Origin of the sequence: Bradyrhizobium sp. 172 (assembly GCF_023101065.1) — a bacterium.
Classification (GTDB): domain Bacteria; phylum Pseudomonadota; class Alphaproteobacteria; order Rhizobiales; family Xanthobacteraceae; genus Bradyrhizobium; species Bradyrhizobium canariense_D.
The window spans coordinates 2,837,359-2,949,033 of record NZ_CP064701.1; the positions used below are offsets into that span (position 1 = coordinate 2,837,359).

Genomic DNA, 111,675 nt, shown 5'->3' on the forward strand with positions numbered 1-111,675 from the left:
GCGAATTCCGGAACGAAGTTGAACACCGCCGAGGAGTAGGTGGTCACGCCCATGTCGAGATAGGGCAGCGCGAAGGTCTCCGCGGTCGGCAGGCCGCCGATATAGGTCAGGCGGTCGCCGAGCTTGGTGTAGACGCGGGTCATCAGCTCGATGTCGCCGATGCCGTCCTTGTAGCCGACAAGGTTCGGGCAGCGTTCGGCGAGGCGCGCGAGCGTATCGGGCTGGAGAATGGCGTTGTCGCGGTTGTAGACGATGACGCCGATCTTCACGGAGGCGCAGATCGCTTCCACGTGGGCAGCAAGCCCGTCCTGCTCGGCATGGGTGAGATAGGGCGGCAGCAGCAACAGGCCGTCGGCGCCGGCCTTCTCCGCGCCGATCGCGATCTCGCGCGCGGTGGCGGTGCCGTAGCCGGTGCCGGCGAGGACGGGCACGCGGCCCTTGGTCTCGTCCACGGCGATCTTGACGACCTGCGGAACCTCGGCCGCCGTCAGCGAGAAGAACTCGCCGGTGCCGCCTGCGGCGAACAGGCCTGCGACGTCATAGCCGCAGAGCCAGTCCATGTTGGCGCGGTAGGTCGTCTCGTCGAAGGAGTAGTCCGCCTTGAACGGCGTGACGGGGAAGGACAGGAGGCCGGATCCGATCTTCTGGGCCATTTCCTGCGGGGTCATCTTGCTCATGGGCGCTGCTCCCTGGTCTCGTGTTGTGGAGGACGCAAAGGCTGCGCGTCCATGCGCCGTGGTTTAGGAGACCGTTCGATGCGGGTCCAAGCCAAAGCCTATATCGACCGATGCGAAATCAGCATCAATCTTCCATCACCTCCGCCGAGGACAATTCGCTCGCGATCTTGACGAGCGCCGAGAGCAGCGGATTCTCGTCGTCGCGGCGCCAGACCATGAACAACTCGACCGGGACGCGGGTGCGCAGCTTCAGCGGCCGCAGGCGGACGTCCGCGATCTTCAGGCTCGCGGCCGCCGCCGGCACGATGGCGAGGCCGAGGCCGGCGCGCACCATGGCGAGGATGGAGTGGATCTGGCTGAGGTGCTGCACATAGCGCGGCAGAATGTCGGCGCGGGTGAACAGCGCCACCAGCACGTCATGAAAGTAGCGGCTCTCATAGGGCGAATACATCACGAAGGGCTGGTTGTCGAAATCCTTGATCGTGATGGTCTCGGCATTCGCCAGCGGATGCTTTTTCGGGATTGCGGCGAGCAGGGGCTCGGCGACGACGCGGCGGCTGGCGATTTCGGGGCGCGCGATCGGCGGCCTGAGCAGGCCGGCATCGATCTGGCCCGAGGTCAACGCCTCGAACTGGTCGCCCGACACCATCTCCTTCAGCGAGAAGTCCACCTCGGGCAGCTTGGCGCGGCAGGCGGCGACGAGTTCGGGGAGGAAGCCGTAGGCGGCGGCCGCGGTGAAGCCGATCTTCAGCGAGCCGGACTTGCCGAGCGCGATACGGCGGGCGACCTGCGAGGCGCTTTCCGCAAGCTTCAGGATGCGCCGCGCTTCCGGCAGGAAGCTGCGCCCGGCAGGCGTTAGGCGCACCGAGCGGCTGGTACGCTCCAGCAGCGGCGCATCGATGATGTGCTCGAGCACCTGGATCTGCCGGGACAGCGGCGGCTGGGTCATGTTCAGCCGTGCGGCGGCGCGGCCGAAATGCAATTCCTCCGCCACCGTGACGAAACAGCGGAGCTGGTTGAGGTCGAACATCGATACATGCCTTAGATGGATAAGGCGTTTCCCCGGCGCTTCTAGCATCGATTACTCCCAAAACAAAGACGGCGGCCGTGAAGCCGCCGTTAAGTTGCCTGGTCAAGCTCCCATGGGGAGCCCTCAGGAGGAAAGTTTGAGCACCACGCGCTCGATCTTGCCCACGACCACGAGATAGGCGAATGCGGCCACCAGCGCATTGGCGCCGACGAATAGCAGCGCCCCGTTGAACGAGCCGGTCGCGGCCAGGATGTAGCCGATCACGATCGGGGTGCTGATCGAGGAGAGGTTACCGAAGGTGTTGAACAGGCCGCCCGAGACGCCGCCGGCTTCCTTCGGCGAGGTGTCGGAGACGACAGCCCAGCCGAGCGCGCCGATGCCCTTGCCGAAGAAGGCGAGCGCCATGAAGCCGACCACCAGCGCCTGGCCGTCGACATAGTTGCAGGCGATGATCGACATCGACAGCAGCATGCCGCCGACGATCGGGATCTTGCGCGCCATCGTCAACGAGCCAGTCTTGCGCAGGATCGCGTCGGAGATGACGCCGCCGAGCACGCCGCCGATGAAGCCGCACAGCGCCGGCAGCGTCGCGACGAAGCCGGCTTGCAGGATCGACAGGCCGCGCTCCTTGACGAGGTAGACCGGGAACCAGGTCAGGAAGAAATAAGTCAGCGTGTTGATGCAGTACTGGCCGAGATAGACGCCGAGCATCATGCGGTTGGAAAGCAGCTGGCGGATATGGTCCCATCCGGAGCCGGCCTCAGGCGCGCGCTCTTCCTTGGGAGCGTCGAGGTCGACCAGCGCGCCACCTGCCCTGATGTAGTCGAATTCGGCCTCGTTGACGCCGGGGTGCTCTTTCGGTCCGTAGACGGTCTTGATCCAGACCATGCCCATGACGATTCCGAGCGCGCCCATCACGAAGAATACGTAGCGCCAGCCGTAGTCGTGCGCGATCCAGCCCATCAGCGGCGCGAAGATGACGGTTGCGAAATACTGCCCGGAATTGAAGAACGCAGACGCGGTGCCGCGCTCATTGCCCGGAAACCAGGCCGCAACGATACGGGCGTTGGCGGGGAAAGACGGCGCTTCGGCGATACCGACGAGGAAGCGTAGGCCGAACAGCACGGTGATCGCGGTGCCGGCGCTGAAGAAGCCGACCCAGCCCTGCATCGTCGTGAACAGCGACCAGACGATGATGCTGAAGGCATAGACAAGCCGGGAGCCGTAGCGGTCGAGCAGCCAACCGCCCGGCACCTGCGCGATCACATAGGACCATCCGAACGCCGAGAAGATGTAGCCCATCGCGACGGGATCGAGGTGCAACTCCTTGGAGAGCGCGGGCCCCGCGATCGACAACGTGGCGCGGTCGGCATAATTGACGGTCGTGACCAGGAACAACATGGTCACGATGAACAGCCTGACGCGAGACCTTCTCACATCCGCTGCGGACATCACTGCGCTCATGACGCGCCTCCTTAGAACTCGAAACGTTTCCCCACTGCGACTCCTAGAGGTGCGCGCGGCAAAGTGTCCAAGTTCAAGGCAGTATCGATCGATGCTGCTTTTGGATTGATGGAACGGCAGGTGGGAGGAACGACTGAGGTGATGGCGAACCCGATCGCACCACGCACGCCGTTGTCATTCCCCGCGAAGGCGGGGAATCCAGTACGCCGCGACGTCTCGATTCAATCACGTCTCACGGAGTACTGGATCGCCCGCCTGTGCGGGCGATGACAGTGTGCGGGTAGAGGCTGCGCGCGTCTACTGCCGCGCGCCCGGCAGCAGCGGCGCGAGCAGCCCGCGTGTCACGCCCGGCGGTGCCGCATCCAGCCCCAGCACGGCGCTTGCGGCCGGCAGTGCCGCGTCCGCCATCGCGGCGTGGCCTTCGGCGCTCGGATGCACGGCGCCGCCATAGACGGCGGAGAGCACGCCCCAGGTCGCGTCATGAATGTCGGTCGGCTGGCTCGCCGCCGGCAGGCCTTGCGGATAGGTCATCGCGGCGAAATAGCTGTCGTTGGCGTCGCGGATCCACCGCGCGCGCGGCAAATAGGCGCGGAATTCGGAGGCGCCGCGGCCGCACAGCATCGGCTGGCTCGCCGCGCTCACGATGTCAGGATTGAAGCTCTGGCCGTTCTCGGCAAAGCAGGTGCGGTCGAATTCGGGATCGTTGCCCGAATGCGCGCAGAAGCCGTGATCGGCGAACGCCGCCTGATGCGAATCCACGAAGGTCATGCGGTCGGCCTCGGGATCGCGGCACAGCGCGCCGCGGGTGCAGGTGGCGAGCCCCTTGAGTTGCGGCAGGAATTCAGTGTCGACGAAGGTCGAGACGCGGGCGAGGCGCTGCGGATCGGCGTTGAAGGACGGATGAATGTCGAAGCCGGCGCGGCCGCCGCGGCAGGGCACGCCGCCATCGGCGAGCGCCGGGTTGGCATAGGAGACGTAGACCACATGCGAGAGGTCGCCGCCGACCAGCGGCTTCAGCGCCTCGCGCAGCTTGACGAAATTCTGCGGCAGTTCGCGCGCCAGCGCATCGCGGGAATCATCGACGCTCGCCATCACGCCGGAGCGGCGGAATATCGCGCGCTCGGTTGCTGTCTCGACGATCACGTCGGCGACGAGGCCGGAGAAATAGACGTCGTTGGCGCCGACCGAGAGCAGCACGAGGTCGAGCGTGCGCTCTGGCTGGCGTTTCCTGGCGGCGGTCAGCGCCTCGCGCAGCTCGGCGACCTGCGCGTTCACGCTGATGTTGCAGACGCCCGTCTTGCCGGGCGGGCATTCGCGGGCGCGTTGCGAGCCGAGCAGCCCGTCGCTGATGCTGGCGCCGGTGCAGGCGAGCGGCAGAAAGGTCACCGCGACGTGGGTGTAGCGTACCGCGAGCGCCAGCGCGGTGCGGGCCTGGTAGCTGTAGAGCGATCGGTGGCAGGGCGAGTTGAACCAGAGCGCGCTGTAGCGCTGCCAGTTGGCAAGCGTATCCGGCGCTTCGCAGGCGCGGCCGCCCTTGAAGCCGGCGCGGCTCGGCCGGTAATACTGCGCGCCGGCGGTGCCGAGATAGGACCGGAAGCAAAAACCTTCGTCCGACAGCGCCAGCGGCCGGTCCGGATTGCCTTCGCCCGAGGCGATGCTGTCTCCGAGGCCAGCGACGAAGATGTCCCGGACCTGGATCTCGGTCTGGACCCGCTGGGTCGGATTGGAGCCGGAGGAGACATCGACGCTTGCGACCGTCTGCTTGCCGTAGCGGACCCTCAGATTGATCGGCTCGGCGCAGTCGAAGGTGGATTGTTGCGGCCCGTCGCCGTCGTCGAACGACCAGGCGCAGGTGGCGCCGACCGGCACCGCGCCGGCGAGGCGCACAGTGACGGGATGGTCGAGGGGGGTGAGATAGTTTTCCTTGGTGTTGTCGCGGGTGCAGGGCTGGTTGACCCGGCCTTGGAGGTCGATGCAGAGCCGGTTGACCATGTTGCGGGCCCAGCCGCGGCCCTCGCTCTGGAGCTCCAGCGATTGCTCGGCGGCGAGGATGCTGCGGTTACGCGCGTTCTCGACATGGAGCAGGAAGTCGCGCTCTTCGCGGAACAGCCGGAAGCGGTTGCGCACCTCCCAGCTGATCTGCATGGCGCCCGCGTCCTGCGTGGCCGCCCGCTCCGGCGGGAAGGCGGTGAGGAGCCCGGCGAGCAGCAGGGCACCGGCGAGGAAACGGCGATGGAATAAAGGGATCATGGCCCGCGTCTTCAACGGCAAAGTTGAGGCGGAAATAAGAGAGCTGCTCTCCGCCTGCAACATTGGTCTGACGGTTTTGCCGGCCGGCGTCTAGCGGACTATCGTGGGAGCATGATCTTTTCGGAAAACCACTTCGCACTTGTCCGGATCACGCTCAGCGTTTGCTGGCCTGCCGCAGCGAACGCTCGCGCTCCATCGCTGCCACCTGCTTGGGCAGGTTGGCCTGCGCGCAGGCCTCCGCCAGCCGTCGGCGCTCCTGCCAGGGCTCCACCACATTCATCCAGAGCTCGCGTGCGCCCATGATGGAGATGGCAAGACCGAACGGGATCACGAAATAGAGGATGCGGAAGACGAGGAGCGTGGCCAGAAGCTGCTCGCGGCCGAATTCGGGCAGCGCCACCAGCATGGCGGCGTCGAACACGCCGAGCGAGCCGGGAGCATGGCTGGCGAAGCCGAGCAATGTCGCCAAAATGAACACCACGGAGAGCGACAGGAAATCGATCTGCGGAGTGGCCGGCACCAGAAGGTACATCGCCAGCGCGCAGAATCCGAGATCGACGACGCCGATCAGGATCTGCACCAACGTCAGCGGCGCTGACGGCAGCACCACCTTCCAGCCTTTCTGGCCGAGCTCGCGGCGCTTCTCGCCCATGCACAGCCAGACCAGATAGGCGCCGATCGAGGCGAGGCCGCCGATCGCAATCAGCCGGTTGATCGACGACGGCAGCTGATCCATGTAGGAGGCGGCATCCGGATGGATGGCCATGCCGATCGAGAGCACGAAGATGTTACCGAGCCAGAAGGTCAGGCCCGACAGGAAGCAGATTTTTGCGACGTCGATCGCATTCAGCCCGTAATCCGAATAGATCCGGAAGCGGATCGCGCCGCCGGTGAAGACGGTGGCGCCGATATTGTGGCCGATCGAATAGGACGTGAAGCTGGAGAGCGCTGCTATGCGATAAGGCACGTGCCTCTTGCCGATCGTTCGCAGTGCAAAAAAGTCGTAGAAGGTCAGCGTACAGAACGCGAAGCATACGCAGATCGCCGCCAGCCCGATATTGCCGCGGGGGATTTCGGTCAACGCGGTCAAGATGACCCCGGTGTCGATGCCCTTGAGCGTCCGCACCAGCGTGGTGATCGCGAACGCGATGATGAAGACGCTCGCCGCAACGCCGAGTCGCCGCCAGCCGATCCATCTCTTGAAGCCGCGCTTCAGCGCGGTCAGCAGTCCGTGCATTCATCCTCCCGGCGGGGGGCAAGACCGACCAGGCCAGACATTGGCCGGTCGGATGCGATCAGTGCCCGATGTGGGCTTGGATCGCTAGGCATGATGTAGCTCACTTAAGGCAAAAACAGTGACTTGTGCAGCCCTTGACAAGGATAGGTTCTGCCTTGGACCAGCTACTTTGTCATACGCGGTTCACATCGGACGCGCGTTAAGCATATGAGTCGTGGCACCGGTCGCGTCCGTCCGTGACATAGTCTCAGACCCTGCATGGCCGGCATTGTTCCAGCGCAAGGGATGCGGGCTTTTTGGAACGACGATGCCGTGCGCTGGTTAGTGCCCCATCAGCAATCGAACATGGCGGAATAGCCGGCTTCCTACGAGCCGGTGCCTCCGTGTTCCCACAACCCGAGAGGATCGGACCGATGGGATTGTTCACAAAAGACATCAAGACCATGAACGACCTGTTCGTGCATCAGCTCCAGGACATCTATTACGCCGAGCAGCAGCTCACCAAGGCTCTGCCGAAAATGGCGGATAAGGCGACCGATCCGCAGCTGAAGCAGGGCTTTTTGACGCACCTCGAAGAAACCAGGGAGCACGTCAAGCGCCTCGAGGAAGTGTTCAAGATGCACGGTGCGCAGGTGAAGGCGGTCGATTGCCCCGCGATCGACGGCATCATCGAGGAAGCCGACGAGACCGCCGGCGAAGTCGCCGACAAGGCGGTGCTCGACGCCGCGCTGATCAACGCGGCACAGGCGGCGGAGCATTACGAGATCGTCCGCTACGGCAGCCTGATCGCCTGGGCCAAGCAACTCGGCCGCAACGACTGCGCCAGCGTGCTCGCCAAGACGTTGGAAGAAGAGAAGGCGACCGACAAGAAGCTGACCATGATCGCCGAGAGCAAGGTGAATCTGCGCGCGGCGAGCTGAGGGCCAGGCGTAGCTTATATAGAGCGTCGCGCGGTCATCCGCGCGACGCTCGAACATGACGCATCCGTCCCGCATCCATCATTCGATCCTTGTCGTAACATGACGAGGGGCTGGAAGCGTATTGTTCGCATGGGGCTGCAACCGAGATGCCAGCATGCGAGTAAGCACCGCAAGATACGAAGCCTTCGAAGCCGGCGTGCCGCATTCCGGCTCCCGGCTTGCGACGTCCCTCACCCTTGCCGCGATGAGCCTTGGTTATGGCGTGGTGCAACTTGACGTCACCATCGTCAACACCGCGCTCGACGCGATGGGCAGGACCCTCGGCGGCGGCGGCGGCGTCGCTGAGCTGCAATGGGTTGTCAGCGCCTACACCATTGCGTTTGCCGCCTTCATCCTGACGGCCGGCGCGCTCGGCGACCGCATCGGCGCCAAGCGCGTCTTCATGGCGGGCTTCGCAATCTTCACCGCCGCATCGCTCGCCTGTGCGTTGTCGCCCAATGCGACCGTGCTGATTGGGGCGCGGCTGGTCCAAGGCCTGGCGGCGGCGATCCTGGTGCCGAATTCTCTTGCCCTGCTCAATCATGCCTATCCGGACGACCGCGAGCGCGGCCGCGCCGTCGCGATCTGGGCGGCCGGTGCGAGCCTCGCGCTCACCGCGGGCCCCTTCGTCGGCGGCGCGCTGATCACGCTGGTCGGCTGGCGCGCGATCTTTCTCGTCAACCTTCCGATCGGCCTCATCGGCCTTTGGCTGAGTTGGCGCTATGCGACCGAGACCACGCGCGCGCCCTCACGCGAGATCGATCTACCCGGCCAGCTCGCGGCAATTGGTGCGCTGGGGGCGCTCGCCGGCGCGATCATCGAGGGGGGCGCGCTTGGCTGGCAGCATCCGGCTGTGCTCGCGGCGTTCGCTTCAGCCGCTCTCCTGGCGGTGCTGTTCGTCTGGCGCGAGAGCCGCGCGACGCAGCCGATGCTGCCCCTGTCCCTGTTCGATCACCGGCTGTTCAGCCTGACCGCGCTCGTCGGCCTGCTCGTGAACGTCGCGATTTACGGGCTGATCTTCGTGCTCAGTCTTTACTTCCAGAGGATCAACGGCCTGTCGGCGTGGTGGACCGGTCTCGCCTTCGTACCGATGATGGCGGTGGTGCTGCCGGTCAATCTGCTGGCGCCGCGTCTCGCCGAGCGCATCGGGTCGTGCCCGACCATCGTCGTCGGCGCCTGCGTCTCGGCGCTCGGCTGTCTCGGCCTGCTGTGGATCGAGGCCGGCACAAGCTATTGGGCGATCTTTGCGCAGATGATCGCGATCAGCAGCGGGCTTGGGCTGCTGGTGCCGCCGCTGACCTCGACCTTGCTGGGCAGCGTCGAGAAGGCACGCTCCGGCATCGCGGCGGGCGTCCTGAACGCGACGCGGCAGACAGGCAGCGTGCTCGGCGTTGCGCTGTTCGGTTCGCTGGTGGCCTCGGAAGGCGCGTTCATGACCGGCCTGCACGCATCGCTGGTGGTATCGGCCGCCGTCCTCGTGCTCGCTGCCGCCGTGATCGGGATCGGCGCGCCGTCGCGCGGATGAACTGTGCGGAGGAATTAGCCGCGGCGCAGTGCGAAATGCGCGCCGCAGAACGCCATCACAGCACCGAGGCCCAGCGCGGCAATCCCGGCCAGCACGCCTGAGACCGTCGGGACCGGGCTCGGCGCCGAGGCCACCTGGCCAGCCCCCGCAAGCAGCAGCACGCCGACCGCGATGAGGAATTGCCGCATCCGTTGCGGGATCTGGCCCGAGACGGCGCTCTGCATCAACGTCGCCGTGAAATAGCCGCCGGAGAAGCCGACGGAGGCGATCAGCCACCAGGCGATCGCCGCGCCCGCCGGTATGAACTCGTGCGAGTCCGAGTGCCAGAGGCCGCCGAGATCGAGCCCGTAGCGCGCGCCCAGCATGTGCACGGCGAGCGCGAGCAGCACGCCGGAGATCACGGCGGCGCCGAGAATCAGGCGGCGCGGAAAAAAAATCGTCTCAGCCATGTCTCGCTTGTAGGATGGGGCAGGGCGCTCACGCAAGCGGGTCGCAGACTGGATTGCCCGGATAGGATCGATTGTGAAGATGCGGGATTCGGGAGTTGAGCCAGCTGCGGGTGCGAGCTATGCCTACAAGGCGTCGCTGATCGGCTCGGCGCATCGCTTCGAACTGACCGAGGAGGGGCTGTCCTGGCACATCGCCGGCCGTTCGGGCCTGTGGCGTTATGACGAGATCAGTGCAATCCGGCTGTCGTTCCGCCCCGTCTCGATGCAGCAGCACCGCTTTCGCGCCGATGTCAGCCATGCCAGTGGCGGCCGTATCGCAATCCTCTCGACGAGCTGGCAGACCGCGGCCCTGATGGCGCCGCAGGACAATGGCTTTCGCAATTTCATCGTCGCGTTGCATGCGCGCATGGCGCAGGCCGGCAGCGACGCCGAGTTGACCGCGGGGCTTGGCCGCAGGACCTACGTGACAATGCTGGCTTTTCTTGCGGTGCTTGCAGTGGCGATGACGGGGCTCCTGATCCGGGCGCTTGCGATCGGCGAATTCGCCGGCGCGCTGTTCATCATCGGCTTTGCCGCGCTGTTCGTCTGGCAGATCGGCGGCTTCGTGCGGCGTAACCAGCCGCGGAGCTACAGCTTCGATCGCGTGCCGAGCGCCTTGCTGCCCTAGGTGCAATGGGCCGCAATCAAACGTGACTTCGCGCCGTTGCGGCGGTGTCGCATCGTGCTGCCATGTCAACCCTGGATCGCAGCACGCGGAGGCCTTCGGCGGATGAGATCTCCGAGATCAACCGCGCCCATCTGATCGATACGCCCCCGCAGCCGGCGGACCTCCTGTTCATGTTCGGCACGCGAGAGGACGTGGCGCTGCGGGCCGATACGGCGAGGCGAGTGTGGCGCCAAGGCTATTTTCGCTGGTCGATTGTCAGCGGCGGCGTGACGGCGGGCTCGGAGCAATCCGAGTGCATGATCATCAAGGCGGCGATGGTCGCGGCGGGCATTCCGGCTGAGCGAATCCTCGAGGAACATCGTGCCCAAAACACCGGCGAGAACGTGATCCTCTCGCTGCCGATCATTGACGCGGCGCTCGGGCTGCACAATGTCCGCAGCGTGGGGCAACACCTGGACCGCGCGGCGTTATCCGATGACGCTGCACCGGCACTGGCCGGAGGTCGAGAAAATGCTGCTCACGGTCGACAGCTTTGCGACGCCGCGCGCGCTCTGGCACACCGATCCCGAATTTTGCCGCCGCATGCTGCACGAATCGGACAAGATCGAGCCTTACAAGGCGAGGGGCTTCATCGCGGAATGGCCGGCGGCCTGAGCTTGGGGCAAGCGCGCGCTACTCCGTCGAGTCGAAATCCTCTTCCTTGGTGCCGAGCAACGACACGAGCGTGCGCAGGCCGGAATCGAGCTGCTCGAACGAAGGCGGAGCGAGGGCGAGCCGCACTGCGTTCGGTGCGTGGCCATGGGCGATCGCGAAGGTCGAGGACGGTGTCAGCGCGATGCCGCGCCGGGCTGCCGCGGCGACGAAGGTCTGCGAGCGCCAGTGCGCCGGCAGCGTGAGCCAGAGATGATAGGAGCGCGGATCCGCGGCGAGCTGGTAGCCGGCGAGCAGCCTTGCCGCGGTCTGCTGGCGGCGCGCGGCGTCGATGCGTTTCAACCGCGTCAGCTCGGCGACGGTGCCGTCTGCCATCAGCCGCTGTCCGGATGCCAGCGCATGACCGGACGCGATCCAGCCGCCGGTGCGGACCGCGCTCATCACGTTCTCGCGCAATCGCGGCGGCGCGACCAGGATGCCGAGCGCGAGGCCAGGGGCGACCTTCTTGGACAGGCTGTCGATCACGATGCAGCGGTCGGGGCCGAGCGCGGCCAGCGGCGTGTCATCGGCCAGGAAGCCGTAGACGGCGTCCTCGATGATGGTGAGATCGAGCTTCTCGGCGACGCGCATGATGTCGGCGCGCCGCGTCGCATTCATGGTGACGCCGAGCGGGTTCTGGATGATGGGCTGGAGATACAGCGCCGACAGATGCGCCTCGCGATGTGCCTTCTGGATGGCGTCGGGGCGCGCGCCAAATTCGTCGATCGGAATCGGGACCAGCGTCACGCCGAGCCGCGCGGCGATGCTCTTGACGTAAGGGTAGGTCAGGGCCTCGACGCCGCAGCGGCCGCCGGTGGGAACGAGGGCTGCGAGGGCGGCCGCGAGCGACTGCTTGCCGTTGGCGGTGAAGACGATCTGTTCGGCCTGCGGCGCAAAATCCTTGCGCGCGAGATAGGCGGCGGCTGCATTGCGCGCGCTCTTGGTGCCGGTGCTGGTGGAGACGCGCAGTGCGGATTCGAGCGCGTCGATGCGTTCGAGGCCCGCAAGGCTTTTGGCGATCATTGCCCATTGCTGCGGCAGCAGCGGGTAATTGACCTCGAAATCGATCCGCGCGTCGCGCGGCTCGCTCAGCGCCTCGACCTCGCGCCTGATGTCGCCGGAGATGAAGGTGCCACGGCCGACCTCGCCGACGACGAGGCCGCGGCGGAGCAACTCCGTATAAACCCGGCTCGCGGTCGAGACCGCGATGCCACGGTCATAGGCAAAATTGCGCTGCGGCGGCAGCCGGTCGCCGGGCCTTAACGTGCCGTTAGAGATATCCGAGGCAATGGCATCGGCAAGCTTCACGTACTCGAACTTGGACATTATTGCACCGAGAGCAATGTTTCACTTGCTCCGAGTAGTGTACTGGAGCATTTAAGTTCCATCAAGCTTTCACGATTGAGCCGAGGAGAGCGAGAGCAATCCGACGGCAAATGAGATGCATGCGCTCAGGCGCTTGCGCCAACGGCATCCGCTTCGCCGCGTGGACAACAGGCCGGAGAAGGACAATGACCACGATCTCGCAGACCGCCGGGCGGAGTTTACGCTCATCCTCGTCAAACGGATTTTTCCGCAAGCTGGCCAACGGCGCCTATGCGCTGTTCGACAGTCTGGAGCGCCGCTCCGCCGTCAAGACGCTGAACGACCTCGATGACCGCGCCTTGCGCGACATCGGCATCACCCGCAGCCAGATCGAGGACGCGGTCTACGGTCAGGCGAAAGCAGAGCTGACGCGGTATTTGTAGGACGCTTTCGCCTTTGTCCCGGACGCGCAGCAGCGTTCTGAGGCTGCTGCGCTGCGTCCGGGGCACGAGACTGGCGTTTCGGGCACGCCTGCTTCAACATCGTCACTGCGAGCGCAGCGAAGCAATCCAGAAATCCCACTGCGGAATGACTTTGGATTGTTCGCTGCGCTCGCAATGACGGGCGTTTGTGGATAGCACTGTCGCTCCTTTAGCTCGCGCTTTCATTGCAGACACACCTTCGCCCTCTCGCGGCTTGTTCGCCCGAGCTTTGCTTGGTCGCCTCACCCTCGAATGAAAGAGGGCGCAGGGAAGACCGGGCGCCGGCTGGCACCCGCGGTCCACTGTGCGAAGTTGCAGTAAAAAATCCGCACAGCGGCATACAGGTGAAGCCAAAACGTCCAGCCTTCCCTGCGCAGCGGTTTTACGGCTTATGCCGTGCTCTCCCCGGGGAGCGATGCACTATTGCCCCCGTCGCCTCATGGATGGCTGATACGCGAACCCGGTCGGGCCGCCACATCACCACAAGACTTGACGCACAGACCCCGGGCGTCAGGACGACACGGTTTTGCCGCACGCTGTCAGCACCGGTCGTGTGCGCGACGCCTTCGCTCACGGTTGCCCGCCCTGCGAAACCATTCGCGCCGGTGTGGCCCAGCGTCCGCCGCTGTCCGGCCCGCGTTCGTGACGATCGCGATACGCCCCTCTTCCTTGGGCCGGGTTGCGGCGACACATACGCCGTTTCCGAATTTCGGTAAAGTGGAATATTTTCAGCGGCGGGCGTTGACTGACAGCTTGGGTGTTTTGCCCGACGGGTAATGCAAGGGCTCGTAGCCCGGATGAGCGAAGCGATATCCGGGAATCGTGATGCGAGTCGTCGCGGGTATCGCTTCGCTCATCCGGGCTACGAGCTTGTATATGGCTCAGGCGAAGGCGGCCTGGTCCCAAACACCGCCGAGAGCTCGATCGTCTTCAGAGCGCTCGGGCTTGCGGTGAGGTCGTGTCGCTGCGCCGCGTTGGCGCCGATGCCGGACATCCCGACGCGGCAAATGTGCAGCGACGTTGCCCGCGAACTTGGCGATACGTGCGGCGGCCTGTTTAAGGACGAACAGCATCGTCGTGACGCGGCTAAGCGCGCCGAGCAGGATCAGCACCGAGAAGATGTCGATATAGGCGAGGAAGTCGCCGACCAGCATCAATTCCGGCGGGATTGGGATCCTGTGGTAGTAAGCCAGTACGAGGATCACGACGGGGATGAAGGCGATCACCTTCCGCACCGTCAGCCTGTCCAGCAGTGCGGCCAGTTGCACGACCAGCACCTCCCACAAAGCATCGCCGATCGCGAGCGGGATCTCGTACGTCCATCTCCGCCACCATTGCTTCACGACATTGCTCCGAGCTCAGTGCCTGACCACCAGCACGGAGCATTTTGCGTAGCGCACGACATGCCCGGCATTGGAGCCGAGGAAATAGGTGCGCATCGCCGGCCGGTGCGAGGTCATCACGATCAGCTCGGCCTTCATGTGAACGGCTTCCTCCAGGATCTCGTGATAGATGCCGCCCTGGCGCACCACGCTGGAGATGCGGGAAGGCTCGATGCCGGACTCGCGTGCGACGATGGCGAGGGCTTCTTCCGAGGTCTGGCGCTGCTGCTCGTCGAAATCGGCCGGCACGTATTCGGCCAGCATCACCGGCGTCATCGGCAGCACGTTGAGCAGGCGCACCACGCCGCTCCAGGTCTGCGACAGCGTTGCGGCGGTCGCGATCGCCGGCTTGGCGAGGTCTGTGTCGGCGAGGTCGATGGGCACGAGGATCGACTTGAACATCTGCGCCTCCAAATCTTCCAGTCAGGACGTCTTGCCGGCACGTCGCGCGATCAACCCGATCGAAACAGCCTTAGCTTCGAAGCAACCTTAACTTCGAAGTAGCCTTAGCTTCGAAGCAGCCTTGGACTGACGAACAGCACCAGCCTACCGCGGCGGTAAGCCACGTCACCCCAATCCTTGACGTCAAAATCGAAGATCGCAAGCCCCGACGTGGGCAGGTTGTCGGCGAGCGCCTTGGCGGCGGCCGGATCGCCGCCGCCCGTCAGCATCAGGGCGATCTCGTGCATGCCCGGATTGTGGCCGACCAGCAGCAATTGCCTCGGATCAGCCGGGATGGTTGCAGTGCGAATGGATTCCAGGATCTGGGCGGGATCGGCGGCGTAGAGTTCCGGCAGGACCTCGACCTGCGGCGCTGCGACGCGGTCCTTCATGGTCTCCCAGGCAATGTCCCAGGTCTGCCGAGCCCGGACGGCATGCGATACCAGTACGGCCTCGGGAAAGGGGGGATGGGCGGCCATCCAGTCGCCGATCTCGGCGGCATCCTTGTGGCCGCGGTCGTCGAGCCGGCGGTCCTGGTCACGGCCGCTCGGCGCGTCAGTCTCGGTCTTGGCGTGACGCAGCAGCATCAAACGGCGCATGGCACTCTCGAATCGTTACGCGTTCCAGAATAATCTACAGGTGCCGGTTGAGGGCAAGGTGACAAGGGCCTGCACAGTCCTCTAAAGCGCGATGAGATTAGGACAATCCCCATCGCGCTTTAAATTTTTGTTTTGAGCATGATCTTTTCGGAAAACCGCTGCACACTTTTCCGGATCATGCTCTAAGAAACGACATGAGCGAGACTTTCACAAGCGTGTCCCAGGAAGAAGCCGGCTTTCGTGAACGCGCGCGACTGTCGTTTGATCTCGACGCCGATATCTGCGTGATCGGGGCGGGGCTTGCAGGGCTCTCCATTGCGCTCGAGGCGGCCCGGCTGGGGGCCAGCGTCGCGGTGCTCGAGGGCCGCCACATCGGCTGGAACGCTTCCGGCAATCAACTCGGCACCGTGATGCCGGGCTTCGCGCTGCCGCTCGCCGAGCTGATCGAGCGCATCGGCTTCGAGGATGCGCGGGAATTGTGGACACTGTCGAAAGAGGGCGTCGAGTTCGTCCGGGCCAACGCCACGGAGGAGAACATGCCCGGGATCGGCCCGACCGACGGCGTGCTCGAGGTCTCCAACGTCGATGCCGGCGACCGGCTGATCAGCCGCTTGCAGATGCTGAACGAGGATTTCGACACCGAGGCCGAGGGCTGGCAGGTCGATCGCGTCCGCGCGGCACTCAAGACCGATCGCTACTTCCACGGCGTGTATTATCCGAAGGCGTTCCAGGTCGACGGGCGCAAATATGTGCACGGTCTCGCGGCGCTGGCGCGGCGCGCAGGCGCCCGCATCTTCGAGGACACGCCGGTCGTCAGCATCGATCATTCCGGCATCCGCAAGCGCATCGTCACGCCCTCGGCGCGGCTGCGCGCCAGCCATATCGTGCTCGCCGGCAACATCCATCTCGGCGCGCCGTTGCGGCGCCTGTCGGAAACGCTGCTGCCGGTCTGGCGCTATGCCGGCGTCACCGCGCCGCTCGGCGAGCGCGTGCACGAGATCATCGCCTTCAAGGGATCGGTGATGGATTCCGACGGCGTCGATCATTTCCGGATCGTCGATGGCGACCGGCTGATGTGGGAAAGTCCGGAGACCACCTGGGCCGCCCGGCCGCAGCGCTTTGCAGGCAGCGTCAGGCGGCGGATCCGGTCGATCTTTCCTCAATTCGGCAATGTCGAGATCAGCGACATGTTCGGCGGCGTCACCGGGCAGACCGTGCATGGCATGCCGCAGATCGGCCAGTTGCGCAAAGGCCTCTGGGTCGCAAGCGGCTTCGGCCGCCAAGGCATGAACACCTCGGCCATGGCCGGGCAGATGATCGCCCGCAGCATCCTGTGGGGCGACGAGCGCTGGAAGCTGTTCTCGCCGTTCGAGCTGGTCTGGGCGGGGGGAACGACGGGGCGGGTTGCCGGGCAACTGGTCGGAATCTGGGGCAGGGCGAGTTCCGCCGCCGCAGGCTCGCTTGCCCGCTATCGCGAGCGTGCCAGGGTCAAGGACCGGGAACGCGAGGCGCGGCTGGCCGAAGCCAACCGGGCCGCCGGGACCGGTCCGCGCCGTCCGCCGCCCGGGGTTCGGCCCCGGCCGGCCCCACCGCCGAAGCCTGTGGCGGAAGCCGTGGAACCAGTCCCGCAGGAGGACAGCGCCTCGCGATAAGGTGAGAAAAACTCCGCCCGGAAGTGTAACGTCGACGGTTAGAGTCCGTATCTCAGGGCGTAGACGCTCCCGCATGGAGAATGAGATGTTTGACCGCCGCATCCTGTTGACGACCGTCGCCGGCCTGTTCGGCCTTGCGGCCTTCCGCTGGCTCAGAGCATCGCCCGCGGAGGCTGGAGAGAAAGCCGCGCAAAAATTCGAGATCGAGAAGACCGACGCCGAATGGCGTGCCCAGCTCACGCCGCAGCAATATGAGATCCTACGCAAGGAGGGTACCGAGCGGCCGGGCTCCAGCCCGCTGCTCAAGGAGCACCGCAAGGGCGTCTTCGCCTGCGCCGGCTGCGACCTGCCGCTGTTCGCCTCCGACACCAAATTCGAGAGCGGCACGGGCTGGCCGAGCTTCTACCAGCCGATCGAGGGCAATGTCGGCAAGACCGAGGACCGGACCTACGGCATGCTCCGCACCGAGGTGCATTGCCGGCGCTGCGGCGGCCATCTCGGCCACGTCTTCGACGACGGTCCAAAGCCGACCGGATTGCGCTACTGCATCGACGGTTTCGGGCTGGTCTTCCATCCCGCGGCGGCGTCCGCAACCTAGCTTTTGTCCGGGCAATTGTTGCCGGTCCCGGCAATTGTGCCCCGGTCATCAGGCCGGGGCTTTTTCGTTAAGTCATTGATTTTATGAGAAAACCCGCATTGGCATAGCCCTTGCGACAGTCTCCTCTGACTGCGGCCATGGTCGACCGGCCGCCGAGATCGGATCTGGAGACAAAGTTATGGGTATCTTCGATGCAATGAACACCTCGGTGGGTGGCCTGCAGGCGCAGTCCTACGCGCTGCAGAACATTTCCGGCAACATCGCGAACTCATCCACCACCGCTTACAAGGGCATCGGCACCAGCTTCGTCGATCTCATTCCCGACTCATCGGTCCCAAGCAAGCAGGTCGCGGGCGGCGTGACCGCCAACGCCAAGGCCACCATCACCACGCAGGGCACAATCTCGGGCTCCAGCGTCGCCACCAACATGGCGATCACCGGTGACGGCTTCTTCTCGATCCAGAAGGCCACGGGCGTCGTCGACAATGCGCCAGTGTTCAGCGGCGTCACCTATTACACACGGCGCGGCGACTTCCAGCTCAATGCCAACGGCAATCTGGTCAACGGCGCCGGCTATTACCTGATGGGCGTCACGGTCGACCCGAAGACCGGCAACCCGCAAGGCAACGTTGCAACGGTCCTGAAATTCCAGAACAACTTCATCCCGGCGCAGGCGACGACCTCGATCCAATACGCGGCGAACTTGCCGACCCAGCCGAACACCGTGGCGAGCACGACGGCGGCAACCAAGACGCTGCTGGCCGCCGGCGGACTGAACCCGTCGGACTTCGCCGCCAACCCGCTGCCGGTCGGCACGCCGCCTCCGCCCTATGCAAACGCCACGACGTCCGGCGCTGCCGCGACCGGCAATGTTCGCTCGCCGTACTCGTCGACCACGGCGACCGGCACAACGGCGCTCCAAAACAACTCTGCGGCGGTCGCATCGACCACAACTTCGCTCGACAACGCCCTGGGTACGCATCTCGCCTCCACCACCCTGACCGCGCTGAGCGGCCAGGTGCTCAACATCAACGGCAACACGGTCACGTTCAACGGCGGCACCACCGTCACGACGGTCGGCAGCAACACCACGATCGGTCTCGGCGCGGGCACGACGGCCACGGTGGCCAGCATCCTGAGCGCGATCCAGACCGCCGGCGGCGCCGGCGTTACCGCATCGCTCAGCGCCAGCGGCAACATCGTGATCTCCAGCGGCACCAGCACCGACGTACCGGTTGGTAGCGGCCAGGCGGCCACGGCGCTCGGCATCAGCAGCGTGACGCGCGGCGGCAACGTGCTGTCCTCGCCCGCGATCTCGGGCGCCACGGTGCTGAGCGGCGCGGCGGCCGCCGGCGGCGCCGAGGTGATCACATCGGGCTTCTCCGCCGGCGACGTCATCACGGTCAATGGTCAGCCGCTGACCTTCGTGGCCGCCGGCGCGTCAGGCCCGAACCAAATCAACGTCACCGATAACATCACGATGCTGCTCGGCAAGATCGACGCTCTCTCCGGTGCAACGGGGTCGTCGGTCAGCAGTGGCGGCGTGATCACGCTGAACACCGGCACAGCTTCCAACCTTTCGGTGGCGAGCTCCAACAGCGCCGCCTTCGCCGCGCTCGGGTTCACCTCGACCATCACCAAGAATCGTGACGGTGGTGGCGTTGCCGGCACCGGCGGCGTGATCGGCAATGACATCGCCACCTTCACCAAGGAATCGATCAGCGGTGGCGCGGTGACCGCCTACAACGCAGCCGGCACGCCGGTGAACCTGCAATTGCGTTGGGCCAAGACCGACAGTGCCTCGCTTGGCGCGGGCCATGCCGATACCTGGAACATGTTTTACCAGACTGACCCGAATGCGACCGGCACGACGGTCGGTTGGGTCAATACCGGCCAGGCCTTCACCTTTGCCGCCGACGGCTCGCTGACCTCGCCGAGCGGCTCGGGTATCACCATCAACAATGTCAGCGTCAGCGGCCAGTCGCTGGGATCGGTCTCCTTCAACATCTCCTCGGGCGGGCTGACGCAATATGCCAGCACCAGCGGCGCGGTCACCATCAACACCATCACCCAGAACGGCTACGCCGCCGGTCAGCTTCGATCGGTCGCCGTCAACAACAACGGCCTCGTGGTTGGGACCTTCTCCAACGGTCAGAACCTCGACCTCGCACAGGTCTCGTTGTCGCACTTCAACGGCACCAACTACCTGAAGGCGCAGGACGGGGGGGCCTACGCCGCGACTGAACAGTCGGGCCCTGCCATCGACGGTGCTTCCGGTTCGATCAGCGGCTCGTCGCTGGAAGGCTCGAACACCGACATCGCCGACGAATTCACCAAGCTGATTGTGACCCAGCAGGCCTATTCGGCCAACACCAAGGTGATCACGACGGCGAATACGATGGTGCAGGATCTCTTGAACGTGTTGCGCTGATTGGGGCGTGACGTAACCAAAGGCGGCAAGCCAACATGGGTTTGAGTTCAGCCCTCGCCAGTGCGATGAGCGGTCTGCGTGCCAATCAGGCTGCACTCTCGATCGTTTCGTCGAACGTCGCCAACTCGCAGACGCCGGGTTACGTCGTCCAGACGCCGAACCAGATCGAGGTCACCACCGGCGACTTCGGCTCGACGGTGACGACGACCGGCGTCAGCCGCGAACTCGACACCTATGTGCAGAAACAGCTGCGCACCGAGACCGGCGGCAGCGGCTACGCCGACCAGATGGCCAACATCCTGAAGCAGCTTCAGAATGTCTATGGCACGCCCGGCAACAGCGGTACGCTCGAAACCGCGCTGAACAGTTTCACCACGGCGCTGCAGGCGCTGTCGACCAACGCGGGCTCGTCGTCGGCGCAAACGGTTGCGCTCGGCGCCGCGCAGACGCTAGCGCAGCAGCTCAACCTCACCACCAAGGGCATCCAGTCGCTGCGCTCCAACGTCGAGCAGGATCTCAGCACCTCGGCGCTAGCTGCCAACGCGGCGATGCAGCAGGTCGCCGACATCAACTCCAGACTCCAGGGCCTGTCGGAACACGACCCCTCGGCCGCGACGCTGATGGACCAGCGCGACCAGGCCATCAACAACCTGTCGAAATATGTCGACGTCCACGTCACCACCGACGGGTCCAATCAGGCCAACATCTATACCACCACCGGCATCCAGCTGGTCGGCGCAGGCCTCGCCTCGCAATTTACCTTTGCGTCCGCTGGCACGCTGTCGGCGACCTCGCTCTACAACATTGATCCGGCCAAATCCGGCGTCGGCGCGTTCAATATCAAGCTCCCGAACGGATCGTCGGTCGACGTCATCGCCAACAACGTGGTGTCTTCGGGGCAGATCGCGGCCGATCTGAAGCTGCGCGACCAGACGCTGGTGCAGGCGCAGAATCAGATCGACGAGTTCGCGGCGACGATGTCGAGCGCGTTGTCGGACAAGACCACGGCCGGCAGCACGGTCACCGGCCCGCCGGCCGGCTTCGATCTCGACCTTGCCGGGGCGGCGCCGGGCAACAGCGTCAACTTCACCTACACCGACACGACCACCAATACGAAACGACAGGTCACGCTGGTCAACGTGACCGATCCGGCGGCGCTGCCGCTCCAGAACGCCACCAACGCCAATCCGATGCAGATCGGCGTGAACTTCTCCGGCGGCATGGGCGCGATCGCCTCGGCGCTCAACACCGCGCTTTCCGCCTCGCATCTGTCGTTCGCCGCCGCCCCGTCGCCGGCGACGGCCACCACGTTGCGGGTGACCGACGACAACAGCGGCCTCGCCAAGGTCAATTCGGCCTCGATCACCAAGACGATCTCGTCGCTGACCTCGGGCAATCCACAACTGCCGCTGTTCACCGACGGCGGGCAGGCGCTCTACACCGGCGCGATCACGGCATCGGGTTCGCAGATGACCGGCCTTGCCGGACGCATCGCCGTGAACACTCAGCTTTCCTCGGACCCGACCAGGCTGTCGATCTACAACACCTCGCCGGTGACTCCCACCGGCGACACCACGCGCTCGGACTATCTCTATTCGCAGCTCACCTCGGCGGTGTTCTCCTATTCGCCGCAATCCGGTCTGGGCTCGGCGAGCCAGCCCTTCACCGGCAGCGTCTCGAACTACCTCCAGCAGTTCCTGAGCGTTCAGGGCAATGCCGCGACCCAGGCGACTCAGCTCCAGCAGGGCCAGAGCGTCGTGGTCTCGACGCTGCAGGCCAAGTTCAACTCGACTGCCAGCGTCAACCTGGACTCGGAGATGTCGAACCTGATCCAGCTCCAGAATGCCTATGCCGCCAACGCCCATGTCATGTCGGTGGTGCAGAGCATGATGAATACGCTGCTCCAGGCTCAAGTGTAACAAGTAACAGGGCTCTGAAACATGTCGATCAGCAGCATCAACTATTCCTCGTCGGTTCTCGGCTCGCAGATCCGCAACATCAACCAGCAGCTCACCGACCTGTCGACGCAGCTCTCGACCGGCAAGCTGTCGCAGAACTATTCCGGGATGGGCACCAACGAGGGCTTTGCGATCGCCGGGCGCGCGCAGCTCTCCAACATCGCCGCCTATACCGACACGATGACCAACGTCAACGTCAGCATCAATCTCGCCAATACCGCGTTGCAGTCGCTGACCACGATCCGCAACACGGTGCAGACGGGCTCGGCCAACACCGCGCAGGATCTCAACGTCAACGGCCAGACGGTTGCGCAGAACACTGCGGCTGCGCAATTCGGCTCGATGGTCGGCGTTCTCAACACGCAGTCTGGCAACCGCTATCTGTTCTCCGGAACCGCCTTCAACACGCCGTCGGTTGCGAATGCCGGCGACATCATCAACGGCACCACGACGCAGGCGGGCTTCAAGACCGTCATGGCGGAGCGTCAGGCCGCCGACCTCGGCGCCAACGGCATGGGCCGGCTGGTGCTGGCGACCCCACAGCCGACGCCGAGCTCGGTGAAGGTCTCCGAGGACGCGCCCGCATCGCCATTCGGCCTGAAGATCGCCGCGGTGTCCTCGACGCTGACCGGCGCGACGGTCACCGGCCCGAGCGGCTCGCCGGTGTCGTTCTCGGTCGACCTCAACGGCGTCAATCCGAAAAATGGCGACAAGCTCAGCGTGCAGTTCACGCTGCCCGATGGCTCGAGCGAGCAGATCGACCTGACGGCGTCCACCGCGACGCCGACACCTGTCGGCAGCTTTGCGATCGATCCCGGTAACCCCAATGTCGTTCCGGTCGTTCCTCCGGACCCGAACATCACGGCGACGAACCTCAACACCGCGCTGAACACCGCGATCAAGAAGCTCGCCGGCACCTCGCTGGTGGCGGCGTCCGCTGTCACCGCCGGGGACAATTTCTTCAATACGGCGGGATCCGCCACTGCCAATGTGGCGGCCACCGGCAATCTGCGCTCCTATACCTCCACGACCGGGACGGGCTCGGTCGCGTTGCAGGACAGCGCATTGGCGATTGCGTCTACGACCACGTCGCTCGATTCGTCGGCGACACCCCATCTCAACGGGACCATTCTCAACGCGCTCGCCAACGCTCCGACCGGTACCACCCTGACCATCACCGGCGCGAGCGGCGCCCACACGATCACCTTCGACCCTACCGTCACTACCGTCACCACGACGGCCAGCGGCAATACCACTATCGGATTGGCTTCGGGCAGCGCCGCGAAGGTGTCTGATATCTTGAATGCGATCGCGACGGCCGCCGGCATCCCCGCCGCCAACGTAACTCTGAGCGCCGGCGGCAATATCCAGATCGCGACCGGCACCGGCACGGATGTGGCGGTCACCGGCGGCGCGGCGGCCACGGCGCTCGGTCTCAGCAGCGTGACGCGCGGCAGCGTGGCGTCGACGCCTCAGATCACCGGTTCAACTGTGCTGAGCGGCATTGCGACTACGGGCGGCCCGGAAGTCCTCTCGGCGGCGTTCCAGGCGGGGTCGGCGGGTCCGCCTGCCGTTAATCCCGATACGATCACGGTGAACGGTCAGACGCTGACTTTTGTCGCCTCGGGCGCCAGCGGCCCAAACCAGATCAACATCACCGACAACATCACAACTCTGCTTGGCAAAATCGATCAGATCACCGGCACCACGAAGCCGTCGACGATCCATGGCGGCGTGATCACGATCAACACGGACGATCCCGGGAGCCTCAATATCACGAGCTCGAACAGCACGGCGTTCGCGGCGCTCGGCTTCACGACCTCCCCGGTCACGGCGGCAAAGGCTCCGCTGCGCGTCGGCTCGTCGCCCCTCGGCTCGGCGACGACGCTGGTGAACGGCTCGGCCACCACCGTGCAATGGTACCTGGGCAATGACGGCCCCGGCTCGCCGCGCTCCACCGCGATGGCCCGGGTCGACGATTCCGTCACGGTGCAGTATGGCGCGCAGGCGAACGAGGACGCGATCCGCAAGGAGCTGCAGGCGGTCGCCGTGTTCGGGACGTTCTCGACCTCACCGACCGGGCAGTATTCGGGCGGGCAGGTCGCCGCGCTGAGCCTGCGGGTGACGCAGGCCCTGACGAAGCAGCCAGGCGAGCAGCGAATCGAGGACATCCAGACCGACATCGCGATGGCCCAGAACACCATGAAGGACGCAGGCACGCGTCAGACCCAGGCCAAGGCGCAGCTCCAGACCATCATCGACCAGGCGGAATCAGCCTCGCCGGACCAGGTCGCGAGCGAGATCCTGTCGCTCCAGAATGCGCTCCAGGCGTCCTACCAGGTGACCTCGAACCTCGCGCAGCTCTCGCTCGTCAAGTTCCTGTAAGCAGGCGTTAAGGCGCCGTTAACCATGCCTCTTTACCTCTTGGTGAGGATTGCAGCGGGGCGGAGCTGACGATGTCGGAGAAGATGAAACTGGTGGTGGCCACGCCATGTTTCGGTGGGCAGGTGACGAGCATCTATGCGAGCTCGATCTTCGCGCTTCAGCGCGCCGTGCACGGCATGGCCAATCTCGAGCTCAAGGTGCTGCTGCGCGACGGCGATGCGCTGATCACGCGCGCGCGGGCCAATCTGGCCGCGATGTTCCTGGACGATCCCGAAGCGACGCACTTCCTCTTCATCGATGCCGACATCGGCTTCAAGCCGGAGCAGGTGTTCCGGCTGATCGAGTGCGGCGCGGACGTCGTCGCCGGCTGCTATCCAATCAAGCGGATCAACTGGGACAAGGCCGCGCGGGCGATCCAGTCCGGCCGCGCCGACGTGCCGGCCGCATCGCTCGACTACGTGCTCGAGATCGAGGACCCCGACCGCATCGTGGTGGTGGACGGCTTCACCCGCGTGCGCTACGCCGGCACCGGCTTCCTGATGATCCGGCGCTCCGTGCTGGAGGCGATGTGCCGCCATCCGGACTACGCCGCCCTGCAATTCTTCCGCGAGCATTCGCACGATACGCTGGCGGCGAGCCAGAACCGGTTTGCCCTGTTCGAATGCATGATCGATCCGGCGACCGGCACCTATCTGTCCGAGGACTTCGCCTTCTGCAAGCGCTGGACCGACATCGGCGGCGAGATCTGGGCCGACATCGAGAGCTCGCTCGATCACGTCGGACCGTCGGTGTTCCACGGCGACATCACCTCGCAATTCGCACCGGCGCCGGCGGCGGCGGCCGATGCGGCGTGAGCCTTTCGGGATGAGCGCCGGCGCATCCCGTTTGTCAGCCAGCGAGCGCGCGTCCGACGGCGGCTCGCGCTATCGCCTGCGCGATCTCTTCACACCACTGGATACGCTGCTTGCCTCCGGCGGAGATCCGCGGCTGGCGCTCGATCCGAACGACCGTGTCAACGCCTATGGCTGCGCGGCTTCGCCGGAGCCGGAGCTCTGGAATTTCGCCTCCGCGACCGCGTCGACGATCTCGCAGATGGCCTACGACCGCGCCGCGCTGGCGCGCGAAGAGCTGATGCACAAGTGCCTGTTCGACGAGGTCGAAATCGCCTTCGACGCCCGCTGCGAGGACATGCGCGAGGAGCTGCGCGGCCACCTTGCGCTCTCGTCGCGGATCGACGTCGTGTTCTCGCCGTCCGGCACGGACTCCCAGCTTCACGCCCTGTTCGTAGCGCGCGCGGTGCTCGGCGCGGCGCCGGTGACGATCGTGGTCGGCGCCGACCAGACCGGAAGCGGGACGCCGCATACTGCACGCGGCCACCATTTCAGCACGATGACGGCAGGCGGCATGGCCGTGCGCAAGGACGGCGCGGTGACGGGGCTCGCCGGCGACAGCATTGCGGTGCCGCTGATCGACATGGCGGCCGGCATTGCGATGCGCACCGATGCCGATGCCGCGGTGCTGCATGCGGTCGAGACCAGCCTCGCGCAAGGCCGGCGCGTTTTGTTGCAGATCATGGATTCGTCAAAACTCGGTTGGCGTGCCCCAAGCGAGGCGTGTCTCGACGAGATCGCGCGGCGCTGGCCGCGCAAGGTTCAAATTGTCGTCGATGCCTGTCAGGCGCGGCTCGGTCGCCGGCGGCTGCGCGCCTATCTCGACCGTGGTTACATGGTGCTGATCACCGGCTCGAAATTTTTCGGCGGACCGGCCTTCAGCGGTGCGCTGCTGTTGCCGAAAGGCCTGTCGCGGTCGATCGGCCGGATGAGCCGGATCGCGCCTGGCATCTTCGACTATGCCGGTCGCTGCGACTGGCCGGTGGCGTGGACGATGCTGCGCTCGCGCTTTGAGCGCCGGCCGAATTTCGGTCAATGGCTGCGCTGGGAGGCCGCGCTCGCCGAGATCGGCAGCTACTACGCCGTGCCCGGGGCCTTCCGCGCCAGGATGCTGGCCGAGCTCGCAGCCGGCATCGACAGCATGATCGCGTTGTCGCCGTCGCTTCGTGCCATTCCAACCGCGATCGACAAGTCCAGAGCAGACGACGGGGAATTCGTGCAAGCCACGATCTTTCCGTTCACGCTGCTGCGCGGCGGCAAGCCGGTCTCGCTCGCCGAGACCAGCGCCGTGCATCGGGCGCTGGCGTGCGACATGGCCGAGGAGATCAGCGGCAGCGCGGCGGACCGGCAAGTGGCCGCCCAGCGCTGTCTCGTCGGCCAGCCGGTCCGACTGGAGCGGCAGGACGGTGCGCCGCAGGCCGTGTTGCGCCTCTGCGTCGGCGCACGATTGGTGACCGAGGCATGGTCGCCGGATACAATGCAGGCGCAACGCAATGTGCAGCACGTTCTTGATCGCATCGCCCATGTGCTGGTGAAGATCGAGCTGCTGCTTGACCGTGGCGCGGTTGCGGCCGTGCCGACAAAGTCCGCGTTCGAGGTGTGAGATGCAACATCCAGTTTCCGCGCCGAGCGGCGTGACCGCGCCGACCTATGCCGACCGCATCGGCTTTGCGCAGTTGACGCGCCGCGCCTTCGAGGGAGGTGACCTGCATCCGTTGCGCGAGCGGCTGCTGGCGCGGATCGAGGAGGGAACGGCGGAGGCCGGCGAAGGCCTCGATCTCTCGCTGATTGCCCAGCTTCTCGGCGAGAAGGAGGCTGGGCTGGTGATCCAGACCGAGGTGCTCTCCTTCCACCAATTGTTTCGTACGCCTTGCGCGGCTCCAAAACCCCGCCTGCGCGTGCTCGCGCTCGCCGCCGATATCGACATGGGCGGCAACACGCCGATCGACTTCCTGCTTGAAGATTCCGACATCGAGCTGTTGACGCTCTACGTTGTCAAGGGCATCGGCCTGCCGGAGACTCTGCCCGAGCACGACGTCGCCATCGTGATCGCATCCGATTCCGAGGAGTGCCGGGAGGCGCTCGCGCTGATCGAGAAGGCCGCGCCGCACTGGCCGAAGCCGCTGCTCAATCGTCCCGATCTCATTGGCAATCTCGATCGCGACAAGCTGTATCGTCTGCTGACGGGCGTGCCAGGCCTCGACATTCCCGTGACCGCCCCAACGACGCGTGCGCAATTGTCGGAGCTTTCGCAAGGCAGGATCGTTTGCGAGGAGATCACGGGCGAACTGCGCTTTCCAATGATCGTGCGGCCGCGCGGTACGCATGCCGGCGTCGGTCTCGCGAAACTCGACGATGCTGGAGCGCTCGCGGCCTATCTCGCGGAGCGACAAGAGCAGGACTTCTTCGTCGCACGTTTCGTCGACTATGCGAGTCCGGACGGGCTCTACCGCAAATATCGTCTCGCGATGGTCGACGGCGAACCTTATGCCTGCCACATGGCAATCGCCGATCGCTGGGACATCTGGTATCTCAACGCCTTCATGGCGTTCAGCGAGGAGAAGCGGGCCGAGGAAGCCGTCTTCATGCTCAACTTCGACCATGCGTTCGCGGCGCGCCACAAAATCGCGCTGGACGAGATGAGCAGGCGCGTCGGCCTCGACTACTTCATCGTCGATTGCGCCGAGAACCAGAACCGCGAGCTGCTGGTCTTCGAAGCCGACAATACCGCCGTCGTGCACAACATGGATCCGCCGGCCGTGTTTCCGTACAAGTCGCCGCAGATGCGCAAGATCTTTGCGGCATTCACGGCGATGCTGTCGCGGCATGCACAGGCCAGAGAAGAGAGTGCGGCATGAACGAGCTCATCCGCAACACGCAAAGCTCCGTCACGCACACCTCGCTCGATCCGCAGGACTGGAGCGATTTCCGCGCGCTCGCCCATCGCATGCTGGACGAGACGATCGACGGCATCGCCAATATTCGCGCGCGCCCGGTGTGGCAGCCGATCCCCGACGAGGTCCGTGCGGCATTCAGGACGGACGTGCCGCGCGATGCCAGCGATCTCGCCGATGTCTACCGCGAATTCGCCGAGCATGTCGCGCCTTATGCGACCGGCAATGTTCATCCGGGTTTCATGGGCTGGGTGCATGGCGGCGGCACGGCCGTCGGCATGATCGCCGAGATGCTCGCCGCGGGCCTCAACGCCAATCTCGGCGGGCGCGACCACATGCCGATCGAGGTCGAGCGCCAGATCGTCGACTGGATGCGCCGCCTGTTCGCGTTTCCCGAGAGCGCGAGCGGCATCTTCGTCACGGGCACGTCGATGGCCAATCTGATGGCGGTGCTGGTCGCGCGCACCGCTGCGCTCGGCGCGCTGGCGCGGCAGTACGGCATCGGCAACGATGGCGCGCTGCTTACGGCTTATACTTCGCGGGCCGCGCATGGCTGCATATCGCGGGCGATGGATATCGCGGGATTTGGGAGCGACGCCCTTCGCAAGATCGGGGTCGACGCGGATCATCGCATCGACGTTGCCGCGCTCCGTGCGCAGATCGCTACCGATCGCGAGGTCGGCTTCAAACCGTTCCTCGTCGTCGCCTCCGCCGGCTCGGTCGATGTCGGCGCGATCGACGACCTCAAGGCCGTCGCCGCGCTGTGCCGCGAGGAGGGACTTTGGTTTCACGTCGACGGGGCGTTCGGTGCGCTCGCAATTCTTTCGCCCGAGCTCGCACCGCTGCTCGGCGGCATCGAGCTTGCCGATTCCATTGCGCTCGACTTCCACAAATGGGGCCAGGTGCCCTACGACGCGGGCTTCCTGCTGGTGCGTGACGGGGAGCAGCACCGGCGGGCCTTTGCCCAGCCGGCGGCTTATCTGAGCCGCGAGGCGAGGGGGCTTGCGGCCGGCGCGGTCTGGCCGTGCGATCTCGGCCCCGATCTGTCACGCGGCTTCCGCGCGCTGAAGTCCTGGTTCACGCTCAAGACGTTCGGTACCGACAGGCTGGGCGCGGTCATCGCGCGCAGCTGCGCGCTGGCGAAATATCTGGAGACGCGTGTTCTCGCCGAGCCGCGGCTGGAACTGCTCGCACCGGTCAATCTCAATATCGTCTGCTTCCGTTACCGCGCCGCAGAAGAGGTCAATCGCGAGATCGTCGCCGACATCCAGGAGTCCGGCATCGCAGCGCCGTCGAGCACGACGCTGGACGGCAAGTTCGCGATCCGCGCCGCGATCGTCAATCACCGCACCGACGAGACTGACATCGATGCACTGGTCGCGGCCGTGCTGGAGTTCGGCGGTCGGCGCAGCCGCGACGCTGTGATCGAGGTCGAGGCGCCGCCGCTCGCGGCACAGTAGCTCGATGCATGTCTGAAACGACAACGGCCCCCGGAGACGATCCGGGGCCGTTGTCGTTCGGCGTCCTGGTCGTTCGCGCCGGCGTGGCTGCGCGAACGCGTGGATCAGGCGGCGGTGCTGACCTCGGCCTGGATTGCTTCCGTCTTGGGATGGGTGGCCTCGAACTGGCCACGCAGCTTCGCTTCATAGGCGATCAGCTTGCGGGCGTCCTTGAGTGCCCGGTAGAGGTCGCCGTTGAGGATGTTATTGTTGATGCCTTCGATGATCGGCCAGGAGCTTGGCACCGCGGTGACGATGTCGCGCACCAGGTTGAAGTAGGTACCGTGCTGGGTCTGCGGATCCGGCGAGATGTACATGAGCTGGACCGCCAGATAGACGAGCTTGGCGGGCGTTTCGGCGGTCTCCGGCGTGAGGATGTCGCGCTCGCGCAGGATCGGCACGTTGTCGCCGTCGATCAGAAGGCGGGCGCGCTGGTCGGTGTTGGTTATCACGCAGTTGCCGACGATGATGCGTTCGTGCGGTCTGAGCTCGACCTTGAGGGCCATGCCTGTTCTCCATCAACGCTTTCGTAACCGAGCGTGTGTTGCGGCGGGTCAGGGCGCAATACTCCATCAAGACTAGTTAACGAGTTGTAAATCCCGGCCATTGCGGCGGAAAAGATCAATCATATCAACGCCGAAATTAACAGGCGGAGCGGCGTCACGGGCCTGCTTATCGGCCGAATCGCGCGCCGACTCAGCAAAAGTGCCGATTTCATTTCATGTTTCGTTAGAGGACTCCGCCCCACGGTCCGCCGGTCGCTGGGTCAATCTCGATCCAAGCAGACGCGTAACAGTAGCGTCGTTTACCAGAAAGGTAACAGAGTCATGTCCGGTATCGTCCTCTCCTCATCGGTTCGTCAGAACCTGCTCTCCCTCCAGTCCACCGCTGATCTCCTCGCCACCACGCAGAACCGTCTGTCGACCGGCAAGAGCGTCAACTCGGCCCTGGACAATCCGACCAACTTCTTCACCGCACAGTCGCTCGACAACCGCGCCAGCGACATCAACAACCTGCTCGATGGCATTGCCAACGGCGTGCAGGTGCTGCAGGCCGCCAACACCGGCATCACCTCGCTGCAGAAGCTGATCGACAGCGCGAAGTCGATCGCCAACCAAGCGCTGCAGACCACCGTCGGTTATTCCTCCAAGTCCAACGTCTCGACCACGATCTCGGGCGCGACGGCTTCGGACCTGCGTGGTACCACCAGCTTCACGAGCGCGAGCGCGCTGAGCAGCGTATTGTACGACGGTACAGCTGGCGGTACGCACGCTGCTGGTTCGGGCATCACGCTGGGCGGCGTTGTCGGCACCGATACTGGCACCGTCATCAATGCGGCGACGACTGCTGCCAAGCTTCTGAACGGTGCGGCTGCTGGCGATGCCAACGCTGGCGTTGCGGCAGGTGACACGCTCACCGTCAACGGCAAGACCGTCACGTTTGTTGCCGGCGACCAGCCGGCCACGGTGCCGGCGGGTCTCACTCAGGTTGCCGCCTCTGCCGGCGTCACGACCGGCAACGTCTACACGGATGCCAGCGGCAATGTGTCGGTCTATCTCGGCTCCACCACGAAGGCCTCGATCGGCGACGTGTTGACGGCCGTCGATCTGGCGAGCGGGGTGCAGAGCAACGTTGCCGGCACTTTGACGCTCAACGCAGGCCAGACCGCATCATCCGTGAACGGCAGCGGTGCGCTTCTCTTGAAGAGCACGACAGGTTCTGATCTGAGCGTGACCGGCAAGGCCGACATTCTGAAGGCCCTTGGCCTGACCTCGGCGACCGGCGCAGGCAACGTCACGGCCACGGCGACCCGCACTACGAGCTCGGCGACCTTGTCGTCATTCGTTTCGTCGGGTTCGACCCTGAACGTCGATGGCCATGTCATCACGTTCAAGGATGCGCCGACGCCGGCTGCGGCTTCGCTTCCCTCGACGCAGGGCGTGTCCGGCAACGTCGTCACCGACGGCAGCGGCAACTCGACGGTCTATCTGCAGAGTGCGACGATTGCCGACGTGCTGAAGGCTGTCGACTTTGCCACGGGCGTGCAGACCTTCACGCTGAACGGCAGTGGCGGTGGTGCGCTTGCAACGGCAACGGGCCAGACCAACTCGTCGATCAACGCCTCCGGCCAGCTCAAGATCTCGACCGGCGTCAACGCCGACCTGTCGATCACCGGCACCGGCAATGCACTGCAGTCCCTGGGCCTCGCCGGCAACACCGGCACGTCCTCGGCGTTCACGGCGGCCCGTACTTCCGGCACCGGCGGCATCAACGGCAAGACCCTGACCTTCAGCTCGTTCAACGGCGGCACGGCGGTCAATGTCACCTTCGGCGACGGCACCAACGGCACGGTCAAGACGCTCGATCAGCTCAACACGCAGCTCCAGGCCAACAACCTGTCTGCGACGATCGACGCCAACGGCCTGCTCACGATCACGGCGACCAACGACTATGCGTCCTCGACGCTTGGGTCGTCGGCTGCCGGTGGTGCAATCGGCGGAACGCTGACCACTGCGTTGACGTTCTCGACGGCCTCCGCGCCTACGGCAGACCCGGTTGCCCAGACCGCCCGTTCGAACCTGGTCAACCAGTACAACAACATCCTGAACCAGATCGACACGACCTCGCAGGACTCCTCGTTCAACGGCGTCAACCTGCTCAACGGCGACCAGCTCAAGCTGGTGTTCGACGAGACCGGCAAGTCGAGCCTCAACATCACCGGCGTGACCTACAACTCCAAGGGTCTCGGCCTCGCGGCGTTGACCAGCGGCGTCGACTTCATCGACAACTCCGCGACCAACAAGGTGCTATCGAACCTGAACGCGGCGTCGAGCACGCTGCGCTCGGAAGCCTCCGCTCTGGGTTCGAACCTCTCGGTGGTGCAGGTTCGTCAGGACTTCAACAAGAGCCTGATCAACGTGCTGCAGACCGGCTCGTCCAACCTGACCTTGGCCGACACCAACGTCGAAGCGGCCAACAGCCAGGCGCTGTCGACCCGCCAGTCGATCGCGGTCTCCGCGCTGTCGCTGGCCAACCAGTCGCAGCAGAGCGTGCTGCAGCTGCTCCGCTAATAAGCGGACAACATCGCAAGCAGAACAGGGCGGCGGGGCTTCGGCTCCGCCGCTTTCTTTTTTGCCGCGATGAAGACGTCGTGCAGTGAGACGTAGGCGATGCATTCGAATGCAGCCAATTGCTCACTCTGAGTTATGGTTGACAAGTAGCAAACACGCCGGCGCTGCACGAAAAAGCATCATTCTATCATGACGATACACGATGGCGTGATCCGGCTTTGATCGCGCATATGGTGAATCTGCACAAGGAGTGCCGCGACACGCTTCATGCTTTGTTAGCCCCAAACGTTCACCGTTCCGGCATCGATTAATCCTAATCGAAGTTTGTTGCGTTGCGTACCAGAAGGGTAACACTCAATGTCCGGTATCGTTCTCTCCTCATCGGTTCGTCAGAACCTGCTCTCCCTCCAGTCCACCGCTGATCTTCTCGCCACCACGCAGAGCCGTCTGTCGACCGGCAAGAGCGTCAACTCGGCCCTGGACAATCCGACCAACTTCTTCACCGCACAGTCGCTCGACAACCGCGCCAGCGACATCAACAACCTGCTCGATGGCATTGCCAACGGCGTGCAGGTGCTGCAGGCCGCCAACACCGGCATCACCTCGCTGCAGAAGCTGATCGACAGCGCGAAGTCGATCGCCAACCAAGCGCTGCAGACCACCGTCGGTTATTCCTCCAAGTCCAACGTCTCGACCACGATCTCGGGCGCGACGGCTTCGGACCTGCGTGGTACCACCAGCTTCACGAGCGCGAGCGCGCTGAGCAGCGTATTGTACGACGGTACAGCTGGCGGTACGCACGCTGCTGGTTCGGGCATCACGCTGGGCGGCGTTGTCGGCACCGATACTGGCACCGTCATCAATGCGGCGACGACTGCTGCCAAGCTTCTGAACGGTGCGGCTGCTGGCGATGCCAACGCTGGCGTTGCGGCAGGTGACACGCTCACCGTCAACGGCAAGACCGTCACGTTTGTTGCCGGCGACCAGCCGGCCACGGTGCCGGCGGGTCTCACTCAGGTTGCCGCCTCTGCCGGCGTCACGACCGGCAACGTCTACACGGATGCCAGCGGCAATGTGTCGGTCTATCTCGGCTCCACCACGAAGGCCTCGATCGGCGACGTGTTGACGGCCGTCGATCTGGCGAGCGGGGTGCAGAGCAACGTTGCCGGCACTTTGACGCTCAACGCAGGCCAGACCGCATCATCCGTGAACGGCAGCGGTGCGCTTCTCTTGAAGAGCACGACAGGTTCTGATCTGAGCGTGACCGGCAAGGCCGACATTCTGAAGGCCCTTGGCCTGACCTCGGCGACCGGCGCAGGCAACGTCACGGCCACGGCGACCCGCACTACGAGCTCGGCGACCTTGTCGTCATTCGTTTCGTCGGGTTCGACCCTGAACGTCGATGGCCATGTCATCACGTTCAAGGATGCGCCGACGCCGGCTGCGGCTTCGCTTCCCTCGACGCAGGGCGTGTCCGGCAACGTCGTCACCGACGGCAGCGGCAACTCGACGGTCTATCTGCAGAGTGCGACGATTGCCGACGTGCTGAAGGCTGTCGACTTTGCCACGGGCGTGCAGACCTTCACGCTGAACGGCAGTGGCGGTGGTGCGCTTGCAACGGCAACGGGCCAGACCAACTCGTCGATCAACGCCTCCGGCCAGCTCAAGATCTCGACCGGCGTCAACGCCGACCTGTCGATCACCGGCACCGGCAATGCACTGCAGTCCCTGGGCCTCGCCGGCAACACCGGCACGTCCTCGGCGTTCACGGCGGCCCGTACTTCCGGCACCGGCGGCATCAACGGCAAGACCCTGACCTTCAGCTCGTTCAACGGCGGCACGGCGGTCAATGTCACCTTCGGCGACGGCACCAACGGCACGGTCAAGACGCTCGATCAGCTCAACACGCAGCTCCAGGCCAACAACCTGTCTGCGACGATCGACGCCAACGGCCTGCTCACGATCACGGCGACCAACGACTATGCGTCCTCGACGCTTGGGTCGTCGGCTGCCGGTGGTGCAATCGGCGGAACGCTGACCACTGCGTTGACGTTCTCGACCGCTTCCGCGCCTACGGCAGACGCGGTTGCCCAGACCGCCCGTTCGAACCTGGTCAACCAGTACAACAACATCCTGAACCAGATCGACTCGACCTCGCAGGACTCCTCGTTCAACGGCGTCAACCTGCTCAACGGCGACCAGCTCAAGCTGGTGTTCGACGAGACCGGCAAGTCGAGCCTCAACATCACCGGCGTGACCTACAACTCCAAGGGTCTCGGCCTCGCGGCGTTGACCAGCGGCGTCGACTTCATCGACAACTCCGCGACCAACAAGGTGCTGACCAATTTGAACTCGGCGTCCAGCACGCTGCGCTCGGAGGCCTCGGCGCTCGGTTCGAACCTGACCATCGTGCAGGTGCGTCAGGACTTCAACAAGAACCTGATCAACGTGCTGCAGACCGGCTCGTCCAACCTGACCTTGGCCGACACCAACGTCGAAGCGGCCAACAGCCAGGCGCTGTCGACCCGCCAGTCGATTGCGGTCTCCGCGCTGTCGCTGGCCAACCAGTCGCAGCAGAGCGTGCTGCAGCTGCTCCGCTAATAAGCGGACAACATCGCAAGCAGAACAGGGCGGCGGGGCTTCGGCTCCGCCGCTTTCTTTTTTGCGAGCGTTCTAGGGGCCCTGATGAAGTTCCGAAAAGTAACCCGCGGTTATGGTTAATGGAGCGTAAGCACGAAAAATCGCCAGTAGATTCAGTCGGATTTCAGGGCGCGCCAACGCCTCCATTCGGTTTATGGTGAGCCTGCGCTTATGCAGACCACACCCGTTTCACCCTTTGTTAGCCATGTCCGCGCAGGCTGTGCGCGTCACTCGATCCGAAGCGATCGAACGAAGACGCGTAAACCAGAAGGGTAAGAGTTATGTCCGGTATTGTTCTCTCTGCGTCGGTTCGCCAGAACCTGCTGTCTCTCCAGTCCACCGCCGACCTCCTCGCCACCACACAGAACCGTCTGTCGACCGGCAAGAGCGTCAACTCGGCCCTGGACAATCCCACCAACTTCTTCACCGCGCAGTCGCTCGACAACCGCGCCAGCGACATCAACAATCTGCTCGACGGTATCGCGAACGGCGTGCAGGTGCTGCAGGCTGCCAACACCGGCCTGACCTCGCTGCAGAAGCTGATCGACAGCGCCAAGTCGATCGCCAACCAGGCGCTGCAGACCACCGTCGGCTATTCCTCCAAGTCGAGCGTCTCGACCACGATCGCCGGCGCGACGTCATCTGATCTGCGCGGCACCACGAGCTTCGCCAGCGCAGTCGCGAACAGCAACGTGCTGTACAGCGGTGCTGCGGGTGGTGTGACCGCCGCGACGTCCGGCGCCACGCTGGGCGGCATTCCAGGGACCGATACCGGAACGGTCATCAACGCTGCGACGACTGCTGCCAAGCTTTTGAATGGCGCGGCCGCGGGCGATGCCAACGCTGGCGTTGCGGCAGGTGACACGCTCACCGTCAATGGCAAGACCGTCACATTCGTTGCGGGCGATCAGCCTACAACGGTGCCTACCGGTCTCACTCAGGTTGCCGCCTCTGCCGGCGTCACGACCGGCAACGTCTACACAGATGCCAGCGGCAACGTGTCGATCTATCTCGGCTCCACGACGAAGGCCTCGATCGGCGACGTGCTGACGGCGGTCGATTTGGCGAGCGGCGTGCAGAGCAACGTTGCCGGTACCCTCACCGGCAATGCGGGCCAGACTCCCTCGTCGGTCAACGGCAGCGGCGCGCTCGTGTTGAAGAGCACGACTGGTTCCGACCTGACCCTGACCGGAAAGGCCGACATCCTGAAGGCTCTTGGCCTGACCTCCGCCACCGGTGCCGGCAGCGTCACGACCACGGCTTCCCGCACCACGAGCTCGACGACGGTGTCCTCGCTCGTCTCGTCGGGTTCGACGCTGAACGTCGATGGCCATGTCATCACCTTCAAGGACGCGCCGACACCGTCCGCTGCTTCGCTGGCCGCCACCCAGGGCGTGTCCGGCAACGTTGTCACCGACGGCAATGGCAACTCGACCGTCTATCTGCAGAGCGGTACGATTGCCGACGTGCTGAAGGCCATCGACTTCGCCACGGGCGTGCAGACCTTCACGCTCAACGGCAGCGGTAGCGGCACGCTCGCGACGGCCGCCGGCCAGACGGCTTCGTCGATCAACACCTCCGGCCAGCTCAAGATCTCGACTGGCGTCAATGCCGACCTCTCGATCACCGGTACCGGCAATGCCCTGTCGGTGTTTGGTCTGGCCGGCAACACCGGAACGGCCTCGGCGTTCACCGCGGCCCGCACCTCCGGAATCGGCGGCCTCGCTGGCAAAACCCTGACCTTCACTGCCTTCAACGGCGGCACGGCGGTCAACGTCACCTTCGGCGACGGCACCAACGGCACGGTCAAGACACTCGATCAGCTCAACTCGCAGCTCCAAGCCAATAACCTGGCTGCGACCATCGACGCCAACGGTCAGCTTACCATCACCGCGTCCAACGACTACGCGTCTTCGACGATTGGCTCGACGGCAGCTGGCGGTGCGATCGGCGGAACGTTGACGACCGCGCTGACCTTCACGACGGCCTCCACTCCGGTGCAGGACGTCGTGGCCCAGTCGACCCGCGCTAACCTGGTCTCGCAGTACAACAACATCCTGAACCAGATCGACACCACCTCGGTCGACTCCTCGTTCAACGGTGTCAACCTGCTCAACGGCGACCAGCTCAAGCTGGTGTTCGACGAAACCGGCAAGTCGAACCTCAACATCACCGGCGTGACCTACAACTCCAAGGGCCTCGGCCTGGCGTCGCTGACCGTCGGTCTCGACTTCATCGACAACGCCGCGACCAACAGGGTGCTGACCAATCTGAACTCGGCCTCGAGCACGCTGCGTTCGGAAGCCTCGGCGCTCGGTTCGAACCTCTCGGTCGTGCAGATCCGTCAGGACTTCAACAAGAACCTGATCAACGTGCTGCAGACCGGCTCGTCGAACCTGACGCTGGCCGACACCAACGTCGAGGCGGCCAACAGCCAGGCGCTGTCGACCCGCCAGTCGATCGCGGTCTCCGCGCTGTCGCTGGCCAACACCTCGCAGCAGAGCGTGCTCCAGCTGCTCCGCTAATAAGTGGCTGAAATAACAAGAAAAGTTAGAGCGGCGGGGCTTCGGCCCCGCCGTTTTCTTTTTGGCGCGAGGCCCGTGGAAAACCGGGGAGGGGGCGCTAACCGCGCATTAACCCTGTCTCTTAAGTGGCCGTTAACCATACTTTAAAGGACAGGCCCTAAGACTGGACGAAAGCCCGCTTCCAGACCCGCGTGGCCGATTCGTATCCGGTTCAAGAGGAAGACCTGCCAATGTCCAACATCGTTCTCTCGGCGTCCGTTCGCCAGAACCTGTTGTCGCTGCAGTCGACGGCCGACTTGCTGGCCACGACGCAGGAGCGGCTGTCGACCGGCAAGAAGGTCAACACGGCGCTCGACAATCCCACCAACTTCTTCACGGCGCAGGGGTTGGACAACCGGGCGAGCGACATCAGCAACCTGCTCGACGGCATCAACAACGGTGTGCAGGTGCTCCAGGCCGCCAACACCGGCATCACCTCGCTGCAGAAGCTGATCGACAGCGCGAAATCGATCGCCAACCAGGCGCTGCAGACCACGGTCGGCTACTCCACGAAATCGAACGTCTCGACCACCATTCCCGGCGCGTCGCCGGCCGATCTGCGCGGCACGACCTCCTATGCGAGCGCGACCGCCAACAGCAACGTGCTCTATACCGGTGCGCCCGGCGGCGTGACGCCGGTCACGTCGGGCGCCTCGCTCGGCGCGTCGCTCGGATCGACCGCGGGCACCTTGACCGGCGTGGCCGCCAAGGCTGCGGACGGCGCCACCGCACTTGTCGGCACCGACACGCTGATCGGGGCTACCGCCGCGACCACGTTCGCATCGTCGCCGGCAGATGGCGACTCGATCACCGTGAACGGCAAGACGGTCACTTTCCGCACCGGTGCCGCACCTTCGGCGCAGCCGACCGGATGGGGACTCGACCCGAGCGGCCATATCGCCACCGATGGCAGTGGCAATTCGATCGTCTACATGGGGACGACCGGCGCTCCCACGGCTACGGTCAACGACCTCCTCACGGCGGTCGACCTCGCGAGCGGCGTCAAGAGCGCTGCAATCAGCGCAGGAGCGGCCACCATAACCGTGAGCGGTACGACCGTCGGTACGCTCCAGACTGCATCGTCCATTGCAGGCACCGGCGTGGTGACGCTGAAGAGCTCGACCGGCGCGGATCTCGACATTACGGGCAAGGCCGACTTCCTCAAGGCTCTCGGCGTGACCTCGGCGACAGGCGCCGGCAATGCCAGCGTCAGCGCGGACCGGTCCACCACCGCAGGTTCGCTCGGCACCCTCGTTCAGGACGGCTCGACACTCAACATCGACGGCCACACCATTACCTTCAAAAACGCCCAGACGCCGCAATCGGCAACGAGCGTGACCTCCGGTGGCGTCAACGGCAACATCGTTACTGACGGCAACGGCAACTCGACTGTCTATCTCCAGAGCGCGACGCTGACCGACTTGCTCAATTCGATCGACCTCGCCACCGGCGTGAAGACCGCCAGCATCTTCCTTGGTGCCGCGACGCTCTCGACAACCGCAGGCCAGATCCCGTCGTCGGTCAATACCAGCGGCCAGCTGGCGCTTTCGACCGGCGTCAACGCCGACCTTTCGATCACCGGCACCGGCAATGCGCTCGCCGCATTCGGTCTCAGCGGCAACACCGGGACGGCGACGGCCTTCAGCGCGGCGCGCACCTCCGGCGTCGGCGGCGTCAGCGGCAAGACGCTCACCTTCAGCTCGTTCAACGGCGGCACGCCGGTGAACGTCACCTTCGGCGACGGTACCAACGGCACGGTCAAGACGCTGGACCAGCTCAACGTGCAGCTTCAGGCCAACCACCTGACGGCGACGATCGACGCCAACGGCGTACTGACGGTGACCACCGTCAACGAATACGCCTCTTCGACGCTCGGTTCGACGGTCGCGGGCGGCGCGGTCGGTGGTACGCTCACCAGCGTGCTCGCCTTCACCACCGCACAGCCCCCGATCCAGGATCCCGTCGCGCAGACGGCGCGCTCCGGCCTGGTCAGCCAGTTCAACAACATCCTGGCGCAGATCGACACGACGTCGCAGGACTCCTCCTTCAACGGCGTTAACCTGCTGAACGGCGACACGCTGAAGCTGGTCTTCAACGAGACCGGCAGCTCCACGCTCGGCATCAACGGCGTGGTCTTCAACGCAGCGGGTCTCGGCCTCAGCAATCTCGTTCCGGGCACGGACTTCATCGACAACGGCGCCACCAACAAGGTGCTGAGCAGCCTCAATGCGGCCTCGAGCACGCTGCGCTCGGAAGGTTCCGCGCTGGGTTCGAATCTCTCGATCGTGCAGGTGCGCCAGGACTTCTCGAAGAACCTGATCAACGTGCTGCAGACCGGCTCGTCCAACTTGACACTCGCCGACACCAACGAGGAAGCGGCCAACAGCCAGGCGCTGTCGACCCGCCAGTCGATCGCGGTCTCCGCACTGTCGCTGGCCAACCAATCGCAGCAGAGCGTACTCCAGCTGCTCCGCTAATCTCGCAGCGCAAGATACTGAATCGGAATATCGCGGCGGGGCTCATGCTCCGCCGTTTTCATTGAGATCGGTAAGGCAGGATTAGCCGAGATTGATGCGCATCATGGAAGCGTGTTTACAGCATGCATCCGCGCATCTAGCTTCACGACGAAGGACTCCGGGCCCGTATTTATCCGGAGCCCTTCCAAGCACTCACGTAAGCAAATCTTAAGCGGTGCTGCCTAGGGTCGGGAAAGAAATCCTTAAGCGCGTTCAACGGGCTAGGTAACCTCCAGGGTGTGATTGATGTCGAATTCCGCTGCCTCGGCCTACGCGCGTGTTGCAACGACCACCGCATCTCCTCGCGACATCGAAGCGCAGACCCTGCTCAAGGCCGCGAACAAGCTTCAGGATGCGATCAACAGCGCCGAGCCGTTCAGCGAGCAGACCACGCAGGCCCTGATGTTCAATCGCAAGCTCTGGACGATTTTCCTGAGCGAGGCCATGCGCGAGAACAATCCGCAGCCGATCGACGTCCGGCAGAAGATCGCCAACATCAGCGTGTTCGTGCTGAGCCAGACCGCCGCACTGCAGATGAGCCCGCAGTTCGATCACTTCCGTCCGCTGATCGAGATCAACCGCAATATCGCCGCCGGTCTGTCCGGCCGTCCGTGATCGAGCGCGGCTCGTTCCTTCAACACCAAATTATGCTGACGAATACCGACAAGACGCAGATCAGGAACGTCGTCACCGGTCCCGCGACCGGTTCGAGCGATCTCGATGTTGCCGTTGCGACGCTCGACGCCTGATTGTCAGGCGCTGCGGTCCGTGCTGGCCGGACGCGAGGGCTCGGATTTCAAATCCTGCGCATGGAAATAGGCCCGCCGGCGCAGCATTGCTTCGTCGGGGAACTGGTTGACCACCGCGTCGGTCCTGTCGTTGACGACCTGGAAGACGAACGACGCCGCCGCCTGGTCGAACACGACCTGGCGTGAGACGTTCTCGTTGCTTCGCAAATCATTGCGTGGAGGCGCGCTCGCCTCGCCAGCGGCCACTGTCTGGCTCACGGGCAGATCGGTTTGCACGGCCTCGTTCGCCGCCGCATTCGACGTCGTTACGATCTGCACGGCAACCGGTATCCCCACCGGCCTGATGCTGAAATCTGTACTCATGGCAGCCTCCTGGTTGCCTCACGTGAGTCAAATCCCAACCCCTCTCAATACGCAACCATGGAACACCGGGATTGAACATCCGGTAAGGAAACGTGCCTAACCGCGCGACGATGTTGCCGCGCGGTTTTTCGTAAAATTGTCGCTTGTTGTTGCGCGCGCTCAGAGCGAGCGGCTGACCGCGAGCGGCGTGATGTGGCGCGGGCCCGGCGTGGCGCGTCGTCCCGCGGCCGTATAGGTATTCGGCACGTTGCGCTTCTGGATCTCGGCGTTGACGCCGCGCACGACGCTCTCCGAGACGGCGTGAGCGGTTGCGAGCACGGTGAGGTTGACCTGGAGCATCGCGCGGAATGCATCGTGGTGCCGTTGAAGCGTCGAGAGCAGCTCGGGCGCGGATTTGGCGAGCTGGGCCTGGTTCGCCTTCAACTGGGTGACGGCGCCGACATAGTTTCGCGACAGCTCCTGCTTCTTGCTCTCGAGGGTCATCGCCTCGCGGACTTGGCCGGCGCGCACCAGCTCGGTCTCGCGCTCGATCAGACCGAGCAGGGCACTCATCGCATCCATCAACTGCTCGGCGATCTTGCGCGCCTCGGCGCTGCCGGGAGCGGTGTTCGGGCGCTGCGCTTGCACCGGCTGACGCGAGGTGTTGAAGTGGTTCATCTCGTTTGACCTTATGCCGTGCGGATCGTTTTTGCCTGCTGCATGATCAGGGTGCGATAGACGTCGGTGGCGATGCCGACGCCGCCGGCGTTGGCGAAGTTCTTGGAATATTGCTCGGTCAGCATCGAGCGCCACACGCCGGTGCCAGGGGTGTCGCCGAACGGGCCTTCGCCCTTCAGGCCCGAGGTCATCTGCGAGAACATGCTGTTGAGGAACATCGCCTCGAAGTCGGTGGCGATCTTCTGCGCTTTGGCCTGCTGCTTCGGCGAGACCTTTTGTAATGCCGCGGCGAGATCGAAGTCCGGCCGGCCCTTGCGGCTCTCTACCGAGAAGGCGGAGCTGGCGAGCCGTGCGGTGTTGACCATGCCGGTCTGCATCACATCACCTCGATGTCGGCTTCGATCGCACCGGCGGCCTTGATCGCCTGCAGGATGCTGATGAGATCGCGCGGGCCGATGCCGAGACCGTTAAGGCCGTCGACGAGCTGCTGAAGCGAGACGCCGTCCTTGACGACGGCGAACTTCTTGCCGTCCTCGGTGACGCTGACGCTGCTGCGTGGTGCGACCACGGTCCGCCCCCGTGACAGCGGGTTGGGCTGGCTGACCTGCGGGCTCTCGGAGATGGTGACGGTGAGGTTGCCCTGTGCGACCGCAACCGTGGCGACGCGGACGTCGCGACCCATCACGATGATGCCGCTGCGTTCGTCGATGATGATCTTGGCGGCGAGATCCGGATCGACCTGGAGCTGCTCGATCTCGGTGAGAAAGGCGACGACGTTACCCTTGAACTCCGGCGGGATCGCAAGCTGCACGGTCGATGGGTCGATCGGCTCGGCGGTCTTGACGCCGAGATAGTCGTTGATCGCAGCGGCGATCCGCTTGGCCGTGGTGAAGTCGGCATTGCGCAGCGCAAGCCGGACGTTCGGCAGACGATTGAGCGCAAATTCGATCTCGCGCTCGATGATGGCACCGTTGACAATGCGTCCGACGGTCGGCACGCCACGCACGATTTTCGCCGCCTCGCCCTCGGCCTGGAAGCCGGAGATCGCGAGCGAGCCCTGTGCGACCGAATAGACGTTGCCGTCGGCGCCGAGGAGTGGGGTGACGAGCAGGGTGCCGCCCTGGAGATTCTTGGCGTCGCCGAGCGCGGAGACGGTGACGTCCATGCGCGTGCCCTGGGTGGCGAAGGCCGGCAGATTGCCTGTCACCATCACGGCGGCGACGTTGCCGGTGCGGATGGTGGCGCCGCGGATGTTGACGCCCATGCGCTCGAGCATCGCTTGCAGCGACTGCTTGGTGAAGGGGATGTTGTTGAGGGTATCGCCGGTGCCGTTGAGGCCGACGACGAGCCCGTAGCCGATGAGCTGGTTCTGCCGCACGCCTTCGATGTTGGCGAGATCCTTGATGCGCGATGTCGCGCTTGCAGAATTGACCGAGAGCGCCAGCGCTGACAGCGCGGCGCAGGCCACCCCCACAAGTCTCACCCAACGAACGCTTGGCATCCTCTGCTCCCCGAGGCTCCTCAAATCAAAGGACCATCACGACACTCCCATGACGAGCTGGTCCGACGCTGTCCTTGCGAGCACTGTGCCAAGTCGGGGCAGCGGGGGTAGGTCGCTGAATAGGTTGAATAAATCTGTTTCGAGCGACCTCAGCCTGCGTTGTCCCTGAGGAGCGAAACTGCCGCCTGTCGGCAGATTTTGCCGGGCTGTTTACGGGCCGTTAACCATAAAACGGCGAATGTGGCGCATCGATCACCCGGATTGCTTCCGATGCGCATCTACGGACCGAACGGCACCACGCTTGGAACGCCGGCCAGCCAGGCCAGGCGGACGAGCTCCAGCACCTTCGTGCTACCCGACACCTCGTCGGCGCCGGAGACGCGAGGCGCCGCCGCACCGAAGGCGGCCGCCAACATCGACGGGCTGCTGGCGCTGCAAGGCATCGAGGAGGATCCGGTCGAACGTCGCAAGCGCTCGGTCGTGCGCGGAAAGACCGCGCTCGACGTGCTCGACGATCTCAAGATGGGGCTCCTCTCCGGCAAGCTTGATGCCTCGACCGTGATGCGGCTGCGTGACGCTGCGACGAACCTTAAATCGTCCTCCGGCGATTCCGGCCTGGATTCGGTGCTGTCCGAGATCGAGCTGCGCGTCGAGGTCGAGCTCGCCAAGGCCGGGCAGGCGTAGCGTCTTTACGCCGCTTCATCCTTCAACTGCGCGTCATAGCGGCGCTGGGCGGCGAGCACGTCCTTTAGATTCTGTTCGGCCCAATCGCGCAGCGGATCGACGGCGGCGGCGAGCGTCACGCCGAGCTGCGTGATCGAATATTCCACGGTCACCGGCACGGTTGCGATGGCGTGACGCTTGATCAATCCGTCGCGCTCGAGCGACTTGAGAACCTGGCTCAGCATCTTCTGCGAAATGCCTTCGATCGTGCGGCGCAATTGATTGAAGCGCATCGGATCCTCGCGCAGCAGCAGCAGGATCAGCACCGCCCATTTGTCACCGACGCGGTCGAGGATCTGTCGCGTGGGGCAGTTCGCTGCATAGACGTCTGGCTTCATCGTCGGGTCCTCACGATCCATTCGCTCATTGCCGGCCGCCGCCGGTTACTCCTGCGTAATCAGGTAAGCACAAAGTGCTCTCTTAACACCAGCGCTCTTTGCGATATCTAGTCACCGTTGGTTACTACAGAAGCAAAGGAGCCTTCCATGAAAATCGCAGTTGCCGGCGCCTCGGGCCGGGCCGGGTCGGAGATCACCAAGGAACTGTCCCGCCGCGGCCACGCGGTTACGGCGATCGCCCGCAACCCGGAGAAGATCTCGGTCCTGCCGAACGTCACGCCGACCAAGGGGGATGTGCTTGACCAGCCAGCGCTTGCCAAGCTGTGGGCCGGGCACGACGTCGCCGTGAGTTCCGTGCACTTCCTGGCCAGCGACGCGCTCAAGCTGATCGGCGCGGCCAAGGACTCCAAGGTCGGCCGTTACCTCGTCGTCGGCGGGGCCGGCAGTCTGGAGGTCGCTCCGGGCGTCAAGCTGGTGACAACTCCCGGTTTTCCGGCTCAGTACAAGGCTGAGGCGGAGGCGGGTTCAGCCTTTCTCGACCTGCTGCGGCAGGAAAAGGAGCTGAACTGGACCTTCATCTCGCCGTCGGCCCTGTTCATCGAGGGAGAGCGCACCGGCAAATTCCGGCTTGGGACGGATCAGCTTCTCGCAGATGCGAACGGGAAGAGCTGGATCAGCTTCGCGGATTACGCCATCGCGCTCGCCGACGAGATCGAGCGGCCGGCCCATGAGAGGCAGCGTTTCACGGTCGGCTACTAGGCCGTCGGCCGCTCCCGGGCCCTCCAGGATAAACCTTCCTGTGCAAGGGCTTGGGGGCGCCGGTCGGGCGATCAGGGAAACATTGTCTGTCACAGGAGGCCGCTATATAACGCCCCGCTCAGCGGACCCCGTTCCGTGTACGAGTCGTTGCTTAGACAGATAGGCCGCCCTTGGAAAAGTTGAAAAACTACCGACCGACCGAAAAAGAGCCTTTCATGAACGAGAGGCAGAAGGAGTACTTCCGCCTGAAGCTCCTCGCCTGGAAGGATGAGATCCTCAAAGAGTCCAAGCTCACCCTGCAAGCCCTGCAGGAGGAGAATGTGAACCACCCCGATCTCGCCGATCGGGCATCGTCCGAAACCGACCGCGCTATCGAACTCCGTGCCCGCGACCGCCAGCGCAAGTTGATCGCCAAGATCGACGCCGCGCTCCAGCGTATCGAGGACAACACCTACGGCTATTGCGAGGACACCGGCGAGCCGATCTCGTTGAAGCGGCTCGAGGCCCGTCCCATCGCGACGCTTTCGGTGGAGGCGCAGGAGCGCCACGAGAAACGCGAGAAGGTCTATCGCGACGAATAGAGCCGAGCCGCAGCAATGCGGCTCTTTGTTTTTTGAACGCAAGGTGCGCCTTTTCGCGCCGTGATCAGCATTTTGCTTGTCGCTTGCGCGCGCGTTTCGGCGCGCGGGCGCAATCGCGAAAAGTGAATCGCAATCAATGAGCTAGACTCAACTCCTCCGAGCTCACGTGAGTTCGGATGAGAAACAGCCTTCACTTCAGGTGCGACAGGTCTTGCGAGTCGCATCAAGGACATCGACTCGAATGCTGAGGCGCTGATCCAGCAGCTTCACACATTGCTGCAATCAGGCCTGTTGCGACGCTACAAGGCGTGCATCCCCATAAAGCCCGGACCAGCTCAATATTTCCTTAAACGCCGGCGCCGCCCGTGAGGCTTGCCATGATGTGGACGATCAGCGTCCGCAGCTCATCCAGCTTGGGCTGTCATGACGTGCTGCCGCGCGGCGCCCTGCGCTTGTCACGCCCCGGCGGGGATGCTGAAGTGCCGCCCTCGATTGTGGTGTGTAGGAGTCGGCGCTGATGGACAGAATTCTCGCAGCCGCAAAGGCGATCGCGCTGGCGCGCCGCAACCATGCGCCGCTCGCGGCGCTCGAAGTTCCTCCGGCCGATGAAGCCGAGGGCTATCAGGTCCAGCGGGCGCTGCACGATCTGCTGCTGCCGCATGCCGGCCCGCTGGTCGGTTACAAGATCGGCTGCACCAGCCAGGTGATGCAGGATTACATCGGGATTCCACACCCATGCGGCGGCGGCGTGTTCCAGAAAGGCGTGCACGACAGCGGCGTGCAGCTCGCGGCTGCCGACTATGTCCGCGTCGGCGTCGAATGCGAGATCGCGGTGCGGCTGAAGCGCAATCTCGCCGCCGGCGAGGCGCCGTTCACGGCCGAATGGGTCGGCGAAGCCGTCGAGGCCTATCATCCCGCGATCGAGATCGTCGACGACCGCTATGTGAAGTGGGAAACGATGGGCGCGCCGACGTTGATCGCCGACGATTTCTTCGCCGCCGGCTGCGTGTTGGGCGAGATCGTGCCGCGCTCGTCGGTGCCGGACCTGAAGGCCGTCAAAGGCCGCGCCATCGTCAACGGTGAAGAGGTCAGCCACGGCACCGGCGCCGACGTGCTCGGCCATCCCCACAACGCACTCGCCTGGCTCGCCAACCATCTCGCCGCCGAGGGCAAGGGCCTTCACGCGGGACAGCTCGTGCTGACGGGGAGCCTGGTCAAGACGCTGTGGCTGAAGGCCGGCGACAAGGTGCGGATGGAGCTGGACGGGCTGGGCGTGGTGGAGGCGGAGTTTACGTAGGCTCTGCGGGCACCGCGTCGTCATTCCCCGCGAAGGCGGGGAATCCAGTACGCCGCGGCTTCTCGGTTCATCGCTGACGTCTCGAAATACTGGATCGCCCGCCTTCGCGGGCGATGACAGTCGAGGGGGCGGCGAGGGGATAGCGGCGTCGCTACAATCGCGCGTCGCTGAGCGCTGTATGCAGCCATCGCCAAAATACATGCGGCCCTCGCCAGGGGAGCTAGCGAGGGCCGCGTCGTACATCGTCGTCCGCGCCTAGGTTCGCGAACACGATGTGGGAGCTCGGGAGAAGCTAGAAGGGCAGCAGCACGTCCATGACTTGCTGGCCGTAGCGCGGTTGCTGCACGTCCATGATCTGGCCGCGGCCGCCGTAGGCGATGCGGGCCTGCGCGATCTTGGTGGAATCGATGGTGTTGTCGCTCTGGATGTCTTCGGGACGGACGATGCCGGCGACGATGAGTTCGCGGATTTCGTAGTTGACGCGGATCTCCTGCTTGCCCTCGACCACGAGGTTGCCGTTCGGCAGGACCTGGGTGACGACCGCCGCGACGTTGGTCTGCAACGCTTCCTTGCGGTCCACGCTTCCTTTGCCCTCGCTGGACGCGGTCGAGTCGGCGGTGAGGATGCGGCCGGGCAACACCTTCTGCGCTTGGGCCCCCAATGTCTTGGCGCCGATGAAGTCGGTGATACCGGAATCTTCCTTATTGGTGCGGCTGCGCTGGGTGTCGTTTTCGATATTCGCCTTGTCGGTGATGTTCACGGCCACCGTCAGGATGTCGCCGACCTGATGGGCGCGCTGGTCCTTGAAGAAGGCCCGGCTGCCGCTGCGCCACAGCGAGTTCGGATTGTAGGAGGCGACCTCAGGCTTCGGCATCGGCATCTGCACCGGCTTGTAGCCGGGCTGCGTCGTCGGATTGTCGATCGCCGACAATTTCGGCTGCTCGCCGATCTGCGACAGACGGTCGATCGAGGAGCAGCCGCTCGCCAGCGCGCACGTCGCCAGCAGCAGGGCAGAGATCGCGATGCGACGGGGACGAAAAGCCGAACTGAACGTGGACATGACTTACTCTGACTTGGCTGGAGCTTGCGAGACGCGAACTTGCGGGATCTGGGCTTGCGCGATCTGGGCCGGGGATGCCGGGGTCTGGACCAGATTCCGGACGAGGGCTGCGGTATCGACGGGGGCGGGCGCCTCGTCGCGCTTGAGCGAGGAGGTCTGCTCGACCGCAGCCGGCATCGGCGCGGCCTGGCTGGCGCCCTGGACCGTCACCTGGCCGCGGCCGGTGACGACGCCGCTCAGCGTGCGCTTGGTCTGCAGGTTGAGCACGCTGATGGTATCGCCCTCGGCGCCGCTCTCGATCGCCTTGCCGCGCGTGGTGAGATAGATTCCGGGAACCTGGTAGATGACGGTGACGTTCTGGTCGCGCTGCACGAAGTCGGGCTTGACGATGTCGGCGACGCGGATCGGCGTCCCCGCCCGCATCGGCCGGCGGAGCTGCATGCCGAGCGTGCGGTCGCGCGAGGCGGCCTCACCGGTGACCTCGGCCTTCGGCCGCCGCTCCATAGCGACGTCGGAGGCCTTCAGGAGATCGACGCGGTCGATGTCGCGCGTCAGCACGGCCACTTCCACCGTTTCGATCGCGGTGCCGGTGAAACGCAGCTTGGTCGGTGCCGGATTGTTGTCGTTGTTGATCTCGAAGGCGATGTCGAAACGCCCGCTGCGGGCGTCGTAGCGGGTTGCCACCGGCTGCAGCACGCCGGTGTTGGAGGCATCCAACCGCATGTCGGCGATGCCGCGGTCGAACGTGACGGTGATGTTGGCGGCATCGCCAAGTCCAAAGCGGCGCTCGAGCGCCGAGGCGACCGCGGTCTCGAGGTCCTTGTTCACGAGCGTGCGGGCGAGACGGGTGACCTGGACCTCCTTGATGTCGCCGGTCATCACGCCGATCACCTGCTTTGCGCGCAACACCGCCAGCACGTGGGCGACCGGCAGCGCACCGGTGGTGCCGAGATCGGGCGAGCGGTAGACCGGGATCAGCGCGGCCGAGCCGGCATTGTCGATGAGATCGCCGACCCGCACCACGTCCGAGGTCACGGTGATGCTCGCGCGCAGCGTCGGCGTCGCGATGAAGTCGTCGGCGGCCCGTGCGGGCAGCGCCAGCACGAGGAGAGCGGAGATCGTGGCGAGGGTGGTGCGCATCATCGTCATCACCTCAGCGGAACAACGCCGTGGTCGACTGCATCATCTGGTCGGCGGCGCTGATCACCTTGGCGTTCATCTCGTAGGCGCGCTGGGCGGCGATCAGGTCGCTCATCTCCGAGACGACGTCGACATTGGCCTGCTCGAGGCTGCTCTGGGTGATGTTGCCGAAACCTTCGGAGCTCGCGGTGCCGTCCTGCGGCGGGCCGGAGGAAGGCGTCTCGGTGAACTGATTGTTGCCGACCGGCTGGAGGCCCGCCTTGTTGATGAATCGGGTCAGGCCGATCTGGCCCTGGACGGCCGAGGTCGAGGAACCCGGCAGCGTCACCGAGACCTGGCCCTGCACGTTGATGGTGAGGCCCGAGGCGTTGTTGGGGATCGTGATCGTCGGTTGCACCGGGTTGCCCTGCGCCGTGACGATGCGCCCCTGATTGTCCATCTGGAAGGTGCCGTCGCGGGTGTACTGGTAGCTGCCGTCGGGCATCAGGATCTTGAAGAAGCCTTCGCCCGTGATGGCCATGTCGAGGTCGTTGCCGGTCTGCGACAGCGTGCCCTGGGTCATGCTGCGCGGCGTGCCGACGGTCTTGACGCCGCCGCCGATGTCGACGCCGACCGGCAGGATGGTGCCCTGGTCGGACGACTGGGCGCCGACGCGGCGGACGTGTTCGTAAATCAGATCCTGGAACGCCGCGGTCTGCTTCTTGAAGCCGGTGGTGCGCAGGTTGGCGATGTTGTTGGAGATCACCTGAACGTTGAGTTCCTGTGCCGCCATTCCGGTTGCTGCGGTGTGAAGCGCCTGCATGTCAGTTCTCCCTCAATCAGGCCGGAACGTCGGCGAGCTTCTCGATCGCCGACTTGTGCATGTCACTCTGCTGCTGGAGCAGGTTGGCGATGGCGGTGTAGCTGCGCATGACTTCGACCATGCGGCTCATCTCACCGACCGAGTTCACATTCGACTTCTCGACATAGCCCTGCTGCACGGTCGACTTGGTGTCGGCCTGCGGGACCGCGGAGCCGATGTCATAAAGGTTGGCGCCCAGTTTGGTCAGCTTGGCCGGATCGTCGAACGAGGCCATGCGGATCTTGCCGCGGATCGAATCGTTCTTGGCCGTGCCCTCGAGCACCGTGACGGTGCCGTCCGGCGCGACGTTGATGTCGTGGTCGGTCGGCTGGAAGGTGATCGGGCCGGCGGTGCCCAGCACGAGGTTGCCGTCGAAGGTGACGAGCTGGCCGGTGCTGTTGAGCGAGAATTTGCCGTCGCGGGTGTAGCGCTCGGCGCCATTGGCCTGCACGGCGAAATAGGCGTTGCCGCTGATCGCCATGTCGAGCGGATTCTTGGTCGGCTCCATCGGCCCCTGGCCGACGTCGCGGAAGGTGCCGCGGTCCTGCACATAGGAGACCCGGCGGTCGGAGCCGACGAAATTGTCCTCACGCGCGTTCGAGTTGAGGTACTCCTCGAACAGCGAATGATCGGCCTTGAAGCCGTTGGTGTTGGCGTTGGCGACGTTGTTGGCGATGACATCCATCTGCCGTTCCAACGTCATCTGTCGTGACAAGCCGATCAGAAGCGCGTTCTGCATCGGAAATCTCCCCTGAGTGAGATCTGCCAGCTCGCTCTCCCAAGCGCATTGGCCGATCCCGTGAACGAGACCTCGGGTTCTCCCAAACCTTGGGTCTCGGTCCTTTCTCAGCGAAACTCGTGCCAGGCGGGAAAATTATGTACTTTCAATACCTTATCTGTTTTTCGAGGATGCGGGGAGGCGGCAGAAAGGGTCTGTTAGCCATGTTTGCCCGGCAGATTTTTCCTAGCGAAGGCCCAATCGAAAGGTTCCGTTAACCATTATTACCGTAGCGTTTGCGGGTAAGAGGAGCACTGCGCTGGGGCATTTGTATCGCGTCACTGTCTGCGAGGAGCTTCGCTCTTTCGACCCCTTTGAGAGATGAGCGAGCGCGGCGATCATGGCAGAGAATGAAGCGGAAGGCGGCGCAGCCGCCGACGGCGCGGAAGCCGCTCCGCCCAAGAACAAGTTCAAGCTGATGATCATGGTGGTGGGCCTGCTCGCCGTTCTCGGCGGCGGCGCCGCGACCTGGTTCTTCTTTTTCCGTCACGGCGACGACGAGCATCACGCCGAGGCGGCGCCTCCGCCGAAGCCGCCGTCTTTCGTCGAGGTTCCCGACATCATGGTCAACCTCGCCGGCGCGCCGGGCGAGCGCGTGCAATATCTGAAGCTCAAGATCGTGCTGGAGCTGAAGGAAGAGAAGCAGGTCGAGGCGATCAAGCCGACGATGCCGCGCATCACCGACATCTTCCAGACCTATGCGCGTGAGCTGCGCTCCTCCGACCTCAACGGTTCCGCCGGCATCTTCCGCCTCAAGGAAGAGCTGACCAAGCGCGTCAACGCCGCGGTCGCTCCGGTCCAGGTCAGCGCGGTGCTGTTCAAGGAAGTCGTGATCCAGTGAGCATGACGGGCTAGGGATCATGGCAGGGACCGACCAACCAGACCAGGATGCAATTGCCGCCCAATGGGAGGCCTCGCTCGATTCCGAGGATCCCGCTGAGGCCGCGAAGGCTGCTGCCGAAAACGAACTATCCGAGACCATGGCCCTGCAATGGGCGGCCATGGTCGAGGATGGCAGCCGCGATCTCGGCGCCGGCAAGAATTCCGGCGAACGCGTGCTGTCGCAGGAGGAGATCGACAACCTCCTCGGCTTCGCGGTCGGCGACGTCACGCTCGACGATCATTCCGGCATTCGCGCCATCATCGATTCGGCAATGGTCTCCTACGAGCGTCTGCCGATGCTCGAAATCGTCTTCGACCGCCTGGTGCGATTGCTGACGACCTCCTTACGCAATTTCACCTCCGACAACGTCGAAGTCTCGCTCGACCGCATCACCTCGGTGCGCTTCGGCGACTATATGAACTCGATCCCGCTGCCCGCCGTCCTCACCGTCTTCAAGGCCGAAGAGTGGGACAATTTCGGCATGGCCGTGGTCGATTCCAGCCTGATCTACTCGATGATCGACGTGCTGCTCGGCGGCCGCCGCGGCTCGAGCCAGCTGCGCATCGAGGGCCGGCCCTACACCACGATCGAGACAGAGTTGGTCAAGCGGCTGGTCGAAGTCGTCATGGCCGATGCCGAACAGGCGTTCCGGCCGCTGTCGCCGGTGACCTTCACCATCGACCGGCTCGAGACCAACCCGCGTTTCGCCGCGATCAGCCGTCCTGCCAACGCAGCGATCCTGGTGCGGCTGCGCATCGACATGGAAGATCGCGGCGGCAACATCGAGCTGTTGCTGCCTTACGCGACCATCGAGCCGATCCGGGGCGTCCTGCTCCAGATGTTCATGGGCGAAAAGTTCGGCCGCGACCAGATCTGGGAAGGCCACTTCGCCACCGAGATCGTCCAGGCCGAGATCTCCGTCGACGCCGTGCTCTACGAAGCCGACATTCCGCTCAAGCAACTGATGCGGCTGAAGGTCGGGGACACGCTGCCGCTGGACATGCGCGCGGATGCCAGCGTCACCGTTCGCTGCGGCGACGTCACCATCACCGAAGGACGCATGGGCCGGGTCGGCGACCGCGTCGCGATACGGGTGACGAAACCCTTGCGCAAGCCAAGTACGACACTTGCGATGTTCGAAAAGGTCGACGAGCAGAACAAGATGATGGAGGCCCCATGAACCACTCCCTGGGAATGGCGATCGAGACGCTGGTGGCTATCCTGCTGATGCTGACCATCGTCTACTGCGTCACGCTCAACAAGCGACTGACGCGGCTGAAGGCGGACGAGCATTCGCTGAAGGCGGTCATCGGCGAGCTGATCACCGCAACCGAGATCGCCGAGCGCGCGATCGGCGGGCTGAAGCTCGCCGTGCGCGACGTCAACGAGAACCTCGGCAGCCAGCTTGCGGCGGCGACCCAGATGTCCGAGCAGCTCTACAAGCAGCTCGGCGAAGCCGACAACGTGGTGCGGCGCCTGTCCAAGATCGCAATCGCTGCGCGCCCCGTGACGAACCCGGAAACGGTCGCCGCGCCCGCAGCCAAGCCTTCATCGGCGAAGGCGGTGGCGGCTGCGGCCGAAGCCTTCTCCGAGCGCCGACGATCCAACGGTCTTGCGGCATAAAGTCAGGGTATGAAGTCTTTTCGCAACATCCGCGTCATTCCGATCGTGCTGGTTGCCGTCGCTGGCCTGGCCACGCTGAAGGTCACGGGTCTTGTGATCAACGGCGGCTATGTCTTCGACTATAAGCCGAGCCAGACCAAGAAGTCGTGGGCGCAGGAGAATCTGAACTTCCCGGCCAGCCGCGAGGATCCCGACATCACCGGCTCGACCCATGGTGCGCCGAAGGAGGCGCCGAAGCCGGCCGCACCCGACACCAAGTCCGAAGGCGCCGCGGTCAAGGAGGAAGCCCAGCCGCAGATCTCCGCCTCGGAGCGCGCGATCCTGGAACGCCTGCAGTCGCGTCGCCAGGAGATCGAGGCCCGCCAGCGCGAGATCGACATCCGCGAGAGCCTGTTGAAATCCGCCGAGAAGCGCATCGAAAACAAGGTCGAGGAGATGAAGGCGGTGGAAACCCGTATCTCCGCAACCCAGGCCGAGCAGAAGGCCGCCGAAGCCCAGCGCATGAAAGGCCTCGTGACCATGTATGAGGGCATGAAGCCCAAGGACGCCGCGCGGGTCTTTGACCGGCTCGAGATGGGCGTGCTGATCGAGATCGCCTCGCAGATCGCGCCGCGAAAAATGTCGGACATCATGGGATTGATGTCCCCGGAGGCCGCCGAGCGGCTGACGGTCGAGATGGCCCGCAGGGCCAATGGCGGCGGCGATCAGTCCGCCTCTGCCGGCGAGCTGCCCAAGATCGACGGCAAGCCGACGCAAAAGCCGAATTGAGGGCTCATACTTAAGAAGTCCTTAATTGCCAAAATCTACAGTCTGGGCAGGGGTCGGCAGCAATGCCGGCGTGGACCGTCGAACCGGAAGTAATGCCGCCAATGGCGCGAGAGGCTGCCGCTGGATTTGTGTCGCGAGCCCGCGCCCTGGCGCGGAGGCTGTCGCGTCATGTCCGCGCGGCGCCGCTACTGGCAGCCAGCCTGCTGATCGGCTTCACGGCGCCTGTCCGGGCGGCCGACGCTGTCAGGGGTGAGGCGACTTTCTCGGCCAGCGGCGGCTTTGCCCGTCTCGTGATCAAGCTCGGGGAGGACGTCCCCTCCGAGGTGACGACGGCCGGCTCCATTCTCGTCATCCGTTTCGACCGGGCGGTCGACGTTCCGGTCGATCGCGTCCCGGAAGGCGCGCCCGACTACGTCAACTCCGCCCGCCGCGATCCCGATGGCGGCGCCATCCGCCTGTCGCTGGCGCGGCGCGTCACCGTCAACACCATGAATGCCGGCGAACGCACCTTCATCGACCTCTTGCCGGAGGGTTGGAAGGGGCCGCCGCCGAGCCTGCCGATGGACGTGGTCAAGGAACTCGCCGAGCGCGCGCGCGTCGCCGAACGCGCGTTGCGCGCCCAGCGCGCCGCGGCGGAGAGCAAGAAGCGGCCGCAGATCCGCGTGCGCGCGTCGGTGCAGCCGACCTTCGTCCGCTTCGTGTTCGAGATGCCGGATGGCGTCGGCGTATCCTCCGTGCTCAATGAGCAGAAGCTCACGCTCGCCTTCAACGCCAACCTGAATTTCGATCTGGCGGACGCGGTCGTCGCAGCGCCGCCGAACGTCGCCTCGATCAAGCAGAAGGCCGACATCGACCAGACCAGTGTCGAGATCGCGCTGATCGGCGATTCCGACGTGCATTCGTTCCGCGACGAGAAGAACTACGTCGTCGACATCTCCTTCCAGCCGGACAAGGGCAAGATGGCCACGTCGACCGAGGCGGCGATCGCGCAGGCCAAGCCCGCCGCTCATGGACCGGCGCCTGCGCCTGAAAAGCCGGCGGCCGAGAAGCCGAAGGACGCGCATCGCGAGATCGCGCCGCCGACGTCCGAGACGATCGCGCGCGAAGCCAGGATCGATGCCAAGCCCGAGGTGAAGCCGGAAGCGCCCGCCGCCATGCCGCCCGCTGAAGCGCCGAAATCGGTGCCGGCTCCTGCATCCGAAGCCGCGCCCGCTGCGCAAGCGCCCAAGGAAGCGCCCAAGGAAATGTCGAAGCCTGCGCCTCCTGCGGCGGAAGCCGCGGTCGTGCCTGCCAAGCCGGTCATGGTCGAAGCGCCTCAAGAGGTCGTGAAGGAAGCTGCCAAAGAGCCAGTCAAGGAGGCCGTCAAGGCCGCGCCGGCGGAGGCGCCCGCCGCGCCGCAGCCGACTGGTGCCAGCGTCGATGTCCGCCGCGACAGCGACGGCCTGCGCGTGACCTTCCCGCTTCAGGTCGCAACGCCTGCGGCGGCGTTCCGCCGCGGCGACACCGTCTGGCTGGTGTTCGATACCGCAAAGCCCATCGACGTCGAGGCGATCCGTACCAAGGGCGGTGCGATGATCGGCGAGGTCGGCCGCGTCCCGCTCGAGAAGGGACAGGCGGTGCGCATCCGTCTCACCCGGCCGCTGGTCTATTCGCTGTCGAGCGAGGAGGTCGGCAAACAGACCAACTGGCTCTTGACCCTCGCCGACAAGATCCAGGCGACGCCGCTGCCGCTGATGATCTCGCGCAACATCACCGACCCGGCGCTTGCCAACATCGCGATCCCCTTCGCCAATCCGGGGCTCCTGCACAAGCTCACTGATCCCGATGCCGGCGACACGCTCTATGTCATCACCGCGCAGCGGCCGGTGCGCGGCTTCATCAAGCGGCAGGACCTCGTTGATCTCGCGCTGCTGGAATCCGCACATGGCATCGCGATCCGGCCGAATTCCGACGAGGTCGGCGTCGAGGTCGGGGCCGACAAGGTCATCCTCGGCAAGAAGGGCGGGCTGACGCTGTCGCCGGTCGACATCTCGGCCGAGCGTGCGCCGACCGCAGTGCGGCCGGTTTTCAGCCCCGAAGGCTGGCGCAAGGGCCAGTCGGAAAATTTCATAGTGCGCCAGAACGAGCTGATCACGGCGATCGCCAACCTCGAACCGGCGATGCGTTCCCTGCCGCGGCTCGACCTCGCGCAATTCTACATGTCGCGCGCGATGTATCACGAGGCGAAGGCCATCACCGAATTGATGCTCGCCGATCCTCTCAACAAGGAGGAGAGCGGTGCGCTGATGATGCATGCGATCGCGAGCATCCTGATCGGTCGGCCGGCGCAGGGCCTGAAGGACCTCGCCAACCCCGTGATCGGCAACAGCCACGATTCCCAGCTCTGGAAAGCGCTCGCCTATGCGCGCCAAGGCAAATGGGCGGACGCGCGCGAGAAGTTCAAGAACGTCGAATTCGCCATCGCCTCGCTACCGCTCGACATCCAGCGCATCGTGACGATGGAGGCGATGCGCGCTTCGCTCGAGGTGAAGGACTATGCCGGCGCCTCCAAGCGCCGCAGCGAGCTCGAGGTGGTCGGCGTCTCGCCCGAGGCCGCGCCCGGCTTTGCCGTGCTGCGCGGCCGGCTTGCCGAGGCGCTCGGCCACGACAAGGACGCGCTCGACGACTACAAGTTCGCCGTCGGCTCGTCCGATCGGCCGGCTGCGGCCGAGGCCAAGCAGCTCGAGGTCGCGCTGCGGCAGAAGCGCGACGAGATCGGCAAGGAAGACGCGTTGCGCGAGCTCGAAACGCTCGCGATGACCTGGCGCGGCGACTCGATTGAGGTCAAGACGCTGCAGATGCTGTCGCAGATGTTTGCAGAGAACGGACGCTACCGGGACGCGCTCACCGCGGCGCGCACCGCGACAAAGCTGCAGCCGAACGCGGAAGCCTCGCGCCAGGCGCAAGACCTCGCCTCCGACCTGTTTACGCAGCTCTTCCTGGGACCCAAGGGCGACGAGCTGCCGCCGATCGAATCGCTCGGGATGTTCTACGAGTTCCGTGAGCTGACGCCGATCGGCCGCCGCGGCGACGAACTGATCCGACGCCTCGCCGACCGTCTCGCCTCGATCGATCTGCTCGACCAGGCCGCCGAGCTCCTGCAATACCAGGTCGACCATCGCCTCGAAGGCGCGGCGCGTGCGCAGGTCGCCGCGCGCCTCTCCATGATCTATCTCGCCAATCGCAGACCCGACATGGCGATCACGGCGTTGCGCGCGAGCCGGATCAGCGACCTCTCAGGCGAGCTCAGGCAGCAACGCCTGCTGCTGGAGGCGCGTGCACAGAGCGACGTCGGCCGCCACGATCTTGCGCTCGATATCGTCTCCAACGTTACAGGCCGCGAGGTGCTGCGCCTGCGCTCGGATATCTTCTGGGCGGCGCGGCGCTGGCGTGAATCCGCCGAGCAGATCGAGCTCTATTACGGCGAGCGCTTCCGTGACTTCAAGCCGCTCAACGCGGTAGAGAGAAGCGACATCATCCGCGCCGCCGTCGGTTATGCGCTCGCCGACGACTCGATCGGCATGTCGCGCTTCCGCGAGAAATATGCGCCGCTGATGAGCGAGAGCGCCGATCGGCTCGCCTTCGATATCGCGAGCAAACCGACCGGCGCCTCCAGCGCCGAATTTGCCGATATCGCCAAGCTGGCTGCCAGCGTCGACACGCTCGACGGCTTCCTGCGCGAGATGAAGCAGCGCTTTCCCGACGCCACCGCCCGCGCGCCGGCCTCTCCACAGGCCAAGGACGAGTCCGATCACACCGGCTCGCTGCCCACGATCCCCGTCGTGCGCCAGATCAAGATGACGCGGTAGGATCGCCGCTCCTTCTTGGCCTCGCGACAGGTACCCGTGAGCCAGCTCTCGAGTGACGGGCAGGGCCGAAGACTATCGCCCGCGTACTCATCAACCCGATCAGTCCGCGAGGACCTAGGCCTTGTCCATTCAGTCTTTGAGACCGGACATGGCCCGTTTGCCTTTGCTAGTCGGCTGAGGGCTCCAGGTCCCTTGTAAGAAACATATGCCCCCTGAACCGATCGTAGGGCGTGGAAACAGGGAAGCAGCTAAGGCCAGCAAGCGACGTTAACGGGCTTAATTGAGCTTTACCCGCACCTGATAAATTGCCGAGCCCAAGCTCGAGGCAAGCACTAGCACAAGACCAAGCCCGATCATGGGGTTCCTTGCGATCACCGCCGCAAGCGATACGCCCAGCGCCGCGGCCAACATCTGCCAGAAACCCAACAGGGCCGAGGCAGCACCGGCGCGATCGCCGAATGGCGAAAGAGCTTGCGCGCTGCAGAGCGGATTGACCATGCCCATGCCTAGCAGGAATACGCATGCGCCGACAAGAAATGGCAAAAAGCGCCCGTCGAAAAGCGCGAATAGCAACACCATGCCGCCACCGACACAGGCCAGCGCGAGGCCGATGCAAATCGATCGGTCGAGACCAAGGTGCGGAACAATTTTTGTAGCGATAATGCCAGCGCTAAAGACGATCATGACAGTGCCTGCGAAGAACAGGCCGAGTTGCATGGGTGTGAAGTCGAGGCCTTCTATCAAGACACGCGGCAACGCCGAAAACATTGCAAACAGCGCACCTAAGATGAGGCTAACAGTTGCGGCAGGAACCAGGAAACGGCGGTCAGTCGATAGCGACCAGTAATTCTTGGCGATCGTCGAGGAATTGAATTCGGCGCGTGGCGCGTGGTGCGTTTCTCCGAAAGCCGCAAGAAATGCTGAAGCGGCGACGACGGCGAAGATTCCGACGAACACAAATGCTGAACGCCAGCCAAAAAAATGATCCAGCGTGCCACCGACCAGGGGCGAGAATCCGGGCGCCGCGGCCATTGCAACCATAACAAAGGTGAGCACGCGCGCTAGCTTTTCGCCCTGAAAAAGATCTCTTGCGATAGCTCGCGAAAGGACAGACGTGGCACATGCGCCACCGGCCTGCACAACGCGGCCAATCAATAGTGCCGCCAAATCATTGGCTAACGCGCACCATATGCTACCTGCGAAAAATACAGCAAACCCGATCATCACGGGCACGCGCCGGCCGAAACGATCCGACAACGGACCGACAACAAGTTGTCCCACCGCGAACATGGCGAGGAATATGGTGATAGCTGACGTTACCTGAGCGCTGGAGACGCCTACCGCGACGGCGATACTCGGTAGCGAAGGCAACAGAATGTTGGTGGCCAACGTGCCACTCGCAGACAACGCAGCAAGAACGGCGACCTGAAGACCGAGCGGCACGACCCGAGCGAGCAGATGGTTTTCGACGTTGCTGGTCATAAGCCGCTTCGGATCTAGGGATGATGACCATCATATCAATGACCCATTGAATGCGCAACCTGAGCATATTCCGATATGTCACGAGCCGCCGAACGCGCTCACGGTGGCAGGATTCCCCCTTGCGCTGGCAAGCTCAAGAGCACGCCTACAAGCCTTGGGTCAGAGAGGATGGGGGCGGTGACCGCTCCCCCGCGCCCGCTATCCCCCGTAGCTCTGCACCAGGCTCCCCGCCACCAGCGACCAGCCGTCAACCAGCACGAAGAAGATCAGCTTGAACGGCAGCGAGATGGTTGCGGGCGGCAGCATCATCATGCCCATCGACATCAGCACGGAGGCGACGACGAGGTCGATGATCAGGAACGGAAGGAACAGCAGAAAACCGATTTCGAAGGCACGCTTCAGCTCCGAGATCATGAAGGCGGGGACGAGGATGCGTAAGCCGAGCTCGTCGGGAGTGGCGGGCGGCGGCTCGCCGGAGAGATCCAGGAACAGCTTGAGGTCCTTCTCGCGTACGTTCTTCTGCATGAAGCCGCGCAGGGGGACGGAGGCGCGTTGAAGCGCGTCCTCGACGCCGAGCTGATTGGCGACCAGCGGACGGATGCCTTCGTCGTAGGATTTTTGCAGGACGGGTCCCATCACGAAGAAGGTGAGGAACATCGCCAGCGCGATGATCACCGAGTTCGGCGGGGCGGTCGCGGTGCCCATCGCGGTGCGCAGCAGCGACAGCACGACCACGATGCGCGTGAACGACGTCATCATGATCAGGATCGACGGTGCGATCGACAGCACCGTCAGCAGCGCGATCAACTGGATCGCGCGCTCGGTGACGCCGCCACCGCCAGCGCCTCCGCCGCCGAGATTGATGCTGATGTCCTGCGCATGCGCCGGCATCGCGAGCGAAGCCGCGCCGATCAGGACAGAAAGAAGAAAAACTCTACGCGGGAGGGCCGGCAGCCTCACGAAGACGGCTTCGGACGGCCGAGCAACGAGGCCATCTCGTCTTCGAGATTTTCAAAGCTGGTCTTTTCCGGAGCCGGCTTTGCGGAAGGGGCCGGTGGTGCCGGCGGCTCGCTGCGGGCCACACGCGGAGGAGCGGCAGGGGGCTCCGGGGCGACCGGAGGGGCAAGCGTCTCGCCGGCGGGGCGGCGCAGCGCAGCTTCGAGCCGCTGCGCCATCTCGGCGAGATTCTGCTCGGCGCTCGATGGGGCCGCCGGAGCGGGCGCCGGCGGCGGAACGGGCGGAGCCTGCGGCACAGGCGGAGGTGGCGCGGCTGGGCGCTCGGCGCGCACCGGAGGCGCCTTAACCGGCTCGCTCTGGCGCGGCGGACGCGGCATCAGAGGGGGTTCGTTGCGCGCAACGCGCGGCGGAACAGGTTCGGGACGCAGCTCGCGCTCGGGGCGCGGCGCGATCGGCTCGGGGTTGAAGCCGGCCAGTGGCGGCTCGTTGCGGCGTTCGGCCAGCGCGGGAGCCGGCCGGCGCACTTCGTCGGCAAAGGAGGGGCGCGCGGGCCGCGGTGGCGGCTCGGGCATGTGCGGCTCGGGATGATCGAGCAGCTCGGGCCGCGGTGCTTCGTCGGCCCAGCTGCTGGTATCATGCATCGGCGCGAGACGCGGCGGCTCGGCGGCATTGGGACGCTGCGGGAGCTGGTCGCGGCCGGGGGCTGCGCGCACGATGTTGGGTTCGACGACGATGTCGGTGGGGCCGCCGATCATCAGAAGATGCTCGACATTGTCACGCCGGACCAGCACCAGGCGGCGGCGGCCGTCGACCGCGGCGGCATCGATCACGGCGAGCCGGGGCATCCGGCCGCGCTGGGTGTTGGCGCCGAGCCGGCTGGTGGCGAATCGGCGAACCAGCCATGCAGCGACGCCGATCAACGCCAGAACGACGATGAACGCGACGATGAAGGTGATAGGGCTGCCTTGCATACTTGTCCCCGACAAATGGCGCTTTTCTCGGGCCCGTGGTCAGATGCGCCAACCACCGGCTTACGTTGCCCCAAACTGCGATTTCTTAACGTGCCACGGCAAGTTTTGCCGTCCCCAACTCTTAATAACCCATGAATCGCTCGATCCAAAACGACTTCTTGGCCTGTGCACGCGCCGCCAAGCGGTTGGGTTAATGCCGCTTTTGGAGGCGTAGAATCACGGGGCGCGCGTATTCGTGTCCCGGCGGGGGACAACTGCCCGCGGCCCCTTAACCGGCTGTTAACCATACAGGCGGCAAATTCTGCCTAGCTTCGGACCTGGGTCCTGCGAGGCGGAAGGAGCCGCAACGATGTCCATCAACGATCTTCCGGTGCTATCGGCGCTTCGCACCAAGATGCAATGGCACCAGGAACGCCAGCGCGTCCTGTCCGAGAACGTCTCCAATTCCGACACGCCCAAATTCCGGCCGCGCGACCTGGTGGAGCCGAAACTGGACAAGGCCGGGGCCGTCACGGGTTCGATGGGGCCCTTGACGCTTACCCGCACCAGCGGTTCCCACATGGCGCCGTCAGGCGCGGCCTCCGGATTCGACCAAAACAAGAATGCGGGTTTTGAGACCCGCCCCGCGGGCAACGCCGTCAATCTCGAAGAGGAGATGATGAAGGCCGCCAGCAACCAGATGGATTATGCGGCGGCGACCTCGCTCTACTCGAAGAGCCTGCACCTGCTCAAGACCGCGATCGGCAAAGGCTAGAGCTAGAGGAAGCGCATCATGGCGAATGACAGCAGCGACTTTGCCCGTTCGATGGCTATCGCGACCTCCGGTCTGCGGGCGCAGGCCGGGCGCATGCGGGTGATTTCCGAGAACATCGCGAACGCGGATTCGACCTCGCAGACCGCCGGCGGCGATCCCTACCGGCGCAAGGTGCCGACCTTCTCCTCCGCGCTCGACCGTACACTCGACGCGCAGGTCGTCACCCTTGGCAGGATCAAGCCCGACCAGTCCAATTTCCGCACCAAATACGAGCCGAACAATCCGGCGGCGGATGCGACCGGCAACGTCAAATATCCCAACGTGAACTCGGTGGTCGAGATGACCGACATCCGCGACGCGCAGCGGTCGTACGAGGCCAATCTCAACATCATCAGCGCGACGCGCCGGATGATCCAGCGCACCCTCGACATCCTCAAGAGCTGAACAGGACATTTGAGCCATGGCAACACCGACAATTGCCGCCAACGCCTATGCAAACCTCGCTCGCGTGCTGGAGAACAGCGGCGCCGGCAAGGGCAGCGAGCCGAGCGGGCAGTCCTTCGCCTCTCTTCTGAAAGACACTGTCGGCAGCGTCCTGGAATCCGGCCGCAAATCCGATGCGCAGACGGTGGCGATGGCCGCCGGCAAGGCCAACGTGATGGACGTGGTGACGGCGGTCGCAGACACCGACGTCGCCGTGTCGACGCTGGTCTCGGTCCGCGACCGCGTGATCGCGGCCTATGAAGACATCATGAAGATGCCGATCTGATTTTATCCATCGTCATTGCGAGCGTAGCGAAGCAATCCAGAATCTTTCCGCGGTGGCAGTCTGGATTGCTTCGCTTCGCTCGCAATGACGAGGAGAGGTTCGTGTCGTCCTCATCAAGCGGTGGGGATGAGACTCGAATAGAGGACTGTGCAATGACCGGACCGGAAACCCTCGACGTCGCGCGTGATGCGATCTGGACCATCGTGATCGTGTCGTCGCCCCTGATGGTGGTTGGCCTCGTTGTCGGCGTCGTCGTGTCGCTGTTCCAGGCGCTGACGCAGATCCAGGAGCAGACGCTGATCTATGTGCCGAAGATCCTGGCCATCTTTGCCACGATGCTGTTGGCATTGCCGTTCATGGCCGACGCACTGCATTCCCACATGCTGCGGATATCGTCGCGAATCATCGGCGGCTGAGGCACTATGCGCCCATCATGCGCATCGACGTCTCGCTGCTGCCGGCGCTTGCCGCCTCCTTCATGCTCGCCTTTGCCCGGGTCGGCGCGATGGTGATGCTGTTGCCGGGGCTGGGCGAGACCAATATCCCGACACGGATCAAACTGTCGATCGCGCTGCTGCTCACGCTGATCATCCTGCCGCTGCATCGCAACGCCTATCAGGTCGATATGGGCTCGATCGCGCCGCTGCTGGTCCTGATGCTGCATGAGATCGTGATCGGCATCGTACTGGGGGCGACCGCGCGGGTGACGTTGTCGGCGCTGCAGGTCGCCGGTGCCGTGATCGCACAGCAGATGGGGCTCGGCTTCGTCACCTCGGTCGATCCGACGCAGGGACAGCAGGGCGTGCTGGTCGGCAACTTTCTGACGATACTGGGGGTGACGCTGCTGTTCGCCACCGATAGCCATCATCTGGTCATCGCGGCACTGAACGACAGCTACACGATCTTCGCGCCGGGCGAGACCGTGTCGAGCGGCGATGTCGCCGCACTGGCGACGCGCGCCTTTGCCGCCGCGTTCCGCCTGGGCTTGCAACTTTCCGGACCGTTCCTGGTGTTCGGCCTCGTCTTCAACATCGGACTCGGCGTGCTGGCGCGGCTGATGCCGCAGATGCAGGTCTATTTCGTCGGCGTGCCGCTGTCGATCTTCGCCGGCTTCCTGGTGCTTGCCGTCGTGCTCACGGCGATGATGGGCACCTTTCTCGACTACTTCATCGGTGTCATGCACCAGATGATGCCACTCAAGTGACCGGGTGATCGATGGCGGAAGACAACGATCCAGAGAGTCAAACAGAAGACCCGACGCAAAAACGTCTCGAAGAGGCGCTCGAACGCGGTGACGTCGCCAAGAGCCAGGAGATCAACACCTGGTTCATGATCGCGGGCGCCACGCTCGTCGTCTCGAGCTTCTCGGGATCGGTCGGCAGCGGGCTGTTGGCGCCGATGCGCAACCTGCTCGCCAATTCCTGGATGATCAAGACCGACGGCAGGGCTCTGCTCGCCCTGATGCAGCAGATCGAAGTCGCGGTGCTGGCGGCGGTGGGCGTGCCGCTACTGATGCTGGTGCTGGCGGCAATTGCCGGCAACGTGCTGCAGCACCGACTGGTCTGGTCGGCCGAATCCCTCAAGCCCAAGTTCAGCAAGCTGTCGCCTGCCGAAGGCCTCAAGCGCATCTTCGGCAAGCAAGCGGCGGCGAACTTCCTCAAGGGTCTCGGCAAGCTGATCGTGCTCGGCGCGGTCATGACCGTGATCCTGTGGCCGGAGCGGCATCGCATGGAGGCGATGGTCAGGCTCGATCCGGCTGCCCTGCTCGGCGCCTCCACCAGCCTGACCATTCATCTGCTCGGCGCGGTGGTCGCGGCGCTCGCGATCATCGCCATCGGCGACTATTTCTTCCAGTATCGCAGCTGGTTCCAGCGGCAGAAGATGTCGCTCCAGGAGATCAAGGAAGAGTACAAGCAGTCTGAAGGCGACCCGCACATCAAGGGCAAGCTCAGGCAGCTGCGTCAGCAGCGCTCCAAGAAGCGCATGATGGCGGCGGTTCCCAAGGCCTCCGTGATCATCACCAACCCGACCCACTATTCGATCGCGCTGTCCTACGAGCGGGGCATGTCGGCGCCGATCTGCGTCGCCAAGGGCGTCGACAACCTCGCTTTCAAGATCCGGGAGATCGCGCGCGAGCACGACATCCCGATCGTCGAGAACGTTCCGCTCGCCCGCGCGCTCTACGCCACCGTCGAGATCGACGAGGAAATCCCGACCGAGCATTACCATGCGGTCGCCGAAGTCATCGGCTACGTCATGCGTCTGAAGAGCGGATTCGGTGCCAGCCGGCAATAAAACCCCTGAAAAGTACTGGAAATGGCCGTAATCTGGGAATCAGCGTACCTTTCGCCCATGCTGCCCTTGCGCCTGCGGGTCCGATTCAGGCAGGGAGGACCCTGCGCGCCCTGTAGCGCGTTGATTCTCTGCCGACAGGCTGTGCCAGCTTGAGATGACTGCCGAGACCGACCACGACCTCACACGCGAGCCCGTTGCGGCGCACGAGCCGTTGCCGCGCTCGGGCAGCATTGCGCTGGTGCTGCTGGTGGCCGCCGGCCTCGTCGCCGTTGCCGTCGGGTTGATGACGCTCGGGCGCGCGCAGGCCCAGCCCTATATCCTCGGTATCCTCGCCGTGCTGGCGATGGTCGGCCTGTTCAACCTGTTCGCCTTCGCCGCCGGCATCATCCGCTTCGCCGATCGCAATCTCGACGATCCCGTGATGGGGCGCATCGCCGACCACGCCTTCGACGGCCTCGCCGTGACCGACCCGCGCGGCCATGTGGTCTATTCCAATGCGGCCTACCTGACGCTGACCGGCGCCGCCGGTCCGCAGGACGTGCGCCCCGTGGAGCGCGTCTTCATCGGCAACCCCGACGTCTCCGAGGCGGTGTTCCGCCTGTTGAAAGCCGCGCGCGAAGGCAAGCGGCAGCAGGAAGAGGTCCGCATCTCCGGCAATGATGGCAGCCAGGGCCGCTGGCTCCGCATGCGGGTGCGGCCCCTCGGCACCGGCAAGCGCGAGACGAGATACGCGGTGTGGTCGATCGCAGACATCACCCGCGACCGCGAGCGCCAGGAGGACGTGTTCCAGGAACTCCAGCACGCGATCGAATATCTCGATCACGCGCCTTGCGGTTTCTTCTCGGTCAATCCGGCCGGCGAGCTCGCTTATGTCAATGCGACGCTGGCGAACTGGCTCGACTACGACCTCGCCGAGATCGGCTCGGGCGGGCTGAAGCTCACCGACATCGTCTCCGGCGACGGTGCTTCGCTGCTCACCGCGATCGTGGCGGTGCCGGGCGAGGTCAAGACGGAAGTCTTCGACATCGACCTGCGCATGCGTACCGGCAAGACCATGCCGGTTCGGCTCTATCACAAGCTCGCCTTCGGCGCCGACGGTGCGCCGGGCCCGTCGCGCACGCTGGTGATCAGCCGTGCCCGCGACGAGCGCAGCGATCCGGATCGCGCCGCCGAAGTGCGCTTCATGCGCTTCTTCGACCATACCCCGATGGCGATCGCGACGGTAGACCGTGGCGGCAATGTCGTGCGCGCCAATGCGCGCTACGCCAAGCTCGGGCAGGCACTGGGGCTCGACAGCGCCAGCAAGTCGATCTTCCGCGCGGTCAATTCGCGCGACCGGCACCTTTTGATCGCGGCCATCAACCAGGCTGCGGAGGGCCAGGCCGACGTCGCGCCGGTCGAAGTGGCGCTCGAAGGAACCAGAGAGCGCTGGGGCCAGTTCTTCGTCACGCCGGTGGATGCGGCCGAGAACGACGCCGAAGTCGCCATTGTGCACATGCTCGAGACCACCGAGCGGCGCGCGCTGGAGAACCAGATCAACCAGTCGCAGAAGATGGAGACCGTCGGCCAGCTCGCGGGCGGCATCGCCCACGACTTCAACAACGTGCTCTCCGCCATCATGATGGCGAACGACTTCCTGCTGAACGCGCACAAGCCGACCGACCCGTCGTTCCAGGACATCATGCAGATCAAGCAGAACGCGACGCGGGCCGCCACGCTGGTGCGGCAGTTGCTGGCGTTCTCGCGCCGGCAGACGCTGCGGCCGCAGGTGCTCGACCTCGGCGATGCGCTCTCCGATCTCGCCATGCTGCTGCGCCGGCTGATCGGCGAGAAGGTCAAGCACGAGACCATCCACGGCCGAGATCTCTGGCCGGTCAAGGTCGACGTTTCCCAGTTCGAGCAGGTCATCGTCAACCTCGCGGTCAACGCGCGCGACGCCATGCCCGACGGCGGCAAGCTGATCATCCGCACCGCAAACGTCACCACCGAGGAAGCGGCCAGGCTGGCCTACAAGGGCATGCCAGCCGCCGACTATGTGCGGATCGAGGTCGCCGACACCGGTACCGGCATTCCCGCCGACATCCGCGACAAGATCTTCGAGCCGTTCTTCTCGACCAAGGAGGTCGGCAAGGGCACCGGCCTCGGGCTCTCCACCGTCTATGGCATCGTCAAGCAGACCGGCGGTTTCATTTACGTGGACTCCGAGCCCGGGCAGGGCACCTCGTTCCACATCTTCCTGCCGCGCCATCATGCCGAGCCGGAGGTGCAGGTCGAGCAGCCGGCGCCGGTCGTTGGCGCCAGCAATGGTGCCGCGAAGGAGGCCGGGTCCGTGGCGGACGCCAAGCCCCGCACCGATCTCACCGGACAGGGCACCATCCTCCTGGTCGAGGACGAGGAGGGTCTGCGCGCGCTCAACGCACGCGGGCTGCGCTCGCGCGGCTACACCGTGGTCGAGGCCGAGAACGGCGTCGAGGCGCTGGAGGTGCTGGAAGAGCAGAGCGGCGGAATCGATCTCGTCGTGTCCGACGTCGTCATGCCGGAGATGGACGGCCCGACATTGCTCAAGGCGATGCGCGAGAAGAACCCCGACATCAAGTTCATCTTCGTTTCCGGCTACGCCGAGGACGCGTTCGAGAAGAGCCTGCCCGAAGGCCAGCAGTTCGACTTCCTGCCCAAGCCGTTCACACTTAGCCAGCTCGTGGCGGCCGTGAAGGAGACGATGGCGAAGGCGGGGTGAGGGCGCGGGCTCCACATTCTCCGTCATTGCGAGGAGCGAAGCGACGAAGCAATCCAGTTGCCTCCGCGGAAACAGCCTGGATTGCTTCGCTTCGCTCGCAATGACGGAAAAAAGCTGAACTGCTGTCGCCAAACCGACCGGTAGCCGGCGACCGCGGCTCCTTTGCACACCCGGCCAAGCCGCCGCCAAATATGGGCTTTTGCCACATCCCCGCGACTGAGGGCCGCAGCCATAAGTTCCGATAGTGGCTTCCTTTTTACGGAAGGCTGCCCATCTTAGGGGCACATCCCCATGCCGGGGATCTGGGAAACCAACATGAATTTCTCGCAACGCTCCCGCAGTCTCTTCAAGACGATTGCCGTCGTGCTGGCGCTTGCGCTGCCGACTGCGCTGGCGATCTCGTCCGCCGACGCGCGCGTCGGTGGCGGTATGTCGTCGGGTTCGCGCGGTTCGCGCACCTATTCGGCCCCGCCATCGACCACGACCGCGCCGGGCTCGACCTCGCAGTTCAATCGGACCTACACCCAGCCGGGCGCAGGCATGAATTCGGCTGCCGCCGCACCCGCGCGTGGCGGTCTGTTCGGCCGGGCCGGCGGCTTCATGGGCGGCCTTGCGGCCGGGTTCCTCGGCGCGGGCCTGCTCGGCATGCTGTTCGGCGGTGGCCTGTTCGGCGGCCTCGGTGGCCTGTCGTCGATCATCGGCCTGATCATCCAGATCGTCCTCGTGGTGCTCGTGGTTCGGCTGGCGATGTCCTGGTGGCAGCGCCGCCACACCCCGCAGGCGGCCTATGCCAATGCTGACGCCGGTGCCGGTCCGGGACCGCAGGCGAACAATCGTAGTGGTCTTGGCGGTGGCTTCGGCTTCGGCGCCAACAACGCACCGCTCGAGATCAAGCCGGACGACTATGAAGCGTTCGAGCGCCTGCTCAGCGACGTCCAGTCGGCCTGGTCCAACGAGGACGTGGCCAAGCTGCACACGCTCGCGACGCCGGAAATGGTCTCCTATTTCGAGCAGGACCTCGGCCAGAACCGCGCGCGCAATGTCGTCAACAAGGTCAGCGGTGTGAAGCTGTTGCAGGGCGACCTCGCGGAATCCTGGCGCGAAGGCGAGACCGATTACGCGACGGTGGCGCTGCGCTTCGCGCTCACCGACAAGACGCTCGACCGCAATACCGGCGCGATTGTCGCCGGCAGCGAGCAGCCGGGCGAGGCCACCGAAGTCTGGACCTTTGCCCGACGTCCGGGCGGCACCTGGGAACTGTCGGCGATCCAGCAGACCAACTGATCGCCCGTATAGCGACAAACGAGGGCGTCGTGCTTCGGCACGGCGTCCTTTTTGTTTGAGCGGTGCGTTTCCGGTCAGGCGGCCATTTGGGCGAAGCACTTAATTGCTTGTTGGCCGCGCAGAGCTGCCGCAATTTCGCGCCTGCCGGTTGGATGAGGAGATATTCCGTGAGCCAGTGTGTCGCGCGCCTCAGGACAAACTACGAAGGCATTGCCAGGAGTTCGTCCCTGCTGCTGGAGGCGATCGGAACGGCGTATGACCGGATCGAGGCCGAGCGCGACCGCAATTGCTGGATCTATCTTCGCCCGCGGCAGGAGGCACTCGAAGAATGCCATAAGCTGGTGGCGCGCGCGCGGACGGGCGAAAATCTTCCGCTGCTCGGCATTCCATTTGGTGTGAAGGACAACATCGACGTCGCGGGAATGCCGACCACTGCCGCATGTCCGGCGTTCAGCTATACGCCCTGGCATTCCGCGCATAGCGTCGAACGCCTCACCGCAGCCGGCGCAATTTGCCTCGGAAAGACCAATCTCGATCAGTTCGCCACAGGCCTGTCCGGCGTGCGCTCGCCCCATGGCCCCTGCGCGTCGGTTGCCGATGCGCGCTATGTTGCGGGCGGTTCCAGTTCCGGCTCCGCGGTCGCCGTGGCGGCGGGGCACGTCGCCTTTGCGCTCGGCACCGATACCGGCGGCTCGGGGCGCATACCTGCCGGGTTCAACAACATCGTCGGAATCAAGCCCACCGTTGGGCTGGTGTCATCACGTGGCCTGGTGCCGAATTGTCCGACGATCGATTGCGTGTCGGTATTCTGCAATACCGTCAGCGACGGCGAAGCAATCCTCGACATCATCGAAGGGTTTGATTTCGAAGATCCGTACAGCCGCCTGCCCAGAACCTTTTTCCCCGCCAACGGGGCGGCGGCATCATTCCGGTTCGGCCGCGTTGCGCCAGCAGATCTCGAATGCTTCGGCATGTCGGAATGCGGCGAACTCTACGAGAGTGCCTGCGAACGTCTTGCTCATATCGGAGGAACGGCGATCGAGGTGGACTTCGCCCCATTCCGCCAGGCCGGGGAGTTGATGTTCAGCGGTCCCTGGGTCGCGGAGCGGCACTCGGCCATCGCTTCGCTCATCGACGTCGAATCCGGCGCCTTGCTTGATGTCACGAGGACCGTGCTGGGCTCAGCCGCCGGGTATTCGGCGATCGACACGTTTGGCGCCATTCACCGGCTGCACCGGCTTCGCCGCGACGCCGAAGCAATCTTTGCCGGCATCGATGCCCTGGTGGTTCCGACTGCACCGCGGCCGTTCACACTGGAGGAGATGCATCGTGATCCGATCACCCTCAACAATCGTCTGGGCTACTACTCGTACTTTGCCAATCTGCTCGATCTCTGCGGCGTCGCCGTTCCGAATACGAAATTGCCGAACGGCATGCCCATGGGCGTGACCCTGCTGGCGCCGGCCTGGCACGATCGCGCGCTGATCGGACTCGCACGGCGGTTCGAGGCCGGCGCAGACGGATCGGCATTCGAATTGAAGTCTGCCGGCTAACGGGCGGACATTATCCCATCGCCTGCCCGAGTGTAGAAACATCCAGGATCGAAATCACGGATCTTTCGTATCTGATCACGCCTTCGTCCTGGAGCCGCGCGAGTTGCACGGTCACCCATTGGCGGGTGGATCCGATCAGATTGGCAAGGTCGCCGTGCGTAAACGGCATGCCGACGACGATCTCGCCGTCGCGTTTCACGCCGTAGACGTGCGACAGGAAGATCAGCAGGCTGTGCAGCCGCTCGGTGACCGAGCGCGTCCCAAGCATCTGGGCCATTGCCGAATAGCATCCGCCTTGAATGCGAGGGCATCCAGCAAGGCGACGGCGATTGCCGGCGATTCGAGCGCAAGCCGCCGCAATGCCAGTCCGGGCATGAACGTCAACCGGCTGCGCTCGGCCGCAACCGATGTCCACATGTGCGGGCCCGTCCCGAATATGTCGGGCCCGCCGACGAAGTTGCCGGGAAACCAATAGGCGAGCGTGACTTCGCGCCCCGACGGTGCCGCATAGTAGCTGCGTATGCGCCCCTCGCTGATCAGGTAGATTCCGGCCTGTGCGTCGCCCTGAGACCAAACCAGTTGGCCGGCTTCCAGGATCTTTTCGCGTCCGATCGCACGCAAGCGATTGCAATCAGCCCGGTTGAGACCATCCAGCAGGCCGGGCAGCGGTCTGACGAGATCGTCCGACTCCGCGAGCATCACACCTGCCGCTATCGCGCTGTTCGCCCTGTGCATGGCCGGCTCCGCATGTGAGACCCGGCATCGGCTATTCAAGAACCATGCCAGCCCGCTGCGTTCGCCTCAGACGCGCGGGCTCCGCGTCAGTCCGCGTCCGACTGATTGAACGCCCGCAACCCTTCTGCGCGGATGACGTCGAGACAATCCTTCTTGAGCGAAAGATATGCTGGCTCGACCATGACAGAACTCGACCGTGGGCGCGGCAGCTTGACCGCGACTTCGCGCAGGATGCGGCCGGGTCCCGCGCTCATGATGAGAACGCGGTCGGCCAGCACGATGGCTTCATCGATGTCATGCGTCACGAACACGATCGTCGCCTTGATCCGGTCGCGCAGCGCCAGCAGATTGTCCTGCATCACCGCGCGGGTCTGCGCGTCGAGCGCCCCGAAGGGCTCGTCCATCAGCAGCACACGGGGCTGATTGGCCAGCGCTCGCGCGATCGCCACGCGCTGTTGCATGCCGCCGGACAGCGTGTTCGGATAAGCGTCGGCGAAACGCTTGAGGCCGACCATCGCGATCAGATCGTCGGCGATGGCATACGCTTCCGTCGTGGACTTGCCGAGCATCCTGGGACCGTGGGCGATGTTGCTGCGGACGGACCTCCAGGGGAAGAGATGCGGCTGCTGGAACACCATGCCGACATCGGGACGCGGACTGTAGACGGGCGCGCCCTCGACCAGGATCTCGCCTTCGAACGGCACTTCCAGCCCGGCGATCGTATTGAGCACCGTCGACTTGCCGCAGCCGGAGGGACCGGCGATGCAGACGAACTCGCCAGGCGCCACGTCAAACGAAACGCGATCGACCGCGATGATTTGCCCGCGCTTGGTGTCGAAAACGATGCTCAGGTTCGAGACTTGAATGGCCGGTTGTTTTCGCGCCGATTCGACGGAGGCAGGCGAACTTGCCAGTGCCAGTTTCATGCCCGATCGAGATCCCGACATCAGCGCCACCAGACGATACGTTCGGCAAGAGCCGCAAACAGCCGGTCGGCGATGAACGACATCAACCCGAGCGCTGCGAGCCCGCCCATGACCTGGCCCGTTTGCAAATTCTGCTGCGCAATCTCGATCCTGTACACAATGCCGGCGAAAGCGCCGGCCAGTTCAGCCGCGACGAGCGTGTAGAAGGAGATGCTGACGGCGGTGCGCAACCCGACGACAATGTAGGGAAGCGCGCCCAGCAGCACGATCTCCTGCAGCATCTGCCGTCGGGGCGTGCCGAGCATCAATGCCGCCCGGATCAGGCCACGGTCGACCTTCTGCACGCCGATGTGAGTCGAAAGCCATACCGTGAAGAATACGCCCCATACGACGAGGAACAATTTTCCCGCCTCCGACAGGCCGAACCAGAGGATGACGATCGGCACGAACGCAATCGGCGGAATTGGCCGCAAGATATGGAATAGCGGGGACAGCAAGCTCGAGATAACGGGGAATTGGCCGGTGAGAACACCGAGCAGGATGCCGAGCGTGCCGCCTATGATGAATCCCGTGGTGACGCGAAAGAGGCTGGCCAACAGATCGCTAAAGAACTGTCCGCTTCGTATCCACTCAAGCACGGCCGCAGCAACCACCGTCGGCGGTGGAAACAGCACCATGTTGACGGTCCCGGAACGGGAGACCAGTTCCCAGAGCCCAACGAACAAGGGAAGCGAAAGCGCCCCGACCAGAATATTGAGGCGGCGAAGCCGAACTGAATTCGGCCGAGCGCGACCGCCAGTGCGGATGGCAATATCGCGTCCTGCTGAAATGGCTTCCTGCATGGCCGCGCGGGTGCCTATTTCCACGACAGGGTGACGCGTGCGGGATCGACCTTTTTCAGTGGCTCGGTGACGACGACCTTGCTGAAGTCGGGCATCGCCGCTCCCGGAGGATGGTTGCCGCTCTCGAGGCGCCATGCGGAATGGGTCTTCAGAATCTCGATCAGCCGGTCGTCGAGACGCACCCGGTAAACATAGTCGGCCCAGATGGGGGCGAGTTCGTCCCGCTTCATTCCAACTGCGTCCGCGACTGTCGTGATTGCTTCATCCGGCTGTGCCTTCATCCAGATCTCGGCATCGATCAGTGCGGCGATGAATTTCTCGACCAGCACCGGGTTGGCGTCCAGGTAGGGCTTCATGACGACGATATTGAACGTCTCGGAGTAGGTGCCCTTTGTATCTACCTCAGTGACGGCTTCGCCCAGGGCTTTCTTCGCGTTGGCGACGTGGGGCTCCCAGGTGTCGATCGCGTCGATGCTTCCGGCTGCAAGTGCCGGCAGCATCTCCTGCGGCCGCAGATTGACGAGGGTGACATCCTTGGGCGTCAATCCCGCCGACTTCAGCAAGGTCGCCGTGTAAACCTCGCTACCGGTGCCGGCAGTGAAGGCGATTCGCTTGCCGCGAAGATCTGCCTTGGTCTTGACGCCGGCCTTGGCCGCGACGAGCGTCTTGAGATCGGAGTATTCCATCCCGGCGACGAAGGCGATGGGCTGGTTTGCCATCGTCGATGCGGTGACCGGCGCCTCCGCCGTGGTCGCGATGTCGGCACCGCCCCCGATCACGGTGTCCAGGCACTGCTTGCCGGACGTGAAGTTCGAAACCGTGATGTCAAGTCCGTGCTTTTCGAAGATTCCCTTCGACTTGGCGACGATCGCAAGGCCGGAGATCGGTGCGAGATTTTGCGCCAGCCGGGCTTTGAGCAGTTCCGCGGCCAAGGCGCAGTTCGGACCCAGGGCAAGACCGACGGCAAGGCAGCAAAGGGTGGCGCGGCCGGCAATTGTCGTGATTGGGCGGATTGTGGTCCGGTGCATGAACGATCTCCCCTTGCGCCGCGCGCTACGCAGCCCCGATGTGATCGCGGATACCGCCCTGAACGGTCCCGCCACAGTCCCCCGCGTCCTCCCCTGGACGATCACTTGAGGATCGGCCCATTTTGTATGCTCGCCCGGCACCATTGTCCCGGGAAGCAATTAATCGACATGGCAGTCGGGAAGCGGCTGGGAATCGTCGGCGATCCCGTCGACCAACTGATCGCAGACGACATGAAAAAACCAGGGCATCGTGCTTCTTGCACGGGGCCTTTTTCTTTTGGGCGTCTCGCATCGCGGCATCGGAATAAGCGGGCCTGCGTCGGGTTGAAATCTGGCGGCCAACGACAACACAAATGGAGGACAGGATGATCCGCATTGAGAGAACCATGACGATTTCAGGCCTCGCGCTCGCTGCGGCCTTGCTTGCGGCGCCATCGGCGCAGGCGCAGTCGGCCAACATGACGTTCTTCGTGACTTCCAACGGTCCTGGCAAAGGCGCCGATCTCGGCGGTCTGGAGGGGGCCGATGCGCAGTGCCAGAAGCTGGCCCAGGCCGGCGGCGCCGGCAGTAAGACCTGGCGCGCCTATCTCTCCACGCAGGCCGCCGACGGCAAGCCGGCCGTCAACGCGCGCGACCGCATCGGCAAGGGACCGTGGCAGAACGCCAAGGGCGTGGAAATCGCCAAGGACGTGGCCGATTTGCACAGCGCCAACAAGATCAGCAAGGAGACAGCGCTGACCGAGAAGGGCGAGATTGTAAACGGCTATGGCGACCAGCCTAACCGGCACGACATTCTCACGGGATCGCAGTCCGACGGCACCGCGTTTGCGGGTCCCGACGACCGCACCTGCAAAAACTGGACGTCGAGTACGCAAGGCGCGGCGATGCTCGGCCACTCCGACATCAACGGCCCTGCGACCAACCCGACGGTCAAATCCTGGAACACCGCACACCCCTCGCGCGGACCCGATGGCGGCTGCTCGCAGGCCGATCTGAAGAGCACCGGCGGCGGCGGCTTGCTCTATTGCTTCGCATCGAATTGAGGCTTCCGTCATTGCGAGGAGCGCAGCGACGAAGCAATCCAGAGTCCCTCCAGGGTGACAGTCTGGATTGCTTCGCTGCGCTCGCAATGACGGAGCGTGTGGTGCCGCCCTTCAGCCCCATCCTGACGGAACCTTGTCGCGCGTGATAGATTGGTCCTGTCGCTTCCACGCTCACGGACCCTCCATGAAATACGAGCTCTATTATTGGCCCGAGATCCAGGGCCGCGGTGAATATGTGCGGCTGGCGCTGGAGGAGGCGGGCGCGGCATACGTCGACGTGGCGCGTGGCCCACGCGGCACAGCCGCGATGATGAAGATGATGGACGCGCACAGGGGCACGCCGCCCTTTGCGCCGCCGTTCCTCAAAGCCGGCAAGCTCGTCATCGGCCAGACCGCGAACATCCTGCTCTATCTCGGCGCCCGCCACGCCCTCGCCCCGAAGTCGGAGGCGGGTCAACTCTGGGTGCATCAGCTCCAGCTGACGATCACCGATTTCGTGGTCGAGATTCACGACACCCATCACCCGCTCGGGCCCTCGCTCTACTACGAAGATCAGAAACCGCCGGCAAAGAAGCGCACCGCCGACTTCTGGGGCGAGCGCGTGCCGAAATATCTCGGCTATTTCGAAGAGCTTCTCGCGGACAATGGCGGCGCCTATGTCACCGGCCGCAAGCTGACCTATGTCGATCTCTCGCTGTTCCAGCTCGTCGCGGGACTACGCTATGCGTTTCCGAAGCGGATGAAGGCGTTCGAGACAGATATCCCAGGCCTCGTCGGCCTGCACGACCGCGTGTCGGCGCGCCCGAACATCAAGGCTTATCTCGAAAGCGAGCGCCGTATTCCCTTCAACGAGCAGGGCATCTTCCGCCGCTACCGCGAGTTGGATGGCTAGAGCGCCTGCGAACGCTTCGGGCGACGTCAGTCGATCGGAGGAAACGCTTTTCCGCAATTTGCAGACTGATGCGTGCGCTCACCACACGCCAGGCAGCAGGCGATAGCGCACGCGCGTCACATAGTCGGCATAGCCCGGCAGGCCCTCGCGCAGCGTACGCTCCTCGATGCGAATGCGGCCCGCAAACAAGACGAGGAATAGCGGCACCATCATAAGTCCCCACCATGAGCCCAGAAGCAACGGCACGCCGGCGAAGAACAGGATCATGCTGCTGTACATGGGATGACGTACATGGGCATAAGGCCCCGTCGAGATCACGCGCTGCGCGCGCTCGGCTTGCAGCTTCACCACGGGCGCCGCGAACGAGTTCTCGCGGAAAACGCAGAGGATGAACAGCGTCGAAAGCAGGAACAGGGCGAGGCCGAGCATCTGCAGCGCCCTCGGCATGTCGGAGGACAGCGTACGCCGGTCGAGCCCCATCGCCGCCAGCCAGACCAGCATCGCGACGACGAAGACGGTCATGAACACCTTGTCGGCAGCGGGCTGGTCTTTTTGCAGGACCGGCCGCAGGCGTTCGGCGAGCAGTGCGGGGTCGACCTGGTAAAGCCACCAGCCGCCGAGCGGGCCGAGCAGGGCGGAGGTCGCGAGGAACACCCAGGCCAAAGGCCAATGCAGGGTCCCGGCGGACGCGAACAGCAGCGCGCCCATGGCGGCGGTGGTGATCGTGCTCTGCAACAGGAGTCTTGCGATCATGCGCAGGTCTCAGGGTAGCCGCGCATGATATTGGTGCAGCTATCCGGCGAAGATGCGGCCGGACACGCGAAAAGCCCGATCGACCGGATCGGGCATTTCATCTTCGACGCGGCTGATCAGGCGAGCTGATCGATCCGCGTGCCCTGACCCGGCGGCAGCGGCGCGGGCGGCGGCGGCTTATAGGTCGGGTCGTTCTCCTTGGTCTTGATCTGATCGTCCTGCTGCTTGGTCGTGTCGTAGCTCGGCACCACGATCGCGATCGGCGGCGGCGAAACGGTAGAAACGCTCATCCACAAATCCTCACACATGGAAACAATTGACCCTGCGCCGCGAGGAGCGAAATTTCATTCAAGCCAATCGTTAAAATGCGAGGGATGCGGTGCGGTGGAGGAGGCCGCTTTCGTGTCGCCACAAGCGCTGTTTCCGCGAGAGGACAGACCTCTCCTCGTCATTGCGAGCGCAGCGAAGCAATCCAGTCTGTCTCCGCGGAGGGATTCTGGATTGCTTCGCTACGCTCGCAATGACGGTCCGTAGTGGGCGGTGTGCTGTCAGGCGCACACCGCGCGGGGACCGCCTATTCGTCCTTGCCGCGCGTGATCGCGATGGACGCATCCGTCTTGGTGCGGGCGCATTCCATGTTGAGACGCCGGTAACGCATGCTGATCTTGTCGCCGCGCAAGAGCCCCATCCGCTTCAGGCAGCGTGTCGCGCCCGTCGTCGTATCGTCCTTGGTCACGGTGAAGACGATCGCCGCCATCGACCCCACCAGCGCAAAGAACTCAGGCTTGGGCTTGCGATCGCCCTTTGCATAGAGCTCGATCGAATATTTGTCGCCACGGCAGGCCACGGACAATTCCTTGGCCGCCGGATGAGTCAGGTAGACGACGTTGGCGGCGCGGAAATTCACCTTGAGGCGATCGACCTGGTTCGCCAGCTCCTTGGCGCTGTCATCGCAGCGGTCCGCGCGGGCGGGCGAGGCGATGGTCACAAGGCCGGTGATGGCGGCGGCGACCAGGATCGCGCCGCGGACGTGCAAGTTCAATGTCATGATGAAAAGCCCCTTAGCGGGCGCATTCAACCGTCGTCGGGCGCGTAGCGCAAGGGGTGCACCCAGGGTCTTCACCGGCATCATGAGAGCTTGGTGTCCGCCGACAGCCGCCGAAAATAGGTCGCCGTGTCGCCGAATCGGGATGCCCCGACCGCACCAGAGCGCCTTCCCTTTGCAGCAAAAAAGCTTAGAACGCTTCTATGAAAGGGGCCCATGCGAGGGCTCCAAAACCCCGAGATTCCCGCCATGAACGCTCCTACCGCCTTTCCCGATCCCGCAAAGCCCGTTCCGCCCTACAAGCACACGCCGCTGTTTCCGCTGGGCAAGGACGAGACGCCCTACAAGAAGGTCTCGTCCGAGGGCGTCAGGGTCGAGAAGGTTTTGGGGAAGGACATGCTGGTGGTGTCCCGCGACGCGCTGCGGGCCCTGTCGGAAGCGGCCTTTGGCGACATCAACCACTATCTGCGACCGGGTCATCTGAAGCAGCTCCGCGCGATCCTGGAGGATGGCGAGGCGAGCCCGAACGACAAGTTCGTCGCGCTGGACTTCCTCAAGAACGCCAACATCGCTGCAGGCGGCGTGCTGCCGATGTGCCAGGACACCGGCACCGCGATCATCATGGGCAAGAAGGGTTGCAACGTCATCACCGATGGTGACGACGAGGCGGCACTGTCGGAAGGCGCGCGCGATGCTTACCTGCGCCGCAATCTGCGCTACTCGCAGGTCGCGCCGTTGTCGATGTACGAGGAGAAGAACACCGCCAACAACATGCCGGCGCAGTGCGAGATCTACGCCGAAGGCGATGACGCCTACAAGTTTATGTTCATGGCGAAGGGCGGTGGCTCCGCCAACAAGAGCTTCCTGTTCCAGGCGACGCCCTCGGTGCTGACCAAGGACCGGCTGCTCGCCTTCCTGAAGGAGAAGGTGTTGACGCTGGGCACCGCGGCGTGCCCGCCCTATCACCTCGCGATCGTCATCGGCGGCACCTCGGCCGAGCTCTGCATGAAGACGGTGAAGCTGGCGTCGGCTCGCTATCTCGACGCGCTGCCGACCCACGGCTCGCCCGACGGCAACGCGTTTCGCGATCTCGAGATGGAGCAGGAAATTCTGAAGATGACGCAGTCGCTCGGCGTCGGCGCGCAGTTCGGTGGAAAATATTTCTGCCACGACGTCCGCGTGATCCGCATGCCGCGTCATGGCGCCTCGCTCCCGATCGGGCTCGGCGTGTCCTGCTCGGCCGATCGCCAGGTGCTCGGCAAGATCACCAGGGAGGGCGTCTATCTCGAGGAGCTCGAGCACAACCCGGCGCAGTATCTGCCTGAGGTCGAGCAGTCGCTCGGCGGCGAGGTCGTCAAGATCGACCTCAACCAGCCGATGAAGGATATCCTTGCCACGTTCTCGAAGTACCCGACCAAGACGCGGGTATCGATGACCGGCACCATGATCGTCGCGCGCGATTCCGCGCATGCCAAGCTGCGCGAGCGGCTCGACGAGGGCGAGCCGCTGCCGGACTATTTCAAGAACCATCCGGTCTATTACGCCGGCCCCGCCAAGACGCCCGAGGGCTATGCCTCCGGTGCGTTCGGCCCGACCACTGCGGGCCGTATGGATTCTTTTGTCGATCAGTTCCAGGCCGCCGGCGGCTCGATGGTGATGGTCGCCAAGGGCAACCGCGCGCCGGCCGTGCGTGAGGCCTGCAAGAAGTATGGCGGCTTCTATCTCGGCTCGATCGGCGGTGCCGCGGCGAATCTTGCCGAGCACTGCATCAAGAAGGTCGAGGTGCTCGAATATCCCGAGCTCGGCATGGAAGCGATTTGGCGCATCGAGGTCGTCGACTTCCCGGCGTTCATCATCATCGACGACAAGGGGAACGACTTCTTCAAGGAGTTGAATCTGGGCTGAGGCCGCGTTCCCCGGACGCTGCGCAGCATGAAATGATGCGCTGCTGATCCGGGGTCCCCGTGGCGGGCATGGGTCCCGGCTCTGCGATGCACCGCTTCGCGCTGCGTCGCGTCCGGGACACGAGACTTACTCGCTCAACTACAATTTGTGACCTGGTTGGAGCACAGCCCGCGCCACCAGCCGCGGATGCCGTCCTGGCTCTCGACCAAGCCCCAGAGGCCACTGCAGGCAAAGATGCGCTTCGGGCCGCCATCGGTGTCGATCGCGCCGCCGAGTTCGCGCTGGGCGGGCATCCATTTCGCATCAACGAAGGGCGCCTGGAACAGACCGCCCATGCGTGTCGCGCCATTGGCGTAGGACGCGCCGACCTTGTTGGAGGCGACCCAGCCGCGTCCGGCATAGGGCTTTGGCGCGCTGCGCGGATATTTCTTGTCGTCCTCGTAGTCCTTGCCCGGCGGCTTGGCGCCTTCGATCAGAAACCAGCCGTTCTTGAAGCCGATGATGCGGAATTCGGTGAGCCAGCCGCCATCGGGCGTGTTCTCGCTGCCGCCGAGCTTGAGCCGGTAGGGCGGCGGAAGCGTGCCGAGCACACGCGCCTTGATCGATGGTTCGGCACGCACGTTGAGGCCATCAGGATCCTTGTCGACGGACCAGGCGCCGAAATCGCAGGGCTCGGTACCGTCGGGAAGCGTCGAGCGCTTCGCGGCGAGATCGGCATGCAGCTTTGGGAAGTCGGTGTCGTCGGTGTCAGGATCGGGCCCGCTACGCGGTTTCAATGCGACCGAGACTGCGCGCGTCGCATCCGGCGTCAGCGCGACCACGAGAGCCTGGCGCGTGGCGAACACGCTTGCAGGTGACTTCGGATCGTTCGAAGAGATCGGATAGACGGCGAGGTAGCCCGTCGACCCTTCGGTTCGATAGGCCGTGCCGGCGACATAGCCTGCCGGTAGCATGGCGAGCGCGCTTGCCCGCCACGCCGGTTCGGCGTCGTCCGCGCTAGCCGCTTGTGTCGCGACACACAGGATCGTCGCCGCGATGAGACCGAGCGCGCGCACCGTTGCCGCGCGGCTTAGGCGCGCGTGCCGGTGAACGGGAAGCTGCCCATCGGGCCGATGCCCATCTCACCGCTCATGCTGTCGCCGGAGACGGTTCCGATGAATTCGAGCGTCAAGGGCATCGGATTGGTGATCGAGACCTTCCAGTTGACGGCATCGCCGCTGACGGTGCCATCGAAAATCTCGGCTGTATCGCCTTCCGCGCCCTGCGTCCCCGTGAGCGTGCCGCCGGCAGCCGTCAGGCTCAGCGTCGCCTTGCGCTCGCCCATGGGGGTCGTCAGGGTCAGAGTCCAGTTGCCGTCGACGGCCATTCGCGTCTCCCAAGATCCCGGCGGACCGCGACGATCCGCGGGCCAGTCCCGGCCGAGCGTATAGCGCAACTCGCCGCTCGCGCCTAACGCTCCGTTGGAGGCATTTAGGCGCGGGCGGCGGCGCGTCGTCGGCTGGTGACGATGAGGCGAAGCACGACGTATTGCACGGCGAAGGCGAGGATCTTGGCGCCGCCCGCGACCACCGTGATGTAGAACGCCCACAGCTTCAGATCGCCTGTGGAGGCGACGGCGATCATGCCGGCGCCGATTACGAACATCAGCGCGGCCCAGGCATAACCTGCAGCCGTCACATATTCCGGAACGGTCTCGACGACGATCGGCGGCATGTAGCGCAGCATCCAGCCCCGCTTGAGCATGATGGCGCCGATCGCGAAATGCGCGATCGAGGGCTTTGCGAGCATGAAGCGGGGATCGTTGGTCAGCAGCGTGACCGTGCCGAGCACGACGACGAGCTCGACGCTCGCATAGGTCATGTAATTGAGCTGCTGCCCCTTGACGCGCGCGTAGATCACCTGCGCGATCGCTCCGGCAATCGCCACCGACGTTGCCAGGACGACGTTGTCGGTGATGATGTAGATGACCAGGAAGACGATGGCAGAGAAGAGGTCGGAGGCGAGGCGGGCGAATACGTCCTTCATCGTCGATCCTGTTCAGCGGGAGTTGGACATTGGGCTGGCCGGCGCACCGTACTTGATCTGCCGATATTCGGGATACCATTTTGTGAAATAGATCGCGCTGTTGCGGGCGGCGAAGGCGACCGCAAGGCTCGACCAGAGCGGCAGGCCGGGGACATAGAGCAGCACGAGATTGGCGGCCGCCATCAGCAGCGCAGCCGCGGTCCAAGCGCCCGTGATGACGTAATTGGCATAGAGAAAGCCGGGCATTGCCGCGATCTCGGCCGGCACGGATTCGACCGCGTATTGCAGCGTGAAGGGACGCCGCACCAGCATCGAGCCGAGCGAGATGACGAAGATGCCGATGTCGACCGACAGCTTGACACCGAGCGTGCCAAGCGCCGGGTCGAACAGCGCGAGGTGGAGGCCGATTGCGGCGAATAGCAGCGCCGAGCCCATAGCCAGGATCTTCACCGAGCGACCGCGCACGACATCGATCGCCACGGTGGCCAGACAGGTTGCCGAGGCTACGAATACGCTGATCGTGGCAGACGTCATCAGCATCAGGAAAGTGAAGGCGCCGTAGGGCGCGAGGATCAGGAAAATCGCCATGGTTCGCCTCGGTCAGGCCTTATCTTTACGATGTAAAGATCAATATGTCAGGAGCGAGGCGGGGTCAAGTAGAATCTTTACAGTGTCAAAATGACGTAAGCGACTTCCAAAAATCGAATTGCTGCAACGGCTTGGTCGGCCATCTCATCGATGAAGCCGGCCCAGGACAGGTGCGGCAGCACAGGTAACGCACAGGCGATCGAGAGGACGAAGGCGAGCAAGATACCACCGTTGAAGATGGTTTGGCCGCTCCGCCGCGGCCGGATCATCGGGAGCGTGATCCCGGCGCAGATCAGGAACAGGATCAGGACAGCGAGGCGGTCCGCGGTGATCGAGGGCATATGCATGAGAGACCTTTTGGTGACATCAGCGATGTCGAGAGGAGAGCTACCGCGCGCCGACCCAACTGCCGTGAAAACCGTCGGGCACGCGATGGCCGAGCTGCACCAGCGCGACGGGGCCGGCCTCGACATCCTTGGCATTGAACACGGCGAGGTCGCTGCGGTTTTCCCGCGCGCGCCAGACCACCGCCAGCAGCCAGCCGTCGCCTTCCGCCGCATCTTTCGACCGCTCGACGAAGACCGGCTCTGAGATGGTGTCGCCGGCCGGCAGCAGATAATGGCCGAGGCGCGTTCCATTGCCATCGACATGGACGACGCCGGACAGCGCGCCGAACATCGGCAGCTTCGGATTGGCGCAGGCGTACCAGCCGTGACGGCTCTTCAATCCGGCGCGGCGGTCGTCGATGCGCGGGAATTCGCCGGTGAGATCGTCGAGATAGGTCTGCTGGAAGCGGTCGGTCTTCCCGGCAAGATTGAAGGTCCAGCGGCAGTGGCGAGCGAAGGATTTCTCGGGATTGGTGGGCGTGCCGTCGGGATGCGTAAATAGTGGTGCTTCCTCGAACTGCATGACGTCCGCGATGATGCGGTCACTGTCCTCCCAAGCATTCATGACGTGGAAGACGTAGCAGGCTTCAGCACGAAACCAGACGATGTCCTTCGCGCTGCCCTTGCGCTTGATCACGCCGACATAGGCGCCCTTGTCCGGCTCCCAGGCATAGGGCGGCCGCCCGCTGATCGCGCGCTCCATGCTGCCGGTGATGGGCAGGATCGGAAACAGCACGTGGTTCTCGGTGACGATGAAGTCGTGCACCATGCTGGCATAGGGCGCCTCGAAACGTTCGAAGCGCGTCGCCTTGCCGGACGCGTCGATCGAGCCGTAGGAGAGGGCAGGCGTCAGCGGACCCGCGGCGTTGTAGCCGAAGAACACCAGCTCGCCGGTGACGGGATCGATCTTCGGGTGCGCGGTGAAGCTGCCGGCGACACGGCCGTGATAATTGTGATAGCCGCGGGTTGCGAGCGTGCCCGGATCGATCTCAGTCGGCAGATGGGCTTCTTCCAGCGCAAGCAGCTTGCCGGCATGGAAGATGATGTTGGTGTTGGCGACGCCGCCGTCGGTGAGATCTTGCGGCGCATCCGGCAGCTTGCGGCCGAAGCCCCCGAACAACGCGCGGCCGGCATCGTGCTCGGCCAGCCATTTCGGCGTACGGACCCAGCGATTGCGATGGCTGGCGCGGCCGTTCTCGAGGTGAAAGGTGTGCAGCATGCCGTCGCCGACGAACCAGTGCGCGCCGGGCGAGTCGAACTGCGGATTGGGGCCGTTGCGATAGAGCGTGCCGTTCAGTTCGCGCGGCAATTCACCGATGATTTTCAGGAAGGGCGCGTCGGCCTCGAACGGAATCGGACCGAGGTTGTGGCGGCGTTCGGCAACGGCGTCCTGCTGCACGGCGTATCCCTTCCTTATCTTTACATCGTAAAGATCAAATAGCCGTACGAGGGGTTCTGGTCAAGTGAAATCTTTACACTGTCAATATTGCATCCTATAGCTGGCCCATGGGCAAGAGTGAGATCAGGACAGAAACCGCGCGCGGTGCGCGTACTTCAAAGAAGGCGAGCGCGCCGGCGCGTCCCGCGCGACGACCGGCGAGCGTCAAGTCCGAGGCGCCCTATCACCACGGCGCGCTGCGCGAGGCGCTGCTCCAGGCCGCCGAACGGGTGCTGGAGCGTGACGGGCTCGCCGGCCTGACATTGCGCGCGGTGGCGCGCGAGGCGGGCGTCTCGCACGCCGCGCCCACCCATCATTTCGGCGACCTCACCGGGCTTCTCAGTGAGCTCGCGGCCGTCGGCTTCCGCCAGTTCAATGCGGCGATGGCGTCGTCCTCTGACACCGCCACCACCCCGCTTGAGCACGCGCTGGCGCGGCCGAAAGCCTATGTTGCCTATGCCCAGGCTCATCCCGGCATGTACGGCATCATGTTCCGCACCGAGCGCCTCGACTATTCCAGGCCGTCGCTGCACGAGGCCGCCGAGGCGTCCTTTGCGGGACTCGCCAATGCCGTCGGCATGATGCGGCAGGAGCAGATCCGCGGCGACGCGCTGACGCTCAATCAGGGCGCTGCGATCGCGCGCGCCTGGTCGATGGTGCACGGTTTTACGATGCTGCTGCTCGATGGACGGCTGGAGGATATTCTGGGGCGTCTGCCCGAGGGCACGACTCCCGAACGCCTGCTCGAGGCCATGCTGATGTCGCCCGTGACGGGGAAGCCGCCGGGCCCCTGATCGATTGCCGGCGAGCGCCTAGCGCATCGTCGCGAGCTCGACCGCGCGGCCGCGTGCGCCTATGATCTTCACCTCGTCCTTGCCGCAGGTAAAGCTGCGGGCGAACTCGTCCGCGGCCTTGCGCGCGAGCTCATTGGCGTTCGGGTTGGCGATCGCGTCGACATAGGCGACGTGGCAGACGGGGCCGGGTGGCAGCCGGGTCACGATGAGCATGGCCTTGGTGTTCGGCCGCCCCTGCTTGTCGGGATCGGTGCCATCGGCGATGTGCCAGCGCTGGATCATCGCAAACGGCTTGGCCCCAGCGGTGCGCCATTCGACGGTGGTTTCGGACGAGCTGAACGGAGCGAACCAGACTTTAGCAGCCGGTTCCTCGGCCGCGGCCTCGCGATTGCGGCCGACGGAGACGATTTCGCGAAGATCGTCTTCGGCGATCAGGACCACGAGGCCATCCTTGCCCTTGCAGACCCGCGTGGTGCTGCCGTCGAGCTCGCTGGGCTTTCCGATCTGGCGGCAATCCTTCGGGGCCGTCGAGGTATATTGGCTGCCCACGGATCGGGCGTCGGCTCGGTCGAGACCACTGCACATCAGCAACATGGCCAAGAGCAATAAGGCCAAGCCTGCGGTGGTGATGCGGAACATGACGACGCCTTTGATCGAGTGGGAACTCCGTACCATCAGACGTCTTGATTGTGGGCAAGGTTCAAACGGGGTCAACAGACACCTGACAGCGGCGCGGAATCGTTCTAGAAGAGCGGCTTCGCTTGGGCTCTTTCAGCCTCGTTCGCGTCCTCGTTTTTCGTGATCATGCCAGCCACCTCGTCCAGCAAACCTTATCGCGTCGGCCGCTCGAAAACCGGGCTCGGCCTCTTCGCCACCAAGCCGATCAAGAAGGGCACCCGGATCATCCGTTATTACGGACCGATCCTGGACTCCCGGATTCCCGAGCACGACGACATCGAGAACAAATACCTGTTCGAGCTCAACGGTCGCTGGACCATTGACGGCTCCGTGCGCAAGAACCTCGCGCGCTACATCAACCATTCGTGCAGGCCCAACGCCGAATCCGACGTGCGGCCGCGCGAGCGCAAGGTTTTCATCCGCGCCATCAAGAACATCGAGCCGGGCGACGAGATCAATTACGACTACGGCACCGATTATTTCAAAGCCTACCTGAAGCCGATCGGCTGCAAGTGCGAATCTTGCGAGAAGAAGCGCAAGAAGCTGCGCGCCGAGGCGCGGGCCGAACGCGCCAAGGTGAAGGCGCGCGCGGAGCGCAAAGCCGAGAAGGCGAGCGTGAAGTCCGCCAAAAAGAAGAAGCTTAATGGTCATGCCGTCGGCAAGGCGAAGGGCCGCGCGCGGGCCTAGCCTGAGTTCGAGCTTCTGGCATAACTGTCATGCCCCGCGAAAGCGGGGCATTCAGTACGCCGCAGCTCCGTATGCGACGACTACCTCTGGAATACTGGGTCGCCCGGTCAAGCCGGGCAACGACAGCGAGTGATGTGGCCTCAGGCAGCCAGCACACTCCCGCTCCTGCGCAATCCCACATATTGCAGTTCGGCAAACACGCCGGTCGCGATCGCCTGCGCCACGACCATGAGCTCGCCGGCAAGGTTCGGCGACACCGCGCCCGAGAGCAGCAGCGCAATGCTGCCGACGGTCCAGGCCGCGTTGCCGACCACGACCAGCAGCACGAGCGGCTTTGCCACGGAGGCGCGTGAGGCGAGCCAGCCGACCAGCGCCGTGTAGGCGATCAGGAACAGGCCGGTCTCGCGCAGCAGCGCTTCGGGTAGGTTGAACAGCGAGGCGAACGCGCTGGCGCCGAACGTGAAACCGAGAGCGGCCACGCCGCTGAAGATCGCGTCGGCAAGAAGCGCGCGGCGAAGGAAGGTGGATGCGTCGATCATCGTGGGTCTCCATGGTTGGGGTGGGCTCGAGGTGAAACTCAGTGCAATCCACGCCACCAGGCGCGGAGCAGGCGGGCGAGGCGGAACGGGCAGAGGCTCCTGCCGACGCTGTGCTCGAAGGCCGTGACCTGCGCGACGACGTAGTCGCCGGTCGAATGCACCAGCGGCTCCGGCATGTTGAGGCTGCGCGCCAGCATCCGGGTTGCGAGCGCCATGGCCCAGGGAACTAGCTGGTCTGTGACGGTCCGGTAGAGCAGCAATGCGATCATGGTCGTCTCCTGTTGCGACCCAAGATGCGCCGGCCCGAGCCCCAATTCGATTACCTCCGACGTAATGGAAGGGCCGAAATCTGCGTGCTAGGTTTTCGACCATGAACGCACATGCATCCACGGCACAGGCCGAACGCAGCCAGCCGGTCCATATCGGCGACCATTTGCGCGAATGGCGGCAGCGCCGCCGCATGAGCCAGCTCGATCTCGCCGGTGAGGCCGAAATCTCGGCGCGGCATTTGAGCTTCGTCGAGACCGGTCGCGCCGCGCCCTCGCGCGACATGGTGCTCAGACTCGCCGAACGTCTCGACGTGCCACTGCGCGAACGCAACGTGCTGCTGGTCGCCGCCGGCTATGCCCCGGCCTTTCCGCAACGCACGCTGGAGGATCCCGCCTTGAAATCAGCCCGCCAGGCGATCGACCTCGTCCTCAGGGCGCATGAGCCGAATCCGGCGCTGGCCTATGACCGGCACTGGAATCTGGTCTCCGCCAACCGCATGCTGGCGCCGCTGCTCGCCGGCATCCCGCAGCGGCTGCTCGGTCAGCCCTTCAACGTGCTGAGGCTTGCCTTCCATCCCGAGGCGCTGGCGCCGCGCACGGTCAATCTCGCGGAATGGTGCGGACATCTCCTGGAGCGGCTGCACCGGCAATGCGAGGCCACCGCCGATCCCGAGCTGATCAAGCTGTATAACGACTTGAAGGGTTATCCGATCCCGGCGCGCGCGGCGCCGCTGTCGAGCGACAATGTCGCGATCCCCTTCAAGCTGCGCCACGAGGGGGAGATACTAAGTTTCTTCTCCACCACCATGGTATTCGGTACGCCCGTCGACATCACGCTGTCGGAGCTGGCTCTGGAAACCTTCTTCCCGGCCGACGAGCGCACTGCCGAGCGGCTGAAGCAGATGGCGGCTGGCTTGCAGTAGTGCCGTTTACAGGAGGCGGTGGCGCTCGCATAATCCCCGGATGGACACACGCTCGTCCCGGCCATTACGGTCGGCCAATCCGGTCGGCGACCTTTTGCGCGGCTGGCGCATGCGCCGTGCATTGAGCCAGGCGGAGCTGGCGTTCGAGGCCGGCATTTCGATCAAGCATCTGAGCTATGTCGAGACCGGCAAGTCGGCGGCAAGCCGGGAGATCCTCCTGCAGCTCGCGACCGCCCTCGGTTTGTCGCTGCGTGATCGCAATGCGCTGCTGGAGGCCGGGGGTTTCGCGCGACTATACGGCGAGCGCGATCTTTCAGCGCCGGAGCTTGCCGACGCGCGGCGCGCGATCGATCTTCTGCTCCGGCGGCACGAACCGTTTCCCGCGATTGTGACCGATCGGCGCTGGAACGTGATGGAGGCCAACTGCGCCGCGTCGCGGCTGATGACGATGCTGCTTGGGCAAGAACGCATGCAGCGGCCGCTCAATCACATGCGCATGTTCCTCGCGCCGGACGAGCTCAAGCCGTTCGTCGAGAATTGGCCCATCGTCGCGACCGCGTTGTTGTCGCGTGCGCGGCACGAAGCGATGGCTGCACCGCTCGACGAGGCCCTGCAATCGACGTGGCGCGAATTGACGCGGCTGCCGGAGCTTCCCGCACTCAGGATCGAGGACAACGTCGCGCCGGGGCCGCTCTGCGAAGTGCGCTTACGAAAGGGCGACGCCCGCATCGGTCTGATCGGTGCGGTGCTGACGCTCGGGACCCCGCAAGACGTGACGCTTCAGGAGCTTCGCGTTGAAATGTTCATGCCGGCGGATGCCGTGTCCGAGGCCACTCTGATCGCGCTTGCGGCTCAGGAGGCCTGAGCTCGCTCGGCGTCGCGGCGCTCAAAGCTCACGGCTTGCATCACCTCCGCAAACGGACCTTTGAGATCGCTCAGTGTCGCCATGGTCAGGCCCGCGCCGTTGGTGCCGACGCGCGTGGCGGCGCGGATCAGGATCCATTCGCTCTCCGGCGGTCGGAAGAAGTAGAGGCTGATCTCGGGATTGATAAAGGTCCAGTTGCGCATGTCGACGATCTGCGCAACGCCGCTCGAAAAGTCCGCGGCCTGCACCGCTTGGAGCAGTGGTGTGTTCGGTTCGCCCTCCACCAGGGGTGCATCAAGTCGCATCCAGGCGGCGGCCGGGCCGGGCTTCTCCAGCGCGCCCTCGATCAGCCGCACCGACACGTTCTGGAAATACCGGCTCCATTTCTGCGCGAAGGCCGGCGGTGCTGCGCCTGTCTCAGGCGTCTTGTCGATAGTCGCGGGCCTGGTGAAGGGATCGACGGGCGATTCTCCGCTCGGCGCCGTCAAGAGCGCTGTGCAACGGCCGATCTCGGTCTCTCCGTCCATCAGCCGCACCTGGGCGGTCTTGGCCTTGCGGCCGTCGCGCAACAATTCGGTGGTGGTCTGGAAGACGCGCAGGCCCGCCGGTCGCCACAGGTCGAAGGTCAGGCGCCGCACCGCGAAGCCGGATTCGGTGGCGAGACGGTCGATGTCGCGGGTCATCAGGGCGGTGGTGGCGCTTCCCTGCAACATGTCAGGCGACCACGGGCCGCCGGCATGCTCCGTAGCCCGGAACTGCTGGCCTTCCGGCTTGAAAATAGCGGTCATCGCGGTTTCCCCTCGTGCTTGATCGTGGCCGCGAGTATCGGGTCGGGTGAGGCCTGTCACAATAACCGCAGAGGTGAAGTCGTGAGCCATGCAGGACCGGTGCCTTGCGCCGCCTCCGGTTCGGTTTATCTTCCGACGAACCCGTACCGTCCGAAGGAGACGTCCGACATGAGCATGTTGAAACCGCTTCAGATCGACGTCGTTTCCGACGTGGTGTGCCCCTGGTGCTATATCGGCAAGCACCGGATCGAGAGTGCGCTGGCGCTGGTGCCCGATGTTCCGGTCAAGCTCAATTTCCGTCCCTTCTTCCTCAATCCCTGGGTGCCGTCCGAGGGCATCAGCCGGGAGGAGTATCTCACCAAGAAGTTCGGCTCGGTCGAGGCCTACAAGGGCATTGCGGGACGCGTCGTTGCGGCCGCGGGCGAAGAGGGGCTCGTCTATCGGCCCGAGCTTGTCGCGCGTCAGCCCAACACCACCGACTGCCACCGCCTGATCCTCTGGGCCGAGGCGATCGGCAAGGCGCCCGAGATGAAGCAGCGCCTGATGGAGCTCTACTTCCGCGACGGCGGCGACCTCACCGATTTGAACGTGCTTGTGCAGGCGGCTGCCGATGTCGGCCTCGATGCCGACGACGTGCGCCGGCGCCTCGCCACCGACGAGGACGTCGCGCGCGTATCGGCGGACGCGCAGGAAGCCGCCGAGAAAGGCATCTCCGGCGTGCCGACCTACGTGTTCGCGCAAAAATACGCCGTCTCCGGCGCGCAGGATCCCAACATGCTCGCGCGCGCCATCCGCGAGGTCTCGGCGGAGATCAACGCCGAGGCGGCGGAGTAGGAGCTATCCTATTTACGAAGCAGGCGAACTGCGCGACGCGCCGCCGCGTAGGCGATGCCGTGCGCCGCGAGCGCTCCGTGAACCAGCGCCACGATGGGGTCGTTCCGCCGCAACGGTATCAACACGTCCCCGACGGCGAAGCGCCCGCGCCAGATCGGATTGATCATGGGGTGATCGGCGCTCGCCGTGGAATCCGCGCTGGCGATGGCTGGATCGGCGCAGAGGCGGCGGGTGAGCTCGAGTGTAAGCTGCACGCCCGGCGAATATCTTGCGAAGCGCTCGTCGATGCCGAGCTTGAAGAAGAAGGCGCGGTCCTGGTGGCGCAGCACGATGCCGGCGGCCACCGGCGTCGCGCCGGCGCGAAGGCTGACGATCTCGCATTGCGCGGTTTCCGCCAGCGCGCGAGCGGCGCGGCGGATGAAGGTTGCATCGCCCGCGTGCTGGACCAGCGCGGTTCCGCGCTTCCCCTTCCAGCCGCTGGCTTCGAGCTGCAAAAATGTCTCGAGCGCCGGCCCGATCTCGTCGGGGCTGCGCGCGACGTCGAACACGATTGCGCCGTGTTCTTCGAGGCGATGCCGTTGGCGGCGTAGCTCCTTGAGCTTTTTGGTGCCGAGCGCGTCGCGTAGCAGCGTCTCACCGTCCTGGGTCGCGTCGAGGCTGGCGCGGATGTAGGAGTTGAGGAGGCGCGGCTTCAGGCCGTCGCGATTCAGAACCTGGCTGAGGGCGGTCATTGCCGCCCCAGCGAGCGCGACATCGTTCAGCACGAGCGCATGCGCCCCGTTTGCGCGGGCCTGCTGCAACAGGCGCGCCGCTGCCTCGATCGGGGCATCGCGGTCGATCAGCGGGCTGCACAGCGTACCATAGGGATGCGCGCTCACCAGCGCGGGCAGGGGGATCTTCCATGCCCGCCAGAGCGAGATCACCGGCATCAGCCCGATCAGCCGCGATCCATCGTATGCGGAAAGCGCCGAGGCATCGGTGCGGCCGCGCGCGGTTGCACTGACAGCGAGCTCCCAGCCCGGCAGGTAATATCCGTTCGGCTCGATCGCGCGCTGCGCGAGTGCGCGCCACTGGCCGGGTTCGATCGCGGTGAGCGGGACGCGCGCGCGCGCCGTCGCGGCATGCTTTGCCGATGCCGGATTGATCGCAGCCTGGTGCGCGATATCGACCACGTCCCGTCGTCCCCGTTCAGGAGGCCATGCTTAGCGCAAAGATTGGAAAATACAGTTGGGACACCGCTTCAATTCGAGTGGTAATATTAACGTCTCATTGAGCATCCGGCCGCGAGCCGGCAGGATGCGCCGATGGATACGCCAGAATTGCTCTCGACCCGGAGGATCATCATGGTCGCCACACCTTTTACGCCGATTGCGTCGCTCCTTGGCGGCGCGTTGATGGGCCTGTCCGCTGTGCTGCTGATGTGGACGACGGGGCGAATCGCCGGGGTTAGCGGTATCGCGGCGCGACTATTTCCGCCTTACGAGGATCGGCAATTCGCCGGCCGGCTCGCCTTCGTCGCGGGCCTTATCGTCGCGCCCGTCCTGACGCGCCTTGTCACGGGAGGCCTGCCGGCGCAAACGATCGGCGCCGGAACGCCGCTTCTGATCGTCGCGGGATTGCTCACCGGCTTCGGCGCGGTGTGGGGCAGCGGCTGCACCTCGGGCCACGGCGTCTGCGGCTTGTCGCGGCTGTCGGCGCGATCGCTGGTTGCGACCATGACCTTCATGGCGGCGGGAATGGCGACCGTTTTCGTGATGCGGCACTGGAGCTGACCGCGATGACAATCCTCATTCAATTCGGGATCGGTGTGGTCTTTGGGCTTGGCCTCATCGTCTCAGGTATGTCGAACCCGGCAAAGGTCCTGAATTTCCTGGACGTTGGCGGCATCCCGGCAGGAACGTGGGACGCAAGCCTCGCATTCGTGATGGCCGGGGCGGTCGCAGTGACCTTCATCGGCTTCAGCCGCGTCCTGAAATTGGCGCGGCCTGCCTTCGCCGACCGCTTCTATGTCCCAACGCGAAACGATATCGATCCGAGAATTATCGCCGGTCCCGCCATCTTCGGTATCGGCTGGGGCCTCGTAGGCTTTTGTCCAGGCCCGGCATTGACCGCGCTCGGATTTGGCTCGGCCTCCGCCTTCATCTTCGTCGTCGCGATGTGTGCCGGCATGGTGCTCGCCCGCTTCATCGCGCAGCTCCCGTCGGCAACGCGTATTGTCACGCCGGGAAAACCGCTCGAGATCTGACATGGACAGGACCGGGCGAGTTATCTCGTCCGGTCCTGCATTTCATGGCTTCATCGACTACCAGCGATCGCCGACACCAACGCCAACACTGACGCCGGGTGCGCGGATGCCGACGCCGCCGCGCGGACCATCGTCCCAGTCGCGATAGGTGCGGCGCTCATAGTAGCGGTCACGCGGCATGGTCGCGTAGGAGTCGCGCACGATCACACGCGAGCCGCCGCGGGTGCGATAGCAATTGCCGGAATCGTCGCAGACCAGCCGCACTTGCTGGACGAGATCGGGGCTGGTGTATTCGCTGGTCGTATAGACGTCGGCGGCCTTCGCGCCGCTCACCGCTGCCAAGGCTCCGACGCCAGCCAGCAACGCAATCGTGAATGTCCTCATCATGTCCTCCTCGAAACTGCCCTCGGCGGTAACAAGAAGGGGAGGCCATGATCGTTCCGGCAAAATTACAGGTTTTTCCCGGAACCGGATCGGACGTCGGCTTGATCCGTTTCCTAGATCGGCTCGTAGCTGTCCGATCCGCAGATATCGTCCGCTTCGGCGCGGCGGCGATCGACCACTTTTCCGCCTGATATGGTCACGATGTAGGTCTGTGGCCCGAGCGGCGATCCGGTCGCCGAGGTGAGCTGGGCGCGGACGCAAGCTGTCCAGCCCGGTCCTCGTACCTCACGATGGGGTGTGGCGACATGCACCTCACGCGGATAGGACGTGCTGAGGAAGACGACTTCGATCTGCTCGCGCACGACGCGTTTGACGTCGGGGGGCGATTCGGGCGGCGGCTGCTCGGCCTCCTTCATGCGCATGAACTCGGGCACCGGTGCGCGGCTGTCGGCAAACCCGCAGGCCCCGAGCGCGAGCGCGCTGGCCAGCAGCGCGGCATGAGCAATAATCCGTAACATCCGTGAAGGTCCCCTGCGGGCCAAAACATAGGCACGAATGCGATCCGACGAAGACCCGGCCGATCAAAATTTGCTGAAGCCAGAATTCCTTGGAGCCACGATCCTTGGAGCCAGGATTCTTGGAGCCAAGATTTCCTGAAGCCAAGATTTCCTGAAGCCCTGGAGCCCGCGGCATTGGCTATTCCATAATTGCCGGCTAGTTTGTACCCCAGACGAGGGGGATTGCGCCCATGAGGATTTTGGTCATAGCGGCCGCCGTGCTTGCGCTGGCGGTTGCCTCCGCGCAGGCGCAGATGGGCGGTGGCAGGCGTCAGCCTAACGAGGGCGGCCAGAAGGCGGACAACAAGCCCAAGGTCGACGAGAAGGCCTACAAGGCCGCACTCGAGCGCATTCCCGAGTCCAAGGAGAAGTACGATCCGTGGAGCGGGGCGCGTCCGCCTGAACCTGGCAAGAAGCCGAAATAGGTGAGGCGGGCCTTGGCGACCCGCTCCTGCTATTTGGCCGCTCTCATCACGCTCCTCTTGTTTTCGTCGCGGCCAGGCATCGCCTGGGAGAGCTGGGGTGGCGATCCCGGTGGCTCGCGCTTCTCGCCATTGCGAGAGATCACGCCCGACAATGTCGGCAAGCTGGTTCGGGCCTTCGAATTCCACACGGGCGATCTCGCGGCGCGGCCGCCCGGGGTGATGCGGCGAACCAAATTCCAGGCGACGCCGCTGTTCGTCGAGGACAGCCTGGTCTTCTGCTCGCCTTTCAACGAGGTGATCGCGCTCGATCCCGGTACGGGCGCGCAGAAATGGCGCTACGATCCCAGGATCGCGATGAACCAGCGTCCCGCCAACCGCTACGTCTGCCGCGGCGTCACTTACTGGATCGACGATGAGGCGCCTGTAGATGCCGCATGTCGATCGCGCATCTTTATGGGCACCAACGATGTTCGCCTGATCGCGCTCGATGCGAAGACGGGTATCCCCTGTGCCGGCTTCGGCGAGGGCGGTGAGGTCAGGCCCGACATTGGCATGAAACTGGAATGGCCCGGCGAATTCCAGATCACCTCGCCGCCGGCGGTCGGCCGCGGGGTCGTCGTGGTCGGCTCCGCGATTGGCGACAACCGCCGCGTCGACGCGCCGAGCGGTGTGGTGCGTGCGTTCGATGCGCGTAGCGGTCAGCCGCGCTGGACGTTCGAGCCGCTCAAGCGCGACGGCATCGAAGCCGGTCACGCCAATGTCTGGGCGCCGATGTCGGTCGACGCGGCGCGCGGACTGGTATTCCTGCCGACGTCCTCGCCGTCGCCGGATTTCTGGGGCGGCAAGCGGCCGGGCAACAACGAGCATGCCAATTCGGTGGTCGCGCTGCGCATCGAGACGGGCGAGCTCGTATGGGCATTCCAAACCGTGCATCACGACGTCTGGGATTACGATCTGCCGGCGCAACCGACGCTCACGCGCATCGACATCGGCGAAGGTCAGCGCGATGTCGTGATCCAGCCGACCAAGCAAGGCTTTGTCTTCGTGCTCGATCGCGACACCGGCAAGCCGGTGTGGGCGGTCGAGGAGCGCAGCGTCCCGCAGGGGGCCGCGGAAGGCGAACGGCTGTCGCCCACGCAGCCATTCCCGACGCATGTGCCGCCTCTGATGTCACAAAAAATCTCGACTGAGGATGCGCTCTCGCTCGTTCCTAGCCTGCGTCGCTCAGCTTGCGAGAAGCAGTTTGCGGAGGCACGCAACGAGGGCCTGTACACGCCACCCTCAACGCAAGGCACGCTGGAGTTTCCCTTCACCGGCGGCGGAGTGAACTGGGGCAGTGCGGCCTTCGATCCCGTCAACCAGGTCCTCTATGCCAACACCAGCCGGGCTGTTCATCTCATCAAGCTGATTCCGCGGGCGGAGGCGGCCGGATTCGATCCTCCGCCCGGTCATGATTTCGGCCAGCAGACGGGTGCGCCGTTTGCGATGTCGCGTGCGGTGGCAATGTCGCCGCTCGGGCTTCTTTGCAACAAGCCGCCCTGGGGCGAGATGGTCGCGGTCGATCTGAAGGCCGGCAAGATCCTCTGGCGTTCGACGGTCGGCACCACCGAGGATCTCGCCCCGCTCGGCGTGCCGCTGCCGTGGGGTGCGCCGCTCGTCAACGGGCTCGCGGTCACGGCAGGCGGGCTCGTCTTCACCGGAGCGATGGACGCCTATTTGCGCGCCTTCGATGCGCGCAGCGGCAGGGAGCTGTGGCAGGGTCGGCTGCCCGTGCCCGGCGTCGCCAATCCCATGACCTATCTCTGGAAGGGCGAGCAGTATGTCGCGATCGGCGCCGGCGGCCACTCCGAGGCAGGCACCTCGATCGGCGACAGCGTCGTTGCGTTTCGCCTGGCACGGCCGGGCGAGGGGCCGTCGCTGTGGTCGCGTACGATCGATCGCCCCGGTGGACGATTTTTTGCGGCATCATCGGCGATCGCGGTCGCGATCGTCGCGCTCGTGGTTGCAAGCCTGCGCTGGCGTCGCCGACGTCGTGTCGCGCGAACATGACGCAGCATCGCGCGCGCGATGCGAATGATCGTTCACATCGTATGCACTACTGTACGAAAGCGAGGCCGATGCGCCTGTCGCTACGCCAGACAGGGCGGCATTTGCGCACGAAATTGTCGCGCGCGATTGCGAGCGTGAACGATTGCGGCAATGTGACGAGGGCATCGAGGTCGATTGCGGCGCCGTCCGCCGACATGTTTCGCACCGTGCACGTGATGCGGCTGTTTTCAAAGGTGATCTTTCCACCCTTGAAAACACGGTAACGCTGCGCTGCACGCTTCTCGATCATCCGCGTCAATCCATAATGATCTTTGTGAAGTAGTGCATAGAAATTACGTTGAACTAAACTCAATACTGGCGCTACTTGCACAGCGCTTCAGATTTCGTTTACGACGTCGAAGCGGAAGTCACTCCGCGGATTTTTCCCCAAGCCGTTCCTTTGTGGCGCTACGCGCCGATGGAGATATTGATGAAGACCACGTTTTCGCTTCTGTTCGCCGCAGCGCTCTCGCTCTCGTCCATGCCCGCCCACGCCACCAAGCTCGATCTCGCGACTATGAGCTGCAAGCAGTTCCTGGAGAGCGGCGACGACACCATCAAGATGGTGCTGACCTGGATGGACGGCTGGTACAAGGGCGACGAAGAGAATGCGATCATCGACACCGACGTATTCGTCGAGAACGCCAAGCAGTTCGGCAGCTATTGCGGAAAAAATCCCAACGTCAGCATTGTCACCGCGGCTGACGAAGTGCTCGGCAAGTAATTTCTGCCGCGTGTCGGCACGACGCGCGATCACAACCGCGCTTCCCGTCTCGACATGACGCCATTGAGAGCCGCGGTGCGCTTTGCGCTCACGCGGCTTTCTTCTTTCGGATGATGCTCATCCCGGCAGCATCGCGAACGCACTCGACACCATTGCCACCGGCTTGTTGTCGGTGGCCGAGAGCAGCGTGACCCGGCCAAAGCTCATGGTGCGTCCGAGTCGCACCACGCGGGCGTCGGCCAGCACGTCCGACGAGGAGACGGCGCGCATGAAATGCGTGGTCTGGTCGACCGTCGTCATCGGACGATAGCCGCGGTTGGCGGCGAGGTTCGCGATCACCATCGCGGTGTCGGCGAGCGCCATCAGCGCCTGGCCGCAGACCACACCACCGTTGCGGCACAGCCGCTCCGAGAACGGCATGCGCAGGAGCGCTGCCGGCTGCCAGTCCGGCACGTCCGGCGGCGGCAGGTGATCGATGCGCTCGACCGACAGGTTGAGATCCTGGACCCAGGGCGCAAAGACTTCGCCGAGGATGCGTCGGGCCTCACTGATGCCGAACTCGGCTTCTGGCTGCGATGGCATTGCTGTCGTTCCCTCCTGTATTGCCGGATGTTCGGCATTTCGAGCGGACCGGCGCGGCAAAGTCGCCGGTCTGCCGCGGGTCCCGTCGGCTTGAAAATGCCTGACTTCGCCCGGTATGATGCCATGGAGTGGGTATGGGTGGGTGATGTTGCGTCGGTATGTCCTCGTGTTTTGTCTGGCCGGGCTCGGCCTGTTGCTGAACGGGTGCACCAAGTGCGGCCCGATCTGGGACGACTGGCTCCACGCGCCGAAATCGTGCAGATCGGACCGGCTCTAGCGGGCCGAGCGGCCCCTGCGGTTGTGGCAGGGGTGACAAGGCGCGGGCGACCCGCGCCGCCATGGATGATCAAGGAGTCAATGATGAGGCTTTTCCGTATGGCCGCGGTGCTGGCTGTTCTGGCGGGACCGACCGTGCTGGCGGGACCGGCTTATGCGCAAATGCCCAATCTCAATTTGCTGCAGGAGGGGCCTGGCAAGACCCCCGAGGAGAAGGCCGCGGAGGCCGAGCGCGACAGGGCCTACAAGGAAACGCTGAAGAAGATTCCGGACTCCAAGGCGTCCAACGACCCCTGGGGTGGCATGCGCTCCGACCCGCCGAAGCCGTCGGCGGCGCCAAAGGCGTCGGCCGCAACCGGTGCGCCGAAGAAGAAGTCCGGCACGACTGCCAATTGACCTTCCGCCCGATCGGAGGCGGCTGATGCCTCCGGCCGGGACTCCTCTTTGATCGGCCTGCTTCCTACATTGCGCGGGAGTGTATCGCGTCGAGGAGAGCAGAACATGGCCGATCGTCCGCGGGATCTCGCCGAGCGGATGGCGCGCCGGCGCAAGATGGGCGGCAAGCCCGGCCCGAGGGCCGGCGACGGCTATCTGCGCGAGACCTTCACGCTGCCGCGCGCGGCGGCACGGGAGAGGGCACAGGCTTTCTTCGCCCGCTACCCCAAGGCCGGCTATATGAGCGCGGTCGAGACCTGGCGCGAGCTGCCCGGCGGCGACATCGAATTCACGATGCGGCGGCTGCCCAGCGCGGATTAGGGCCGGCCCCTATTCGAAGGTTTCGGATGTGATGCGGATCCGGAATACGGGCTCCTTGGCCTCGTCCAGCAGCTCCATATTCCATTCGGAATTTTCCTGGAGCTTGCGGGCGATGCCGGCGGCCATGTCGGCGCAGACGCTTGTCATCTCCTTCCAGGCCAAATCGCGATCGGCAAATTCCGACGCCTGGTCGGCACAGCCGGAATAGCGGCCGTTCCGGATTCGAAAGAAGTAGAGCGGCATGGTTCGCACCGATCGCGCCTGATGGCTCCGTCCCCACGGCCATAATCCCGGCAGTCCAATCCCAAACCGTCGGCAGATCAATTCCGGTCGGCTACGGAATAGCCCCATGGACGCCAGCCCACCGATCTCGGTCCGACGGCTCAGGCCGTGTCGCGTCCGATCGCCTTCAGCTCCCGATCGATGCGCCGCTGCACCCGTCGGATCGCCAAGAGATCGATCTTGGTCTCAGTCTTGCCGGTCTTGATCTGCTCGCCGATCCGGAACTGCCACTGCCAAATGCCGGGAATTGCCGTCTTGGCGACGGTGAACTCGATGCCCCTGTGATTCATGGCCATCTCCCACGATTCACTTCCATCACTGAGAACATGCTGGGCGGCATAATATTCCAAGAAAGCCAAACCTGTCGGTAAGCCCCGGATCGCTCACGGCTATCGCGCAAACGCACGCGCTCTGGAACATACGAAATCGAAATTCGAAAGACGCCGGCCGCCCAGCGGCGGCGCGACCTCATGCCCGTGGTTCTCCGGCCAAGAACAGAGTTCCTGGGATGGGTAAGGGCACCTTCCGGAACGCGGCGGCATGTGCCTTGCTTGGCCCGATGCGGCTAAGCAACATGGACGCGTCATGCCGGGCATTCCCCGCCGCTATTCTCATTTCGTGTTCGGAATCATCCAGTCCGGACTGACCTCGCTGATCGCCGCGGGCATCGCCAGCTTTCCCGCAGGGAACGCGCTGGACTTCCTGGCGCACTGGATGGTGTCGTGGCTGATCGCATGGGCGGCGATGCTGCCGATAGTGCTGCTCGCAGCGCCGGCGATCCGCGCCTTCTCGCTGCGGCTGACGCAGGAGGAGGGCGGTTCGCAAACCGGTCGGCCGGCATGAAAATCGGAATGAAAAAACCCCGCTTGGGAGAACCAAGCGGGGAGAAGGTTATTGGAGGCTGAGGTGCTGGGCTGCAACACCATAGCCGGATGACCCTAGCCGGCTCAGCTTACGACAGCCTGACAAGGCTCGACGGTGGCAGCGAAAGCCGGAGCGCGGGGGCCGCAGACTGGCCCCGCACCGGTCCCAATTTCGACATCCGTTCGCACAACTCAGGACACAACCGCAGGCGAGATTTCGCGGCGACGGTGCTGCCATGGGGGAAACGTGGCGTGCCGGCAACGGGGTGGCATCATGGACAACGTAGAGCGGTCATTCGCCGCCGCGACGGCGGCTGGCTTCGTCGTGCTGGTGATCGGCATCGGGTTGCTGGTTCTGCTGTAGGCGCTGTTGGAGCGGGAGATGGCTCCGAGGGTGGAAAGGCCCGTGCGCGCCTTTCAAAAACGCGAAAACAATCCCATGCACAGTAGCGTGCCTACAAATTTCCCCGCTCAATCAATGGCTTATTGGTAGTATTTAGATACCACATTTCCTCGGACTCGCCTTCCACGGCCACTCCGAATCCCGATTCGCGTGCCGAGTCCCTGAGATCAACGGGCGGCCGCTCCGGCACCGTCTCCAGCGCGGTCCCAGCGGCCTAATGAACCTTGATCGCGCCCAGCGGCAAACGGAGTTCGGCGGCACGCTCTTCGCGGTCTTTCTTGCGGAACTCGTTTTCCTTGCGCTCGAACTTGCTCAGCTCCTCCCGCACCGCCTCCAGCAGCGGAGTGCGCCGGGTCGTATCGTGATGCGTGTTGTCCGTCATGACTGAAGTCCCCTCAGTTGCGGTCCCATCCAAGAGTCCATCCAGGAGAAGGCCGCAGACCGCGAAAGGTTCGGTGCCGCAGGATGACGGAATTCTGACGGTGTGCGGGTCATCCGTCTTTGATGCGCGTCAGCCAGAGCGTGCAAATTCCCAAAAGAACATATTGCGAACCTAGAACAAATAGGGTACATTGTTTTTATCGCCGCGCCGCCTCGCCAATCGTTTGTCCCTCACGCGAATCCTCGTCATAAGGAGCACGACCCGATGTCCACCACTGCCCTGCGTATCGTCGAAGGATCCTCCATGGACAAGAGTAAAGCTCTCGCCGCCGCGCTCTCCCAGATCGAGCGTCAGTTCGGCAAGGGCTCGGTGATGAAGCTCGGCAAGAACGACCGTTCGATGGATGTCGAGGCGGTCTCTTCGGGCTCGTTGGGGCTCGATATCGCGCTCGGGATCGGCGGCCTGCCGAAGGGGCGCGTCGTGGAGATCTACGGGCCGGAATCCTCGGGCAAGACCACGCTGGCGCTGCACACGGTGGCGGAAGGGCAGAAGAAGGGCGGCATCTGCGCCTTCATCGACGCCGAGCACGCGCTCGACCCGGTCTATGCGCGCAAGCTGGGCGTCAATATCGACGAGCTCCTGATCTCCCAGCCGGACACCGGCGAGCAGGCGCTGGAAATCTGCGACACGCTGGTGCGCTCCGGCGCGGTCGACGTGCTGGTGATCGATTCGGTCGCGGCGCTGGTGCCGAAGGCCGAGCTCGAGGGCGAGATGGGCGATGCGCTGCCGGGTCTGCAGGCGCGTCTGATGAGCCAGGCGCTGCGCAAGCTGACGGCGTCCATCAACAAGTCCAATACCATGGTGATCTTCATCAACCAGATCCGCATGAAGATCGGCGTGATGTACGGCTCGCCGGAGACCACCACCGGCGGCAACGCGCTGAAATTCTATGCTTCCGTCCGCCTCGACATCCGCCGCATCGGCGCGATCAAGGAGCGTGACGAAGTGGTCGGCAACACCACGCGCGTCAAGGTCGTCAAGAACAAGCTGGCGCCGCCGTTCAAGCAGGTCGAGTTCGACATCATGTACGGCGAGGGCGTCTCCAAGATGGGCGAGATCCTCGATCTCGGCGTCAAGGCCGGCATCGTCGAAAAATCCGGCGCATGGTTCTCCTACGACAGCCAGCGTCTTGGCCAGGGCCGCGAGAATTCGAAAGCGTTCCTGAAGGCCAACCCCGACATCACCGCCAAGATCGAGACCTCGATCCGCCAGAACTCCGGCCTGATCGCCGAGCAGATTCTCGCCGGCAGCCCCGAGCGTGACGCCGACGGCGAGGAGCCGGCGGACGAGTAAGCTTCAGCAGTAAAGTTTTTCGCGAGGAGCGGGCGCTGAGGACGTTGAGTTGCCGACGTCTTCGGCGCCTGTTTCGTTTGGCGTGGGGGCACCGGGTGGTGCGATGAAGCGTCTGATCTTGACCAGTTCGTCCGGAGGCCAGCTCGCACGATCCGGGTTGGCGGAGCTTGTCATCTCATCCTCGTTTCACTTTGAGTGGGGACCGCTGCCCTCACCCGAGAAGCTCGCAGCCTATTTCGCGGCGCGTTCGGCGAATCTCGGGCCGGGTGATCATTGGTCCGATTGGGGCATCCGCTGGCCCAAGGGTATCAAGGACCGCAAAGACTTGTCCCTGGCAGACTTCTGCGAGCGATATGACGTGGTTGAACTTTGGTTCGACCCAGCTCCCCGGGATCAATTGCAGCTCGTCTGCCTGCTGGACCACCTCAGCTCCTGCTCCTCGCTGGTGCCAAAGCTTCGACTTCGACTTGTGTCATCCGAGCTGACGACAGCACACGGCGAGGATCTCGCTGCGTCCGAGCCGCACATCCATGTCGTGCCTGTTAGGGCCCAGGAGTTCGAGACTGCCCGGTTGGCGTGGTCGGCCTACCGTGCGATGACCCCTGAGGCGTGCGTCGATCTCCTTCACCAGGATCTCAGTGCATTGCTGATGCTGCGCCCGGCCTTGCTAGGTCTCTTGGCAGAACTGCCGTCGCCTTTCACGGGTCTCGGTGCGACCGAGATGCGATTTCTGGAGCTCCTTGCCAGAGGGTTTGCAAACACGAATGCGTTGTTTCACCTGCGCTCGCAACGGCGCACATATGTGTTCGGAGAATTTGAGTTGGGTTCGTTGCTCGAGGGGCTCGCGCTCGGCCCCAAGCCCGTAGTGGCCGGGTTGGGCGACGAACTGCGCACGATCGATCGCGAAAATTTAAGAGCTCGGCACGAGGTCTATCTCCGCAGCCGGTTGTCGTTGACCGAGTTCGGCAGGGCCGTCCTGGCCCATCAGGAAGATTTCAGTCGCCACAATCCGATCGACCGCTGGGGGGCGGCACGCACCTGACCAATGATCGGCTGTGGCGTTACGGTAATGTTTTGACGAAGCCTTGAGGCCACGGCATGACGCGGCTCATTGTCACGACCGACTCGTCCATCGCCGGCGCTATTGAACAGGCGGGCCTTGCCGACCTCGTGATTGCCATCGAGCGCCGGCTGGTCTGGGGACCGTTGCCAGCCGATGCAGAGCTGGACGCATTCTTTGCGCCGCGTACGACACAGCCCCGCGGGCTTCACTGGCTCGACGATACGCCGTCCTGGCGTCTCGAGGAATCAGGCGTGAAGGATCGAGGACTGATTGAACTGCTCGCGGAATATGACACGGTCGAGTTTTGGCGAGGGCCGGAGCCAAATGCGCAATTGATCCTGCTCTGGCTGCTCGATCATTGGGGCCGCCAACACGATGCAAATCCCGACTTTGTCGTGCGCTCCCTGTTCTTGGGTGTCAGGGATGTCGACCCACCGCGAAGCGAACTCTACCCGCCGGCTGTTGCGATCACACCTCGTCAACTCAAATCGGCCAAGCGTGCATGGCGGGCCTATCGCGCGCCGACCCCGCAAAGTTGGAGGGATCTCTTCAAGACCAATTTGAGCTGTTTGCCACAACTCGCCTCTCACGTGAGGGCTCTGCTCAACGAACTTCCGCGTCCCGCCTCAGGCCTTGGAGCCACGGAAGCGCGGATACTCCAGCTCATCGCGCGAGGCGGCATGCAGCCTTTCGATGTCTTTCCGGGCCATCAGAAGTGCAACGGGCTGGATGTGTATGGTTATTGGGAAGTTGGAGCGCTGCTTGACGGCCTTGCGCGGTGCGAGAGGCCGGCCGTGTCGGGACTGGATCAAGGTCCGTTTTCGCTAGAGATGCACGACGATTCAAGTCAGTTCGATCGGTACGAGCGGTCGCAATTGACGCTGACCGAGTTCGGAAAGGCGGTGTTGGGAGGCGACCAGGATTTTCGCCGGCACAACCGGATTGATCGCTGGTGGGGCGGCACTCACCTGACCAACGAGCGACTCTGGCGGTGGGACCCCGAGACCCGCTCGTTGGTTGCGCCCTAAATGCGTGTTCCGTGCCGGAGGGTGGGTTAGCGAAGTGTAGCCCACCTCTTCCATTTCGCCAGAGACAGAAGTGGTGGGTTACGCCAGCGACTGCGCTTCGCGCAGCCGGTGGCTAACCCACCCTACAAAACGGTTACTCCGCCGCCTCCGCGTAATCGCTCACCGGCGGGCAGGAGCACACCAGGTTGCGGTCGCCATAGACGTTGTCGACGCGCCCGACCGGGCTCCAGTATTTGTCGGTGCGCGAGGTGCCCGCGGGGAAGCAGCCCTCGGCGCGGGTGTAGGCGCGCTTCCAGTCGTCATCCGCGATGTCGTGCACGGTGTGCGGGGCGTGGCGGAGCGGCGACGCCTCGATCTTGAAGCGGCCGGCCTCGACCTCGGCGATTTCCTTCCGGATCGCGATCATGGCATCGCAGAAACGATCGAGCTCCGCCCTGGATTCCGATTCGGTCGGCTCGATCATCAGCGTGCCCGGCACCGGGAAGCTCATGGTCGGCGCGTGGAAGCCGTAATCGATCAGGCGCTTGGCAATGTCGTCGACGGTGACGCCTGAGGTCGTCTTCAGCGCGCGGGGGTCGACGATGCACTCATGCGCGACGCGGCCTTTCTCGTTCTTGTAGAGCACTGGGAAATGCGCATCGAGCCTTGCAGCCACGTAGTTGGCGTTGAGGATCGCGATCTCGGTGGCGCGCTTGAGGCCTTCGCCGCCCATCATCAGGATGTAGATGTAGGAGATGGTCAGGATCGAAGCCGAGCCGAACGGCGCGGCCGAGACCGGTCCCACAGGCGCTTTCCCATCTGTCGCGGGATGGCCCGGGAGGAACGGTGCGAGGTGCGCCTTGACGCCGATCGGGCCCATGCCCGGGCCGCCGCCGCCATGCGGGATGCAGAAGGTCTTGTGCAGGTTGAGATGGCTGACATCGGCGCCGTAATCGCCGGGCCTGCTAAGGCCGACCTGCGCGTTGAGGTTGGCGCCGTCGAGATAGACCTGACCGCCATGGCCATGCACGATGTCGCAGATCTCGCGGATGTGCTCCTCGAACACGCCATGGGTCGAGGGATAGGTGATCATGACCGCGGCGAGGTCGTTCGAATGCTTCTCGGCCTTGGCGCGGAGATCGTTGACGTCGACGTCGCCGTTCTTCTCGCAGGCGACCACCACCACGTCCATGCCGACCATCGCGGCCGAGGCCGGGTTGGTGCCGTGCGCGGAGGAGGGGATCAGGCAGATCTTGCGATGCGTCTCGCCACGCGCCGCGTGATAGCCGCGGATCGCGAGCAGCCCGGCATATTCGCCTTGCGCGCCCGAGTTCGGCTGCAGCGAGATCGCGTCATAGCCGGTGATGTCGCACAGCCATTTTTCCAGCCGCGCGAACAGCGCGTAGTAGCCCTTCGCCTGCTCAGGCGGGGCGAACGGATGCAGGCTGCCGAATTCCGGCCAGGTCAGCGGCATCATCTCGGTGGTCGCGTTCAGCTTCATGGTGCACGAGCCGAGCGGGATCATCGCGCGGTCGAGCGCGAGGTCGCGGTCGCTGAGCTTGCGCATGTAGCGCAGCATCTCGGTTTCCGAGCGATGCGCGTGGAAGACGGGGTGGGTGAGGAAAGAGGTCGCACGCTTGAGCGTCTCCGGCAGCGCCTCGCGCGTGGTGGCGTCGATCTCGGCGTATGCAAGCTGCCCGCCGAAGGCGCGCCAGACTGCTTCCACCGTTGCGGGCGTGGTGGTCTCGTCGAGCGCGATCCGCAATGCAGTTTCGCCAGCGCCGAGATTGATCTTCTCGGCCGCCGCGCGCGCCACGATTTCGGTACGCTTCGCCCCTGCATCCACGCTGAGCGTGTCGAAGAAACTGTCGGACTGCAGCGCAAAGCCGAGCTTGCGCAGGCCGGCAGCCAGCACCGCCGTGCGGCGATGCACATTGCGCGCGATCTGCGAAAGGCCTTCGGGGCCGTGATAGACCGCATACATCGAGGCGATCACGGCGAGCAGCACCTGCGCGGTGCAGATGTTGGAGGTCGCCTTCTCGCGGCGGATGTGCTGCTCGCGGGTCTGCAGCGCGAGGCGATAGGCCGGCATTCCGCGCGAATCCACGGAGAGGCCGACGATGCGGCCGGGCAGCGAACGCTTCAGCGCATCGCGCACCGCCATATAGGCTGCGTGCGGCCCGCCATACCCCATCGGCACGCCAAAACGTTGCGCCGATCCGATGGCGATGTCCGCGCCGAGCTCGCCGGGCGAGGCGAGCAGTGTCAGCGCCAGCAGATCGGCGGCAATGATCGCGAGTGCGCCCTTGGCCTTCAGGCTGGCGATCGCGGGCCTGAGGTCGCGCACAGCGCCTGACGAGCCCGGGTATTGCAGCAGCGCGCCAAGCACGTCCGTCTTGTCGAGATCGGTGAGGGGGTCGCCGACGACCAGGGCCCAGCCCAGCGGCTCCGCGCGGGTGCGCATCACGGCGAGCGTCTGCGGATGCACGTCCTTGTCGACGAAGAAGGCCTTTGCTTCGACCCGCGAGTGCCGCTCGGCGAGTGCCATCGCTTCGGCGGCCGCGGTGGCTTCGTCGAGCAGCGAGGCGTTGGCGACGTCGAGCCCGGTGAGGTCACAGATCATGGTCTGGAAGTTGAGCAGCGCCTCCAGCCGGCCCTGGCTGATCTCGGGCTGGTAGGGCGTGTAGGCCGTGTACCAGGCCGGGCTCTCCAAGATGTTGCGCTGGATCACCGCGGGCAGGATCGTGCCAGAATAGCCCTGGCCAATCAACGAGGTGAAGACCTGGTTCTGGGCGGCGAGTTCGGCCATATGCGCGATCGCCTCGGTCTCGCTCAAGGGCTTGCCGAGATCGAGTGGAGCAGTCTGCCGGATCGAAGCCGGCAGCGTCTGCGCCATCAGCGCGTCGACGCTGTTTGCGCCGACGGCCTCGAGCATCGCGGTGACGTCGCGCGTAGAGGGGCCGATGTGGCGGCGAACGAAGCTCGTGGTATCGCCGTTGGATTTGCGGTGCGCGGTCATCATGGGTCCTCGCTAGGAGTTGCTGTCATCGCCCGCGAAGGCGGGCGATCCAGTACGCCGCGGCCTCTCGGCTCTAGCCGAAGCGGCTGCGTTTACTGGATGCCCCGCCTTCGCGGGGCATGACAGTGAGTATGGGGAGACGGCTCGGCTCATATCTTCACGCCGTGTGGGCCTTGTACGCCGCTTCATCCATGAGGCCGCCGAGCTCGCTCTTGTCGGCCATCTTGATCTTGAAGAACCACGCATTGCCCTGCGCGTCCGAGTTCACCAGCGCCGGCTCGCTCGCGAGCTCGGGGTTGGTCTCGAGCACCTCACCGCTAACAGGCGCGTAGACGTCCGATGCGGCCTTGACCGATTCCACGACAGCGGCGGCTTCCGCCTTCTTCAGCACGCGGCCGAGCTTGGGCAATTCGACGAACACGACGTCGCCGAGCTGCGATTGCGCGTAGTCGGTGATCCCGACGGTGGCGACATCGCCGTCGATCGCGAGCCATTCGTGGTCGGAGGTGTAGAGCGTCGTGGTCATTTTCTCGGTCCTCAGCGTTTGTAGGTGTTTTTCACGAAGGGCATGGCGGCGATTTGCACGGCCAGGCGTTGGCCGCGCACCTCGGCGAAGAGTTTTGTGTCGATCGCGCTCGATGCGGTGGGCACATAGCCCATCGCGACCGGCGCATTCAGGCTCGGGCCGAAACCGCCCGAGGTGACCTTTCCGATCGGCTCGGCGGAGGTCGCATCCGCAAACAGCAGCGCGCCTTCGCGCACCGGCGCGCGGCCCTCGGTGCGCAGGCCGACGCGGCGGCGGGATGCGCCATGGTCGAAATGGGCGAGAATCTTTGCCGCGCCGGGGAAGCCCCCGCCACGCGCGCCGCCGGTGCGGCGGCTCTTCTGCACCGACCATTCCAGTGCCGCCTCGACCGGCGTGGTCGCGGTGTCGATGTCGTGGCCGTAAAGACAAAGCCCGGCCTCGAGCCGCAGGCTGTCACGGGCGCCGAGCCCGATCGGCATGACGTCAGGATTGTCCAGCAGGGCCTTGGCGAGCCGTTCGGCATCGCCGGCAGGAACCGAAATCTCGAAGCCGTCCTCGCCGGTATAGCCGGAGCGCGAGACGAAGCAGTCGAGGCCGGCAACCTTGTGCGGGCCGGAATCCATGAATTTCATGGCGGGCGCCTCTGCACATAATTTCGCCAGCGCCGATTCCCCCTTCGGCCCCTGCAGCGCGATCAGCGCGCGGTCAGCCAGCTGCTCGATGACGCAATCGTCCGAGAGATTCGCGCGCAGATGCGCCTCGTCCTCGGCCTTGCAGGCGGCGTTGACGACCAGGAAGAGGTGATCGCCGAAATTGGCGACCATCAGATCATCCAGAATCCCGCCCTCGGCATTGGTGAACTGGGCGTAGCGCTGCCGGCCAGGCGCGATCGCCAAAATATCCTGCGGCACCAGCCGTTCCAGCGCGCGGGCGGCGTCCTCGACCTTGCCGGATTTCGGCCGGAGTGCGATCTGGCCCATGTGGGAGACGTCGAACAGGCCGGCTGCGTTGCGGGTATGAAGGTGCTCCTTCAGGACTCCGGCCGGATATTGCACCGGCATGTCATAGCCGGCGAACGGCACCATCTTGCCGCCGAGCGAGACATGCAGGTCGTAAAGCGGGGTGCGTTTCAGGGAGTCTTTGTCGTCACGCGCAAGCATCGGGGGGCCCTCGGCGGTTCCCCGGGAACGATTTCCCGTGGACACCAGTCGAAGCCCCATCTGTCGCTGTGCCTGAGAGTATTATCCCGTCGGCGGACGCTGTCCGAACCTACCCTTTAAAAGGTCTTGGCCCGTCGGCGCCTCTTTCCAGATGCTGTCAAAGCCACGCGGTCCTTTTGCCTGAGAGTTTCCGGGGCGGTTGCTCCTTCGGCGCCGGCTACCAGTGCCGGTCTCTCCCGACGTGGCCGTACGATACAGATAGGTAAAGACCACAGGCCGGCCAAGCCTGTCAACGCGGCATCGGCGGCTTTCCAACGGATTACGCGACTGCGGCAACGCCTTGATCTGGTTGCACAGTTTCTGGACAGCGAAGCTGGCCTTGTCTAAAAGCGCATTGGCCCGCAGATATCAGCCCAAACTTGCGGTTTGGATGGCTGGAAGGCGGGTGCAAGCACACCCGATTGGATGAAAATGAGCGGCGTCAACGAGATCAGGTCGACCTTTCTGAATTTCTTTGCCGAGAACGGCCACGAGATCGTGTCGTCCTCGCCATTGGTGCCGCGCAACGATCCGACGTTGATGTTCACCAATGCCGGCATGGTGCAGTTCAAGAACGTCTTCACCGGCGTCGAGAAGCGGCCCTATCAGCGCGCCACCACCTCGCAGAAATGCGTGCGCGCCGGCGGCAAGCACAATGACCTCGACAATGTCGGCTACACCGCGCGCCATCTCACCTTCTTCGAGATGCTCGGCAACTTCTCCTTCGGCGACTATTTCAAGGAGCGCGCGATCGAGCTGGCCTGGACGCTCATCACGAAGGAATTCGGGCTCAAGAAAGACAAGCTGCTCGTCACGGTCTACCACACCGACGACGAGGCGGCTGGACTGTGGGAGAAGATCGCGGGCTTCTCCGACGACCGCATCATCCGCATCCCGACCTCGGACAATTTCTGGGCGATGGGCGACACCGGCCCGTGCGGGCCGTGCTCGGAGATCTTCATCGATCGCGGCGAGCACATCTGGGGCGGGCCTCCGGGCTCGCCTGAGGAGGATGGCGATCGCTTCCTCGAATTCTGGAATCTCGTCTTCATGCAGTACGAGCAGGTGACGAAGGAGGAGCGCGTGGCGCTGCCGCGTCCCTCGATCGACACCGGCATGGGGCTGGAGCGCATGGCCTGCATCATGCAGGGCGTCGATAGCGTGTTCGAGACCGACCTGTTCCGTCATTTGATCGACGCGACGGCGTCGGCGCTCGGAAGCGGACCGGACGAGAAGACCGTGGCCTCGTTCCGCGTCATCGCCGACCATCTGCGCTCGTCGGCCTTCCTCGTCGCCGACGGCGTGCTGCCCTCGAACGAGGGCCGCGGCTACGTGCTGCGCCGGATCATGCGCCGCGCGATGCGCCATGCGCAGCTGCTCGGTGCGCAAGAGCCGCTGATGCATCGCCTGGTCTGGGCGCTGGTGCGCGAGATGGGCCAAGCCTATCCGGATCTGATGCGCGCGGAAAATTTGATCGAGGAAACGCTGCGGCTGGAAGAAACCCGCTTCCGCAAGACGCTGACGCGCGGCCTCGCCATTCTCGACGAGAAGAGCGCGTCCTTGAAGAAGGGCGACATGTTCGACGGCGACGTCGCCTTCACGCTGTACGACACTTACGGCTTCCCGCTCGATTTGACGCAGGACGCGCTGAAGTCGCGCGGCATCAGCGTCGACCAGGCCTCCTTCACCGATGCGATGGAGCGTCAGAAGGCCAAGGCGCGCGAATCCTGGAAGGGGTCTGGCGAGGCGGCTTCCGAATCGATCTGGTTCCCGCTGCGTGAGAAGCTGGGCGCAACCGAATTCCTGGGCTACGAGACCGAGAGCGCTGAAGGCGTGGTCACTGCGCTGGTCAAGGACAGCAAGGAAGCCACGAGCCTCAAGGCCGGCGAGCTAGGGGCGATCGTGCTGAACCAGACGCCTTTCTACGCGGAGTCCGGCGGCCAGGTCGGTGACACCGGCGTATTGACCGGCGAGGGCGGCATCAAGTTCCGCGTCACCGACACTCAGAAGAAGCTCGGTGATTTCTTCGTTCACGTCGGCACATTGGAGAGCGGCGAGCTGAAGCTCGGCACCGCGCTGCAGCTCGAAGTGGATCACGGCAGGCGCTTTTCGATCCGCGCGCATCATTCGGCGACCCATCTCATCCACGAGGCGCTGCGCCAGGTGCTCGGCGACCACATCGCCCAGCGCGGCTCGATGGTCGCGCCGGATCGTTTACGTTTTGACTTCGTGCATCCGAAGCCGATCACGGCGGAAGAGCTCGCGCGCGTCGAGGACATCGCCAACGAGGTGGTGCTGGAGAATGACGAAGTCTCGACCCGCGTCATGGGCGTGGACGAGGCCCGTGAGGCCGGCGCACGCGCCCTGTTCGGCGAGAAATATGGCGACGAGGTTCGCGTCGTCTCGATGGGCCGGACCGCGCGCGAGCGCGGCGCCAACGCTCTCGGCTGGTCGGTCGAACTTTGCGGCGGCACGCATGTCAGGCGGACCGGCGACATCGGGCTGATCACGCTGACGGGCGAGAGCGCGGTCGCCTCCGGCGTGCGCCGCATCGAGGCTTTAACCGGCAACTACGCGCGAAAACACGCCAAC

General features: G+C 64.4%; 109 protein-coding genes, 1 pseudogene and 1 riboswitch (2 of these 111 cut by a window edge). Of the genes and pseudogenes, 58 read left to right on the forward strand and 52 right to left on the reverse strand.

Going from position 1 to position 111,675, the window contains the following annotated elements:
- The 3 genes from kdgD to IVB07_RS13455 form a co-directional block, all read right to left on the reverse strand.
- A protein-coding gene (gene kdgD / locus IVB07_RS13445; protein WP_247361767.1) for a 5-dehydro-4-deoxyglucarate dehydratase crosses the window boundary here: on the reverse strand, positions 1-677 show its 5' portion. Its footprint begins 268 nt before the window's first position; only the first 677 of its 945 coding nucleotides appear in the window; its start codon is at positions 675-677; its stop codon lies beyond the left edge, outside the window.
- Between the two features lie 124 nt (positions 678-801).
- Positions 802-1,707: a LysR substrate-binding domain-containing protein gene (locus tag IVB07_RS13450; protein WP_027518955.1), complete on the reverse strand. Its 906-nt coding sequence runs from the start codon at positions 1,705-1,707 to the stop codon at positions 802-804.
- A 123-nt stretch (positions 1,708-1,830) separates the two neighbouring features.
- Positions 1,831-3,171: an MFS transporter gene (locus IVB07_RS13455; protein WP_247361771.1), complete on the reverse strand. Its 1,341-nt coding sequence runs from the start codon at positions 3,169-3,171 to the stop codon at positions 1,831-1,833.
- Between the two features lie 63 nt (positions 3,172-3,234).
- On the opposite strand from IVB07_RS13455, the gene IVB07_RS13460 reads away from it, so the two are divergent.
- Positions 3,235-3,441 carry a hypothetical protein gene (locus tag IVB07_RS13460; RefSeq protein WP_247361774.1) on the forward strand — a complete coding sequence of 69 codons (207 nt, stop codon included), beginning with the start codon at positions 3,235-3,237 and terminating at the stop codon, positions 3,439-3,441.
- 27 nt (positions 3,442-3,468) lie between these two features.
- On the opposite strand, the gene IVB07_RS13465 is transcribed toward IVB07_RS13460, so the two are convergent.
- Positions 3,469-5,421 (reverse strand): hypothetical protein, encoded by a 1,953-nt coding sequence (locus tag IVB07_RS13465; RefSeq protein WP_247361777.1) that lies wholly within the window; start codon positions 5,419-5,421, stop codon positions 3,469-3,471.
- 154 nt (positions 5,422-5,575) lie between these two features.
- Entirely contained in the window at positions 5,576-6,658 is a 1,083-nt protein-coding gene (locus IVB07_RS13470; protein ID WP_247297161.1) for a YbhN family protein, read from the reverse strand.
- Positions 6,659-7,071: 413 nt separating this feature from the next.
- Between IVB07_RS13470 and IVB07_RS13475 the strand changes: the two genes are divergently transcribed.
- Together IVB07_RS13475 and IVB07_RS13480 are read left to right on the forward strand one after the other, a co-directional pair.
- On the forward strand, positions 7,072-7,578 hold the full coding sequence (locus IVB07_RS13475) for a ferritin-like domain-containing protein (RefSeq protein ID WP_247361780.1): 507 nt from the start codon (positions 7,072-7,074) through the stop codon (positions 7,576-7,578).
- Between the two features lie 154 nt (positions 7,579-7,732).
- The gene (locus IVB07_RS13480) at positions 7,733-9,142 is read left to right on the forward strand and encodes an MFS transporter (RefSeq protein ID WP_247361783.1); all 1,410 of its coding nucleotides are present in this window, start codon (positions 7,733-7,735) and stop codon (positions 9,140-9,142) included.
- A gap of 14 nt (positions 9,143-9,156) precedes the next feature.
- Here the strand turns inward: IVB07_RS13480 and IVB07_RS13485 are convergent, their stop codons facing one another.
- Entirely contained in the window at positions 9,157-9,591 is a 435-nt protein-coding gene (locus tag IVB07_RS13485; protein WP_018457549.1) for a hypothetical protein, read from the reverse strand.
- Positions 9,592-9,670: 79 nt separating this feature from the next.
- Here IVB07_RS13485 and IVB07_RS13490 point away from each other — a divergent pair, with 79 nt between their 5' ends.
- Positions 9,671-10,258: a hypothetical protein gene (locus tag IVB07_RS13490; RefSeq protein ID WP_247361785.1), complete on the forward strand. Its 588-nt coding sequence runs from the start codon at positions 9,671-9,673 to the stop codon at positions 10,256-10,258.
- Between the two features lie 62 nt (positions 10,259-10,320).
- Positions 10,321-10,912, forward strand: a pseudogene (locus IVB07_RS13495) (YdcF family protein).
- An 18-nt stretch (positions 10,913-10,930) separates the two neighbouring features.
- Here IVB07_RS13495 and IVB07_RS13500 read toward each other — a convergent pair.
- A complete protein-coding gene (locus IVB07_RS13500; RefSeq protein ID WP_247361787.1) occupies positions 10,931-12,274 on the reverse strand; it encodes a PLP-dependent aminotransferase family protein in 1,344 nt (447 codons plus the stop codon).
- A 185-nt stretch (positions 12,275-12,459) separates the two neighbouring features.
- Between IVB07_RS13500 and IVB07_RS13505 the strand changes: the two genes are divergently transcribed.
- Positions 12,460-12,696, forward strand: coding sequence for a DUF1127 domain-containing protein (locus IVB07_RS13505; protein ID WP_162496269.1), 237 nt, complete (start codon positions 12,460-12,462; stop codon positions 12,694-12,696).
- Positions 12,697-13,616: 920 nt separating this feature from the next.
- Here IVB07_RS13505 and IVB07_RS13510 read toward each other — a convergent pair.
- The 3 genes from IVB07_RS13510 to IVB07_RS13520 all read right to left on the reverse strand — a co-directional run bounded on the left by IVB07_RS13510 (position 13,617) and on the right by IVB07_RS13520 (position 15,157).
- A complete protein-coding gene (locus IVB07_RS13510; RefSeq protein ID WP_085348849.1) occupies positions 13,617-14,078 on the reverse strand; it encodes a hypothetical protein in 462 nt (153 codons plus the stop codon).
- A gap of 15 nt (positions 14,079-14,093) precedes the next feature.
- A complete protein-coding gene (locus IVB07_RS13515) occupies positions 14,094-14,519 on the reverse strand; it encodes a universal stress protein (RefSeq protein WP_007602088.1) in 426 nt (141 codons plus the stop codon).
- 104 nt (positions 14,520-14,623) lie between these two features.
- Positions 14,624-15,157, reverse strand: coding sequence for a histidine phosphatase family protein (locus tag IVB07_RS13520; RefSeq protein ID WP_247297167.1), 534 nt, complete (start codon positions 15,155-15,157; stop codon positions 14,624-14,626).
- 194 nt (positions 15,158-15,351) lie between these two features.
- Here IVB07_RS13520 and IVB07_RS13525 point away from each other — a divergent pair, with 194 nt between their 5' ends.
- From IVB07_RS13525 to IVB07_RS13565, 9 genes are all read left to right on the forward strand, one after another.
- Entirely contained in the window at positions 15,352-16,809 is a 1,458-nt protein-coding gene (locus IVB07_RS13525; RefSeq protein ID WP_247361789.1) for an FAD-binding oxidoreductase, read from the forward strand.
- 85 nt (positions 16,810-16,894) lie between these two features.
- Positions 16,895-17,407, forward strand: coding sequence for a peptide-methionine (R)-S-oxide reductase MsrB (msrB, locus tag IVB07_RS13530; protein ID WP_026233843.1), 513 nt, complete (start codon positions 16,895-16,897; stop codon positions 17,405-17,407).
- A gap of 178 nt (positions 17,408-17,585) precedes the next feature.
- A complete protein-coding gene (locus IVB07_RS13535) occupies positions 17,586-19,838 on the forward strand; it encodes a flagellar hook-basal body complex protein (protein WP_204511751.1) in 2,253 nt (750 codons plus the stop codon).
- Between the two features lie 35 nt (positions 19,839-19,873).
- Positions 19,874-21,757: a flagellar hook-associated protein FlgK gene (flgK, locus tag IVB07_RS13540; protein ID WP_247297170.1), complete on the forward strand. Its 1,884-nt coding sequence runs from the start codon at positions 19,874-19,876 to the stop codon at positions 21,755-21,757.
- A 21-nt stretch (positions 21,758-21,778) separates the two neighbouring features.
- A complete protein-coding gene (locus tag IVB07_RS13545) occupies positions 21,779-24,181 on the forward strand; it encodes a flagellar hook associated protein (protein ID WP_247361791.1) in 2,403 nt (800 codons plus the stop codon).
- A gap of 71 nt (positions 24,182-24,252) precedes the next feature.
- Positions 24,253-25,035: a hypothetical protein gene (locus IVB07_RS13550; protein ID WP_018459568.1), complete on the forward strand. Its 783-nt coding sequence runs from the start codon at positions 24,253-24,255 to the stop codon at positions 25,033-25,035.
- Positions 25,025-26,674, forward strand: a complete 1,650-nt coding sequence (locus tag IVB07_RS13555) for a hypothetical protein (protein ID WP_247361793.1) — start codon at positions 25,025-25,027, stop codon at positions 26,672-26,674. Before IVB07_RS13550 ends, IVB07_RS13555 begins: the two co-directional genes overlap by 11 nt.
- A gap of 1 nt (position 26,675) precedes the next feature.
- On the forward strand, positions 26,676-27,929 hold the full coding sequence (locus tag IVB07_RS13560; protein ID WP_026233845.1) for a hypothetical protein: 1,254 nt from the start codon (positions 26,676-26,678) through the stop codon (positions 27,927-27,929).
- The gene (locus IVB07_RS13565) at positions 27,926-29,425 is read left to right on the forward strand and encodes an aspartate aminotransferase family protein (RefSeq protein WP_018459571.1); all 1,500 of its coding nucleotides are present in this window, start codon (positions 27,926-27,928) and stop codon (positions 29,423-29,425) included. Before IVB07_RS13560 ends, IVB07_RS13565 begins: the two co-directional genes overlap by 4 nt.
- 104 nt (positions 29,426-29,529) lie before the next feature.
- On the opposite strand, the gene flbT is transcribed toward IVB07_RS13565, so the two are convergent.
- The gene (flbT, locus tag IVB07_RS13570) at positions 29,530-29,970 is read right to left on the reverse strand and encodes a flagellar biosynthesis repressor FlbT (RefSeq protein ID WP_018459572.1); all 441 of its coding nucleotides are present in this window, start codon (positions 29,968-29,970) and stop codon (positions 29,530-29,532) included.
- 321 nt (positions 29,971-30,291) lie between these two features.
- Between flbT and IVB07_RS13575 the strand changes: the two genes are divergently transcribed.
- The 5 genes from IVB07_RS13575 to flaF all read left to right on the forward strand — a co-directional run bounded on the left by IVB07_RS13575 (position 30,292) and on the right by flaF (position 40,870).
- The gene (locus IVB07_RS13575) at positions 30,292-32,535 is read left to right on the forward strand and encodes a DUF1522 domain-containing protein (RefSeq protein ID WP_247361797.1); all 2,244 of its coding nucleotides are present in this window, start codon (positions 30,292-30,294) and stop codon (positions 32,533-32,535) included.
- Between the two features lie 357 nt (positions 32,536-32,892).
- A complete protein-coding gene (locus IVB07_RS13580) occupies positions 32,893-35,136 on the forward strand; it encodes a DUF1522 domain-containing protein (RefSeq protein ID WP_247361799.1) in 2,244 nt (747 codons plus the stop codon).
- 320 nt (positions 35,137-35,456) lie between these two features.
- The gene (locus tag IVB07_RS13585) at positions 35,457-37,700 is read left to right on the forward strand and encodes a DUF1522 domain-containing protein (protein WP_018456436.1); all 2,244 of its coding nucleotides are present in this window, start codon (positions 35,457-35,459) and stop codon (positions 37,698-37,700) included.
- A gap of 230 nt (positions 37,701-37,930) precedes the next feature.
- Positions 37,931-40,216 carry a DUF1522 domain-containing protein gene (locus IVB07_RS13590; RefSeq protein ID WP_018456435.1) on the forward strand — a complete coding sequence of 762 codons (2,286 nt, stop codon included), beginning with the start codon at positions 37,931-37,933 and terminating at the stop codon, positions 40,214-40,216.
- 285 nt (positions 40,217-40,501) lie between these two features.
- On the forward strand, positions 40,502-40,870 hold the full coding sequence (gene flaF / locus IVB07_RS13595; RefSeq protein ID WP_007612319.1) for a flagellar biosynthesis regulator FlaF: 369 nt from the start codon (positions 40,502-40,504) through the stop codon (positions 40,868-40,870).
- Positions 40,871-41,007: 137 nt separating this feature from the next.
- Here the strand turns inward: flaF and IVB07_RS13600 are convergent, their stop codons facing one another.
- From IVB07_RS13600 to IVB07_RS13615, 4 genes are all read right to left on the reverse strand, one after another.
- Positions 41,008-41,367 carry a hypothetical protein gene (locus IVB07_RS13600; RefSeq protein ID WP_026233177.1) on the reverse strand — a complete coding sequence of 120 codons (360 nt, stop codon included), beginning with the start codon at positions 41,365-41,367 and terminating at the stop codon, positions 41,008-41,010.
- Positions 41,368-41,526: 159 nt separating this feature from the next.
- A complete protein-coding gene (locus IVB07_RS13605) occupies positions 41,527-42,024 on the reverse strand; it encodes a hypothetical protein (RefSeq protein WP_247361803.1) in 498 nt (165 codons plus the stop codon).
- Positions 42,025-42,035: 11 nt separating this feature from the next.
- A complete protein-coding gene (gene flgJ / locus IVB07_RS13610; RefSeq protein WP_247361805.1) occupies positions 42,036-42,401 on the reverse strand; it encodes a flagellar assembly peptidoglycan hydrolase FlgJ in 366 nt (121 codons plus the stop codon).
- Complete coding sequence (locus tag IVB07_RS13615) at positions 42,401-43,525, reverse strand: flagellar basal body P-ring protein FlgI (RefSeq protein ID WP_026233176.1); 1,125 nt, start codon at positions 43,523-43,525, stop codon at positions 42,401-42,403. Before IVB07_RS13615 ends, flgJ begins: the two co-directional genes overlap by 1 nt.
- A 270-nt stretch (positions 43,526-43,795) precedes the next feature.
- Between IVB07_RS13615 and IVB07_RS13620 the strand changes: the two genes are divergently transcribed.
- Entirely contained in the window at positions 43,796-44,209 is a 414-nt protein-coding gene (locus IVB07_RS13620) for a flagellar assembly protein FliX (RefSeq protein WP_018456429.1), read from the forward strand.
- Between the two features lie 5 nt (positions 44,210-44,214).
- Here the strand turns inward: IVB07_RS13620 and IVB07_RS13625 are convergent, their stop codons facing one another.
- A complete protein-coding gene (locus tag IVB07_RS13625; protein WP_026233175.1) occupies positions 44,215-44,586 on the reverse strand; it encodes a helix-turn-helix domain-containing protein in 372 nt (123 codons plus the stop codon).
- Between the two features lie 147 nt (positions 44,587-44,733).
- Here IVB07_RS13625 and IVB07_RS13630 point away from each other — a divergent pair, with 147 nt between their 5' ends.
- The 3 genes from IVB07_RS13630 to IVB07_RS13640 all read left to right on the forward strand — a co-directional run bounded on the left by IVB07_RS13630 (position 44,734) and on the right by IVB07_RS13640 (position 47,223).
- Positions 44,734-45,345 carry an NAD(P)-dependent oxidoreductase gene (locus IVB07_RS13630; protein ID WP_018456427.1) on the forward strand — a complete coding sequence of 204 codons (612 nt, stop codon included), beginning with the start codon at positions 44,734-44,736 and terminating at the stop codon, positions 45,343-45,345.
- A 215-nt stretch (positions 45,346-45,560) separates the two neighbouring features.
- On the forward strand, positions 45,561-45,926 hold the full coding sequence (dksA, locus tag IVB07_RS13635) for an RNA polymerase-binding protein DksA (protein ID WP_018456426.1): 366 nt from the start codon (positions 45,561-45,563) through the stop codon (positions 45,924-45,926).
- Positions 45,927-46,443: 517 nt separating this feature from the next.
- A complete protein-coding gene (locus IVB07_RS13640) occupies positions 46,444-47,223 on the forward strand; it encodes a fumarylacetoacetate hydrolase family protein (protein WP_018456425.1) in 780 nt (259 codons plus the stop codon).
- A 292-nt stretch (positions 47,224-47,515) separates the two neighbouring features.
- Here the strand turns inward: IVB07_RS13640 and flgH are convergent, their stop codons facing one another.
- The 4 genes from flgH to flgF are packed head-to-tail and all read right to left on the reverse strand — an operon-like array spanning position 47,516 to position 51,003.
- Positions 47,516-48,283 (reverse strand): flagellar basal body L-ring protein FlgH, encoded by a 768-nt coding sequence (gene flgH, locus IVB07_RS13645; protein WP_018456424.1) that lies wholly within the window; start codon positions 48,281-48,283, stop codon positions 47,516-47,518.
- Positions 48,284-48,286: 3 nt separating this feature from the next.
- A complete protein-coding gene (gene flgA / locus IVB07_RS13650) occupies positions 48,287-49,426 on the reverse strand; it encodes a flagellar basal body P-ring formation chaperone FlgA (protein WP_026233173.1) in 1,140 nt (379 codons plus the stop codon).
- A 10-nt stretch (positions 49,427-49,436) separates the two neighbouring features.
- Complete coding sequence (gene flgG, locus IVB07_RS13655) at positions 49,437-50,225, reverse strand: flagellar basal-body rod protein FlgG (protein ID WP_007602131.1); 789 nt, start codon at positions 50,223-50,225, stop codon at positions 49,437-49,439.
- A gap of 16 nt (positions 50,226-50,241) precedes the next feature.
- Complete coding sequence (gene flgF, locus IVB07_RS13660) at positions 50,242-51,003, reverse strand: flagellar basal-body rod protein FlgF (RefSeq protein WP_018456422.1); 762 nt, start codon at positions 51,001-51,003, stop codon at positions 50,242-50,244.
- A 379-nt stretch (positions 51,004-51,382) separates the two neighbouring features.
- Here flgF and fliL point away from each other — a divergent pair, with 379 nt between their 5' ends.
- The 5 genes from fliL (at position 51,383) to IVB07_RS13685 (ending at position 58,164) form a co-directional block, all read left to right on the forward strand.
- Entirely contained in the window at positions 51,383-51,883 is a 501-nt protein-coding gene (gene fliL, locus IVB07_RS13665) for a flagellar basal body-associated protein FliL (protein WP_018456421.1), read from the forward strand.
- Between the two features lie 19 nt (positions 51,884-51,902).
- Positions 51,903-53,105: a flagellar motor switch protein FliM gene (gene fliM / locus IVB07_RS13670; RefSeq protein WP_018456420.1), complete on the forward strand. Its 1,203-nt coding sequence runs from the start codon at positions 51,903-51,905 to the stop codon at positions 53,103-53,105.
- Positions 53,102-53,548 carry a DUF6468 domain-containing protein gene (locus IVB07_RS13675; protein ID WP_026233172.1) on the forward strand — a complete coding sequence of 149 codons (447 nt, stop codon included), beginning with the start codon at positions 53,102-53,104 and terminating at the stop codon, positions 53,546-53,548. Before fliM ends, IVB07_RS13675 begins: the two co-directional genes overlap by 4 nt.
- A 9-nt stretch (positions 53,549-53,557) precedes the next feature.
- The gene (locus IVB07_RS13680) at positions 53,558-54,316 is read left to right on the forward strand and encodes a flagellar protein FlbB (RefSeq protein ID WP_018456418.1); all 759 of its coding nucleotides are present in this window, start codon (positions 53,558-53,560) and stop codon (positions 54,314-54,316) included.
- Between the two features lie 62 nt (positions 54,317-54,378).
- Positions 54,379-58,164 (forward strand): tetratricopeptide repeat protein, encoded by a 3,786-nt coding sequence (locus IVB07_RS13685; RefSeq protein WP_247361808.1) that lies wholly within the window; start codon positions 54,379-54,381, stop codon positions 58,162-58,164.
- Positions 58,165-58,440: 276 nt separating this feature from the next.
- Here IVB07_RS13685 and IVB07_RS13690 read toward each other — a convergent pair whose 3' ends face one another.
- From IVB07_RS13690 to IVB07_RS13700, 3 genes are all read right to left on the reverse strand, one after another.
- Positions 58,441-59,646 carry a multidrug effflux MFS transporter gene (locus IVB07_RS13690; RefSeq protein ID WP_247361810.1) on the reverse strand — a complete coding sequence of 402 codons (1,206 nt, stop codon included), beginning with the start codon at positions 59,644-59,646 and terminating at the stop codon, positions 58,441-58,443.
- A gap of 198 nt (positions 59,647-59,844) precedes the next feature.
- Positions 59,845-60,606, reverse strand: coding sequence for a flagellar type III secretion system pore protein FliP (gene fliP / locus IVB07_RS13695; RefSeq protein WP_035994574.1), 762 nt, complete (start codon positions 60,604-60,606; stop codon positions 59,845-59,847).
- A complete protein-coding gene (locus IVB07_RS13700; protein WP_247361813.1) occupies positions 60,603-61,574 on the reverse strand; it encodes a flagellar biosynthetic protein FliO in 972 nt (323 codons plus the stop codon). The genes fliP and IVB07_RS13700 overlap by 4 nt, the downstream gene beginning before the upstream one ends.
- A gap of 349 nt (positions 61,575-61,923) precedes the next feature.
- Here IVB07_RS13700 and flgB point away from each other — a divergent pair, with 349 nt between their 5' ends.
- The 9 genes from flgB (at position 61,924) to atzF (ending at position 70,966) form a co-directional block, all read left to right on the forward strand.
- Positions 61,924-62,328, forward strand: coding sequence for a flagellar basal body rod protein FlgB (gene flgB / locus IVB07_RS13705; RefSeq protein WP_247361815.1), 405 nt, complete (start codon positions 61,924-61,926; stop codon positions 62,326-62,328).
- Between the two features lie 18 nt (positions 62,329-62,346).
- The gene (gene flgC, locus IVB07_RS13710) at positions 62,347-62,772 is read left to right on the forward strand and encodes a flagellar basal body rod protein FlgC (RefSeq protein ID WP_247361817.1); all 426 of its coding nucleotides are present in this window, start codon (positions 62,347-62,349) and stop codon (positions 62,770-62,772) included.
- Positions 62,773-62,788: 16 nt separating this feature from the next.
- Positions 62,789-63,097: a flagellar hook-basal body complex protein FliE gene (gene fliE / locus IVB07_RS13715; RefSeq protein WP_007612285.1), complete on the forward strand. Its 309-nt coding sequence runs from the start codon at positions 62,789-62,791 to the stop codon at positions 63,095-63,097.
- A gap of 152 nt (positions 63,098-63,249) precedes the next feature.
- Positions 63,250-63,513, forward strand: coding sequence for a flagellar biosynthesis protein FliQ (gene fliQ / locus IVB07_RS13720; protein WP_007612284.1), 264 nt, complete (start codon positions 63,250-63,252; stop codon positions 63,511-63,513).
- Positions 63,514-63,530: 17 nt separating this feature from the next.
- Entirely contained in the window at positions 63,531-64,301 is a 771-nt protein-coding gene (gene fliR / locus IVB07_RS13725; protein ID WP_007612283.1) for a flagellar biosynthetic protein FliR, read from the forward strand.
- An 11-nt stretch (positions 64,302-64,312) separates the two neighbouring features.
- Positions 64,313-65,392 carry a flagellar biosynthesis protein FlhB gene (flhB, locus tag IVB07_RS13730; protein ID WP_018456412.1) on the forward strand — a complete coding sequence of 360 codons (1,080 nt, stop codon included), beginning with the start codon at positions 64,313-64,315 and terminating at the stop codon, positions 65,390-65,392.
- Between the two features lie 154 nt (positions 65,393-65,546).
- A complete protein-coding gene (locus tag IVB07_RS13735) occupies positions 65,547-68,129 on the forward strand; it encodes a PAS domain-containing protein (RefSeq protein ID WP_247361820.1) in 2,583 nt (860 codons plus the stop codon).
- A 291-nt stretch (positions 68,130-68,420) separates the two neighbouring features.
- Positions 68,421-69,413, forward strand: a complete 993-nt coding sequence (locus tag IVB07_RS13740; protein ID WP_085349406.1) for a Tim44-like domain-containing protein — start codon at positions 68,421-68,423, stop codon at positions 69,411-69,413.
- Positions 69,414-69,580: 167 nt separating this feature from the next.
- Complete coding sequence (gene atzF / locus IVB07_RS13745) at positions 69,581-70,966, forward strand: allophanate hydrolase (protein WP_247297214.1); 1,386 nt, start codon at positions 69,581-69,583, stop codon at positions 70,964-70,966.
- A 10-nt stretch (positions 70,967-70,976) separates the two neighbouring features.
- On the opposite strand, the gene IVB07_RS13750 is transcribed toward atzF, so the two are convergent.
- From IVB07_RS13750 to IVB07_RS13770, 5 genes are all read right to left on the reverse strand, one after another.
- Entirely contained in the window at positions 70,977-71,243 is a 267-nt protein-coding gene (locus tag IVB07_RS13750; protein ID WP_247361823.1) for a helix-turn-helix domain-containing protein, read from the reverse strand.
- On the reverse strand, positions 71,189-71,701 hold the full coding sequence (locus tag IVB07_RS13755) for a Crp/Fnr family transcriptional regulator (RefSeq protein ID WP_247361824.1): 513 nt from the start codon (positions 71,699-71,701) through the stop codon (positions 71,189-71,191). The genes IVB07_RS13750 and IVB07_RS13755 overlap by 55 nt, the downstream gene beginning before the upstream one ends.
- Positions 71,702-71,787: 86 nt before the next feature.
- A complete protein-coding gene (locus IVB07_RS13760) occupies positions 71,788-72,627 on the reverse strand; it encodes an ABC transporter ATP-binding protein (protein ID WP_247361826.1) in 840 nt (279 codons plus the stop codon).
- A gap of 20 nt (positions 72,628-72,647) precedes the next feature.
- On the reverse strand, positions 72,648-73,469 hold the full coding sequence (locus tag IVB07_RS13765; RefSeq protein WP_247392652.1) for an ABC transporter permease: 822 nt from the start codon (positions 73,467-73,469) through the stop codon (positions 72,648-72,650).
- Between the two features lie 14 nt (positions 73,470-73,483).
- Entirely contained in the window at positions 73,484-74,401 is a 918-nt protein-coding gene (locus IVB07_RS13770) for an NrtA/SsuA/CpmA family ABC transporter substrate-binding protein (protein WP_247297220.1), read from the reverse strand.
- Between the two features lie 461 nt (positions 74,402-74,862).
- On the opposite strand from IVB07_RS13770, the gene IVB07_RS13775 reads away from it, so the two are divergent.
- Both IVB07_RS13775 and IVB07_RS13780 read left to right on the forward strand, forming a co-directional pair.
- The gene (locus IVB07_RS13775; protein WP_247297222.1) at positions 74,863-75,540 is read left to right on the forward strand and encodes a lectin; all 678 of its coding nucleotides are present in this window, start codon (positions 74,863-74,865) and stop codon (positions 75,538-75,540) included.
- 184 nt (positions 75,541-75,724) lie between these two features.
- A complete protein-coding gene (locus IVB07_RS13780; protein WP_247297224.1) occupies positions 75,725-76,432 on the forward strand; it encodes a glutathione S-transferase in 708 nt (235 codons plus the stop codon).
- Between the two features lie 78 nt (positions 76,433-76,510).
- Here IVB07_RS13780 and IVB07_RS13785 read toward each other — a convergent pair whose 3' ends face one another.
- From IVB07_RS13785 to IVB07_RS13795, 3 genes are all read right to left on the reverse strand, one after another.
- Positions 76,511-77,185, reverse strand: coding sequence for an isoprenylcysteine carboxylmethyltransferase family protein (locus IVB07_RS13785; protein WP_247767723.1), 675 nt, complete (start codon positions 77,183-77,185; stop codon positions 76,511-76,513).
- 116 nt (positions 77,186-77,301) lie between these two features.
- A complete protein-coding gene (locus IVB07_RS13790; RefSeq protein ID WP_247361833.1) occupies positions 77,302-77,475 on the reverse strand; it encodes a hypothetical protein in 174 nt (57 codons plus the stop codon).
- A gap of 284 nt (positions 77,476-77,759) precedes the next feature.
- A complete protein-coding gene (locus IVB07_RS13795; protein ID WP_026233168.1) occupies positions 77,760-78,233 on the reverse strand; it encodes a hypothetical protein in 474 nt (157 codons plus the stop codon).
- 246 nt (positions 78,234-78,479) lie between these two features.
- Here IVB07_RS13795 and IVB07_RS13800 point away from each other — a divergent pair, with 246 nt between their 5' ends.
- A complete protein-coding gene (locus IVB07_RS13800) occupies positions 78,480-80,135 on the forward strand; it encodes a fumarate hydratase (RefSeq protein WP_247361835.1) in 1,656 nt (551 codons plus the stop codon).
- Positions 80,136-80,269: 134 nt separating this feature from the next.
- Here IVB07_RS13800 and IVB07_RS13805 read toward each other — a convergent pair whose 3' ends face one another.
- From IVB07_RS13805 to IVB07_RS13830, 6 genes are all read right to left on the reverse strand, one after another.
- The gene (locus IVB07_RS13805; RefSeq protein WP_018456403.1) at positions 80,270-81,190 is read right to left on the reverse strand and encodes an SH3 domain-containing protein; all 921 of its coding nucleotides are present in this window, start codon (positions 81,188-81,190) and stop codon (positions 80,270-80,272) included.
- A gap of 14 nt (positions 81,191-81,204) precedes the next feature.
- The gene (locus IVB07_RS13810; RefSeq protein WP_007602176.1) at positions 81,205-81,501 is read right to left on the reverse strand and encodes a hypothetical protein; all 297 of its coding nucleotides are present in this window, start codon (positions 81,499-81,501) and stop codon (positions 81,205-81,207) included.
- A gap of 104 nt (positions 81,502-81,605) precedes the next feature.
- The gene (locus tag IVB07_RS13815) at positions 81,606-82,160 is read right to left on the reverse strand and encodes a septation protein IspZ (protein ID WP_247767724.1); all 555 of its coding nucleotides are present in this window, start codon (positions 82,158-82,160) and stop codon (positions 81,606-81,608) included.
- A 12-nt stretch (positions 82,161-82,172) separates the two neighbouring features.
- The gene (locus tag IVB07_RS13820; RefSeq protein WP_018456401.1) at positions 82,173-82,748 is read right to left on the reverse strand and encodes a hypothetical protein; all 576 of its coding nucleotides are present in this window, start codon (positions 82,746-82,748) and stop codon (positions 82,173-82,175) included.
- A gap of 77 nt (positions 82,749-82,825) precedes the next feature.
- On the reverse strand, positions 82,826-83,095 hold the full coding sequence (locus tag IVB07_RS13825) for a hypothetical protein (RefSeq protein ID WP_026233167.1): 270 nt from the start codon (positions 83,093-83,095) through the stop codon (positions 82,826-82,828).
- Positions 83,096-83,135: 40 nt separating this feature from the next.
- The gene (locus IVB07_RS13830) at positions 83,136-84,533 is read right to left on the reverse strand and encodes a carotenoid oxygenase family protein (protein WP_247361838.1); all 1,398 of its coding nucleotides are present in this window, start codon (positions 84,531-84,533) and stop codon (positions 83,136-83,138) included.
- 107 nt (positions 84,534-84,640) lie between these two features.
- Between IVB07_RS13830 and IVB07_RS13835 the strand changes: the two genes are divergently transcribed.
- Positions 84,641-85,366 (forward strand): TetR/AcrR family transcriptional regulator, encoded by a 726-nt coding sequence (locus tag IVB07_RS13835; RefSeq protein WP_018456399.1) that lies wholly within the window; start codon positions 84,641-84,643, stop codon positions 85,364-85,366.
- Between the two features lie 18 nt (positions 85,367-85,384).
- Here the strand turns inward: IVB07_RS13835 and IVB07_RS13840 are convergent, their stop codons facing one another.
- A complete protein-coding gene (locus IVB07_RS13840; protein ID WP_018456398.1) occupies positions 85,385-86,005 on the reverse strand; it encodes a hypothetical protein in 621 nt (206 codons plus the stop codon).
- Between the two features lie 165 nt (positions 86,006-86,170).
- Between IVB07_RS13840 and IVB07_RS13845 the strand changes: the two genes are divergently transcribed.
- On the forward strand, positions 86,171-86,731 hold the full coding sequence (locus IVB07_RS13845) for an SET domain-containing protein (protein WP_018456397.1): 561 nt from the start codon (positions 86,171-86,173) through the stop codon (positions 86,729-86,731).
- Between the two features lie 140 nt (positions 86,732-86,871).
- On the opposite strand, the gene IVB07_RS13850 is transcribed toward IVB07_RS13845, so the two are convergent.
- Together IVB07_RS13850 and IVB07_RS13855 are read right to left on the reverse strand one after the other, a co-directional pair.
- Positions 86,872-87,270: a hypothetical protein gene (locus tag IVB07_RS13850; RefSeq protein WP_018456396.1), complete on the reverse strand. Its 399-nt coding sequence runs from the start codon at positions 87,268-87,270 to the stop codon at positions 86,872-86,874.
- 38 nt (positions 87,271-87,308) lie between these two features.
- Entirely contained in the window at positions 87,309-87,539 is a 231-nt protein-coding gene (locus IVB07_RS13855; RefSeq protein WP_026233166.1) for a hypothetical protein, read from the reverse strand.
- 101 nt (positions 87,540-87,640) lie between these two features.
- Here IVB07_RS13855 and IVB07_RS13860 point away from each other — a divergent pair, with 101 nt between their 5' ends.
- Entirely contained in the window at positions 87,641-88,462 is an 822-nt protein-coding gene (locus IVB07_RS13860; RefSeq protein WP_018456394.1) for a helix-turn-helix transcriptional regulator, read from the forward strand.
- Positions 88,463-88,502: 40 nt separating this feature from the next.
- A complete protein-coding gene (locus tag IVB07_RS13865; protein ID WP_085384313.1) occupies positions 88,503-89,327 on the forward strand; it encodes a helix-turn-helix transcriptional regulator in 825 nt (274 codons plus the stop codon).
- Here the strand turns inward: IVB07_RS13865 and IVB07_RS13870 are convergent.
- Positions 89,315-90,115, reverse strand: a complete 801-nt coding sequence (locus tag IVB07_RS13870) for a thioesterase family protein (RefSeq protein ID WP_018456392.1) — start codon at positions 90,113-90,115, stop codon at positions 89,315-89,317. The genes IVB07_RS13865 and IVB07_RS13870 overlap by 13 nt on opposite strands.
- A 168-nt stretch (positions 90,116-90,283) precedes the next feature.
- On the opposite strand from IVB07_RS13870, the gene IVB07_RS13875 reads away from it, so the two are divergent.
- Positions 90,284-90,949, forward strand: coding sequence for a DsbA family oxidoreductase (locus tag IVB07_RS13875; RefSeq protein WP_026233164.1), 666 nt, complete (start codon positions 90,284-90,286; stop codon positions 90,947-90,949).
- A gap of 8 nt (positions 90,950-90,957) precedes the next feature.
- Here IVB07_RS13875 and IVB07_RS13880 read toward each other — a convergent pair whose 3' ends face one another.
- Positions 90,958-92,121: a GNAT family N-acetyltransferase gene (locus tag IVB07_RS13880; protein ID WP_018456390.1), complete on the reverse strand. Its 1,164-nt coding sequence runs from the start codon at positions 92,119-92,121 to the stop codon at positions 90,958-90,960.
- A 171-nt stretch (positions 92,122-92,292) separates the two neighbouring features.
- Between IVB07_RS13880 and IVB07_RS13885 the strand changes: the two genes are divergently transcribed.
- The gene (locus IVB07_RS13885) at positions 92,293-92,721 is read left to right on the forward strand and encodes a YeeE/YedE family protein (protein WP_026233163.1); all 429 of its coding nucleotides are present in this window, start codon (positions 92,293-92,295) and stop codon (positions 92,719-92,721) included.
- A 5-nt stretch (positions 92,722-92,726) separates the two neighbouring features.
- Positions 92,727-93,194 (forward strand): DUF6691 family protein, encoded by a 468-nt coding sequence (locus tag IVB07_RS13890; RefSeq protein ID WP_018456388.1) that lies wholly within the window; start codon positions 92,727-92,729, stop codon positions 93,192-93,194.
- 57 nt (positions 93,195-93,251) lie between these two features.
- On the opposite strand, the gene IVB07_RS13895 is transcribed toward IVB07_RS13890, so the two are convergent.
- A complete protein-coding gene (locus IVB07_RS13895; protein ID WP_018456387.1) occupies positions 93,252-93,581 on the reverse strand; it encodes a hypothetical protein in 330 nt (109 codons plus the stop codon).
- Positions 93,582-93,691: 110 nt separating this feature from the next.
- Positions 93,692-94,096 (reverse strand): hypothetical protein, encoded by a 405-nt coding sequence (locus IVB07_RS13900; RefSeq protein WP_247361841.1) that lies wholly within the window; start codon positions 94,094-94,096, stop codon positions 93,692-93,694.
- Positions 94,097-94,326: 230 nt separating this feature from the next.
- Here IVB07_RS13900 and IVB07_RS13905 point away from each other — a divergent pair, with 230 nt between their 5' ends.
- Positions 94,327-94,560 (forward strand): hypothetical protein, encoded by a 234-nt coding sequence (locus tag IVB07_RS13905; RefSeq protein WP_018456385.1) that lies wholly within the window; start codon positions 94,327-94,329, stop codon positions 94,558-94,560.
- Positions 94,561-94,593: 33 nt separating this feature from the next.
- Positions 94,594-96,609, forward strand: coding sequence for a pyrroloquinoline quinone-dependent dehydrogenase (locus IVB07_RS13910; RefSeq protein ID WP_247767803.1), 2,016 nt, complete (start codon positions 94,594-94,596; stop codon positions 96,607-96,609).
- 46 nt (positions 96,610-96,655) lie between these two features.
- Here IVB07_RS13910 and IVB07_RS13915 read toward each other — a convergent pair whose 3' ends face one another.
- Complete coding sequence (locus IVB07_RS13915) at positions 96,656-96,898, reverse strand: PilZ domain-containing protein (RefSeq protein ID WP_018456383.1); 243 nt, start codon at positions 96,896-96,898, stop codon at positions 96,656-96,658.
- Positions 96,899-97,078: 180 nt separating this feature from the next.
- Here IVB07_RS13915 and IVB07_RS13920 point away from each other — a divergent pair, with 180 nt between their 5' ends.
- Positions 97,079-97,372, forward strand: a complete 294-nt coding sequence (locus IVB07_RS13920) for an HdeA/HdeB family chaperone (RefSeq protein ID WP_007602202.1) — start codon at positions 97,079-97,081, stop codon at positions 97,370-97,372.
- 117 nt (positions 97,373-97,489) lie between these two features.
- On the opposite strand, the gene IVB07_RS13925 is transcribed toward IVB07_RS13920, so the two are convergent.
- Positions 97,490-97,954, reverse strand: coding sequence for a PaaI family thioesterase (locus tag IVB07_RS13925; protein WP_018456381.1), 465 nt, complete (start codon positions 97,952-97,954; stop codon positions 97,490-97,492).
- A gap of 360 nt (positions 97,955-98,314) precedes the next feature.
- Between IVB07_RS13925 and IVB07_RS13930 the strand changes: the two genes are divergently transcribed.
- Together IVB07_RS13930 and IVB07_RS13935 are read left to right on the forward strand one after the other, a co-directional pair.
- A complete protein-coding gene (locus IVB07_RS13930; protein WP_247361844.1) occupies positions 98,315-98,626 on the forward strand; it encodes a hypothetical protein in 312 nt (103 codons plus the stop codon).
- 105 nt (positions 98,627-98,731) lie between these two features.
- Positions 98,732-98,986 carry a hypothetical protein gene (locus IVB07_RS13935; RefSeq protein WP_085349380.1) on the forward strand — a complete coding sequence of 85 codons (255 nt, stop codon included), beginning with the start codon at positions 98,732-98,734 and terminating at the stop codon, positions 98,984-98,986.
- A 9-nt stretch (positions 98,987-98,995) separates the two neighbouring features.
- Here the strand turns inward: IVB07_RS13935 and IVB07_RS13940 are convergent, their stop codons facing one another.
- Both IVB07_RS13940 and IVB07_RS13945 read right to left on the reverse strand, forming a co-directional pair.
- Positions 98,996-99,229 (reverse strand): hypothetical protein, encoded by a 234-nt coding sequence (locus tag IVB07_RS13940; protein ID WP_018456379.1) that lies wholly within the window; start codon positions 99,227-99,229, stop codon positions 98,996-98,998.
- A 140-nt stretch (positions 99,230-99,369) separates the two neighbouring features.
- Positions 99,370-99,558, reverse strand: coding sequence for a hypothetical protein (locus tag IVB07_RS13945; RefSeq protein WP_026233158.1), 189 nt, complete (start codon positions 99,556-99,558; stop codon positions 99,370-99,372).
- Between the two features lie 295 nt (positions 99,559-99,853).
- On the opposite strand from IVB07_RS13945, the gene IVB07_RS13950 reads away from it, so the two are divergent.
- Complete coding sequence (locus tag IVB07_RS13950; protein ID WP_018456377.1) at positions 99,854-100,111, forward strand: DUF2798 domain-containing protein; 258 nt, start codon at positions 99,854-99,856, stop codon at positions 100,109-100,111.
- A 637-nt stretch (positions 100,112-100,748) separates the two neighbouring features.
- Here the strand turns inward: IVB07_RS13950 and IVB07_RS13955 are convergent.
- Positions 100,749-100,916, reverse strand: coding sequence for a hypothetical protein (locus IVB07_RS13955; RefSeq protein WP_247361847.1), 168 nt, complete (start codon positions 100,914-100,916; stop codon positions 100,749-100,751).
- A gap of 264 nt (positions 100,917-101,180) precedes the next feature.
- Between IVB07_RS13955 and recA the strand changes: the two genes are divergently transcribed.
- The 3 genes from recA to IVB07_RS13970 all read left to right on the forward strand — a co-directional run bounded on the left by recA (position 101,181) and on the right by IVB07_RS13970 (position 104,360).
- On the forward strand, positions 101,181-102,269 hold the full coding sequence (gene recA / locus IVB07_RS13960; protein ID WP_026233157.1) for a recombinase RecA: 1,089 nt from the start codon (positions 101,181-101,183) through the stop codon (positions 102,267-102,269).
- Positions 102,270-102,372: 103 nt separating this feature from the next.
- The gene (locus IVB07_RS13965; RefSeq protein ID WP_247361850.1) at positions 102,373-103,311 is read left to right on the forward strand and encodes a hypothetical protein; all 939 of its coding nucleotides are present in this window, start codon (positions 102,373-102,375) and stop codon (positions 103,309-103,311) included.
- 56 nt (positions 103,312-103,367) lie between these two features.
- Positions 103,368-104,360, forward strand: coding sequence for a hypothetical protein (locus IVB07_RS13970; RefSeq protein ID WP_247361852.1), 993 nt, complete (start codon positions 103,368-103,370; stop codon positions 104,358-104,360).
- A 133-nt stretch (positions 104,361-104,493) separates the two neighbouring features.
- On the opposite strand, the gene gcvP is transcribed toward IVB07_RS13970, so the two are convergent.
- The 3 genes from gcvP to gcvT all read right to left on the reverse strand — a co-directional run bounded on the left by gcvP (position 104,494) and on the right by gcvT (position 109,044).
- Positions 104,494-107,358, reverse strand: coding sequence for an aminomethyl-transferring glycine dehydrogenase (gcvP, locus tag IVB07_RS13975; RefSeq protein WP_247364626.1), 2,865 nt, complete (start codon positions 107,356-107,358; stop codon positions 104,494-104,496).
- Between the two features lie 157 nt (positions 107,359-107,515).
- Complete coding sequence (gene gcvH, locus IVB07_RS13980; RefSeq protein WP_085349374.1) at positions 107,516-107,884, reverse strand: glycine cleavage system protein GcvH; 369 nt, start codon at positions 107,882-107,884, stop codon at positions 107,516-107,518.
- An 11-nt stretch (positions 107,885-107,895) separates the two neighbouring features.
- On the reverse strand, positions 107,896-109,044 hold the full coding sequence (gene gcvT / locus IVB07_RS13985; protein ID WP_247297248.1) for a glycine cleavage system aminomethyltransferase GcvT: 1,149 nt from the start codon (positions 109,042-109,044) through the stop codon (positions 107,896-107,898).
- Positions 109,045-109,203: 159 nt separating this feature from the next.
- Positions 109,204-109,293: riboswitch (glycine riboswitch) on the reverse strand.
- A gap of 222 nt (positions 109,294-109,515) precedes the next feature.
- Between gcvT and alaS the strand changes: the two genes are divergently transcribed.
- Positions 109,516-111,675, forward strand: partial view of an alanine--tRNA ligase gene (gene alaS / locus IVB07_RS13990; protein ID WP_247297250.1) — the 5' portion only. 534 nt of this gene lie beyond the right edge of the window; 2,160 of the gene's 2,694 nt are visible here — the first part of the coding sequence; the start codon lies at positions 109,516-109,518; its stop codon lies beyond the right edge, outside the window.

What these genes read in the sequence shown, in the direction of transcription:
- recA (WP_026233157.1), top strand. Translation starts at nt 101,181, where the DNA reads ATGTCCACCACTGCCCTGCGTATCGTCGAAGGATCCTCCATGGACAAG.
- IVB07_RS13555 (WP_247361793.1), top strand. Translation starts at nt 25,025, where the DNA reads ATGCGGCGTGAGCCTTTCGGGATGAGCGCCGGCGCATCCCGTTTGTCA.
- IVB07_RS13525 (WP_247361789.1), top strand. Translation starts at nt 15,352, where the DNA reads ATGAGCGAGACTTTCACAAGCGTGTCCCAGGAAGAAGCCGGCTTTCGT.
- flgG (WP_007602131.1), bottom strand. Translation starts at nt 50,225, where the DNA reads ATGCAGGCGCTTCACACCGCAGCAACCGGAATGGCGGCACAGGAACTC.
- IVB07_RS13470 (WP_247297161.1), bottom strand. Translation starts at nt 6,658, where the DNA reads ATGCACGGACTGCTGACCGCGCTGAAGCGCGGCTTCAAGAGATGGATC.
- IVB07_RS13775 (WP_247297222.1), top strand. Translation starts at nt 74,863, where the DNA reads ATGATCCGCATTGAGAGAACCATGACGATTTCAGGCCTCGCGCTCGCT.
- flgJ (WP_247361805.1), bottom strand. Translation starts at nt 42,401, where the DNA reads ATGCAGACCGGCATGGTCAACACCGCACGGCTCGCCAGCTCCGCCTTC.
- fliR (WP_007612283.1), top strand. Translation starts at nt 63,531, where the DNA reads ATGCGCATCGACGTCTCGCTGCTGCCGGCGCTTGCCGCCTCCTTCATG.
- IVB07_RS13625 (WP_026233175.1), bottom strand. Translation starts at nt 44,586, where the DNA reads ATGAAGCCAGACGTCTATGCAGCGAACTGCCCCACGCGACAGATCCTC.
- IVB07_RS13965 (WP_247361850.1), top strand. Translation starts at nt 102,373, where the DNA reads ATGAAGCGTCTGATCTTGACCAGTTCGTCCGGAGGCCAGCTCGCACGA.
- IVB07_RS13790 (WP_247361833.1), bottom strand. Translation starts at nt 77,475, where the DNA reads ATGAGCGTTTCTACCGTTTCGCCGCCGCCGATCGCGATCGTGGTGCCG.
- fliE (WP_007612285.1), top strand. Translation starts at nt 62,789, where the DNA reads ATGGCAACACCGACAATTGCCGCCAACGCCTATGCAAACCTCGCTCGC.
- fliQ (WP_007612284.1), top strand. Translation starts at nt 63,250, where the DNA reads ATGACCGGACCGGAAACCCTCGACGTCGCGCGTGATGCGATCTGGACC.
- IVB07_RS13800 (WP_247361835.1), top strand. Translation starts at nt 78,480, where the DNA reads ATGAACGCTCCTACCGCCTTTCCCGATCCCGCAAAGCCCGTTCCGCCC.
- IVB07_RS13945 (WP_026233158.1), bottom strand. Translation starts at nt 99,558, where the DNA reads ATGAATCACAGGGGCATCGAGTTCACCGTCGCCAAGACGGCAATTCCC.
- IVB07_RS13850 (WP_018456396.1), bottom strand. Translation starts at nt 87,270, where the DNA reads ATGATCGACGCATCCACCTTCCTTCGCCGCGCGCTTCTTGCCGACGCG.
- IVB07_RS13740 (WP_085349406.1), top strand. Translation starts at nt 68,421, where the DNA reads ATGCCGGGGATCTGGGAAACCAACATGAATTTCTCGCAACGCTCCCGC.
- IVB07_RS13765 (WP_247392652.1), bottom strand. Translation starts at nt 73,469, where the DNA reads ATGCAGGAAGCCATTTCAGCAGGACGCGATATTGCCATCCGCACTGGC.
- IVB07_RS13820 (WP_018456401.1), bottom strand. Translation starts at nt 82,748, where the DNA reads ATGGCGATTTTCCTGATCCTCGCGCCCTACGGCGCCTTCACTTTCCTG.
- IVB07_RS13640 (WP_018456425.1), top strand. Translation starts at nt 46,444, where the DNA reads ATGGACAGAATTCTCGCAGCCGCAAAGGCGATCGCGCTGGCGCGCCGC.
- IVB07_RS13545 (WP_247361791.1), top strand. Translation starts at nt 21,779, where the DNA reads ATGTCGATCAGCAGCATCAACTATTCCTCGTCGGTTCTCGGCTCGCAG.
- IVB07_RS13895 (WP_018456387.1), bottom strand. Translation starts at nt 93,581, where the DNA reads ATGATGAGGACATTCACGATTGCGTTGCTGGCTGGCGTCGGAGCCTTG.
- gcvT (WP_247297248.1), bottom strand. Translation starts at nt 109,044, where the DNA reads ATGCTTGCGCGTGACGACAAAGACTCCCTGAAACGCACCCCGCTTTAC.
- fliM (WP_018456420.1), top strand. Translation starts at nt 51,903, where the DNA reads ATGGCAGGGACCGACCAACCAGACCAGGATGCAATTGCCGCCCAATGG.
- IVB07_RS13620 (WP_018456429.1), top strand. Translation starts at nt 43,796, where the DNA reads ATGCGCATCTACGGACCGAACGGCACCACGCTTGGAACGCCGGCCAGC.
- IVB07_RS13515 (WP_007602088.1), bottom strand. Translation starts at nt 14,519, where the DNA reads ATGTTCAAGTCGATCCTCGTGCCCATCGACCTCGCCGACACAGACCTC.
- IVB07_RS13810 (WP_007602176.1), bottom strand. Translation starts at nt 81,501, where the DNA reads ATGGCCGTCGACGGCAACTGGACTCTGACCCTGACGACCCCCATGGGC.
- IVB07_RS13505 (WP_162496269.1), top strand. Translation starts at nt 12,460, where the DNA reads ATGACCACGATCTCGCAGACCGCCGGGCGGAGTTTACGCTCATCCTCG.
- IVB07_RS13735 (WP_247361820.1), top strand. Translation starts at nt 65,547, where the DNA reads ATGACTGCCGAGACCGACCACGACCTCACACGCGAGCCCGTTGCGGCG.
- IVB07_RS13935 (WP_085349380.1), top strand. Translation starts at nt 98,732, where the DNA reads ATGGCCGATCGTCCGCGGGATCTCGCCGAGCGGATGGCGCGCCGGCGC.
- IVB07_RS13870 (WP_018456392.1), bottom strand. Translation starts at nt 90,115, where the DNA reads ATGACCGCTATTTTCAAGCCGGAAGGCCAGCAGTTCCGGGCTACGGAG.
- flbT (WP_018459572.1), bottom strand. Translation starts at nt 29,970, where the DNA reads ATGGCCCTCAAGGTCGAGCTCAGACCGCACGAACGCATCATCGTCGGC.
- flgK (WP_247297170.1), top strand. Translation starts at nt 19,874, where the DNA reads ATGGGTTTGAGTTCAGCCCTCGCCAGTGCGATGAGCGGTCTGCGTGCC.
- IVB07_RS13780 (WP_247297224.1), top strand. Translation starts at nt 75,725, where the DNA reads ATGAAATACGAGCTCTATTATTGGCCCGAGATCCAGGGCCGCGGTGAA.
- IVB07_RS13885 (WP_026233163.1), top strand. Translation starts at nt 92,293, where the DNA reads ATGGTCGCCACACCTTTTACGCCGATTGCGTCGCTCCTTGGCGGCGCG.
- IVB07_RS13955 (WP_247361847.1), bottom strand. Translation starts at nt 100,916, where the DNA reads ATGACGGACAACACGCATCACGATACGACCCGGCGCACTCCGCTGCTG.
- IVB07_RS13905 (WP_018456385.1), top strand. Translation starts at nt 94,327, where the DNA reads ATGAGGATTTTGGTCATAGCGGCCGCCGTGCTTGCGCTGGCGGTTGCC.
- IVB07_RS13475 (WP_247361780.1), top strand. Translation starts at nt 7,072, where the DNA reads ATGGGATTGTTCACAAAAGACATCAAGACCATGAACGACCTGTTCGTG.
- IVB07_RS13700 (WP_247361813.1), bottom strand. Translation starts at nt 61,574, where the DNA reads ATGCAAGGCAGCCCTATCACCTTCATCGTCGCGTTCATCGTCGTTCTG.
- IVB07_RS13485 (WP_018457549.1), bottom strand. Translation starts at nt 9,591, where the DNA reads ATGGCTGAGACGATTTTTTTTCCGCGCCGCCTGATTCTCGGCGCCGCC.
- IVB07_RS13760 (WP_247361826.1), bottom strand. Translation starts at nt 72,627, where the DNA reads ATGAAACTGGCACTGGCAAGTTCGCCTGCCTCCGTCGAATCGGCGCGA.
- IVB07_RS13565 (WP_018459571.1), top strand. Translation starts at nt 27,926, where the DNA reads ATGAACGAGCTCATCCGCAACACGCAAAGCTCCGTCACGCACACCTCG.
- IVB07_RS13825 (WP_026233167.1), bottom strand. Translation starts at nt 83,095, where the DNA reads ATGCATATGCCCTCGATCACCGCGGACCGCCTCGCTGTCCTGATCCTG.
- IVB07_RS13585 (WP_018456436.1), top strand. Translation starts at nt 35,457, where the DNA reads ATGTCCGGTATTGTTCTCTCTGCGTCGGTTCGCCAGAACCTGCTGTCT.
- IVB07_RS13615 (WP_026233176.1), bottom strand. Translation starts at nt 43,525, where the DNA reads ATGCCAAGCGTTCGTTGGGTGAGACTTGTGGGGGTGGCCTGCGCCGCG.
- IVB07_RS13560 (WP_026233845.1), top strand. Translation starts at nt 26,676, where the DNA reads ATGCAACATCCAGTTTCCGCGCCGAGCGGCGTGACCGCGCCGACCTAT.
- IVB07_RS13480 (WP_247361783.1), top strand. Translation starts at nt 7,733, where the DNA reads ATGCGAGTAAGCACCGCAAGATACGAAGCCTTCGAAGCCGGCGTGCCG.
- IVB07_RS13575 (WP_247361797.1), top strand. Translation starts at nt 30,292, where the DNA reads ATGTCCGGTATCGTCCTCTCCTCATCGGTTCGTCAGAACCTGCTCTCC.
- IVB07_RS13930 (WP_247361844.1), top strand. Translation starts at nt 98,315, where the DNA reads ATGAGGCTTTTCCGTATGGCCGCGGTGCTGGCTGTTCTGGCGGGACCG.
- IVB07_RS13520 (WP_247297167.1), bottom strand. Translation starts at nt 15,157, where the DNA reads ATGCGCCGTTTGATGCTGCTGCGTCACGCCAAGACCGAGACTGACGCG.
- IVB07_RS13465 (WP_247361777.1), bottom strand. Translation starts at nt 5,421, where the DNA reads ATGATCCCTTTATTCCATCGCCGTTTCCTCGCCGGTGCCCTGCTGCTC.
- IVB07_RS13900 (WP_247361841.1), bottom strand. Translation starts at nt 94,096, where the DNA reads ATGTTACGGATTATTGCTCATGCCGCGCTGCTGGCCAGCGCGCTCGCG.
- IVB07_RS13785 (WP_247767723.1), bottom strand. Translation starts at nt 77,185, where the DNA reads ATGATCGCAAGACTCCTGTTGCAGAGCACGATCACCACCGCCGCCATG.
- IVB07_RS13680 (WP_018456418.1), top strand. Translation starts at nt 53,558, where the DNA reads ATGAAGTCTTTTCGCAACATCCGCGTCATTCCGATCGTGCTGGTTGCC.
- IVB07_RS13925 (WP_018456381.1), bottom strand. Translation starts at nt 97,954, where the DNA reads ATGCCATCGCAGCCAGAAGCCGAGTTCGGCATCAGTGAGGCCCGACGC.
- IVB07_RS13875 (WP_026233164.1), top strand. Translation starts at nt 90,284, where the DNA reads ATGAGCATGTTGAAACCGCTTCAGATCGACGTCGTTTCCGACGTGGTG.
- IVB07_RS13450 (WP_027518955.1), bottom strand. Translation starts at nt 1,707, where the DNA reads ATGTTCGACCTCAACCAGCTCCGCTGTTTCGTCACGGTGGCGGAGGAA.
- IVB07_RS13940 (WP_018456379.1), bottom strand. Translation starts at nt 99,229, where the DNA reads ATGCCGCTCTACTTCTTTCGAATCCGGAACGGCCGCTATTCCGGCTGT.
- IVB07_RS13840 (WP_018456398.1), bottom strand. Translation starts at nt 86,005, where the DNA reads ATGTTCCGCATCACCACCGCAGGCTTGGCCTTATTGCTCTTGGCCATG.
- IVB07_RS13685 (WP_247361808.1), top strand. Translation starts at nt 54,379, where the DNA reads ATGCCGGCGTGGACCGTCGAACCGGAAGTAATGCCGCCAATGGCGCGA.
- IVB07_RS13815 (WP_247767724.1), bottom strand. Translation starts at nt 82,160, where the DNA reads ATGAAGGACGTATTCGCCCGCCTCGCCTCCGACCTCTTCTCTGCCATC.
- fliL (WP_018456421.1), top strand. Translation starts at nt 51,383, where the DNA reads ATGGCAGAGAATGAAGCGGAAGGCGGCGCAGCCGCCGACGGCGCGGAA.
- flgH (WP_018456424.1), bottom strand. Translation starts at nt 48,283, where the DNA reads ATGTCCACGTTCAGTTCGGCTTTTCGTCCCCGTCGCATCGCGATCTCT.
- gcvP (WP_247364626.1), bottom strand. Translation starts at nt 107,358, where the DNA reads ATGACCGCGCACCGCAAATCCAACGGCGATACCACGAGCTTCGTTCGC.
- flgB (WP_247361815.1), top strand. Translation starts at nt 61,924, where the DNA reads ATGTCCATCAACGATCTTCCGGTGCTATCGGCGCTTCGCACCAAGATG.
- IVB07_RS13500 (WP_247361787.1), bottom strand. Translation starts at nt 12,274, where the DNA reads ATGTCCAAGTTCGAGTACGTGAAGCTTGCCGATGCCATTGCCTCGGAT.
- IVB07_RS13915 (WP_018456383.1), bottom strand. Translation starts at nt 96,898, where the DNA reads ATGATCGAGAAGCGTGCAGCGCAGCGTTACCGTGTTTTCAAGGGTGGA.
- flgA (WP_026233173.1), bottom strand. Translation starts at nt 49,426, where the DNA reads ATGATGCGCACCACCCTCGCCACGATCTCCGCTCTCCTCGTGCTGGCG.
- IVB07_RS13950 (WP_018456377.1), top strand. Translation starts at nt 99,854, where the DNA reads ATGCCGGGCATTCCCCGCCGCTATTCTCATTTCGTGTTCGGAATCATC.
- IVB07_RS13675 (WP_026233172.1), top strand. Translation starts at nt 53,102, where the DNA reads ATGAACCACTCCCTGGGAATGGCGATCGAGACGCTGGTGGCTATCCTG.
- IVB07_RS13590 (WP_018456435.1), top strand. Translation starts at nt 37,931, where the DNA reads ATGTCCAACATCGTTCTCTCGGCGTCCGTTCGCCAGAACCTGTTGTCG.
- IVB07_RS13550 (WP_018459568.1), top strand. Translation starts at nt 24,253, where the DNA reads ATGTCGGAGAAGATGAAACTGGTGGTGGCCACGCCATGTTTCGGTGGG.
- IVB07_RS13750 (WP_247361823.1), bottom strand. Translation starts at nt 71,243, where the DNA reads ATGGCCCAGATGCTTGGGACGCGCTCGGTCACCGAGCGGCTGCACAGC.
- IVB07_RS13755 (WP_247361824.1), bottom strand. Translation starts at nt 71,701, where the DNA reads ATGCACAGGGCGAACAGCGCGATAGCGGCAGGTGTGATGCTCGCGGAG.
- flaF (WP_007612319.1), top strand. Translation starts at nt 40,502, where the DNA reads ATGTCGAATTCCGCTGCCTCGGCCTACGCGCGTGTTGCAACGACCACC.
- flgC (WP_247361817.1), top strand. Translation starts at nt 62,347, where the DNA reads ATGGCGAATGACAGCAGCGACTTTGCCCGTTCGATGGCTATCGCGACC.
- flgF (WP_018456422.1), bottom strand. Translation starts at nt 51,003, where the DNA reads ATGCAGAACGCGCTTCTGATCGGCTTGTCACGACAGATGACGTTGGAA.
- IVB07_RS13835 (WP_018456399.1), top strand. Translation starts at nt 84,641, where the DNA reads ATGGGCAAGAGTGAGATCAGGACAGAAACCGCGCGCGGTGCGCGTACT.
- IVB07_RS13795 (WP_026233168.1), bottom strand. Translation starts at nt 78,233, where the DNA reads ATGACATTGAACTTGCACGTCCGCGGCGCGATCCTGGTCGCCGCCGCC.
- IVB07_RS13970 (WP_247361852.1), top strand. Translation starts at nt 103,368, where the DNA reads ATGACGCGGCTCATTGTCACGACCGACTCGTCCATCGCCGGCGCTATT.
- flhB (WP_018456412.1), top strand. Translation starts at nt 64,313, where the DNA reads ATGGCGGAAGACAACGATCCAGAGAGTCAAACAGAAGACCCGACGCAA.
- IVB07_RS13855 (WP_026233166.1), bottom strand. Translation starts at nt 87,539, where the DNA reads ATGATCGCATTGCTGCTCTACCGGACCGTCACAGACCAGCTAGTTCCC.
- IVB07_RS13890 (WP_018456388.1), top strand. Translation starts at nt 92,727, where the DNA reads ATGACAATCCTCATTCAATTCGGGATCGGTGTGGTCTTTGGGCTTGGC.
- IVB07_RS13605 (WP_247361803.1), bottom strand. Translation starts at nt 42,024, where the DNA reads ATGAACCACTTCAACACCTCGCGTCAGCCGGTGCAAGCGCAGCGCCCG.
- IVB07_RS13920 (WP_007602202.1), top strand. Translation starts at nt 97,079, where the DNA reads ATGAAGACCACGTTTTCGCTTCTGTTCGCCGCAGCGCTCTCGCTCTCG.
- IVB07_RS13580 (WP_247361799.1), top strand. Translation starts at nt 32,893, where the DNA reads ATGTCCGGTATCGTTCTCTCCTCATCGGTTCGTCAGAACCTGCTCTCC.
- IVB07_RS13690 (WP_247361810.1), bottom strand. Translation starts at nt 59,646, where the DNA reads ATGACCAGCAACGTCGAAAACCATCTGCTCGCTCGGGTCGTGCCGCTC.
- IVB07_RS13455 (WP_247361771.1), bottom strand. Translation starts at nt 3,171, where the DNA reads ATGAGCGCAGTGATGTCCGCAGCGGATGTGAGAAGGTCTCGCGTCAGG.
- IVB07_RS13490 (WP_247361785.1), top strand. Translation starts at nt 9,671, where the DNA reads ATGCGGGATTCGGGAGTTGAGCCAGCTGCGGGTGCGAGCTATGCCTAC.
- IVB07_RS13865 (WP_085384313.1), top strand. Translation starts at nt 88,503, where the DNA reads ATGGACACACGCTCGTCCCGGCCATTACGGTCGGCCAATCCGGTCGGC.
- IVB07_RS13845 (WP_018456397.1), top strand. Translation starts at nt 86,171, where the DNA reads ATGCCAGCCACCTCGTCCAGCAAACCTTATCGCGTCGGCCGCTCGAAA.
- dksA (WP_018456426.1), top strand. Translation starts at nt 45,561, where the DNA reads ATGAACGAGAGGCAGAAGGAGTACTTCCGCCTGAAGCTCCTCGCCTGG.
- gcvH (WP_085349374.1), bottom strand. Translation starts at nt 107,884, where the DNA reads ATGACCACGACGCTCTACACCTCCGACCACGAATGGCTCGCGATCGAC.
- IVB07_RS13600 (WP_026233177.1), bottom strand. Translation starts at nt 41,367, where the DNA reads ATGAGTACAGATTTCAGCATCAGGCCGGTGGGGATACCGGTTGCCGTG.
- IVB07_RS13860 (WP_018456394.1), top strand. Translation starts at nt 87,641, where the DNA reads ATGAACGCACATGCATCCACGGCACAGGCCGAACGCAGCCAGCCGGTC.
- IVB07_RS13535 (WP_204511751.1), top strand. Translation starts at nt 17,586, where the DNA reads ATGGGTATCTTCGATGCAATGAACACCTCGGTGGGTGGCCTGCAGGCG.
- msrB (WP_026233843.1), top strand. Translation starts at nt 16,895, where the DNA reads ATGTTTGACCGCCGCATCCTGTTGACGACCGTCGCCGGCCTGTTCGGC.
- IVB07_RS13630 (WP_018456427.1), top strand. Translation starts at nt 44,734, where the DNA reads ATGAAAATCGCAGTTGCCGGCGCCTCGGGCCGGGCCGGGTCGGAGATC.